This is a genomic window from Halorubrum sp. B52 (assembly GCF_059752555.1).
This window is the reverse complement of record NZ_MWTG01000012.1, coordinates 1-115,343: the sequence shown is the minus strand read 5'-3', so window position 1 is coordinate 115,343 and position 115,343 is coordinate 1. Positions and strand designations below refer to the sequence as shown.

General features: G+C 68.5%; 99 protein-coding genes, 1 tRNA gene, 1 other RNA gene and 1 pseudogene (1 of these 102 running past the window's edge). 38 read left to right on the top strand and 64 right to left on the bottom strand.

Going from position 1 to position 115,343, the window contains the following annotated elements:
• Positions 1-200: the beginning of a Bug family tripartite tricarboxylate transporter substrate binding protein gene (locus B4V04_RS16320; RefSeq protein ID WP_498232763.1), read on the bottom strand. 904 nt of this gene lie to the left of the window's left edge; only the first 200 of its 1,104 coding nucleotides appear in the window; it begins with the start codon at positions 198-200; its stop codon lies beyond the left edge, outside the window.
• A gap of 286 nt (positions 201-486) precedes the next feature.
• On the opposite strand from B4V04_RS16320, the gene B4V04_RS16315 reads away from it, so the two are divergent.
• Positions 487-1,851, top strand: a complete 1,365-nt coding sequence (locus tag B4V04_RS16315; protein WP_498232762.1) for an SLC13 family permease — start codon at positions 487-489, stop codon at positions 1,849-1,851.
• Between the two features lie 66 nt (positions 1,852-1,917).
• Here the strand turns inward: B4V04_RS16315 and B4V04_RS16310 are convergent, their stop codons facing one another.
• Both B4V04_RS16310 and B4V04_RS16305 read right to left on the bottom strand, forming a co-directional pair.
• The gene (locus B4V04_RS16310) at positions 1,918-2,904 is read right to left on the bottom strand and encodes an aminopeptidase (RefSeq protein WP_498232761.1); all 987 of its coding nucleotides are present in this window, start codon (positions 2,902-2,904) and stop codon (positions 1,918-1,920) included.
• 176 nt (positions 2,905-3,080) lie between these two features.
• Positions 3,081-4,265, bottom strand: a complete 1,185-nt coding sequence (locus B4V04_RS16305) for an MFS transporter (RefSeq protein WP_498232760.1) — start codon at positions 4,263-4,265, stop codon at positions 3,081-3,083.
• Between the two features lie 141 nt (positions 4,266-4,406).
• On the opposite strand from B4V04_RS16305, the gene B4V04_RS16300 reads away from it, so the two are divergent.
• From B4V04_RS16300 to B4V04_RS16290, 3 genes are all read left to right on the top strand, one after another.
• On the top strand, positions 4,407-5,660 hold the full coding sequence (locus tag B4V04_RS16300; RefSeq protein ID WP_498232759.1) for a 2-methylaconitate cis-trans isomerase PrpF family protein: 1,254 nt from the start codon (positions 4,407-4,409) through the stop codon (positions 5,658-5,660).
• 56 nt (positions 5,661-5,716) lie between these two features.
• The gene (locus B4V04_RS16295; RefSeq protein WP_498232758.1) at positions 5,717-6,508 is read left to right on the top strand and encodes an SDR family oxidoreductase; all 792 of its coding nucleotides are present in this window, start codon (positions 5,717-5,719) and stop codon (positions 6,506-6,508) included.
• 123 nt (positions 6,509-6,631) lie between these two features.
• Positions 6,632-8,449 carry a thiamine pyrophosphate-binding protein gene (locus B4V04_RS16290; RefSeq protein ID WP_498232757.1) on the top strand — a complete coding sequence of 606 codons (1,818 nt, stop codon included), beginning with the start codon at positions 6,632-6,634 and terminating at the stop codon, positions 8,447-8,449.
• Here B4V04_RS16290 and B4V04_RS16285 read toward each other — a convergent pair whose 3' ends face one another.
• Positions 8,450-9,943 (bottom strand): aldehyde dehydrogenase, encoded by a 1,494-nt coding sequence (locus B4V04_RS16285; protein WP_498232756.1) that lies wholly within the window; start codon positions 9,941-9,943, stop codon positions 8,450-8,452.
• 84 nt (positions 9,944-10,027) lie between these two features.
• Here B4V04_RS16285 and B4V04_RS16280 point away from each other — a divergent pair, with 84 nt between their 5' ends.
• Complete coding sequence (locus B4V04_RS16280; protein ID WP_498232755.1) at positions 10,028-10,471, top strand: universal stress protein; 444 nt, start codon at positions 10,028-10,030, stop codon at positions 10,469-10,471.
• A gap of 130 nt (positions 10,472-10,601) precedes the next feature.
• On the opposite strand, the gene B4V04_RS16275 is transcribed toward B4V04_RS16280, so the two are convergent.
• The 3 genes from B4V04_RS16275 to tcuA form a co-directional block, all read right to left on the bottom strand.
• The gene (locus tag B4V04_RS16275; protein ID WP_498232754.1) at positions 10,602-11,564 is read right to left on the bottom strand and encodes an NAD(P)-dependent oxidoreductase; all 963 of its coding nucleotides are present in this window, start codon (positions 11,562-11,564) and stop codon (positions 10,602-10,604) included.
• Between the two features lie 48 nt (positions 11,565-11,612).
• The gene (locus B4V04_RS16270) at positions 11,613-12,590 is read right to left on the bottom strand and encodes an aminopeptidase (RefSeq protein ID WP_498232753.1); all 978 of its coding nucleotides are present in this window, start codon (positions 12,588-12,590) and stop codon (positions 11,613-11,615) included.
• A gap of 64 nt (positions 12,591-12,654) precedes the next feature.
• On the bottom strand, positions 12,655-14,100 hold the full coding sequence (tcuA, locus tag B4V04_RS16265; RefSeq protein WP_498232752.1) for an FAD-dependent tricarballylate dehydrogenase TcuA: 1,446 nt from the start codon (positions 14,098-14,100) through the stop codon (positions 12,655-12,657).
• A gap of 301 nt (positions 14,101-14,401) precedes the next feature.
• Between tcuA and B4V04_RS16260 the strand changes: the two genes are divergently transcribed.
• From B4V04_RS16260 to B4V04_RS16250, 3 genes and pseudogenes are all read left to right on the top strand, one after another.
• Positions 14,402-15,523, top strand: a complete 1,122-nt coding sequence (locus B4V04_RS16260) for a 2-methylaconitate cis-trans isomerase PrpF family protein (protein ID WP_498232751.1) — start codon at positions 14,402-14,404, stop codon at positions 15,521-15,523.
• A gap of 478 nt (positions 15,524-16,001) precedes the next feature.
• Positions 16,002-16,775: an IclR family transcriptional regulator gene (locus B4V04_RS16255; protein ID WP_498232750.1), complete on the top strand. Its 774-nt coding sequence runs from the start codon at positions 16,002-16,004 to the stop codon at positions 16,773-16,775.
• A gap of 625 nt (positions 16,776-17,400) precedes the next feature.
• Positions 17,401-17,914 (top strand): annotated as a pseudogene (locus B4V04_RS16250) (PLP-dependent transferase); the annotation flags it as partial.
• A gap of 75 nt (positions 17,915-17,989) precedes the next feature.
• Here B4V04_RS16250 and B4V04_RS16245 read toward each other — a convergent pair.
• The 8 genes from B4V04_RS16245 to B4V04_RS16210 all read right to left on the bottom strand — a co-directional run bounded on the left by B4V04_RS16245 (position 17,990) and on the right by B4V04_RS16210 (position 27,949).
• Positions 17,990-19,231, bottom strand: coding sequence for a Zn-dependent hydrolase (locus B4V04_RS16245; RefSeq protein WP_498232749.1), 1,242 nt, complete (start codon positions 19,229-19,231; stop codon positions 17,990-17,992).
• A 47-nt stretch (positions 19,232-19,278) separates the two neighbouring features.
• Positions 19,279-19,974, bottom strand: a complete 696-nt coding sequence (locus B4V04_RS16240) for a thioredoxin family protein (protein WP_498232748.1) — start codon at positions 19,972-19,974, stop codon at positions 19,279-19,281.
• Positions 19,975-20,013: 39 nt separating this feature from the next.
• Positions 20,014-21,519 (bottom strand): amidase family protein, encoded by a 1,506-nt coding sequence (locus B4V04_RS16235; RefSeq protein WP_498232747.1) that lies wholly within the window; start codon positions 21,517-21,519, stop codon positions 20,014-20,016.
• A 130-nt stretch (positions 21,520-21,649) separates the two neighbouring features.
• Positions 21,650-23,452, bottom strand: a complete 1,803-nt coding sequence (locus B4V04_RS16230) for an ABC transporter substrate-binding protein (protein ID WP_498232746.1) — start codon at positions 23,450-23,452, stop codon at positions 21,650-21,652.
• A 114-nt stretch (positions 23,453-23,566) separates the two neighbouring features.
• The gene (locus B4V04_RS16225) at positions 23,567-24,541 is read right to left on the bottom strand and encodes an ABC transporter permease (RefSeq protein WP_144798242.1); all 975 of its coding nucleotides are present in this window, start codon (positions 24,539-24,541) and stop codon (positions 23,567-23,569) included.
• Positions 24,542-24,661: 120 nt separating this feature from the next.
• Complete coding sequence (locus B4V04_RS16220) at positions 24,662-25,957, bottom strand: oligopeptide/dipeptide ABC transporter ATP-binding protein (RefSeq protein ID WP_498232745.1); 1,296 nt, start codon at positions 25,955-25,957, stop codon at positions 24,662-24,664.
• Position 25,958: 1 nt separating this feature from the next.
• Complete coding sequence (locus tag B4V04_RS16215; protein WP_498232744.1) at positions 25,959-26,996, bottom strand: ABC transporter ATP-binding protein; 1,038 nt, start codon at positions 26,994-26,996, stop codon at positions 25,959-25,961.
• 2 nt (positions 26,997-26,998) lie between these two features.
• Positions 26,999-27,949, bottom strand: a complete 951-nt coding sequence (locus B4V04_RS16210) for an ABC transporter permease (RefSeq protein ID WP_144798239.1) — start codon at positions 27,947-27,949, stop codon at positions 26,999-27,001.
• Positions 27,950-28,153: 204 nt separating this feature from the next.
• Here B4V04_RS16210 and B4V04_RS16205 point away from each other — a divergent pair, with 204 nt between their 5' ends.
• Entirely contained in the window at positions 28,154-28,957 is an 804-nt protein-coding gene (locus tag B4V04_RS16205; RefSeq protein WP_498232743.1) for a creatininase family protein, read from the top strand.
• A gap of 262 nt (positions 28,958-29,219) precedes the next feature.
• Positions 29,220-30,509, top strand: a complete 1,290-nt coding sequence (locus tag B4V04_RS16200; RefSeq protein WP_498232742.1) for an amidase — start codon at positions 29,220-29,222, stop codon at positions 30,507-30,509.
• A gap of 783 nt (positions 30,510-31,292) precedes the next feature.
• On the opposite strand, the gene B4V04_RS16195 is transcribed toward B4V04_RS16200, so the two are convergent.
• Positions 31,293-31,365, bottom strand: a tRNA-Arg gene (locus B4V04_RS16195).
• 322 nt (positions 31,366-31,687) lie between these two features.
• On the opposite strand from B4V04_RS16195, the gene B4V04_RS16190 reads away from it, so the two are divergent.
• The 3 genes from B4V04_RS16190 (at position 31,688) to pepF (ending at position 35,732) form a co-directional block, all read left to right on the top strand.
• Positions 31,688-33,238, top strand: coding sequence for a PAS domain-containing protein (locus B4V04_RS16190; protein ID WP_498232828.1), 1,551 nt, complete (start codon positions 31,688-31,690; stop codon positions 33,236-33,238).
• Positions 33,239-33,327: 89 nt separating this feature from the next.
• Positions 33,328-33,801: a ribosomal protein S18-alanine N-acetyltransferase gene (rimI, locus tag B4V04_RS16185; RefSeq protein ID WP_498232741.1), complete on the top strand. Its 474-nt coding sequence runs from the start codon at positions 33,328-33,330 to the stop codon at positions 33,799-33,801.
• A 131-nt stretch (positions 33,802-33,932) separates the two neighbouring features.
• Complete coding sequence (gene pepF / locus B4V04_RS16180; protein WP_498232740.1) at positions 33,933-35,732, top strand: oligoendopeptidase F; 1,800 nt, start codon at positions 33,933-33,935, stop codon at positions 35,730-35,732.
• A 20-nt stretch (positions 35,733-35,752) separates the two neighbouring features.
• Here the strand turns inward: pepF and arsN2 are convergent, their stop codons facing one another.
• A complete protein-coding gene (gene arsN2 / locus B4V04_RS16175) occupies positions 35,753-36,196 on the bottom strand; it encodes an arsenic resistance N-acetyltransferase ArsN2 (RefSeq protein ID WP_498232739.1) in 444 nt (147 codons plus the stop codon).
• Between the two features lie 190 nt (positions 36,197-36,386).
• Here arsN2 and B4V04_RS16170 point away from each other — a divergent pair, with 190 nt between their 5' ends.
• The gene (locus B4V04_RS16170; protein ID WP_498232738.1) at positions 36,387-37,529 is read left to right on the top strand and encodes an aminopeptidase; all 1,143 of its coding nucleotides are present in this window, start codon (positions 36,387-36,389) and stop codon (positions 37,527-37,529) included.
• Positions 37,530-37,961: 432 nt separating this feature from the next.
• Here B4V04_RS16170 and pheT read toward each other — a convergent pair whose 3' ends face one another.
• Positions 37,962-39,698, bottom strand: a complete 1,737-nt coding sequence (gene pheT, locus B4V04_RS16165; protein ID WP_498232737.1) for a phenylalanine--tRNA ligase subunit beta — start codon at positions 39,696-39,698, stop codon at positions 37,962-37,964.
• Positions 39,698-41,206: a phenylalanine--tRNA ligase subunit alpha gene (pheS, locus tag B4V04_RS16160; RefSeq protein ID WP_498232827.1), complete on the bottom strand. Its 1,509-nt coding sequence runs from the start codon at positions 41,204-41,206 to the stop codon at positions 39,698-39,700. Before pheS ends, pheT begins: the two co-directional genes overlap by 1 nt.
• 407 nt (positions 41,207-41,613) lie before the next feature.
• Between pheS and B4V04_RS16155 the strand changes: the two genes are divergently transcribed.
• Entirely contained in the window at positions 41,614-41,919 is a 306-nt protein-coding gene (locus B4V04_RS16155; protein ID WP_498232736.1) for a HalOD1 output domain-containing protein, read from the top strand.
• Positions 41,920-41,943: 24 nt separating this feature from the next.
• Here the strand turns inward: B4V04_RS16155 and B4V04_RS16150 are convergent, their stop codons facing one another.
• From B4V04_RS16150 to B4V04_RS16115, 8 genes are all read right to left on the bottom strand, one after another.
• Entirely contained in the window at positions 41,944-42,645 is a 702-nt protein-coding gene (locus B4V04_RS16150; protein WP_498232735.1) for a peptidase, read from the bottom strand.
• A gap of 61 nt (positions 42,646-42,706) precedes the next feature.
• Entirely contained in the window at positions 42,707-43,357 is a 651-nt protein-coding gene (locus tag B4V04_RS16145; protein ID WP_498232734.1) for a nucleotide-binding protein, read from the bottom strand.
• Entirely contained in the window at positions 43,354-44,121 is a 768-nt protein-coding gene (locus B4V04_RS16140; RefSeq protein WP_498232733.1) for a DUF7857 domain-containing protein, read from the bottom strand. The genes B4V04_RS16145 and B4V04_RS16140 overlap by 4 nt, the downstream gene beginning before the upstream one ends.
• A 52-nt stretch (positions 44,122-44,173) precedes the next feature.
• Positions 44,174-44,947, bottom strand: a complete 774-nt coding sequence (locus tag B4V04_RS16135; protein WP_498232732.1) for a DUF7856 family protein — start codon at positions 44,945-44,947, stop codon at positions 44,174-44,176.
• The gene (locus B4V04_RS16130) at positions 44,944-45,282 is read right to left on the bottom strand and encodes a DUF7855 family protein (RefSeq protein ID WP_498232731.1); all 339 of its coding nucleotides are present in this window, start codon (positions 45,280-45,282) and stop codon (positions 44,944-44,946) included. The genes B4V04_RS16135 and B4V04_RS16130 overlap by 4 nt, the downstream gene beginning before the upstream one ends.
• A gap of 39 nt (positions 45,283-45,321) precedes the next feature.
• Positions 45,322-45,648: a DUF7854 family protein gene (locus tag B4V04_RS16125; RefSeq protein ID WP_144798227.1), complete on the bottom strand. Its 327-nt coding sequence runs from the start codon at positions 45,646-45,648 to the stop codon at positions 45,322-45,324.
• Positions 45,649-49,692 carry an LAGLIDADG family homing endonuclease gene (locus tag B4V04_RS16120; RefSeq protein ID WP_498232730.1) on the bottom strand — a complete coding sequence of 1,348 codons (4,044 nt, stop codon included), beginning with the start codon at positions 49,690-49,692 and terminating at the stop codon, positions 45,649-45,651.
• Between the two features lie 94 nt (positions 49,693-49,786).
• Positions 49,787-50,149 (bottom strand): TRAM domain-containing protein, encoded by a 363-nt coding sequence (locus B4V04_RS16115; protein WP_498232729.1) that lies wholly within the window; start codon positions 50,147-50,149, stop codon positions 49,787-49,789.
• Positions 50,150-50,377: 228 nt separating this feature from the next.
• Here B4V04_RS16115 and B4V04_RS16110 point away from each other — a divergent pair, with 228 nt between their 5' ends.
• Positions 50,378-52,720, top strand: coding sequence for a DEAD/DEAH box helicase (locus B4V04_RS16110; RefSeq protein WP_498232826.1), 2,343 nt, complete (start codon positions 50,378-50,380; stop codon positions 52,718-52,720).
• Position 52,721: 1 nt separating this feature from the next.
• Here the strand turns inward: B4V04_RS16110 and B4V04_RS16105 are convergent, their stop codons facing one another.
• Positions 52,722-54,071: a putative ATP-dependent zinc protease gene (locus tag B4V04_RS16105; RefSeq protein ID WP_498232728.1), complete on the bottom strand. Its 1,350-nt coding sequence runs from the start codon at positions 54,069-54,071 to the stop codon at positions 52,722-52,724.
• Positions 54,072-54,201: 130 nt separating this feature from the next.
• On the opposite strand from B4V04_RS16105, the gene B4V04_RS16100 reads away from it, so the two are divergent.
• Positions 54,202-54,960: a topoisomerase DNA-binding C4 zinc finger domain-containing protein gene (locus tag B4V04_RS16100; RefSeq protein WP_498232727.1), complete on the top strand. Its 759-nt coding sequence runs from the start codon at positions 54,202-54,204 to the stop codon at positions 54,958-54,960.
• Positions 54,961-54,983: 23 nt separating this feature from the next.
• On the opposite strand, the gene B4V04_RS16095 is transcribed toward B4V04_RS16100, so the two are convergent.
• The 7 genes from B4V04_RS16095 to panB all read right to left on the bottom strand — a co-directional run bounded on the left by B4V04_RS16095 (position 54,984) and on the right by panB (position 63,188).
• Positions 54,984-55,970 carry a tyrosine--tRNA ligase gene (locus tag B4V04_RS16095; protein ID WP_498232726.1) on the bottom strand — a complete coding sequence of 329 codons (987 nt, stop codon included), beginning with the start codon at positions 55,968-55,970 and terminating at the stop codon, positions 54,984-54,986.
• A 96-nt stretch (positions 55,971-56,066) separates the two neighbouring features.
• A complete protein-coding gene (locus B4V04_RS16090) occupies positions 56,067-57,269 on the bottom strand; it encodes a Mur ligase (protein WP_498232725.1) in 1,203 nt (400 codons plus the stop codon).
• Positions 57,269-58,441 carry a poly-gamma-glutamate biosynthesis protein PgsC/CapC gene (locus B4V04_RS16085; protein ID WP_498232724.1) on the bottom strand — a complete coding sequence of 391 codons (1,173 nt, stop codon included), beginning with the start codon at positions 58,439-58,441 and terminating at the stop codon, positions 57,269-57,271. The genes B4V04_RS16090 and B4V04_RS16085 overlap by 1 nt, the downstream gene beginning before the upstream one ends.
• 66 nt (positions 58,442-58,507) lie before the next feature.
• Positions 58,508-60,556 carry a DUF460 domain-containing protein gene (locus B4V04_RS16080; RefSeq protein WP_498232723.1) on the bottom strand — a complete coding sequence of 683 codons (2,049 nt, stop codon included), beginning with the start codon at positions 60,554-60,556 and terminating at the stop codon, positions 58,508-58,510.
• Positions 60,557-60,796: 240 nt separating this feature from the next.
• On the bottom strand, positions 60,797-61,405 hold the full coding sequence (locus B4V04_RS16075; RefSeq protein ID WP_498232722.1) for a hypothetical protein: 609 nt from the start codon (positions 61,403-61,405) through the stop codon (positions 60,797-60,799).
• 349 nt (positions 61,406-61,754) lie between these two features.
• A complete protein-coding gene (locus tag B4V04_RS16070) occupies positions 61,755-61,991 on the bottom strand; it encodes a hypothetical protein (RefSeq protein WP_498232721.1) in 237 nt (78 codons plus the stop codon).
• Positions 61,992-62,381: 390 nt separating this feature from the next.
• Complete coding sequence (gene panB, locus B4V04_RS16065) at positions 62,382-63,188, bottom strand: 3-methyl-2-oxobutanoate hydroxymethyltransferase (RefSeq protein ID WP_498232720.1); 807 nt, start codon at positions 63,186-63,188, stop codon at positions 62,382-62,384.
• 154 nt (positions 63,189-63,342) lie between these two features.
• On the opposite strand from panB, the gene B4V04_RS16060 reads away from it, so the two are divergent.
• Positions 63,343-63,669, top strand: a complete 327-nt coding sequence (locus B4V04_RS16060) for a DUF5822 domain-containing protein (protein ID WP_498232719.1) — start codon at positions 63,343-63,345, stop codon at positions 63,667-63,669.
• On the opposite strand, the gene B4V04_RS16055 is transcribed toward B4V04_RS16060, so the two are convergent.
• From B4V04_RS16055 to B4V04_RS16020, 8 genes are all read right to left on the bottom strand, one after another.
• A complete protein-coding gene (locus tag B4V04_RS16055) occupies positions 63,666-64,247 on the bottom strand; it encodes an HAD family hydrolase (protein ID WP_498232825.1) in 582 nt (193 codons plus the stop codon). The two genes, B4V04_RS16060 and B4V04_RS16055, sit on opposite strands and share 4 nt — an antisense overlap.
• Positions 64,248-64,294: 47 nt before the next feature.
• Complete coding sequence (locus B4V04_RS16050) at positions 64,295-65,455, bottom strand: acyl-CoA dehydrogenase family protein (protein WP_498232718.1); 1,161 nt, start codon at positions 65,453-65,455, stop codon at positions 64,295-64,297.
• A gap of 92 nt (positions 65,456-65,547) precedes the next feature.
• Entirely contained in the window at positions 65,548-66,564 is a 1,017-nt protein-coding gene (locus B4V04_RS16045) for an AIR synthase family protein (RefSeq protein ID WP_498232717.1), read from the bottom strand.
• Positions 66,561-67,865 carry an alanyl-tRNA editing protein gene (locus tag B4V04_RS16040; RefSeq protein ID WP_498232716.1) on the bottom strand — a complete coding sequence of 435 codons (1,305 nt, stop codon included), beginning with the start codon at positions 67,863-67,865 and terminating at the stop codon, positions 66,561-66,563. Before B4V04_RS16040 ends, B4V04_RS16045 begins: the two co-directional genes overlap by 4 nt.
• Positions 67,866-68,323: 458 nt before the next feature.
• A complete protein-coding gene (locus B4V04_RS16035) occupies positions 68,324-68,524 on the bottom strand; it encodes a dodecin (RefSeq protein ID WP_498232715.1) in 201 nt (66 codons plus the stop codon).
• A 57-nt stretch (positions 68,525-68,581) separates the two neighbouring features.
• A complete protein-coding gene (locus tag B4V04_RS16030; RefSeq protein WP_094525212.1) occupies positions 68,582-68,920 on the bottom strand; it encodes a DUF7116 family protein in 339 nt (112 codons plus the stop codon).
• Positions 68,921-69,072: 152 nt separating this feature from the next.
• The gene (locus tag B4V04_RS16025; RefSeq protein ID WP_498232714.1) at positions 69,073-69,318 is read right to left on the bottom strand and encodes a DUF5816 domain-containing protein; all 246 of its coding nucleotides are present in this window, start codon (positions 69,316-69,318) and stop codon (positions 69,073-69,075) included.
• A 68-nt stretch (positions 69,319-69,386) separates the two neighbouring features.
• The gene (locus tag B4V04_RS16020; RefSeq protein WP_123113317.1) at positions 69,387-69,752 is read right to left on the bottom strand and encodes a HesB/IscA family protein; all 366 of its coding nucleotides are present in this window, start codon (positions 69,750-69,752) and stop codon (positions 69,387-69,389) included.
• 217 nt (positions 69,753-69,969) lie between these two features.
• On the opposite strand from B4V04_RS16020, the gene B4V04_RS16015 reads away from it, so the two are divergent.
• Entirely contained in the window at positions 69,970-72,297 is a 2,328-nt protein-coding gene (locus tag B4V04_RS16015; protein WP_498232713.1) for a glycoside hydrolase family 32 protein, read from the top strand.
• Between the two features lie 57 nt (positions 72,298-72,354).
• Here the strand turns inward: B4V04_RS16015 and B4V04_RS16010 are convergent, their stop codons facing one another.
• On the bottom strand, positions 72,355-73,689 hold the full coding sequence (locus tag B4V04_RS16010) for a glycoside hydrolase family 68 protein (RefSeq protein ID WP_498232712.1): 1,335 nt from the start codon (positions 73,687-73,689) through the stop codon (positions 72,355-72,357).
• A 218-nt stretch (positions 73,690-73,907) separates the two neighbouring features.
• On the opposite strand from B4V04_RS16010, the gene B4V04_RS16005 reads away from it, so the two are divergent.
• On the top strand, positions 73,908-74,981 hold the full coding sequence (locus tag B4V04_RS16005) for a TrmB family transcriptional regulator (protein ID WP_498232711.1): 1,074 nt from the start codon (positions 73,908-73,910) through the stop codon (positions 74,979-74,981).
• A 109-nt stretch (positions 74,982-75,090) separates the two neighbouring features.
• The gene (locus B4V04_RS16000; RefSeq protein ID WP_498232710.1) at positions 75,091-76,785 is read left to right on the top strand and encodes a glycoside hydrolase family 13 protein; all 1,695 of its coding nucleotides are present in this window, start codon (positions 75,091-75,093) and stop codon (positions 76,783-76,785) included.
• Positions 76,786-76,827: 42 nt separating this feature from the next.
• Here B4V04_RS16000 and B4V04_RS15995 read toward each other — a convergent pair whose 3' ends face one another.
• From B4V04_RS15995 to B4V04_RS15980, 4 genes are all read right to left on the bottom strand, one after another.
• A complete protein-coding gene (locus tag B4V04_RS15995; protein WP_498232709.1) occupies positions 76,828-78,015 on the bottom strand; it encodes an ABC transporter ATP-binding protein in 1,188 nt (395 codons plus the stop codon).
• Positions 78,016-78,021: 6 nt separating this feature from the next.
• On the bottom strand, positions 78,022-78,999 hold the full coding sequence (locus B4V04_RS15990; RefSeq protein WP_498232708.1) for a carbohydrate ABC transporter permease: 978 nt from the start codon (positions 78,997-78,999) through the stop codon (positions 78,022-78,024).
• A 1-nt stretch (position 79,000) separates the two neighbouring features.
• The gene (locus tag B4V04_RS15985; protein ID WP_498232824.1) at positions 79,001-79,978 is read right to left on the bottom strand and encodes a carbohydrate ABC transporter permease; all 978 of its coding nucleotides are present in this window, start codon (positions 79,976-79,978) and stop codon (positions 79,001-79,003) included.
• A 184-nt stretch (positions 79,979-80,162) separates the two neighbouring features.
• Positions 80,163-81,584 carry an extracellular solute-binding protein gene (locus B4V04_RS15980; RefSeq protein WP_498232707.1) on the bottom strand — a complete coding sequence of 474 codons (1,422 nt, stop codon included), beginning with the start codon at positions 81,582-81,584 and terminating at the stop codon, positions 80,163-80,165.
• Positions 81,585-81,838: 254 nt separating this feature from the next.
• On the opposite strand from B4V04_RS15980, the gene B4V04_RS15975 reads away from it, so the two are divergent.
• Positions 81,839-82,681 (top strand): DUF8054 domain-containing protein, encoded by an 843-nt coding sequence (locus B4V04_RS15975; protein WP_498232706.1) that lies wholly within the window; start codon positions 81,839-81,841, stop codon positions 82,679-82,681.
• Positions 82,682-82,747: 66 nt separating this feature from the next.
• Positions 82,748-84,514, top strand: coding sequence for a glycoside hydrolase family 13 protein (locus B4V04_RS15970; protein WP_498232705.1), 1,767 nt, complete (start codon positions 82,748-82,750; stop codon positions 84,512-84,514).
• Positions 84,515-84,599: 85 nt separating this feature from the next.
• Here the strand turns inward: B4V04_RS15970 and B4V04_RS15965 are convergent, their stop codons facing one another.
• From B4V04_RS15965 to B4V04_RS15930, 8 genes are all read right to left on the bottom strand, one after another.
• Entirely contained in the window at positions 84,600-85,748 is a 1,149-nt protein-coding gene (locus tag B4V04_RS15965; RefSeq protein ID WP_498232704.1) for a mechanosensitive ion channel family protein, read from the bottom strand.
• A gap of 50 nt (positions 85,749-85,798) precedes the next feature.
• Positions 85,799-87,076, bottom strand: coding sequence for a histidinol dehydrogenase (gene hisD / locus B4V04_RS15960; RefSeq protein ID WP_498232703.1), 1,278 nt, complete (start codon positions 87,074-87,076; stop codon positions 85,799-85,801).
• Between the two features lie 78 nt (positions 87,077-87,154).
• Positions 87,155-87,364 carry a hypothetical protein gene (locus B4V04_RS15955; RefSeq protein WP_498232702.1) on the bottom strand — a complete coding sequence of 70 codons (210 nt, stop codon included), beginning with the start codon at positions 87,362-87,364 and terminating at the stop codon, positions 87,155-87,157.
• A gap of 21 nt (positions 87,365-87,385) precedes the next feature.
• On the bottom strand, positions 87,386-88,351 hold the full coding sequence (locus B4V04_RS15950) for a phytoene/squalene synthase family protein (protein ID WP_498232701.1): 966 nt from the start codon (positions 88,349-88,351) through the stop codon (positions 87,386-87,388).
• A 194-nt stretch (positions 88,352-88,545) separates the two neighbouring features.
• Positions 88,546-88,665, bottom strand: a complete 120-nt coding sequence (locus B4V04_RS15945) for an HVO_2523 family zinc finger protein (protein ID WP_498232823.1) — start codon at positions 88,663-88,665, stop codon at positions 88,546-88,548.
• Positions 88,666-88,813: 148 nt separating this feature from the next.
• Complete coding sequence (locus B4V04_RS15940; protein WP_498232700.1) at positions 88,814-89,383, bottom strand: hypothetical protein; 570 nt, start codon at positions 89,381-89,383, stop codon at positions 88,814-88,816.
• Between the two features lie 151 nt (positions 89,384-89,534).
• Positions 89,535-90,113: a cysteine hydrolase family protein gene (locus tag B4V04_RS15935; RefSeq protein WP_498232699.1), complete on the bottom strand. Its 579-nt coding sequence runs from the start codon at positions 90,111-90,113 to the stop codon at positions 89,535-89,537.
• A gap of 105 nt (positions 90,114-90,218) precedes the next feature.
• Positions 90,219-90,740 carry an ArsR/SmtB family transcription factor gene (locus B4V04_RS15930; RefSeq protein WP_498232698.1) on the bottom strand — a complete coding sequence of 174 codons (522 nt, stop codon included), beginning with the start codon at positions 90,738-90,740 and terminating at the stop codon, positions 90,219-90,221.
• Between the two features lie 200 nt (positions 90,741-90,940).
• Here B4V04_RS15930 and B4V04_RS15925 point away from each other — a divergent pair, with 200 nt between their 5' ends.
• The 5 genes from B4V04_RS15925 (at position 90,941) to B4V04_RS15905 (ending at position 96,907) form a co-directional block, all read left to right on the top strand.
• The gene (locus B4V04_RS15925) at positions 90,941-91,156 is read left to right on the top strand and encodes a heavy-metal-associated domain-containing protein (RefSeq protein WP_498232697.1); all 216 of its coding nucleotides are present in this window, start codon (positions 90,941-90,943) and stop codon (positions 91,154-91,156) included.
• A gap of 4 nt (positions 91,157-91,160) precedes the next feature.
• A complete protein-coding gene (locus B4V04_RS15920; RefSeq protein WP_498232696.1) occupies positions 91,161-93,131 on the top strand; it encodes a heavy metal translocating P-type ATPase in 1,971 nt (656 codons plus the stop codon).
• Positions 93,132-93,161: 30 nt separating this feature from the next.
• The gene (locus B4V04_RS15915; protein ID WP_498232695.1) at positions 93,162-93,815 is read left to right on the top strand and encodes a hypothetical protein; all 654 of its coding nucleotides are present in this window, start codon (positions 93,162-93,164) and stop codon (positions 93,813-93,815) included.
• A gap of 102 nt (positions 93,816-93,917) precedes the next feature.
• Positions 93,918-95,651: an Hvo_1808 family surface protein gene (locus B4V04_RS15910; RefSeq protein WP_498232694.1), complete on the top strand. Its 1,734-nt coding sequence runs from the start codon at positions 93,918-93,920 to the stop codon at positions 95,649-95,651.
• Positions 95,652-95,749: 98 nt separating this feature from the next.
• Positions 95,750-96,907, top strand: a complete 1,158-nt coding sequence (locus tag B4V04_RS15905) for a nicotinate phosphoribosyltransferase (RefSeq protein WP_498232693.1) — start codon at positions 95,750-95,752, stop codon at positions 96,905-96,907.
• 56 nt (positions 96,908-96,963) lie between these two features.
• On the opposite strand, the gene B4V04_RS15900 is transcribed toward B4V04_RS15905, so the two are convergent.
• The gene (locus B4V04_RS15900; RefSeq protein WP_144798197.1) at positions 96,964-97,566 is read right to left on the bottom strand and encodes a TIGR00296 family protein; all 603 of its coding nucleotides are present in this window, start codon (positions 97,564-97,566) and stop codon (positions 96,964-96,966) included.
• 208 nt (positions 97,567-97,774) lie between these two features.
• Here B4V04_RS15900 and rnpB point away from each other — a divergent pair.
• Positions 97,775-98,087: RNase P RNA component (gene rnpB, locus B4V04_RS15895), an RNA gene on the top strand.
• 508 nt (positions 98,088-98,595) lie between these two features.
• Here the strand turns inward: rnpB and B4V04_RS15890 are convergent.
• From B4V04_RS15890 to B4V04_RS15875, 4 genes are all read right to left on the bottom strand, one after another.
• Complete coding sequence (locus B4V04_RS15890; protein WP_498232692.1) at positions 98,596-99,540, bottom strand: CPBP family glutamic-type intramembrane protease; 945 nt, start codon at positions 99,538-99,540, stop codon at positions 98,596-98,598.
• 70 nt (positions 99,541-99,610) lie between these two features.
• Positions 99,611-100,156 (bottom strand): NUDIX hydrolase, encoded by a 546-nt coding sequence (locus B4V04_RS15885; protein ID WP_498232691.1) that lies wholly within the window; start codon positions 100,154-100,156, stop codon positions 99,611-99,613.
• A gap of 34 nt (positions 100,157-100,190) precedes the next feature.
• Positions 100,191-100,646, bottom strand: coding sequence for a hypothetical protein (locus tag B4V04_RS15880; RefSeq protein ID WP_498232690.1), 456 nt, complete (start codon positions 100,644-100,646; stop codon positions 100,191-100,193).
• 92 nt (positions 100,647-100,738) lie between these two features.
• On the bottom strand, positions 100,739-102,163 hold the full coding sequence (locus tag B4V04_RS15875; RefSeq protein WP_498232689.1) for a Y-family DNA polymerase: 1,425 nt from the start codon (positions 102,161-102,163) through the stop codon (positions 100,739-100,741).
• A gap of 175 nt (positions 102,164-102,338) precedes the next feature.
• On the opposite strand from B4V04_RS15875, the gene B4V04_RS15870 reads away from it, so the two are divergent.
• The 4 genes from B4V04_RS15870 (at position 102,339) to B4V04_RS15855 (ending at position 106,597) form a co-directional block, all read left to right on the top strand.
• A complete protein-coding gene (locus B4V04_RS15870; protein ID WP_498232688.1) occupies positions 102,339-104,132 on the top strand; it encodes a hybrid sensor histidine kinase/response regulator in 1,794 nt (597 codons plus the stop codon).
• A gap of 72 nt (positions 104,133-104,204) precedes the next feature.
• A complete protein-coding gene (locus B4V04_RS15865; RefSeq protein WP_498232687.1) occupies positions 104,205-105,518 on the top strand; it encodes an MFS transporter in 1,314 nt (437 codons plus the stop codon).
• Between the two features lie 34 nt (positions 105,519-105,552).
• Positions 105,553-105,831, top strand: coding sequence for a zinc ribbon domain-containing protein (locus B4V04_RS15860; protein ID WP_498232686.1), 279 nt, complete (start codon positions 105,553-105,555; stop codon positions 105,829-105,831).
• 91 nt (positions 105,832-105,922) lie between these two features.
• Positions 105,923-106,597 (top strand): phosphate ABC transporter permease, encoded by a 675-nt coding sequence (locus B4V04_RS15855; protein WP_498232685.1) that lies wholly within the window; start codon positions 105,923-105,925, stop codon positions 106,595-106,597.
• A gap of 31 nt (positions 106,598-106,628) precedes the next feature.
• Here the strand turns inward: B4V04_RS15855 and B4V04_RS15850 are convergent, their stop codons facing one another.
• Positions 106,629-107,492 (bottom strand): 3-hydroxyacyl-CoA dehydrogenase family protein, encoded by an 864-nt coding sequence (locus B4V04_RS15850; RefSeq protein ID WP_498232684.1) that lies wholly within the window; start codon positions 107,490-107,492, stop codon positions 106,629-106,631.
• 299 nt (positions 107,493-107,791) lie between these two features.
• Here B4V04_RS15850 and B4V04_RS15845 point away from each other — a divergent pair, with 299 nt between their 5' ends.
• From B4V04_RS15845 to B4V04_RS15835, 3 genes are all read left to right on the top strand, one after another.
• Positions 107,792-108,595 (top strand): class I fructose-bisphosphate aldolase, encoded by an 804-nt coding sequence (locus B4V04_RS15845; protein ID WP_498232683.1) that lies wholly within the window; start codon positions 107,792-107,794, stop codon positions 108,593-108,595.
• On the top strand, positions 108,595-109,512 hold the full coding sequence (locus B4V04_RS15840; RefSeq protein ID WP_498232682.1) for a class 1 fructose-bisphosphatase: 918 nt from the start codon (positions 108,595-108,597) through the stop codon (positions 109,510-109,512). Before B4V04_RS15845 ends, B4V04_RS15840 begins: the two co-directional genes overlap by 1 nt.
• A gap of 78 nt (positions 109,513-109,590) precedes the next feature.
• The gene (locus B4V04_RS15835; protein WP_498232681.1) at positions 109,591-111,426 is read left to right on the top strand and encodes an acyl-CoA carboxylase subunit beta; all 1,836 of its coding nucleotides are present in this window, start codon (positions 109,591-109,593) and stop codon (positions 111,424-111,426) included.
• Between the two features lie 64 nt (positions 111,427-111,490).
• Here B4V04_RS15835 and B4V04_RS15830 read toward each other — a convergent pair whose 3' ends face one another.
• Positions 111,491-112,039, bottom strand: coding sequence for a DedA family protein (locus B4V04_RS15830; protein ID WP_498232680.1), 549 nt, complete (start codon positions 112,037-112,039; stop codon positions 111,491-111,493).
• Positions 112,040-112,199: 160 nt separating this feature from the next.
• Between B4V04_RS15830 and B4V04_RS15825 the strand changes: the two genes are divergently transcribed.
• Positions 112,200-112,727 (top strand): redoxin domain-containing protein, encoded by a 528-nt coding sequence (locus B4V04_RS15825; protein ID WP_498232679.1) that lies wholly within the window; start codon positions 112,200-112,202, stop codon positions 112,725-112,727.
• Between the two features lie 75 nt (positions 112,728-112,802).
• On the top strand, positions 112,803-113,903 hold the full coding sequence (gene gfo6 / locus B4V04_RS15820) for a D-xylose 1-dehydrogenase Gfo6 (RefSeq protein ID WP_498232678.1): 1,101 nt from the start codon (positions 112,803-112,805) through the stop codon (positions 113,901-113,903).
• Between the two features lie 13 nt (positions 113,904-113,916).
• Here gfo6 and B4V04_RS15815 read toward each other — a convergent pair whose 3' ends face one another.
• Positions 113,917-114,750, bottom strand: coding sequence for an aldo/keto reductase (locus tag B4V04_RS15815; RefSeq protein ID WP_498232677.1), 834 nt, complete (start codon positions 114,748-114,750; stop codon positions 113,917-113,919).
• Between the last annotated feature and the right edge of the window lie 593 nt (positions 114,751-115,343).

The window sequence follows — 115,343 nt, the reverse complement described above, 5'->3', positions numbered from 1 at the left end:
TCCGGGTAACTATCACCGCCGTCGCTACCGTCGCTACCGTCACTACCGTCGCTGCCGTCACTACCGTCGCTACCGTCACTACCGTCGCTGCCGTCGCTGCCGTCGCCGCCGTCACCGCCGTTGCCCGAACATCCGGCGATGCCAGCTATTGAGACAGTCGATGCTCCACCCGTATATCGCAGGAGTGTCCTGCGAGACATGCGGTCATTTGTCATAGTCGACCCAGAAGATTAGTGTATGGAATCATATTTAATTGTTTCCATAACCCATCCGTCAGGATGATCGAAACGAACCGATTTGGGTAATATCGATACTGTAGGTGCGCGATCGCTCCCGAGTCAGGTAATAACGGAATCCCTGCAATCGGGATGAATCCTACTCGGACAGTAACCGCTCGGTGAATGACCTGCTCCATCACCTTTATCAGACCCTATCGCATCTGTAAATTTCATTCAATACATGCGAGGTCTGAGAGATGCTGATATTGTGCCGACGATCGGCGTGGCGCTGAGTGTGGTTTGCTTATACGGAAGCGTGGTGGGATTGCCGGTTGAGGGACTGTCCGCGACCGGTCAACGCGTGCTCGGACTGTTCTTTTTCGCACTAATAATGTGGCTGACGAAACCCGTTCCCTTCGTGATCTCGAGTCTCACGACCGTCGCGCTTCTGTACGTGTTGGGTCTTGTCGATTCGTTCGCCGTGGCTGCCAGCGGCTTCTCGTCGCGGCTCATTTTCTTTCTGATTATTCTACTGCTTCTCGGGAATACGATCTCCAAGGTCGGGCTGGACGAGATGATCGCGCGGCGGCTGCTCGTGGCCGACTCACCAGCGGAGACGATCCGGCTGGCCGCCGCTGGACTACTCGCGCTTTCGTTCATGATGCCGTCGGCGCTAGCACGGACCGTTGCATTTCTACCCATCTTCGAAGAGCTCGACGAACTCTGGGACGTCTCGGACGACGAGAACTTCCTCCTCAACGCTCATCTGATCCTCGGACACGTCAACCCGGTCGCGTCGATGGGACTCATGACTGGCGGGGGAATGGCGATTCTCTCGTCGGAGTTCATCCGCTCGTCCGTAACTGACATCTCTTGGCTGGACTGGGCGGTGTTGATGCTGCCGCCGACCGTGCTCATCTTTGGCCTTGCAGTTGGGACGATTCTCTTCATACACCCTGTCGGCGCCGCATCGGCGTCCGCACCGCGGGAGGAGCTCTCACCTGTGGCCGGATTTGACCGGGATCAACGAATCGTCATCAGCGTGATGATCGCGGTTATCCTCCTCTGGATCATTGGATCGTTCGTCGGGATTCCGACGATTCTCCCTCCCACTGCAGCGCTCCTCTTCCTCGCGTTACCGGGACTCAGAATCGTTACCGGCGACGATATGACGACGATCAGTTGGGGGATCATTTTCGTCTTCGGGACGATGTTCTCCTTGCTCGGCGTACTGGAGTCGTCCGGCGTCCTCTCGTGGGTAATCGGAAACGCGGAGCAAGCCCTTCCGTTCGGTGCTCTTCCCCATTGGCAGACCGTCGCGCTCCTGTTGGCGTTAGCGTTCGTCGTTCGACTGTTCTTCTCGACGGCCTCGGCGTCGCTCCTCGTATTATTCCCGGTGATGTTACGTTTTGCTGACACGTTTAACATCAACGCGCTGTTCCTCTCGCTGTCGCTGCTGATGGTAGTCGGCTGCTCGACCGTGTTCCCGTTCAACACGACGACGGTGCTTCTGACCTACGATAAGGGGCCGATGTCCTCGCTCGACGTGATGGTGACGGGGCTGATCACGACGGGGTACGCTATCCTCGCGATCGTACTCTGTTGGACCCTCTACTGGCCACTGGTCACCTGAAAAAGACGCACGAGGCGCAGTCGGCGAGGGGATCGCCGGCGACTGTACTCGGAGTCCCTCTCGAGCCTACAGAAACTTCTCGGTGAGCAGGCGGCCGTTTTCCACGACGGTTTCTCCGTCTAGCTCGACCGTTGGCGTGCGAACGACGCCGTCCAGATGAATGTCGCTCTTCCTGGTCCCACCGAGCGACTCGTTGTCGCCGATTGCGAAGTGGACCGTCCCGCTCCGCTTTTTGTCCTCCGCGAGGTTGCCGATAAGCTTCGCCTTCGGGTTCGTTCCCATCGCAAACTCGGCGAGGTTCCCCGCGTTCTCGTCGCTCTGATCGATCAGTTCGCGAAGCTCGTCCGCCTGACTACCGCCGTCGACGTCGCTCACGAAGCCGTCTTCGATCTCCAGCGTGATCGGCTCATCGAGCTGACCGAGGTTGTCCATCGACACGTCGATGACGATCGTTCCGTTCGCCGTGTCCTCCTTCGGGTGGGTCGGGGACTCTCCCGGGGGTAACGTGGCGAAGCCCTCCGCCTCGTGATAGTATCCGTCGAGCGAGAACGCGCCGCATCCGTCGACGCTGAAGCTGATGTCCGTTCCCTGCTTGCTCGTGACGCGGACCTCGGAGGCGGCGTCGTGAACGTCCCGAAGCCCCTCAGTGATACGGCGAAGTTCCTCAAAGTCAACGGTCATCGCCCCTTCGACCATCATCTCCTCCGTGACTCCGCGCAGGATCCCGAAGCGGGTTCCCGCCTCGGCGGCGCGTAGCCGCGATCGCGTGTGTGTGATCGCGTGCGTGGTGCACGTGAACGCAACGTCCGCAGCGACCATGGCGTCGGCGACGACGTCCGGCGGCTCGTTCCCGTGACTCTCCAAAAGTGGCATTACCGACATCGTCGTCGTCGCCCCGGCGGCGTTGGCCGCCGTCGCGATGTTTCGGCCGACACCGACCTTCCGAGCGTCCGTAATAACGAGGACCTCCTCACCGGGTTTGACGTTGAGACACTCCTCTACGACCGATGTGGACGCGTCGATCATCTCCAAGTCGAGCATTTGCTCGGGCATACGTCTCACATATCCGCGGGACTGCGCTTAAATCTATGCGTGGACTCAAACGACTCCGAGTTCTGGTCTGATGGGTCCGAAGCGACGGAGGACTACTCAGTAGTGTTGAGAGAGGTCCTGTCCGGCCCAGTACAGATCAAGAGCAGGGCGTTGTCTGCCTCGAACCCGCGTAACGTCTACGACTCCGCTGAGAGATGAATCACCGCGAGGACGAGGCAGGCGACTCCCAGACAGCCGACGAATCCAGCAAAGGCGAGTTCGTAGCTCCACCGGGTGGCAACGACACCGACGTACGTGGGCGCAAAGCTCCCGATTCCGGTCCAGATCGTCTTCATTGCCCCGAGGTCACCGCCCATGCTATCGTTCGGAAACAGACCGATGAGGTACGCCTGCATGACCGGTGGGTACGCGCGGAGTCCGGTCGCGACGACGGCGACGCCGAGAACGGCGATGACCGCGTTTCCGGCCGCGATCAAGACAATGAGACCGCCGATGGCGACGGCGGTCGCGATCACCCCGACAAACACCCGCGAGATGGCGTCTCCTATCCGCCCGGCGAGCGGTCCGACGATGATCGCGATGACGAAGACCGAGGCGAAGGCCCCGCCTGCGAGCACAGGGCTGAACGACTTCTCGACACGCAGGTACGTCGGGAGGAAACCGAGAAACCCCTGCCACGCGAAGGAGACGCAAACGTACGCGAGCAGCAGCGAGCGCGCACGCGAGACGGCCAGTACCCGTCGACCCGTCCCGCCGAGATCGAGCGAGACGCGACCGATCACCCACTCGCCGTCGCCCCATCGTACCAGTGCGAACAACACGACTGCGAGAAGCCCGAGAACCGGGAGAAACGAAAGCTGCCAGACACCGACCGAAACGGCGGCGAGCGTGACGCCGGCGGCGGCACCCGCACCGATAGAACCGGATGCCGATTGAATTCCGAAGACGTGACCGCGGCGCTCGCCGAAGACGTCTGTCAGAAGGGCTCGTGACGGAACAAAGTACAGTCCGGCGCCGAGCCCCACGAGGACGAACCCGACCAGGAGTCCGGCGTACGTCGAGACCACGCTAAGCGCGAGGAAGCCGACTACAAGGGTGGCGAGGCTCACCGTGAGCACCGTCTTCCGCGAGAGCGCATCCGAAATCCGACCGCCGGGATACTGACTGAGCGCGTAGACGAGCCACATGACGGTGAGGCCGAAGCCCGCTGTCGAGGGCGATATCTGTAGGTCCTCGATGAGCGTCGGGATCAGCGGCGGGATCGCCTCCCGACCGAGTCGAACCGCGAGCCATCCGGCCGAGAGGGCGACGAGCACCCGCCCGTCGGCGCCTGCCCAGACGGAGCGGTCGTTCGTTGACACGTCGACCACGATGAGGCACCCGCACTTGGTAGTGGAGATCCCGGCAAACAGGGCGAAAGACTGCGCCTCGGTGGGAATATCTGTGCCGTCACCGTCGCACGCAGCGAAACCTATATTCGTCACTTGGGTCTCGTAGTGGATATGTCGAACGTGTCGAAGCCCACCGGCCAGGGGTCTATTCCCGGCGTACTGTTTCGCGGCGGCACTAGCAAGGGATTCTTCGTCCGAGAGGGGGTTCTCCCTGAGCCCGGAGCGCTCCGTGACGAGCTCATTTTGGAGCTGTTCGGGTCTCCTGACCCGCTGCAGGTCGACGGTATCGGCGGCGCGAAGTCCCACACGAGCAAACTGATGATCGTCGCGCCGGCGGACCGCGAGGACGTCGACGTGGCCTACACGTTCGGGCAGGTCGCCGTCGAGGATCCGGTCGTCGATTGGGGGGGAAACTGCGGCAACCTCACTGGCGCCGTCGGTGCCTTTGCCGTCCACCAAGGGATCGTCGACGCCGAACCGCCGGTCGCCGACCTAACCCTCGTGAACACCAACACCGACACCGTGATCGACCAGACCGTCCCCGTGACAGCTCACGGCCTTGACGTCTACGGCGACTACGCGATCGACGGCGTGCCCGGCACTGGCCCCCGGATCCCATCCCGCTTCCGCGATCCGGCTGGCGGTGTCACGGGCGCGCTGTTTCCGACGGGGACCCCGGTCGAACGGGTCACCCGCGAGGGTGCCGGTCGAGATGGCGGTGACATCGGCGTGACCTGTTCCGTCGCTGACGTGGGGAATCCCTGCGTCTTCCTGCGGGCGGCCGACTTGGGTCTCGACGGGACCGAACTCCCAGCGGAACTGTCGGAAACGCCGGGGTTGCTCGACGAGTTCGAACGGATCCGCGGTGTCGTCTGCGAACGGCTCGGACTGGTGGACGACGCATCCCGTTCGCGGAGCGAATCACCTGCGGTTCCGCAGATTGCTGTCGTCTCTGAACCGCAGTCGTACGACTCTTCCGTGGACACGCACGTCTCGGCGGACGAGATCGACATCACAGCCCGAATCGTCACCTCCGGGACGCCTCACCACGCCTACGCCGTCACCGGTGCAATGTGTCTCGCTGCGACCGCGTCTCTGCCGGGAACGGTCCCGAATGAGGTTGTCCGTCGGGAGACGGACGACTCGGTCGTTATCGGTCACCCCAAGGGAAAAATCGAGATCGGCGTTGAAGTTGCCGAGAATCCGATGCAAACCGCCCCCGGCCGCGACGTTGACGACGAGGGATCAGACCCGCAAATTGAGGCTGTCACGGTCGGACGGACCGCCCGCCCGCTGTTCACCGGTGAGGCCCAGTACCGGTACATTGGCGACCTGTCACAGCTCGCGCCGGACGCGACGCACTAATCCGAGCGCCCCGGAGTGGGCGGGTCACTTATTTCGGTCTCGTCCGAGAGGGTGATATGGACCTGAAAATTGCGGGTAACGCGGCAGTTGTAACGGCGTCGAGCAGCGGTCTCGGAAAGGCGTCCGCACGGGCTCTTGCCGCGGAGGGCGTCGACGTCGTGGTTAACGGTCGGGACGAGGATCGACTCGCCGAGGCAGTCGAGGATATCCGGGCGGACGCGACCGGGTCGGTGGTGGGTCAACGGGGCAACATCGCCGTTCGGGATGATATCGAGGCCGTCGTGGAGCGGTGCGTCGACGAGTTCGGTCGGTTGGACCACCTCGTCACCAGCGCCGGTGGGCCAGCCAGTAAGTCAACCCTCGAAACCACCGACGAGGACTGGTACGACGCCTTCGACATGCTGGTGATGAGCGTCGTGCGCGCGGTCCGCGCCGGGGAGTCACACTTGTGCGCCGACGGCGGTGGGAGCATCGTCAACATCACGTCCATGAGCGTCAAGGAGCCGTCAAGTACACTCGTGCTGTCTGCCTCGGTGCGGATGGCGGTCGCCGGGCTCGAAAAGACGCTCTCTCGCGAGCTCGCACCCGACGTCAGATCGAACATGGTGCTCCCGCGAAGCATCGAGACGGAGCGGATCCGCTCGCTCGGAGAGGCGGCGATCGAGCGGGGCGAGTACGACACCTACGAAGAGGTGATCGCCGACCGCGCGAGCGACAGTCCGCTCGGGCGGCTCGGGAGTCCGGAGGAACTCGGCGACCTCGTTGCGTTTCTCTGTTCCGACCGCGCGAGCTATCTTAACGGGACGGCGATCTCCGTCGACGGCGGTGTCAGTCGATCGACGTTGTAGCTGTGGATGACCGGCTCATCGTTTCTCGCCGCCGTGTGACGTCATCCCGGTGTCCTTCTCCCGTAACCGGCTGTTGCCAGTACGACTAAGTACGGCCTCGACGTTGAGCCGAGGCGAGTTTGCATGAGCGACACTCCGGACAGCCCCCCACCGCGCGAGCGGCGGGCGGTCGACACCAGTGATCAGGCGTACGGCTCAGACTACATCACCGACTTCCTGAAGGGGTACGGCTTCGAGTTCGTCTCTTTTAATCCCGGATCGTCGTTTCGGGGGATCGAGGAGTCGCTGGTCAACTACAACGATGAGGACCCGCCGATAATCGAGGTACCCCACGAGGGGCTCTCGGTGGCGATCGCCCACGGACACGCCAAGGCGACCGGCGAGCCGGCGCTGTGCATCCTTCACAACGTTGTCGGGACTCTTCACGGGACGATGGGCATTTTCAACGCGTACTGCGACCGCGTCCCGGTCGTCGCGCTGGCGGGGACCGGCCCGGTCCAGAAGTCGAAACGGCGACCCTTTTTCGACTGGATCCACACCGCACAGATTCAGGGGAACCTCGTGCGCGGATACACGAAGTGGGACGACCAGCCGGTCGACGTCGACGGCGTTGCCGAGTCGCTTCTGAACGCGATCAACATCGCCGACTCGAAGACGAAGGGGCCGACGTACGTGGCTCTGGACCATCAGATTCAGGAGGCGGAGCTCGACGAGCCGATTCCGCTTCCCGACTTCGAGAAATTCGAAACGCCCTCGCGGATCGCACCCGATCCCGAGGCCATCGAGCGGGCGGCTGACCGTCTCGTTGACGCCGACTTTCCCGTTATCCTCTCGGACGCCGTCGGTGATTCCCGAGAGGCGGTCGACGCGCTCGTGGATCTGGCTGAATCGCTCGCCGCCCCGGTGTTCCACTCGCACCGGGTCGGCACGCCGCACCGTTATAACTTCCCGAACACCCATCCGCTTGATCTGGCCGGCACGGAACGGTATCGCGACGCCGACGCCGTCCTTGCGCTCGATGTGTGGAGCTCGAATTACACCCTCACCGACACCGAACCGGTCACTCACAACCAGACGGAGTCTGTGAAAGACGAGTTCGCGCTCATCGACGTCGGGACCCACAACACGCGTCCGTCCGGACTGGTGTCTGACCAGTTCGCACTGCGCGAGACGGACCTCTCGATAACCGCCGATACGGCACTCGCGGTCCCCCAGCTTCGCGACGCCGTCCAATCCCGGCTCGACGACGACGCTGAAGCGCGCGAGCGGGTGAGAGCCCGTCGCGCGACGATCGACGACGCCCACGAAACTCAGCGCGCGGCGTGGCAGGACGAGGCCGAGGCGGCGTGGGACGAGACGCCTATTTCGCTGCCCCGCGTAGCCGGGGAGATCTGGGATGTCATCGAGGACGAGGAGTGGGTGCTCACGAACGGGACGTTCCGCGGTTGGGCCTACAAGCTGTGGGACATCGACGAGTACGACCAGTATATCGGCAGCTACTCCGGCGGCGGCGGCATCGGGCAGGGAATCGGCCAGGCGATCGGTGGCGCGTTGGCCTACCAGGAGACGGACCGGGTCCCGATAAACCTCCAACCCGACGGCGACCTGATGTTCTACCCCGGTGGCCTCTGGACGATCGGCCACTACGGGCTACCCATCTTCACCGTCGTCCACAACAACGGCTCGCTGTACAATTCTACAAGCCACCGGATGACACTTGCCGAACACCGTGGACGGGACGCGAGCTTCGAGAGCGCTCTGGTGGGCACCGGACTGTACGAGCCGACTCCGGACTACGCGACGATGGCGGAATCGATGGGTGTGAAAGGATTCGGCCCCGTCGAGGACCCGGACGAGCTCGGAACGACCCTGCGCGAGGCCTGGGAGGTCGTCAAGGCCGGTGACCCGGTGCTCGTCGACGTCGTCTGTCAGCCGCGCTGATCAGACGAGCCGGAACGGGTCCGAGACCTCGTCATCGGTCTCGACCCAGACGCTTTTGGTCTGTACGTACTCCTCTATCGCCTCTATCCCCTTTTCGACCCCCATTCCGCTTTGCTTGAACCCGCCGAACGGCATCGTGAAAGACGATTTCCGGTAGGTGTTGAGCCATACTACGCCCGCCTCCAACGCGTCGGCCATCCGATGGCCGCGCTGAATGTCCTTCGTCCACACGCCCGACGCGAGCCCGAACTCGGAATCGTTCGCTTTCTCGATGACCTCGTCCTCGGTTTCGAACGTGAGGACCGCCAAGACCGGACCGAACACTTCCTCGCGCGCGATCGCCATGTCGTTCGTTACGTCGGTCAGGATAGTCGGCGGATAAAACGGCCCATCGGGGACGTCACGCTCCGGGCCGCCGGTCAAGAGCGTTGCTCCGTCGTCTAGGGCGCGCTCGACGTGTTCTTCGACACCGTCCAGTTGGGTCTCCGAGACGATCGGTCCCATCTCCGTCTCCTCGTCAAGCGGATCGCCGAGATCGATCCGTTCGGTCCGCTCGACCAGCCGGTCTAAGAACGGTTCGGCGATCTCTTCGTGGAGGAACAACCGCGACCCGGCGATACAGGTCTGTCCGCTGGCGGCGAAGATTCCCTTGATCGCGCCCGTCACCGCGTTCTCAAGGTCAGCATCCGGAAACACGATATTCGGACTCTTTCCACCGAGTTCCAGGGTGCTCGGGACGATGTTCTCGGCCGCAGCGGTCGCAACCGCGCGTCCCGCCTCGGGGCCGCCGGTCAACGCCACCCGATCGATGTCGTTGTGGCCCGCGAGCGCTGCGCCCGCCTCGGCGAAACCCGTCACCACGTTGAGTGCGCCAGACGGGAACCCTGCATCGTCCGCCAGCTCCGCAAGCCTGAGCGCCGAGACCGGCGCCAGCTCGGACGGCTTCAACACCACCGTGTTGCCGGCCGCGATGGCCGGGGCGATCTTGTAGGTCGCCAGCGACAGCGGCGAGTTCCACGTCGTAATCGCCCCGACGACGCCGTACGGTTCGGGGACCGTGTATCCGAAGAAGCCGTCCTGTTCGATCGGCATCGTGTCGCCTTGCAGCTTATCGGCGAGCCCGCCGTAGTACCGGTACCAGTCCGGAAGACTCTCGACTTGACCCCGCATCTCGCGAATCAGCTTCCCGTTCGACAGCGTCTCCAGCGCGGCGAGTTCTTCGGTGTGCGCTTCGATCTCATCAGCGAGCGCGAATAGCAGCTCCCCTCTCTCAGTCGCCGAGAGAGACCGCCAAGAGTCGCTCTCGTAACGCCGCCGAGCGGCCGCCACGGCGTCGTTGACGTCTGTTGCCGTCGCCTCGGGAACCGACGCCCACACCGTCTTTTGGTACGGATAGGAAACGTCGAACCGTTCGCCGCCGGCAGCTTCTGTCGGCTCCCCGTCGATGATCATCTGATACTCCTGACGCTGAGACAGCAACTCATTTGCTTCCATACGACCACAATCTGTCCCGATATTGATAACCGTTGAGGTGCGGGGCGGGTAAGGACTATACGTGAGAGCAGTCATGAGAGAGGTATGACCGTCTTGGTCGGAGTCAAAGAAGCGGACGGATCGCGCCAGACACTTGAGGCAGCGGAGACCCTCGCGCGGCAGTTCGACGACGAGTTAGAGGTCCTCCACGTTTTGAGTCGAGACGAGTTCGTTGAGCTCGAACGGACGAGCGTGTCAGAGACTGCAGACGCGGTCGACCCCAACGAGGTTCGGGAGATCGCGGCCTCGATCGCTACGGAGATTGCAGAGCCGGTCGTCGACGAGTTCGTGGCCACCGGTGCGGTGGGTGACGCCGCCAGCGAGCTAGTTTCGCTTGCGAAACGTCGGGACGCACGCTACGTCGTGATCGGCGTTCGGAAGCGATCCGCTGTCGGCAAGGCCGTCTTCGGAAGCACCGCACAGCAAGTCCTCACGAGCGTTGACCGACAGACTCTCGCTGTGCCGCGGTCGGGGGCCACCCAGGATTAAGACGGTATGTGGGCTTGAACTGTCCACCTTGGATCGAGTGATTTGACGCTAGTGGCTCTCCGAGCTGGTTTGCACATTCGTAGGACACCATTTGAGAGTGTGCGCACCGGAGGAACTCTCGTACCCCGGATTACGACTCGAACGCGACCGCCGTGTACCGCTCCGGTGCGCCGTCCCCGTCGAGCATCCCGAAAACGCTGTTGACCAGCGCGTCGATGCTGAGTGTCCGGCTTTCCGTGGTCGTCGCGGCGACGTGAGGCGTGGCAATCACGTTGTCGAACTCGTGGAACGGAGCGTCTCGCGGCAGGGGCTCGGTCTCGAACACGTCGAGGCCGGCACCGGCGATCTCGTCGGCCTCGAGCGCGTCTATTAGTGCGGACTCGGAAACGACCGGTCCCCGTGCGGTGTTCACCAGTATTGCCGACTCCTGCATCCGGTCCAGTTCAGGGGCGCCGATCAGTCCCTCCGTCTCGTCCGTCAACTCGGCGTTGACGGTGACGATGTCGCTTCGCTCGAGGAGATCCTCTAAGTCGGTCAACTCCGCCCCGGTGATGTCGGTATCCTCCTCGAAGACGTACGGGTCGTACGTGAGCACATTCGTCGTGAGCCCCGAAAAGAAGGCGGCGACGCGGCTTCCGATGTCGCCGAAACCGACCACGCCAACGGTCTTACCGTGGACCGAGGTACTCAGTTCGGTCTCGTTTCGCCACCCGCCGGCCGCCAGCAATTCGTCGTTTCGGAGGATATCACGCGAGACCGCCAGCGCGAGTCCCACGGTGTACTCGGCCACCGCCGCCGCGTTCAGTCCCGGCGTGTACGTCACACCGATCCCCAACTCGGACGCGGCGTCGAGATCGACGTTGTCGAGACCAGTACCGATCTTCCCAATGACCTCGAGTTCGTCGGCCGCCTCTAGGACCCGCTTTGAGATTGGAAGGCGTGAAGTGGTGAACAACACAGAGACACCATCAAGCGCCTCTATCACCGCTTCTTCGGTGGATTCGACCCCGATATCGAGGTCGAATCGATCTCCGACCTTCTCTTTCAACGCCTCTTCGGGCTGTAAGTCCTGATCGACGAGCGCCCGTCTCATCGCTTTCCCGCCATGGAATATTGTCCGTGAGTCCGGTTCATCTGTCGCTCAGAAAAACGTGAACTCCCCGTCTTCGAGCACGACTTCGCCGTCGAGCTCGAGCGTCGGCTCGGCCATCATCGCGTCGAAGTGGACGGGTGCGCGAGTCGTTCCACCGAGATTGCTGCTCGTGCCGATACCGAAGTGGACGTTACCGTAGCGGCCGTGGTCGTTGGAGAACCAGCCGTTGAATTCGGGACACTCGGGATTCATACCGACGGCCAACTGGGCAATGTTGTACACGGCGGGGTCGTCGTGGTCCGCCCAGACGTCCGCGATGCGCTTCGCCTCTTTGCCGCCGTCGACAGAGGTGACCGCCCCGTCTTCAATCTCCATTGTAACGGGCGACTCTAAGACGCCGATATCAAGGTTAGGGATGGCGCCATCGAAGACGACCGTCCCGTTCGTGGTTCCCTCTACGGGAGAGATGTTGGCCTCGATGTGAACGAGCGCCGTGAACTCCCCGGACTCGTGGGCGATCCCCGGATGGGCGTTGCCGTCACGCCCCTCGAGCCCGACCGTCACGTCGGTCCCTTGCGGGGACGTGATTCTGGCTTCGTCGGCGTCGCCGAACTTTTTCGCCATCTCCTCGCAGTGCGGCCGCATTCCCTCGTAGTCAGCGTAGAGACCGCCGTGGACCAGCTGTTCGTCGGTGAACTTCACCATGCTGATCACCCGTGCACCGGCCTCTTTGGCCTCTGCTGTCGCACTGGAGTGGGTGATGGAACGGTGGACGGGTGTGATGATCACGTCCGCTTCGAGCATGGCCGCCGCGACCGACGGTTCGGGCTCATTGCCGTCGTACTCGCGCGGGTCCATCATCGTCATCGTGACATTTGCGTCGCGCTCGTTCGCGGCCGCGGCGACGCGCTCGGCGACGTCTGCGACTTCCCAGTCCGAGACGACGAGGACGTCCTCGCCCGGCTGGATACCCGCACAGGTGTCGACCACAATGCTCGCGCCTTTCATCTCTTGGACTGAGTCCATACCTCCAGACAGTCCGTAAGTGCTTATAAAAGTGTGTCTCTCGGCGGAATCGACAGCGGCGCGGTCAGTCGTCAGCCTCCGCTCCCGCGGCTCCGTTCTTCAGCTCGTCGGCCGCCGATTCGGCGGCGATTTTCCCGTAGACAGCGGCGTTGGTCAACCCCGTGCCGCCGGGATAATTGTCGTAGAACAGTCCGCCGACGCTGTTCCCCGCAGCGTACAGGCCGGGGATGGTCTCTTCGCGCGTGTCGAGCACCTCAGCATCGGTCGTCGTGGCGACGCCACCGAATGCGAAGGTGATCCCGCCGGTGAGCGGGTACCCGACGTACGGCGGGTTATCGAGCGGGACGGCCCAGTTGGATTTGGGTGGCTCGATCCCCTCGGCATTGTTGCCATCCAGCGTCTCGGGGTCGAAATCGGGGTCATCCGGACAGGCATTGTTGTACGCTTCTACGGTTTCCTGTCCTTTCTCGGGGTTCTTGCAGCCGAGTTCTTCGAGCACCTCGGCGACCGTGTCGGCGTACACCGGGTCGGACGGTCCCTGCGGCCAGAGGTACTCCTCCATCTCGCTGTCGGCGATCAGGAACACCTCGTGGTCTTCCTCTTCGAAGAACAGGCGGCCGAACTTCGCATACGTGTGTGCGCGGGCGTCCTGCCCCTCGTCGACAAAGCGCTCTCCGTCGTGGTTGAGAACGACGCAGTACTGGTAGCCGTCGATTCGGTTCGCACCGCCTCGGGCCGGCGGTGAGTTCCCGTCGATGAGGCTCATGTGAGCGCCGCTCCACTGACCCGTCGCCTTCGCTCCGATATCTAGCGCCATGTCGATGGGGCCGCCCGTGTTGTACGGGCTCCCGCGGACGGTCATCTCGTCGTAGCCGTCGCCGTAGTACACCGTCCGCTTCCGTTCGTCGGACTCGTACCCGCCGCTGGCGATCACTACGGTGTCGGCCTCGTAGGTGACCCGTTCGCCGTCGACGAGCGCCTCGACGCCCGTCACTCGTCGTTCGGCCTCGTCATCGCTCTCCTTGAGGTCGCGCGCCTCCGCGTTGTAGACGATCGTCCCGCCGAGCTCCTCGATGCGCTCGACGAGCGTCGGAACCAGCTCCTCGCCGTCGATGAACGTCCGTGCTACCGTGTAGCCCACGTGAGGGGGCTCCATATTCCAGTCGACCCCGTGGTCCGTGAGCCACTCGGCGGTGGGAGAGGCACGATCCACCAGCGTACGAGCTATCTCCGGGTCGGCCTTCCCGCTCGTCTGATGCATAATGTCCTCGTAGTAGTCGTCCGCGCTGTAGTCCGAAATATCGAACTCGTAACCCCGTTCCGGAAGCCCCGAGTCCGCGGACGGAACGCGAAATGACTGGACATACCGCGTTTGGCCGCCGCGCTCCTCGCGAGGCGTCTTTTCGAGCAAAACCGGATTCAGGTCGAGCTCCGCGGCCCGAAGCCCGGTGGCGAGTCCGGCCATACCACACCCCACCACAACGAGGTCATGATCGTCGATAACGTGCATCTCGCCTCTCGGTATGAATGGTATTTATTAAACCCTTTTGTTCCACCAATTTGTGTTAGAAATACTGAATTAGATCCAAGAGCTCCGAGCCGTCAGCTCGCCCTCGTTCGACGACGGCCACGATCAGGGTAAAATAGATAAGCGCGCACAGGAGAGCACGTAGGTAGATGACAGAACCAGTCTACTCCGATCTCACCGTAGTCGTTCGGAAGCGAGTCCGCTGGCTACAGACCGATTGGTCCGTTAGATCGATTCTACCGGTCTCTCCCGTAGTGACATCTCAGGTGGGGGTTGATCCGCTGTGAGCGATCAGCGATCGCTTGAGTGTGCCGTCGTTCGGGGAGGGACGAGCAAGGGCGTCTTTCTCCGCCGGGAGGAACTCCCTGAGACGGACCGCGATGCGGCCATCCTTTCGCTGTTCGGGAGCCCGGACCCACGACAAATCGACGGACTGGGCGGTGCGACCTCGACGACGTCGAAGCTCATGGTGGTCGGCGATGCCGAGGTCCCGAACGCGGACGTCTCGTACACGTTCGGCCAAGTGGCCGTAGAGGATCCGGTCATCGACTGGAGCGGCAACTGCGGGAACCTCACCTGTGCGATCGGCGCCTTCGCGATTGATGAGGGATTCGTCGACCCCGTGCCAGACGCCGAGGCGGTCGACTTGCAGCTGCATAACACGAACACTGACGCCCGAATCGAACAGCGGGTTCCGCTTGCAGATGGGAACGCCGCGACGGACGGCGACTTCGAAATTCACGGAGTTCCCGGGACAGGCGCCCGAATCGACACGACGTTCCTCGATCCGGCCGGCTCGTTGACCGAGGGGCTTTACCCGCTAGGGGGTCCGACCATCGAACGAACGATCGACGGACGAACGCTCGAATTGTCCGTTGTTGACGTCACGACGCCGATCGCATTTGTCAAGGCAGCCGATATCGGGCTGACGGCCACGGAGACGCCTGAAGAGATCGACAACGACCCGGACCTCCTCGCAGATTTGGAACGAATTCGTGCCTCAATCTGTGCGGAACTCGGATTCGTCGATGAACCCGAAGACGCGTCGATAGAGTCGCCGGGCTACCCAAAACTCGTGTTTGTTTCGCAGCCGTCCGATTACGAAACTTCCGACGGGCATCGTATGTCCGGCGATGATGTGAATCTCCTCGCCCGCTATCTGTCGATGGGGAAGCTTCATCCGGTGTACGCTGTCACAGGCATTGCCTGTACCGCCGCTGCAGCACGTCTACCGGGAACTGTCGTCGAAGGGGTTGCAAAAAACGCTGCTGAGACGGTCACCGTAGGGCATCCGCGCGGAGCCATGTCAGCGACCGCATCGGTCGATACCGACCCGCATGGAGTCGACAGCGTCACCGTCTATCGGACGCAGAGACGGCTCATGGACGGCACAGGCTACTACTAACGGGAGCGTCCTTCCCCAAGAGACGCGGGACCTTCGATCGAATAGTTCGCGTTCGTGAGGATCGGTTGATTGGTTCTTCTGGAGTTACCCTTCAGATAGGTTCGTTCCGCTCTACCGGCGCTGTCACCTCACTGTTAGGATTCGATGTGAATTTTGACTCGGATTGGCTCGTTACGACGTTCTGTTTCCCGCCATATGAAAAACTGACATACAATAGTGATGGTTGATTCAATGATTAAATTGCATATCCCTATCAAAAAATAATCTTATTTATCTAATTTCGAACTGGAGTAGTCTAGAAACTACGCCTTCACTACTCCTGTTAACAGACCACAACAATTCGGTATGCAGAACCACCAATCAATCCAACTCATCCCGTTCGTTGACGTGCGAACACCCGTATCCTAGCCCATACGCATATTCGGATAGTTTCCCGCCATCCGGGAAATCTAAATAGTATTGTATCCACCATTGAGCCATGACCGACATCAGCGAGAACGATACTGTTTCCACGCTCGATACGGCGCTGTCGATCGTCCACGCTGTCAAGTCTAACGACGAAGTCACGCAGTCGGAAATTGCGACTGAGCTGGATATCTCCACGAGTACAGTCCACCGCCATCTCAACACACTCCGCAAACACGGCTACGTTGTGTGTGAAGGGACGAAGTACAGGCTTGGAATGGAATTCCTGACCCTCGGGGGCCACGTTCAGACGAACAAACAGGTGTTCGACCTCGCGAAACAAAAAGTGGACCAACTCGCCACAGAGACGGGCGAACGAGTTCAGTTTGTCGTCGAAGAAAACGGGCTCAGGTATTACCTATACACACAGTCCGGCAAGAACGCAGTCCAGACAGACGCGAGTATCGGAAAGAACGGCCCTCTCCATGAGGGCGCGTCTAGTAAGGCCATCCTCGCTGAGCTCCCTGAGGAGCGGGTTGAAGAGATCATCGATAGGCGCGGGTTACCAGCGTCGACGGACAAGACGATCACAGATCGTGAAGAGCTGTTCGCAGAACTTGACACGATCCGTGAGTCGGGTGTCGCATTCAACAACGAGGAAGCCACACCCGGACTGCGCGCGGTCGGTGCAGCCGTTTGTGGCCCTAACGGGGCTCCAGTCGGTGGCTTGAGCATCTCTGGGCCTGCGCATCGATTTAAAGGAGAACTCTACAGCGAGGAACTCCCGGACCTTGTCCTCGCCGCGGTAAACGAATTGGAACTGAAGTTGGCCTACGAGATCGATTGAGCGAGTGGGAAACACCCTAACTTGGTGTCAATGATGATCTCACTGCCGTGAGTTATTCCCGCTACACGGGACTCTTAGCGTGGTTGATTTTCGAAGCGTCGGGATACTGTGGCTACCACACCTCCGGATTCACCGACATCTCCAGTAAATAGATATCTCGCCAGTGAGAATTACACTCGTATGAGTGTAATGACTGTCTCCTCGCCAGACCGCTTTCGGAGGGGAGTGGCATCGATAGTATTCAGCTATTCAAACTATCTGATTTGAATACTGATATACTTTTTTATAAATAACATCTGTTAATTTAAGAACACCGATCACGACTACGCAACGTCGATGTATAATCAGAAGAATAAGATCGTTTAAACCGTATTAAACCGGACAAAATCATGATTCAATATAAATTACTAATAATACTATATTCCGTCGTGTTCCTTAAAACGAAATAAATCGATGGCTGAACCTGAAAACAACACATATGAAGTGAATCTAATTTGGTATCTTTAATTATACATATGGTAATAATCATTTAAAACCTTATTCTACTCGTTGACAATCCGATATCGCTTCATCGGGCCAGTCCTAACATTGACGCTCGGGGCACTGCCGTGAGATCAGCGATACCGTTATCATCGCCGACAAGAACGTCTTTGAGCGATTCGCGTTCGCACAGCGGGTCGGACTCGGGAACATGCTTTCGCCGTTCGACTGCTGCCTCGTTGCGCGGGGCATCAAGACGCTACCCGCACGGATGGAACACCACGAGGAGAACGCGATGGCAGTCGCGCGGTTCCTCGAACGCCACGAGCGGGTCGCCCGTGTTCGCTATCCGGGTCTCGAAAGCCACCCGCAACGCGATCTCGCGAGTGAGCAGATGCCGGGGTACAGCGGACTGTTATCCTTCGAGTTCGAGGGTACACGCGTCGAACTCGAGGCGTTCGTCGAGGGACTGGAGGTGTTCACGCCCGGAGCCAGTCTCGGTGGCGCCGAAAGCCTCGTTGCGCTTCCGTCGCTCATGCTTCCCGACGAGTTCAGTCGTAGTGGGGATTCGGCGGCGATACCGAGACGTTGGTCCGGGTATCGTTGGCCTCGAAGACGCCGACGACCTCCGCGAGGATCTTCGGACGGCCCTCCCGTAAGATCACACTCCTCGGCAGCACGGGTGCGTTTGGTTTTCGAGTCCGAGTCGACGCGATCGGCGACGGGGCAACCGGTCAGTCGACGATCGGCTCGGCCAGGTCTAGCGCCGCGTTCGCAAGCACGTTCGACGAGCGGTAGCAGTCCGGCCAGCTAGTGAACTCGTCTTCCGTGTGGCTCTTGCCGCCCTCACTGACCGAGAAAACCATCGCGGCGCCGCAGACGGCGGCGGCGTGGGTAGCGTCGTGACCGGCACCGCTGACCATCCGGCGGCCATCGTAGCCGAGGTGGTCGGCGGCGTCCGCGACGGCCTCGACCGGCCGGTCGGGGAAGTCGACCGTGGGCGAGGCCATCGTGTGCTCGATCTCGTACTCGATGCCCTCGCGGTCGGCCGCCGCGGCCACCTCCGCCTCCATCCGCGCGACGCCCTCGTCGAGGACGGCCTCGTCGGGGTCGCGGATGTCGGTCGTGAGCGTCACCGTCTCGGGGACGGTATTGACCGAGTTGGGCTGGACGGTCAGGGACCCGACCGTCGCGACGGTTCGGTCGCCGAGCGTCCCCGGCAGGCGCCGGATCGCAGTGACGATGTCCGAGGCCGCAACGAGTGCGTCCTCCCGGTAGTTCATCGGCGTCGTCCCGGTGTGATTGGCCTGCCCGTGGAGCGTGATGTCCGCCCACCGGAGGCCGACGATGCCGGTGACGATCCCCACGTCGGCACCGGTTTCCTCCAGAAACGGTCCCTGTTCGGGATGGAGTTCGAGATACGCGTGGTACGGCTCGCGCGGCTCGGCCGGCTCGTCTCCGTGGTAACCGATGCGTTCGAGTTCGTCGAGCAGGCGGGTACCGTCGGCGTCGGTCTTCTCGTACTCGGCCTCGATGTCGTGAGCGCCTGCCCAGACGCCGCTGCCCTGCATCGCGGGCGGGAACCGGGACCCCTCCTCGTTGGTCCAGTTGACCACCTCGACCGGCCGGCGAGTCTCGATCGCCCGGTCGTTCAGCGTGCGGACGAACTCCAGGGCCGCCACGACGCCGAGCGCACCGTCGTAGATACCGCCGTACGGCTGGGAGTCGAGGTGCGAACCCACGAGTAGCGGTTCGGCGTCGGGATCGGCACCTTCCCGACGGGCGAAGGTGTTGCCGAAGGCGTCGACGCGGACGTCCAGCCCGGCGTCCGCAGCACGGTCGACGAACCAGTCACGCACCTCGCGGTCGGCGTCGGAGAGCGCGAGACGGTGGAGCCCGCCGCCCTCCGTCCCACCGATCGCCGCCTGGTCTTCCATCGTCTCGACGAGTCGATCGCGGTCGATGTCGATACGCATGGCCGACCCACGCGCGGCGAGCAACTAAACGTCCCGGTGGACGACGGTCACTCTGCCGACGGGGCCGTCCGATCGCGGAGCGTCTCTATTTCGCTTTCGAGCCCCTCGGCCGACGGCGTCCCGACAAACCGCGAATCGACGCGCCCGTCGAGAGTAAACAGCAATGTCGGCGCTGCACTCGTGTCGAACTCCCGGTCTAGGAGCCGAGGGCAATCCGGACCGTACACCGCGAGCAAGAGCAGGTCGCCCGGTGGGTCGGCGCCGAACAGGTCGTCGAAGTCTGCCTTGATCGTCTCGCACGGCGGGCAGTCCTCGCGCCAGGCGTAGACGACACAGCGGTCGTGAAGCCGGACGAGCCGCACGAGGTCCTCGCCGTCGACGGGGAGGAAGGCCGCCGGTGCGCCGTCCGAGCGAGGCATACCGCTTTCGAGCTGTCCGATCACGACCGTGAGCGTGAGCGCCTGCGCCGCCGAGAGGTCGGCGGCCCGATTTCGGAGCGCGACGTATCGCGCGAAGAAGTCGAGATCGGAGACGTCCGCCGCCGCGAACGTATCCGCGACATCGGGGTCGTCGGTCAGCTCCGCGACGGCCGCGGACCGCTCGTCGGCGTCGCGGTCGGTCAGCGTCCGCCGGTGGCGGTCGACCGCCGCCCGGAACGATTCGGTCGGGCGTAACTCGTCATCACCGGTCGCCTCGAACACGTCGCGTTCGATGAGTCGGTCGACGGCGTCGGTCGCAGACATACCGTTATCTGCCATCTCGAATATATAAAGGATCCCCCGTCAGGCCGGAAGTACCGACGTGACGGTGGCCGCCGTCGCGAGGAGGTCGGCGTCGTGGAACGCCGGACCAACCAATTGGAGGCCGACCGGCAGCCCCGAGGCGGTACCGTTCGGCACCGTTACCGCGGGGAGACGGGTGACGTTCGCCGCCCGCGTGTTGCGCGCGTAATCGTACGCCCAGTCGTCGGCGCCGTCGACCGGCGGCGCCACGTCCGGCATCGTCGGCAGGAGGAGGGCGTCGACACCGTCGAGTGCCGCCTCGAACGCCTCGCGGAGCCGCTCTCTGGCGGTCTGGGCTCGGACGTACGGCCGGCCGTCGTGGGCCTCGACGACCCGCGCGCCGGCGAGCAGCTTGCTCGTGTAGAAATCGCTCAGCTCGCCGCTGGCCGCGGCGCGGGCGCGGGCGAAGCCGGTCTGGAGCGTCTCGTCGACGCCGCCGCGGCGGTACGGAGCGGCGCCGTCTCGCCAGTGGGTGGCGAGCTCGACGAAACTCAGAGCGTTCTTGATCGGACGGGCGTCGTGGAAGGTATCGACTGAGACCGACCGGACCGTCACGCCCGCGTCGTCGAGGGCGTCGACGGCGGCCTCGGTGCGCCTCTCGACGCGGTCCGCGACGCCCTCGCCAGTCCCCTCGTCGAGAACGCCGATCCGGAGATTCGGGGGATCGGATGACGAGGCGACCGCGTCGCGGTAGCCTCCGACGCGGTACCCCGACCGCCCGGCCGCAGCCAGGCTCGCCGGGTCGGTGTCGTCGGCGCCCGCCATCGCCCCGAGAAGTGCCGCCGCGTCGGCGACGGTATCGGTGAGCGTCCCGACGTGGTCTTGGGTGTAGGTGTTCTCGATGACACCGGTCAGCGGCACGAGCCCGTAGGTCGGCTTGTAGCCGACGACGCCACAGAACGACGCGGGGATGCGCACGGAGCCACCGGTGTCGGTACCGAGCGCGGCGTCGACGCTACCGGCCGCGACCGCCGCCGCGCTCCCGCCGGAGGAGCCGCCGGCCGTCCGTTCGTCGTCGTGGGGGTTGGTGATCGGCGCCCCGTGGCCGGTCGTTCCGCGGGCGCTCCCCGCGAACTCGTCGCAGGCGGTCTTGGCGGTGATCGACGCGCCGGCCGCGCGAAGCCGGTCGACGACGGTCGCGTCGCGGGCGGGGACGAACCCTCGCATAGTCGCCGAGCCACAGCGCATCGGGACGCCGGCGACGGCGATCACGTCTTTCACTCCGACGCGAGTGCCGTCGAGGGACCCCTTCGATGACGGGGGTACCGAGCAGCCGACCGCGACCGCACCGTGGGGATTCTCGGCCGGGTCCGTCCAGGTTCGCGCGCCGGGATCGGCGCCCGTTGGCGACGGCGCGTCGCCGCCGACGGGTATCTCCTCGAGCGCGTCGAGATCCGCGAGCATCGCGTTGACCGTCTCGGTGATGCTGGCCGCGCGATCATCGTCGACGTCGATCTCAAACTCCTCGCCGAGCGCCACCAGTTCGTCCGGGGTGAGTTTTCGCATGGCTACGCCTCAAAGGGTCGTTGTAAGTCAGTACCGGTGCGTTGTTGTCCCGTCAGTCGCATGTTGGGGGAGGGTACGGCGGTCTTTGATAACGGAAGGGACTTGGTTACGTCAAAAAACCGGAGGAGTCCTACGGATCGAGACCCAGTTCTTCGATGCAGGGGAAGTCCTCGGCCGAAGGCACCTCGCCTTGTGGCCACAGCGGGTCGAGGTTGGCGTCCGGCGGGTAGTGGAGGTTGTCGTTACCGTCCCAGCCCCAGCCGGCGTCTTCGAGCATCTGCCGGGCCACGTCCGGGCTGCCCTGTGGCGACTCGGCCCACCCGGACAGCATGTCCTCGGGCGGGTACATCGGGTGGTTCTTCGAGATGTACGTCGGGTACATCTCGGGTTCGACCTCGCCGGCCAGCGCCACGCCGATCATCTGCTGGCGGTTCATCGAGGCGTCGACCGCCTTGCGGAACTCGGGGAACTTACACGGCGCCGTGTGGCAGACGTACTGGAGGTTGTAAGACGTGTGCGTGGCCGCGAACTCCGCTTGGGCGTTGTCGATCTCGTTGTTGACGCGCTCCGCGTTCGGCGGCGATATCTCCGGTGTGATCATACACTCGCCGGCCTCGAGGGCGGTGATCATCGTCTCCTCGTTACGGTAGGCCTCGAAGATGATCGGCTGGCTTGCCTCGTAGGTCGGATGGCCGTCGTGCGGTTCTGTGACTACCCGCGTCCCGCGCTGGAGTTCGGTCACCTCGAGGGGTCCCGAAGAGACGATGGGCATCTCGAACTGGGCGCCACCCGGGTTCTCGACCGCACCCGCCTCCTCGAAGGACTGCTTGTGGAGGATACCCCACCGCATCAGCGTCGTACGCGCGAAGGGGATGTACGGCTCCGTGAAGGTAAAGCGGACCGTCTGCTCGTCGGGAGTCTCGATGGTGTCGTACGGAACCGGCGCCGCGCCCGGGTACGCGCCGGCCTCGCCGCCGCGCTGGATCTGCTCAAACGTGAACTTCACGTCCTCGGACGTGATGGGATCGCCGTTGGTGAACGTCGCGTCGTCGAACAGCTCGACGACGATCTCTTGGGAGTCGACGACCTCGACCGAGCCGAGCAGCTCCGTGAGCTCGAAGTTCTCGTTGTACTTGTGGATCGGCGAGTGGATCATGTGCTGCCACATCGCCTCCGGCATCGAGGCGGAGTGGGTCAGCCAGTTCGACGTCTCGGTGGCGATCGGGTTGATCGCCACCACCATGTCATCGCCGTTCGTGGTCTGGGACTTGAACGCCCACTCGGCGTTCGAGCGGGCGATCCCGCCGTTGCCGATGCCACCCATCTCGACCATGTCCGTTCGGTAGGCGCCGATGTTGGCGACCGGTGCGAGGTTGCCGATGGCACAGTCCTCGGACAGGCGGGCGATGGCCTCGTGCATGCCCTGCTGGCGCTCCTCGGACGTCTCGGCGGTCGTCTGTTCGAGGAGCAGCTCGGTGTACTCGCAGTCGGCGTAGTTGGAGTAGTTGCTCTGCCCGTTGGCGCCGGCCCAGTCCAAGCGCATGTTGTTCAGGAGCTCCTGCGGGTCGAGACGATCGGCTGCGGGCACCCACCACGTAAAGGAGATGTTGTTGTCACGGTTCTCGTCGTTGGCCATCTGGGAGAGCTGTGTCGTGATGCTCACCGGGACGACCTCCATCCCGACGCCGAGTTCCTCGACGCTGCTCGAGATGATCGGCGCCATCTGCTCCTGTGTGGTCGTGAATCCGCCGTAGTCCGACCAGTACTCCATCTGCAGCGTCGAGACTCGTTCGCCGAGGTCGCCACCGGAGCCGCCACCGCTCCCCGACTGGTCTCCACAGCCGGCCAGTCCGGTCGCGCCTGCAACCCCGATCGCCTTCAATACCGAGCGGCGGTCCACGCCGCTGCCACTCGATTCATTCTCGCATGACATACACTCACAAGCAAACGCGACCGGTATAACTCTATCGCCGATGCGAGTGGGGTTGTTAATATGAGATATATATTATACTTATTCCTCGGCCAAAAAATAGCGTGGGCGGGTGCGTCACCCCTCGACGCGGATGCGCGGATCGATCACGCCGTACAGCAGGTCGATCAGGAAGTTCGAGGTGATGACGAAGGCCGCGACGAGGAAGAACACGAACTGGACTGTCGGGTAGTCGCGGCCGAGCACCGCTTCGACGAGCGTGAATCCGATTCCCGGCCAGTTGAAGACGGTCTCGATCAGCACGAGACCGCCGAGCGCCCTGGCCAGCGAGACCGGGTAGATGGTGATCACCGGGAGGCTGGCGTGCTTGGCGACGTGGCCGAGCCGCTTCCGGAGCGGCAGGCCGGTCAGGCGGTGGTACTCGGTGTAGTCCTGCTCCATCACCTCGACGACGCTCGTCCGCATGATCAGCGAGGGGATGAACAGATACCGGCAGACGACGGCCACGAACGGCAGGACGTAGTGGATACCGAAGTCGGGGGTGACGTACGGTCCCCACCACGTCCCCGCGTCGCTACCGCCCGCCGACAGCATCCCCGACGTCGGGAAGATGTTGAGCCAGCTCGCGAAGACGACGATCAGGACGATGGAGATGAAGAAGGCCGGGAACGATCCCGCACCGATGACCGGGATGAGACCGAGTTTCTCGAGGCGGCTGCCCCGCTTGCTCCCGGCGATGGTCCCGATCAGCGCCCCGAGGATGTAAGTGAACGTCATCGCGGGCGCGACGAGGATGAACGTGTTGAAGATCCGCATCTTGACGAACTCCCAGACGGGGATGCGGTAGACCGGCGACTCGCCGAGGTCGCCCTGCGCGAGGTTGGTGATGTACCGCCAGTACTGGACGTGGAGGGGCTGGTCGAGTCCCCACTTGGCGCGCAGCGCCGCGAGCGCCTGCTCGTTGGCGCCCGCCACCGCCATCTGGGCGGTGAAGTCGCCGGGCATCGACCGGAACATCACGAACAGGGCGGTGAGCACCAGCCACAGCGTGAAGACGGTCTGGATGCTGCGGACGGCGACGTAGCGTTTCATCGACGACACGGGACACTCACCTCCGGACGCGAACCGCCGTCGTCGTGGGTCGTTCGGCCGGGTCGTGCGCTCCGTGATCGGTGGTCGTCGAGTACGACCGCCCGGTGTCGGGGTCGGGAGTCAGTCTGTCGTGATTGCATGGTCTTCCGTGTGCCGTTGGTCGTGGTCGTAGTACTGGTGGCAGGCGACGTGCCAGCCGGACTCGTCCTCGATGGAGTCGGGAGTGAGTTCACAGACGCTCTCGAAGCGCTCGCGTAAGCGGTCGATGGCGGCGTCCGGCTTACCGGCCGCGATGTCGTCGAGCGCCGCGTCGACCGTCGCCGCGTTCTCGTCAGACAGATCGGCCGAGAAGTGCTCGTCGTCGATAGCGGCGGTGAACGCGTCCGTATCGCCCGGGTCGTTGAGGCTCTCCCGGATGCGGTCGAGGGGGAGTTCGTCTCGTTCGAGCGCCTCGCGAAACGCCATCACCTCCCGGTACGCCGACTGATCGATGTCGAGCCCGTCGGGAGGGATCACTTCCGGGCATCGGTCGCGGAACCGGCAACCCTCCCCCAGATCGATCGGGTCGCGTGGCGCGCCGGACATCTCCGTCCGCGGCCGGTCGTAGTGGGGGTCCGGCACCGGAATCGCGGAGACGAGCGCCTTCGTGTAGGGGTGTTTGGGATCGTCGAGGAGTCTATCGGTGGCCGCCGACTCGACGATCCGCCCCAGATACATCACGTTCACCACCTCCGAGATGTACGACACCGTCGAGAGGTCGTGTGAGATGTAGATCATCGACGCGTCGTAGTCGTCGATGAGCCCCTTCAGCATCCGCAGGACTGACGCCTGTGTCGACACGTCGAGCATCGACACCGGTTCGTCCGCGAGGATGATGTCGGGTTCGAGCACCAGCGCACGGCCGATGGCGACGCGCTGTTTCTCGCCGCCGCTCAGGTTCATCGGCTTGCGGCGCAGGTACTTCTCCGGCGGCCGGAGTTCGACGTCCTCGAGCACCTCCCGGACCCGCTCGTCCCGGTTACCGATTCCGTGAATCTCCAGCGGCTCCTTCAGCGACTCTTCGACGGTCATCTTCGGGTCCAGCGAGTTGAACGGATCCTGGAAGATCACCTGAACGTTGCTCCGGTACTCCTTCCAGTCGCTCTTGTCGAACGACGACATCGGCGTTCCCTTGTACACCACGTCGCCGCCGGTGATGTCGTGGAGACCGATAAGCGTCAACAGTAGCGTCGTCTTGCCACAGCCGCTCTCGCCGATGACGGCGATGGAGTCGTTCCGTTCAAGCGTGAACGAGACGCCGTCGACGGCCTGAATCTTCGACGGCTCCTGTCGCATGAGGACGTCGAAGATGTTCGTGTTCTCCTCGAAGTGCTTCTCCAGTCGGTTGATTTCCAGCAGTGGTGGTTCGGTCGTCATCTCAGTCGTCCCCCTGTTCCGGCGCCGCCGGATCGGCTGTGCCGTGTTCCTCGTACAGTTCGTACGCCTCGTCGGAGCGGAAACACGACGCGGCGTGGGTGGCGTCGTCGTCGCCGACGGATTCGAGCGGCGGAGCGCTCTTCCGACACTCCTCGACTGCCCACGGACAGCGATCGGCGAAGCTACACGCCGACACCTCGCCGATCAGTTCGGGCGGGTAGCCCTCGATCACCTCCAGTTCCCGGTCCGGCTCGCGGATGTCCGGGAACGCCTCCTTGAACATGAAGGCGTAGGGATGCCGGGGGTTGTCGTGGACCGACTCCGCCGACCCCCGCTCGGCGATCTGACTCGCGTGCATGATCGCCACGCTGTCGCACGACTCGAAGATGACGCTGATGTCGTGGGTGATGAGCAGGAGGCTCGTCGAGGCGTCGTCTTTCATCCGATCGAGATACTTGAATATCTGGTCCTGCATGATCACGTCCAGCGCCGTCGTCGGCTCGTCGGCGATGACGAGGCTGGGCTCCAGAAACAGCGCGAGCGCGATGATCGCACGCTGTTGCATCCCGCCGGAGAACTGGTGGGGATAATCGTCGATCCGGCTCTGCTGGAGTCCGACCACGTCGAACATCTCCTTGAGCTTCTCGCGGATCTCCTCGTTGGAGAGGTCGGTGTGGACCTGGCCGATCTCCAAGGCCTGTTCGCTCACCCGCTGAAGCGGATCGAGGCTGTTCATCGAGCTCTGAGGGATCCAAGAGATCTCCTTCCACCGGAGCTTCTCGTTGAGCTGTGCGTCGCTGAAGTCCTGGATCTCCTCGCCGCGATACCGGACCGTCCCGCCGTCGACGAAGCCGTTGTCGTCGAGCCCGCCGATGATCGCCTTGGCGGTCGTGCTCTTACCGGAGCCGGACTCGCCGGCGAGGCCGAAGAACTCGCCCTCGTCGATGCTGAAGGACGCATCGGACACCGCGGTGATGTCGCCGCCGTCCGTCTCGTACCGGATCGTGAGGTCCTCGACCTCGAGTAGTGTGTCGGACATGATTACGCGGCTACCGTGTCGGCTTCGATCGACTCTCCGTCGGCCGTGATGAGATCCTCGTATCCCCGTCCGAACATGAACGTCGAGAGCACCGTGATACCGATCAGGAGCCCCGGTGTCAGCGACCACCACCACGCCTCGGACATGTACCCGGAGTTGAACGCGTTCCGGATCATGACCCCCCACGACGGGGTGAACGGCGACGCGACGCCGAGGAAGGTGAGGCTGGCCTGGAGCATGATGGCGTAGCCGACGCCAAGCGCCAGGAAGAAGATGGCCATCGGTGCCACGTTCGGGAGGATGTGTTTGATGATGATCCGACGCCTGCTCGCGCCCGTCGCCTTGGCGACCTTGATGAACGGGTACTGCTTGATCTGCAGGGTCTGGGCGCGGATCACCCGAGCCCCGCCCCGCCACAGGATCAAGCCGATGACGAGAATCGAGGACAGGAATCCGACCCCGAGAAAGGTGATCATCACGATGCCAAAGGGGATGAGCGGCACGCCGTACGCGAAGTCGGTGAAACGCATCAGGATCGTTTCGGTGCGCCCGCCGACGTAGCCGGCGGTGATTCCAATCGTGGTCCCGATGGTGAGGATCAGCCCGCCACCGAGAACTCCCGTGATCACGGTCGGACGGGCGCCGACCAGAAGCCGCGAGAGCACGTCGTAGCCCGCAAATGTCGTCCCGAGGGGGTGTGCGAGCGAGGGCGGCTCGGCGCTCAGCACCTCGCCGCTCTGGCTGTAGTGTGTCACCTCGATGCCGTAGGGGGCGATCATCGGCCCGACGACGCCGAGGATCGTGATTCCGACGAGTATCCAGAAGTACGCGGCGGTCGTCCGATCGCTGAGCATCAGCCGCAATCCATCGACGAAGTTGCGGACGATGTGGTTGTCCGTTAGTGCGTCCACCAGTCCGGAGCTGGTAGACGAGAGCAAGTCACGCATTGACATACCAGCCCTAATTCGAAGGGTGGTCAAAAGTGTTGTCCTTAGTTCGGTCCCATCAATTAGGATGGTTTTCAGTCACTCGATGGCGGTGGGATGTCCGGCCCTCAGTTCCGATATATGATGGGTCTGTGAGTGGCGATGCGGGCGTCGGAACCGACCCTCGACGCGGACCGGAACGTTTTGTTCGCGGCCGCCGTGGCGGTCTACATGGTGTACGATACTATCGGTGCGTCGCCGGTCGCGTGGGCGGGGAAGCCGTATCCGGAGGTCCGTGACGCGGCCGAGCGAGACGGCTCGGTGGCGGTCGTTCCAGTCGGGAGCCTCGAACAGCACGGCCACCACCTACCGACGGCAACGGATACCATCCTTGCAGACGCGGTTGCCACGACAGCCGCCGAACGCGCCGCCGACGCGATGCCGGTGCTCGTCACGCCGCCGATATGGACCGGCCACTCCCCACACCACACCCCATTCGGTGGCACGGTGAGCCTCGACGGTGGGGACCTGCTCGACCTGCTGGAGCGCGTGGCGGAGACGGTGCTCGCCGAGGGCTTCGACGGACTCCTGCTCCTCAACGGGCACGGCGGCAACGGCGCACTCGTTTCGAGCGCGACGAGTGCGATCGGCGCCGCTCATCGGACGGCGGAGGTACTGGGGGTCACGTACTTCGATCTGGGCGCCGACCGAATCGGCGAGATACGGGACAGCGACCGCGGCGGCGCCGGCCACGCGGGCGAGGTTGAGACGTCGATGCTCGCTCACCTCCGTCCGGACCTCGTCGACTTGGACGCTGCCGAGGGGACGCCGTGGGAGTCGCCCTACGACCGGACCCGAGACGACCTCTCGCATCCGGGGCCGCTCTCGGCCTACGCCGACTTCGACGCGTACAGCGAGACGGGTGCGGTCGGCGCGCCGGAGCTGGCGACCGCCGAGAAGGGTGAACGGTTCTTCGAGGTGTTCGTCGACGAGGTCGGCGACGTGCTCGAACGGCTCCACGAGCGGGCGGGGTGAGGGCGACGACGGCCGTTCGCGAAACCGCGTTGCCGACCGGTGCCAACCGGCCGGTACGGAAGCGAGCGACAGACACGCCGACCGCGAGTGACGGCTGATCCGGGAGGAGGCGTGGTCGGGGTCGACTCACCTCACCACGAGAACGGCCAGAGACCCGACGAAGCACGTTCTCTGTCTCCCTCCGGCGTCAATAGCGGTCCCGCGACGCCGCTTCGCCGGCGCCACAACATATTAATTGAATGAAGGAGAACACCGCGGAATAGTGATTCACGACGCACCGCTGGCCACGACGATAGACGACCTGCGTCGAGACCGGGTCAGCGTCGACGAGTATCTCGATACCGTCGAGTCCCGGGTCGACGCGGTCGAACCCAATATCGAATCGCTCGTCCTTGAGGAGGATCGGTGGAGTCGACTCCGGGCGGCTGCAGCAGACCTCCAATCCCGGTTCCCGGAGCCCTCGACCCGACCGCCACTGTACGGTGTTCCCATCGGTGTGAAGGATATCTTCCACGTCGACGGACTTCCGACTCGGGCGGGGTCGGACGTCCCGCCCGAGGCGTTGGCCGGCGAGGAGTCGACGGCAGTGCGGACCCTCCGCGAGGCGGGAGCGCTGGTTCTCGGCAAGACGGTCACGGCCGAGTTCGCTTACTTCGAACCCGGTCCTACCCGAAACCCGCACGATCCGGCCCATACTCCCGGCGGGTCGTCGAGCGGATCGGCGGCGGCCGTCGCGGCCGGGCTCTGTCCGTTCGCGTTCGGCACGCAGACTATCGGGTCGGTGACCCGTCCGGCGGCGTTCTGTGGTATCGTCGGGGTGAAGCCGAGTTTCGGTCGGATTTCCACCGACGGCGTGATTCCCTGTACGCCCTCGGTTGACCATATCGGGTTCTTCACGCAGGACACCGCGGGCGCTGCGGTCGGCGCGGCACTGCTCTGTGACGAGTGGCGACCGCTGCCAGCACCGCGTGACCGCCCGACGCTCGGCGTCCCCGAGGGACCCTACCTTCGGCAGGCGAGCGATCTCGGACTGAAATCTTTCGAGGAACACGTTTCGCGGCTCGAACGCGCGGGATACGACGTTGAGCGGATCGACGCATTCGAGGACATCGACGGCATTAATTCCCGGCACAATCGCCTCGTTGCCGCAGAATTCGCACTCACTCACGAGGAGTGGTATGGGGAGTATCCGGGGGGGTACGCCGACACCTCGGTCGAACTCCTCCGAGAGGGACGTGAGGTGTCGACCGCCGATGTCGCCGCCGCCCGTCGGAGTCGCCGCCGACTCCGTGCGGCGCTACACGACCGGATGCACGATGCAGGGATCGACCTCTGGATCTCGCCGTCGGCTCCCGGCCCGGCCCCTGAGGGAATCGATGCCACGGGCGACCCCGTCATGAACCTTCCGTGGACGCACGCCGGACTGCCGACCGTCGGCCTCCCGGCTGGGACGACCGACGACGGTTTACCGCTCGGCCTCCAGTGTGCCGCGCCGTTCGGCGACGACGAGAGCCTGCTCGCGTGGGCACACGATATCGCCGACAGCCTATAGACGATCTCCACTAGAACGGCGGTACACCTCGACAGACGGGGTCGACGTGGCCGCCAAAACGGTCGCGGGACGAGCGATTTACTGAGAGAGGTAGAGACTACACCGATCGGACCCTTCGATACGTATCACGCGGGGTCTGGTCTCGAAGAACCTCGCCCCCTTTCGGCCCGGGTTCGTTCAACCGTTCGAACACGCTCCGGTGTCCGGCCGGAACTCCTCGGCGAGCCACACCGTGGGCCCGGCGCTCTTCCCGGATGAGTATGGCCGAGGGGTCACTAGATCAGACAACGCTGGGGTGAGCGATCACTCACTGGGACCCGTTGATGACAATCACTAGGATCCGTTGATGATCACGTGGTTTTCACTGTGACGCAGGGGAATCGCTGTGAGATGGCTCTGTGCCACGTGCGAGAACGTCCCGGGGCACTACTCCGGGGCGGATCAATCAGCAACTGAGGTCTACCTAACCCCAAATTATGGAGGCGCGCTAACCGGGCTCAAACCACAGGTAGAATCGGCTTTGAGTTACTTCAGGTCGTCTAGTCTCGGATCTACTCGACCCCATTGATGTTCAGTGCCATTTCGAACCCTATTCTCTTCTCGAAGTGCCACTCGACCCCAATCACTAACGTGAATTCCGATTCGGTTCTTTTCGAATCGACAGACGGCGGCGACCGTCGTCACGGAGCGTGACGAAATCACCCCCCAAAATGAACCCGAAATATCGGCGATCTCGACGCTGTCGGGTGGTTTGCTATGTATCCACGGGAAGAGGTTGTGTGACGGGCGCGACGGGATTTGAACCCGCGGCATCTTGGTCCGGAACCAAGTGCTCTGTCCGCTGAGCTACGCGCCCTCACGACCGGATATCCGCGGCGCGCGTTTAACGCTTCTGACTCGGGGCGTCGGGACCGCTCGACGGCGGCCACCCGTCTTCGCTCGGATCCGCACCGACACCGTCTCCGCCCCCGAGATCCGTCTACCGCTCGAACTCGTCGCGTGTCTCCTCGTTGGTCCCGCAGTCGGCTCACGTGACCTCGGCGACCACTGCCGGCGTTACCGCTCGTGAGTCTCCGGTCGCTGCCTCGCCGTCTCCAGATCCGGCCGTTAATTATCTCGGTTGATATTCACAGCGTGGAGATTTATACCCGTCCGTCCGTAGCGTGGACAGAACCAACGTGACCCTTCGTCCCAGCGATCGACCGTCCGCCCCGCGGAGCGGCTCCGCTCGTGACGACGAGCGACGGCCCCCGGCGAAGCGCCGGTCGACCACCGACGGGGGGTCGAGTTTCGATTCGGCGGCCGACGTCACTCCCGAGGCGGCGGACCGGGCGGCCGCGGTCGACCGCGGCTCGGACCGCTTCGTCGCGGCGGTCGCCGTCGACGGCGAGGTGCTGTTCGCGGGCCCGTCGGTGCCCGCGGTGCTCGGCGTCGAGCGCGAGGCGCTCCTCGGCGACGACCTGCTGGAGCACGTCCACCCGAACGACCGCGATCCCGTCTCCGACGCGCTCTCCGCGGTCGCGACCCACCGGACCGTCACCCACCGGCTCCGCCACGCGAGCGGCGGCTTCGTCTGGGTCGAGTCCGTCGTCGACGAGGAGCTCGCGCCGGAGTTCGGGGGCCGCGTCGTCACCGCGCGCCGCGTCGACGTCGATCGCGCCTTCCCGGAGCGGTTCCGCCAGTTCCTCGAGTACGGTACCGACCTCGTCACCGTCGTCGACGCGGACGGGCGGGTCCGATACGAGAGCCCGTCCGTCGAGGAGGTGCTCGGCTACGAGCAGGGGTCGACGGTCGGCCGGTCGCCGCTCGGGTACGTCCACCCGGACGACCGCGAGCGCGTGACGGAGCGGTTCTACCGCGCCCTCGACGACCCGGAGGCGGCGCCGACCCTGGAGTACCGGTACCGCACCGCCGACGGCGACTGGGTCTGGCTAGAGTCGCGGACGCGCTCGCTGCCCGACGACGCCGCGGTCGGGACGCTCCTCATCAACTCCCGGGACGTGAGCGAGCGCAAGGCGCGCGAGCGCCGGCTCACCGACCGCAACGAGCGGCTCGACCGGTTCGCCGGCATCGTCTCGCACGACCTCCGGAACCCCCTGTCCGTGATCCGCGGGTCGATGGAGATGGCGCGGCTGAAAGAGGACACCGACCCGCTGGAGCGGGGCGAGCGCGCGGCCGACCGGATCGACCAGCTCGTCTCCGAGCTGCTGACGCTCGCCCGGCAGGGGTCGGGGATCGACGAGCCGACCGAGTTCGACCTCGCGGGGGTCGTCCGCGAGGCGTGGGCGACGGCCGGCAGCGACGACGCGACCCTCGTCGTCGGCGCCGACGCCCGGGTCCGCGGCGACCGCGGGCGCCTGCGGCAGGCGCTGGAGAACCTCTTCCGCAACGCGGTCGAACACGCCTGCGAGGCCGACGCCGACCTCACGGTCGTCGTGAGCGCGACCGGCGAGGGGGTCGTCATCGCCGACGACGGCTCCGGGATCGCCCCCGACCACCGCGAGGACGTCTTCGACCCCGGCTTCACGACCAGCGCCGACGGGACGGGATACGGTCTCGACATCGTCCGCGAGGTCGTCGAGTCCCACGGCTGGTCGATCGAGCTCCGTCCGGAAGCAAGCGCGCTCGACCTCCCGCCTCGCGTGTCGCGGCCGGACGGCGCCTGCTTCGTCGTCGAGGCGCCCGGTCCGGACGCGGTCGCGGCGACGGAGCCGTGGATCGACGGCTGACCGCCTCCGGAGCGTTCGGGGCGCACCCGCGTCGCACCGCCGCACCGCCGCCCCGTCGCGTTTATTCCTCCCGCCTCCTAACCCCGCCCGTGACCCCCGTCGACGCCGCGATCCGCCGGGTCGAGCGCGCGGACCTGCTCGGAGTGGTGCGGATCGAGCGGGCGTGCTTCTCGGACCCGTGGCCGTACGACGCCTTCGAGCGGCTGCTCGACGAGCCCGCGTTCCTCGTCGCCGAGCGCACCGGCGGGGTCGTCGGCTACGTCGTCGCGGACTCGACGCCGAACCACGGCCGCGACATCGGCCACGTCAAGGACCTCGCGGTCCACCCGGACGCGCGGGGGGAAGGGCTCGGCCGCGGGCTGCTCCGGTCGGCGCTCGCCCGACTCCGTGGCGTCGGCGTCGCGGTCGTGCGCCTGGAGGTCCGCGAGAGCAACGCGGTCGCCCGGTCGCTGTACGCGGACGAGGGGTTCGAGCCGGTCCGTCGCGTCACCAACTACTACCGGGACGGGGAGGACGCGATCGTGCTCGTCGTCGACCTCGCCGAGTGGGCGTCGGGGGACTGACCGCTCGGCGGGGGACTGACCGCTCGGCGACGGTCGCTCCGCCGCGAGGGGTCGCTTTTGACTGCCGCTCCGGTTTTGATCGGGGTTCCGCTTTTGACAACTCTTAGTGCTCGGGGCGCAAACCGTACGGTATGAGTTCGGTTCCCGAGCGAGCGGAGATCGACGAGGCGTACAAGTGGGACCTCCAGGGCGTCTACGAGGACGACGAGACGTGGGAGGCGGCCTACGAGACGGTCGCCGACCGTATCGACGAGCTGCGCGACTACGAGGGGCGCGTCGCCGAGGACGCCGCGACCCTGCTGGAGCTGCTCGAGCTCCGCGAGGAGATCTTCCGGGAGCTCCAGCAGGTGACGACGTACGCCCGCCTCCGCAGCGCCGAGGACACGCGGAACCAGGAGTACCAGGCGATGTCGGCGCGGGCGTCCTCGCTCAGCTCCGAGGCGTCGAGCGCGGTCTCGTATCTCGAGCCCGAGCTGCAGTCGCTCAGCGAGTCGGCGGTCGCGGAGTTCCTCGAGCGCGAGCCCGCGCTGGAGACGTACGAGCACTACCTCGACGACGTGTTGCGGATGAAAGAACACACGCGCTCGGCGGAGGTCGAGGAGGTGCTCGCCGACCTCTCGGAGGTCACCGACGCCCCGAGCGAGATCTACTCGATGCTGACGAACGCCGACATGACTTACGGCGTCGTCGAGGACCCCGACGGCGAGGAGGTGGAGATCACGCAGTCGAACTTCACGAAGCTCCAGACGAACCCGGATCGCGACTTCCGCCGCCGCGTCCACGAGACGTTCTACGAGCAGTGGGCGGACGTCCGCAACGCGGTCGGCACCGCGCTCGAGAAGGCGGTCCGCGAGCACGCGACGAGCGCCGAGATCCGCGGCTACGACAGCGCCCGCGCGGCCGCGCTCGACGGCTCGAACGTCCCCGTTGAGGTGTACGACACCCTCGTCGACACCGTCGACGACAACCTCGACGTGCTCCACCGCCACGCCGAGCTGAAGGAGCTGGCCCTCGGCGTCGACCGACTCGAGAGCCACGACCTCTACATGTCGCTGACGGGCGACCAGGGTCCCGACGTCGAGTACGACCAGGCGGTCGAGTGGGTGATCGAGGCGGTCGCGCCGCTCGGCGAGGCGTACCAAGAGCGGATGGCCGAGGGGCTCGACTCGCGGTGGGTCGACGTGTACGAGAACCGCGGGAAGCGCTCCGGCGCGTTCTCCTCCGGGACCTACGACACGCAGCCGTACATCATGATGAACTACCAGGACGACATCGCCTCGATGTTCACGCTGGCCCACGAGCTCGGCCACTCGATGCACTCCGAGCTCGCGGGCGACGCGCAGCCGTGGCACGACGCGAGCTACGAGATCTTCGTCGCGGAGATCGCCTCCACGGTCAACGAGACGCTGCTCACCCATCACCTGCTCGACACCGTCGAGGACGACGAGTTGCGGACGCACGTGCTCGACGAGTACCTCGAGCGCTTCCGCTCGACCCTCTTCCGGCAGACGATGTTCGCGACGTTCGAGCAGCGGATCCACGAGCGCGTGGAGGCCGGCGACGCGCTCACCCCCGACGCCTTCGACGAGATCTACGCCGACCTGAAGGGCGACTACTACGCGCCCGCCGACCTGACCGGCGGCGTCGAGCGCGAGTGGGAGCGGATCCCGCACTTCTACTACAACTTCTACGTCTACCAGTACGCGACCGGCATCTCCGCGGCCGCCGCGATCGTCGAGCGCGTCCTCGACGAGGGCGAGCCCGCCGCCGCCGACTACCGCGAGATGCTGCAGGCCGGCGGCTCCGACTACCCCCTGAACGTCGTCGAGCTCGCGGGCATCGACATGGCGTCGCCGGCCCCGATCGAGGCCGCCGTCGGGATCTACGACGACTACCTCGACGAGATCGCGACGCTGCTCGACCTGGAGTAACCCGCTCGCGCGGGTCGACGCTACAGGGACTTCGTCATACAGGCGGCCGAGGCGGGGCAGAGCTCGTCGAACTCCGTCGTTCGTCGGATCGCCTCCGGAGCGGCGTCCCGATCGATCTCCGCGTACTCCCGGTCGGCGAAGAAGTCGGCCGCGGTCGTGGTCAGCAGATACAGCGCGTCGACGCCGCCGGACGCGGCCCTCGCTTCCACCGCCGCGCAGAGCGCCGTTCCGTACCCTCGGTCGCGTTCGTCCTCCTCGACGACGACCGACCGGAGGAGGCCGTCGCTCCCGTAGCGCTCGACGCCCGCGACGCCGACGCGCTCGGCTCCGTCGTAGCCGACGTAGAAGCAGTCGGGCTTCGACCGCACGTCCCGCGACGGCAACCCGTTCGCCTCGAGTCGCTCCTCGACGTACGAGAGGTCGGCCGCGTCCGCTCGGCGGAGGCGTACCGATGCTCCGTCCATATCTCGGATCACGGGCCGAATCCCCTAATAGCCTCACCAGGGTACGGCGCGGGTTTGGGCGACTGCGGATTCGAAGGCGGTCTCGGTCGGTCGCGTTCCCCGCTCGGATCCGGCGGTCGCCCGCCGGATCGTTCCCCCTCCTCGCCCGCTTCCCGGCACCGATTTACCGCTCGCCCGCCACCCACGGACCATGGACGAACGCGTACGCGAGCACGCCGCGGTGCTCGTCGACTGGAGCGCGCGGGTCGAGGCCGGGGACGACGTCGTCGTCAGCGTCGCCGAGGACGCCCACGACCTCGGGGTCGCCGTCGCCGAGGCGCTCGGCGAGCGCGGGGCGACCGTCACGACGCTGTACGGCTCCGACGAGCTCTCCCGGGCGTATCTGAAGGGCGCCGAAGCGAGGGCAGCCGAAGACCCCGACGCGATCCCCGACTTCGACGACGACCCGGCGGTCGACCGCGCGATCTTCGAGGCCGCCGACGCCTACCTCCGGATCGGGGGCGGCCGCAACACCACCGCAACCGCAGACGTGGCGCGCGAGACGCGACAGGCGTACGCGAAGGCGCGGAAGGGGGTCCGGGAGGCCCGGATGGACACCGACTGGGTGTCGACGGTCCACCCCACCCGGAGCCTCGCCCAGCAGGCCGGGATGGCGTACGAGGAGTACCGCGACTTCGTCTACGACGCGGTCCTCCGCGACTGGGAGGCGCTCGCGGCGGAGATGTCGGAGATGAAGGCCATTCTCGACGCGGGCGAGGAGGTCCGGATCGTCACCGAGCGCGACGACGCGCCCGATACCGACGTGACGATGTCGGTCGCGGGCCGCACCGCGGTCAACTCCGCCGCCTCCGTGGCGTACGACTCCCACAACCTCCCGAGCGGTGAGGTGTTCACCGCCCCGTACGACACCGAGGGGGAGGCGTTCTTCGACGTGCCGATGACGATCGACGCGACCCGCGTCCGGGACGTGCACCTCGTCTTCGAGGCGGGCGAGGTCGTCGACTTCGCGGCCGAGACCGGCGAGGAGGCGCTCGCGGGCGTGCTCGACACCGACGCGGGCGCCCGGCGGCTCGGCGAGCTCGGGATCGGGATGAACCGCGGGATCGACCGGTTCACCGACTCGATCCTCTTCGACGAGAAGATGGGCGACACGGTCCACATGGCGGTCGGCCGCGCCTACGACGCCTGCCTCCCCGAGGGCGAGTCGGGCAACGATAGCGCGGTCCACGTCGACATGATAAGCGACGTGAGCGAGCGCTCTCGGATGGAGGTAGACGGCGAGGTCGTCCAGCGGGACGGGACGTTCCGGTGGGAGGAGGAATTCGAGGGCTGATCGGGAGGAATCTCCGACAGCGATACGGTATTTAAATAATCGCAGGCGGTGCGGTGGCGCGCGCCTGCGAGCGGCCGCCCCCGGCGGCCGCGAGTCAGCGCGTGCGAGGGAGTCGGTCGCCGCAGGCGACCGACGAGGTTGGGGAGGCGTGAGGTTGCGGTGCGGTTGCGGTCGGGTGGGACTCAAAGGGGCAGCCGCGAGGACGAAGCCCGGCGCAGTAAGCACCGCAGCGAGCACCGCGAGCGAGGAGCGCAGCAAGCCGCGCGAGTCGTCGCGGCTGGGGCTTTGGCGGTGTTCGTCGCAGATTCAGCGATCACGTAGTACCGAGCGGCTGTGGCTTTGGCGGTGTTCACGGTCGACGTCTACACGACCGCGACGGCCTCCGAAAACGACGCATAAACGCCCGACTGCGACCTCAGGTCCGCTTCCGTATTACCGCAGCGCGTCGAGATCGAACTCGAAAGCGGCCACCGGGACCTCCAGGTCGTGTTCGACGAGGACCGCGGGGTGCACCTCGCCGATCACACCGACCCGCTCGCCGTCGATCTCGACCGCGGCGGTCCGGCCGTCGATGAACGACGGGTGCTCGGTGCGGGGCGTCGCCAGCTCCGCGCCGAAGTCGTCGCACACCGCCTGCAGGCGGCCCTTCGCGGCCTCGTAGGAGGCGTCTCGCCGGGCGACCGCGCCGGCGACGCGGCGGCGCTCGGCGACGTTCGTGTTCTCGGCGTCGTCGCGCTCGGCGACGAAGCCGACCTCCGCGACGTCCTGCGGGTAGGCGTTGTGGGTGTTCCGCTCCAACAGCATGACGAGCGAGGGGAGCGCCCACGTGCGGAGCTGGGTGTACTCCTCGCTGTACGGCTCCGAGATCTCGACGGGGTCGCCGCCGCCGAGGACGGCGGTTCCCGGCTCCACGTTCATCCGATCGTAGTTCTCGGTGCCGCTCGTCATGTGGAAGTTGAGCAGGTCCTCGAAGCCGAGCCCGACGAGGCTCGTCCGGACCGCGTCCTCCAGCCGAGAGCGCTCGTGGCGCCCGCCGACGGTCCCCACGTCGGGGTAGCGCGGCTCCAGCTCGTCGAAGCCGTACGCCCGGCCCACGTCGTCGACCAGGTCGAGCGGGTGAAGCACGTCGACGCGGTACGGCGGAATTTCCACCTCGTAGGTGACGTCCCCGTCGAGGGTGTAGGAGGCGTCGAGGCCGGCGCGCTCGAAGCAGTCGACGACCTCCTCCGGCTCGAAGCCGACGCCGAGTAGCGTCTCGATCCGGTCGTGGCTCACGGACTTCTCGTCGGTGTCGAAGTTCGGTCTGACGAGCTCCGCGCCGTACTCGTCGGGAGCGGTCGCGCCGTCGGCGTAGTTCACTTCCACCTCCTCGACCGTCGCGCCGCGGGCGGAGAGCGCGTAGCAGACGATGTTGCACATCCGGTCGATCGTCCACTGGTCGGTGCCGGTGAGCTCGACGAACAGCTCGCGCGAGCCCGTCGTCACCTCGGTCCGCTTCCCGTTGATGACGGGCGGGAACGAGAAGAGGCCGAGCTCGTCGTAGATCGCGGGGTAGCGGTCGAGGTCCGCGACGAGGTCGGCGTAGGTTCGCCCCGTGTCGTGCTCCTCAAGCACCGCGGCGGGCGTGAGCTCGTCGTTCGCGTCCAGCGGGACGAACGTGTCGCCCTCGGGCGCGACTCCGCGGTAGGTGATCGACGGCTCCGCGCCCTCCTGTAGGGGCGCGCCCTTCACCATCGCGAGGTCGTGGATCCCGATCGCGCCCTTCGCGCGGCCGCGGCCCATCGTCGCGTGGAGCTTCTCCTGGAGCTGGATCAGCGAGTCGAGTGCGCCCTCGTCGAGGTCGACGCCCCGGATCACGGCCCCCGTCACGTAGGGGCGCTCGTCCGGCACCGACTCGTCGACCTCGATCGTCCACTCGGGGTCGTTCGTCTCGGGGACGTAGACGCCGCGGTCGTCGCCGTAGTGGTAGCGCAGCGAGCGCGCGACCCCCTCGACCGAGAGGCGGTCGAGCCGGTCGGGCGCGAACTCGAACTGGAGGAGCCCGTCGTCGGTCTCCCCCTCGAACTCCAGGCCGAGCCCGAACAGGTCCTCCTTGAACTCCGCGTCGCTCGTGTCGGTGCGGCCGGTGAGCCCGCGCAGCTCGTCGGTGTCGATGTCGACGACGGGCATCAGTAGCTCACCTCCGCGTCCCGCAGGAACTCGATGTCAGCCAGCGTCCCGTGGAGGTCGCGGATGTCCTCCGCGCCCGTCGTCAACATCGCGAGTCGTTCGAGGGCGAGCCCCCACGCCATCACGTCGCAGTCGACGCCGAGCGGGCCGGTGACCTCCTCGCGGAAGACGCCCGAGTTCCCGATCTCGATCTCCTCGCCGGTCTCGGGGTGTTCGCCGAACAGCTCGAAGGAGGGCTCCGTGTACGGGTTGTAGTGGGGTTTGAACCGGATGTCCGTGATGCCGAACTGCCGGTAGAACTCCTCGAAGGTGCCCATCAGGTCGCGCACCGAGAGGTCCTCGGCCATCACCCACCCCTCGATCTGGAAGAACTCGAGGAGGTGCGTCGGGTCGAGCGTGTCGTTGCGGTACACCTTCTCGACAGAGAAGTAGCGCTGCGGGGGTTCCAGCTCCGCGCCCGCGATCCCCGAGAGGTACCGCATCGACAGCGAGGTGGTGTGGCCCCGGAGGGCGACCTCGCGGGCGAACTCCTCGGACCACGGCGAGTGGTAGCCGTCGCCGTCATCGCCCCACCCCTCCCGGTGGGCCGACTCGACCCGCCGGATCAGCTCCTCGGGGATCTCGTCCATCGGGTCGACGTCCAGCGCGAACCGGTCCCAGTGGGTCCGTGCCGGGTGGTCCTGCGGCATGAACAGGCAGTCGTTGATCCAGAAGTCGCTGTCGGCGTGGGGGCCCTCCATCTCCTGGAATCCCATCCCGACGAGGACGTCCTTCACGCGGTCGGCGGTCCGGCGGAGCACGTGTTTCCGCCCGCCGCGCGTCGTCGGGGCGTCCGCCTCGACGTTGTACTCGGAGAACTCCACGTCGCGCCACTCGCCGCTGGCGAGCAGCTCCGGCGTGAGCTCCGAGACGGTCTCGGTCGCTTCGACGCCCGTCATCAGCGCGTCGACGCCCTCCTCGGTGAGCGTCACGGACCGAGTCACCGACTCGCCGCGGACGACGAGCCCGCGGGAGTCGAGCTGTTCGAGTACCGCCTCGTCGACCGCGGGCTCGTCGCCGTCGGCGAGCGCCGCGAGCGCTGCCGCCTCCGGGTCGGCGTCGGGGTCGGCGTCGGGGTCGACCCGGAGCTCTCCCGAGTCGATCGAGCCGAACCCCTTCCGCGCGAAGTTCGAGAGCGCGATGTCGACCTCGGGGCCGTCGAGGTCGGCCTCGCCGATGACCCGTCCCATCGAGACCGGTGCCTCGTCGGCGTCGAGCGCGAGCCCGGCCCCGTAGAGCCGCGTCTCGGGAAGCCCGTCGCCGACGTAGCGCCGTCCCTCGTCGGTGAGATACAGCGTCTCGGCGGCGCGTTCGGTCACCGAGAGCAGCCCCTCGTCGCGGAGGTCGAAGGCGGCGCCGACGACCGTCTCGGACTTCAGCCCCGCCTCCGCCGCGATCTCGTCTATCGTCCGTTCGTCCGTCGCGCTCGCGGCCTCGAGGACCGCGAGCTGTCGTTCCGGGAGTCGCATTCGAGTTGTATCCATACGCGTGTGGCTGGTTGGTAACGGTTCCGGCACGTCGCCGGCAACGGTTCCGGCACGTCGCCGGCAACGGTTCCGGCACGTCGCACTCGCGGGACGGCACGGGGCGGCTTCGGCTCCCGCGTGACCGTCCCGACCGCCGAACCGCGCGGTTTCGCCGCCCGATCGCGGGGCGGGTCCGCCGCGCGCCGGTCAGTTAAAAAAGAACCCGAACGCGTCGCCGGCGGCTCTCCGGGCGATACCAGTCGTGGCGCGTTCGAGTGCCATGCGATCCCCTGACGCACGCGAGCCGTTAACCGTTTCGCTCCGGTCGGCCGATCCGTCGATCCGTTTGAATTATCGTTTCTGATTAACGACGGCGAGTGTTTATATACTGGTTCGGCGACGAGAGGGGTATGAGCAGTGTTCCGACAAGCGCTTCCGACGCCGCCTCGCGTCCCGGACCGGTCCGGGTCGCCCACGGCTGCGACGACCGACCGGCGAGCCGAGCTGTCGTCGAGGCGGTCGCCGACCTCGTCGGGGTCGCCCCCGACGGGCTCGCCGACGAGGCCGACATCGTCCTGTACGACCACGTCGACCTCGACGCGCTCGACGCGCTCGTCGAGCACCGCGCGGACGGCGGGGTCTCCCTCTCGTTTTCCGTCGCCGAGTACGACGTCCGGGTCGACGACGACGAGGCCGTCGCGCGAGTTACCGAGTAGGAACCGCCGAGCGGTTCGCCCCCCTCAGCTCCCGTCTTCCGTCCGTTCTCGAAGCGCCGCGATCCGGTCGCCGAGCGGCGGCTGCACCTCGAACCACGTCGACCAGTCGCCCGTCTCGGGCTCGACCCCCCGAATCGCGGCGACGCGCTCGAAGGCGTCGGCGACGCGTCCCGCGCCGACGGCGTCCGCGGCGCGGTCGTCCGCCGCGTACTGCACCCGCCGGCCGACCCAGAACGCGGCGACCCCCACGGCGACGAGCGACGCGAAGCCGGCCTGAAACGGCACCGTAACCGTCACGATCGCCGCCAACACCGCGAGCACCGCCGCGATCGCGACCGCGCGGAACTCGCCGTAGTACGTCTCGACGCGACCCGCCTCGGCCGCGAGGAGGCCGAGCGCGACGTCCTCGTCGAGGTCGTCGAGCACGCTCTCCGTGACGAACAGGACCCGCCTGCCGGGCGGGCCGCGGACGCCGACGTCGACCCGGCCGATCCCCGATCCGTCCGCGCCGGTCGCCGCCTCGCCGGCGATCTCCTCGTCGCCGGTCTCGATCGCGACCCGTTCCACGTCGAGGCCGGCGGTCTCGCGGAGCGAGGCGAGCCGCGCCCGCTCCTCGGGCGTCGGCTCCCGCAGGTCGCGGAAGCGGTCGGCCGCGTACAAGGGTCCGACTTCGACCGCGAGGAAGGCGACGACGGCGACGCCGACGAGGAACGCGACCGTGAGCATGGCTGCCCCTCCGTCCCGGACCGAATAAAACGACCCGATACGCCCCGCACCCGGCGCCCCGTCAACGGGGGACCCGCCCGGCCAGGTTCCTGACCGCCCGCGCGGCGTCGCTCTCGGGCGCGGCGCCGACGACCGGCCGCTCCGCGGCGACGGAGCGCCCGACCCGCGGATCCGCCGGGACCACCGCCGCGGGCGCGCCCAGCGCGTCGGCGATCGCTTCGGTCGGCGGCTCCTCGGTCACCCGGTTGACGGCGCAGCCGACGAGCCCGGCGTCGAGCTCGCGGGCGAGCTCTCGGGTCCGGATCGCGTCGGCCAGCGCGAACGCCCGCGGCGAGACGACCAGCAGGCACGCGTCCGCGACCGCGAGCGGGACGCCGGCGTCCGCCCGCCGACCGGCCGGGCAGTCGAGGACGACGACGCCGCGCTCTCGCTCGATCGCGGCCATTGCCGCACCCAGCTCCGAGAGGTCGCAGGCGCGGGCGCCGGCGAGCGTCCGCCCGCAAGGGACGACGTCGACCGGGCCGGCCCGAACCGTTTCCGTCGGGTCGGCGCGCCCGGCGAGCACGTCGTGGAGGTCCGGACCCCGGCCGCCGGGGAGGTCGGCCATGCCGAGGTCCGCGTCGACGACGACCGCGTCGAGCGCGGCGGCGACGTTGTACGCGAGCGTCGTCTTCCCGACGCCGCCCTTCCCTCCGGCGACTGCGAGGATCACGCGAGCCGCTCCAGCGCGTCGATCGGGACGTCCGTCGCGTCCGCGCGCTCCGCCAGCGACGCCGCGCGCTCGCTCACCGCTCGGAGGAGCTCCTCGTCGGCGTCGAGCCGGTCGGCGAGGTCGGCGAGCGCGTCGACGCCGCCCGCGTCCGCGACTATCTCGGTCGCCGTCGCCACGTCGGCGTCGGTCAGTCGCTCCGCCCGCTCGACCCGGGCCTCGACCGCGGCGAACCGGTCGTCGACCGAGCCGGGAGCCGACCGTCCGGATCCGCCGGCGTCGCTCCGGGCATCGTCGCGCTCGCCGTCGGAACCGCGAGCGTCTCCGACCGGGGCGGTGTCTTCGGGGCGGCCGTCGGCCTCGCGATCCCCGTCGATCGCCGCCCGTGGCGGCCGGTATTCGTCGAGTTCGCGGAGCGCGTCGGCCGGCGTCGGCTCGGCGTCCCCGCCGTCGCCGGTGAGGCCGGCGGTTCCGCGGGCGGTTGCCTCCGAATTGACCGGCTCGACGCCGGCGATTTCGACCGGCGGATCGACGGGTGGCGCCGGGACCGCGAAGCCGAACCCGATCCGCTCGCCCGGATCGACCCGCAGCGTCACCCCGGTCGCGTCCCATCCGTCTGCCGGGACGCCGCCGCGTCGCGGCGGCAGCACCGGGGCGTCGAATCGGCTCTCGACTCGCACGCGGCGCGGGACGGCCTCGCCGTTGCGCACCCGACAGCGCACCAGCGACGCGTCGCCCGCCCGGTCGACGGTCCACGAGAGATCCATACGCCGGCTGCCGCGGCATCCGATTTAAACGTCGCCCCGGCGCAGACGTCGCTCACGGGTCGGGTGCGATCTCCGGTACGGGGCCCGGACGAGCGACTGCCGCGTCGAGTACCGCTTCCGGTGAGATCGAGCTGTACCGAGCGAGCCAACGCGCGGCCTCGACGCCGAGCGTGACCGGCGCGTTCAGGTCGGCCATCCGAACCGCCGCGAGCGACGCGGCGAGTCGCGGCCCGTCGTACGCCGACGGTCCCGCCCCGGCCCGCGGCGGGGCGCCGCCGGGGACCGCGTCGAGAGCGTCTCGAAACGCCGGATACGCCTCGGTCGCGAGCTCGCGTCGCGCCTCTCGCCGGCGATTCCGGAGCCGGTCTTCGAGTTCGAGCCGTCGCTCCCGCTCGTCGCGGGCGCGGGCGGCCCGCTCGCGGGCCCGTTCGAGCGCCTGTTCGGCCGCGATCCGCTCCGTCTGCGCGGTCGAGAGCTCCGCCGCGGCGGACTCGAGATCGCCGAGCGTCTCGTCGGTCTCCGCCTCGACGGCCCGCCGCGCCCGAACGTCGCCGCGGAGCGCCGCGACGCGCTCTTTCAGCCGTTCTTCTTCGCCGCTCGCCGCCGCGACTCGCCGCCGGGCCGCGGCGAGGTCGACCGATTCGAACTCGATCGCCGCGATCTCGTCGCGGAGCCGACCGAGCTCGTCGCGCACCGACGACTCGCGCCCGCGCGACCGGGCCGCCGCCGCGATCTCCCGTCGGAGGCTGGTCCCGGTCGGCACCCGGCAGAGCACCGTCGCGGGCGCGGGGACCGGTCGCACTCCGGTCTCCGACGCCCCGGTCACAGCTCCTCGCCCTTCAGTCGCTCCGGGTCGGGATGGTCCGTCCCGGCCGCGAACGCGGCGTACGGCGTCGCCGCCGCCTCTCGATTCGCGTACGCGTTCGCCGCCTCGCGGACCGACTCGTCGAGCGCGGCGAACTCGTTGAACGGCTCCGTCCGCTCGATCTGGACGTCGCCGCCGTGCGACTCCCGGAGCCGCACGGCGAGGAACGCGGCGTACTCCGTCGCCTCGAGCAGCGCCGCCCGCCCGAACCGCCGGACGACCGACTCCTCGTGGCGTCGACACAGGTTTCGGAGGCCGGTGCGGGCCGCCTCCGAATACGTCACGATCAGCAGCACGGACGCGGCTGATCGAGGGTCGAACTTATCGGTTCCGAACTACTCCGGATCGACTACTCGTTCGACCTCGAAGTCGGGGACTGCGTCGTTTTCGAGGTCTGTCAGATCGTCGAACTCGTTCGCGTCGATCCCGGAAAGCGCGAGCACGCGTTCGCGGGCGGCCGGCGCCGAGGGCGCCACGACGATCCGCCCGTCGACAGGGTCGTCGCCGACCGCGCGGAACACGTCGTCGTCGCCGTCGAACTCCGTGGCGTACGTCCGGAGCACCGCCGCCACCCGCCGCTCCGTGTCGGCGAGGTCGGCGTCGCCGTTCTCGAACGCGCGCAGGGCGTCCTCGACGTTCCGTATCGCTGAGATGCGGTCCATCTACGTCGTCCGCAGGTGGCCCTGCTTCGGCTCGTACACCTCGCCCTTCGTGCGGAGCTTCTCGATCTCCTGTTCGGCCTTCCCGGGGTCCATCCCGATCTCGCCGGCGCGGTCGAGCACCTCCTCGACCGGCGCGCCCTCCTGATACTCCTCCTCGATGTCCGCGATGAGTCCCTTGATGTTCTTGATGCGGTCGCGCTGGCTCTTGGAGGTGCCCGTCTCGACGACGTCGGCGTCGAACTGCCCCGTCTCGGGGTCGACGCCGATGTCCTTCAGACAGGACTCGACGATGTCGGTCGCGCGGTCGGCGTCCTCGCGCTCGACGGTGTCCGAGAGCCGGAGCCGCGCGCTCGCCTCCGCGAGCCGCACCATCGCCTCCAGCTTCCGGGCGGTGACGGGAACGGGGGCGTCCTCGTCGGCGCCCTTCGAGCGCAGGTCGACGTAGAACTCCTCGATGAGCTCCTTCGCCTCCTCCGTCATCGTCGGGTAACAGGAGCGCTTCGCGTGGGCGATGTACTTCCGGAGCAGCTCGGCGTCGATCTCCGGCGCGACCTCCTGGGTGACCTCCGCCACCTGGTCCGAGGTGAACTCCGAACTCGCCAGCTCCTCGCGCTGGGTGTTGAGCTCGCCGGCGTAGTTCGTCTTGATGATGTGTTTCGCCAGCCGGGAGTCGTGTTCCGGGTCCGGGCTGTCCGTCACCGTGAAGATCAGGTCGAACCGCGAGATGAGCGCGGGTTCGAGGTCGATCTGCTCGCCGATCGGCTCGTACTGGTCGAACCGGCCGTACTTCGGGTTCGCGGCGCCGAGGAGGGAACAGCGCGCCTTCAGCGTCGCGTTGATCCCCGCCTTCGAGACGGAGATCTTCTGTTGTTCGAGGCCCTCGTGCATCGCGGAGCGGTCGGAGGAGTTGTGAACAACGAGGCCGTTCGCGACGAAATTGTGCGTCTCGTCGACGGTCAAGTCGTACACCCTCGGTCGCCGCCCGTCCTCGATCCGAGCCAGGAGCGAGCGCAGTTCGTCGTTGACGGCGTCGACTTCGGCTCCGATCGCTTCGTGGAGATCGCCGAGCCTGTCGGTCTCGACGGTCCCGGACAGCCACCGCGACACGGTCGCTTGATCAACGTCGAGCGACGAGGCCACGTCGGCCTGACTGACGCCGTACGCGTCGAGCGCCGCCGACAGTTCCGCCCGCGTTTCGCCGACCTGACCCCGGTCGAGCAGCTCGCGAGCCCGCCGCTCTGCGGTTTCGACCGGCCCGCCGATGACGTCGGCGAGACGCTGCCGGAGCACCCCGCCGCGGTGTTCGGTCGACTCCGGCGGCACGGTTTCGACCGATTCGACGCGGCGCCACTTCACGTCGCCCCCGACGAACTCGCGGAGGTCGCCGAGATCGGTTTCCTCGACATCGGCGAGAATCTCCCGGAGTCGATCGGTTATCAGCCGACGAACGTCGTCGCTCTCGCCCCATCCGCGGGAGATCTGCTGTTGTGACAACGCCGTTCCCTCGGCGAGTTCGGACTGAGAGACGTGGTACCGCTCGCGTATCTCGGCGAGGATTTCCCACGCCGGTTCTCCGTCGAGCGCGCGACGGTCCTCGGCCGCCGCCTCCAGTCTGTCTTCGAATGCGGCGAGTATCCGGCGCGCTCGATGGAGCGACACGTTCGCGGTTCCGCTCTCGAAGTCGTGATACGTGACCGCGTCGAGCCCGCACTCGCTCTGGTGAAGCCGAAGCGGTTCGCGACACCGCGTCAATTCGTCGTCGACCTCCGGAATTACGTCGAGAATTGTACGGTCGCCGTCGGCGGCCTCGACCACTCGGTCGAGCGCCTCCGCCTTTCGGGTGGCGGTGAATCCGATAGCGCGGCGGAACGCCGCGAGCGAGTCGGCGTCGGTCACCGTGAGGTAGTACACGTCTCGGCCCCCGCTTCGTTCGCGGTGTTGGAGCTGGCTCGACACGCCGAACTGTAAGAGGAGGGTACGCGTGCCTCGGAGTAGATCCCGGCTCGCCGACGCTATCCGAACGTTGCCCGCCGACTCGTCGACGTGGCCCTCGCTGTCGGCGAGCGCACGGACGAACGCGGCCTTCGCCGCGCGGCTTCCCGTCGAAACATGTGTCGGGAAGCATTTCTCGTCGTATCGACCGAGGTTCATGCCCGCGTCGAGGACGGCGTCGGCGTGCTCTTTTCCAGTGACGCGGACGGTCTCGACGCCGCCTTCCCGACTCTCGCTCGGGGGGCGAGTCGGTTCTGCACCGAACGCCTCCCGCGCCGTCCGCTCGAAGTCGGCCAGCAGTTCCTCGTCGGTGTTGGTGAACCGAACGCCGTAGACGCCCTCCTCGCGGTCGTAGTAGACGTTCCCGTCGCCCGAGAGGTACCCGAGGACGCTCGCCATCGCGGCGTCGACTCCTCTGCCGTCATCGACGGGTTCGGCGTCGATACTACCGCCTGCAGCCGCCACCGCTCCCGCGCCGTCCGTCGCTTTCGCCGGAATCTCGCGGGGGACGTACACCCAGTCGCCCGCGTCGAGCGTGGCCGCCTCGCGCTCGACGCGCTCGCCGTCGTCGAGGACGAAGAACGGGTGATCGGCCGTCGCAGTCAGCGACTCTCCGGTCTCCATCGTCACCCGCGTCAGCTCCGACGGCGCGTCGTACTCGTGGACCGCGGTGACGGGACGCTCGACCAGCCGCCCGTCTTCGTCCATCGTCCAGACGTCGAGGTCGACGTCGCGGATTCGTCGGCCGTTCGAGAGCTCCTCGATATCGCCGTCTTCGGCGGCCTCTCGCGCCAGCTCCTCGATACGTTCCACGCGCCCGTCCGCGAGCGTGACCAGCGTGTCGCCCGTGACGCAGTCCATCTTGTCCAGCTCGTCGACCGCGGCGATCCCCTTGTCGGCGAGCACGAGCGCGCCGGCTTCGAGCGACCACTGCTGGCCGTCGCCGAAGTCGTCTCTTACAGCTGCAGCCGTGAGTCCTGCAGCAGATGATCCTTTCCCCGAGGTATAAACTGATCTCGGAGCAATATTCTCGACATAACTGATCATCTGACTCTTCCCTGTACCCGGATCTCCGATCAGGAGCATGTGCAGGTCGCCCCGGATCCGCGAGCCGTCGGGGAGGTGTTTGGTGACGCCGGAAAAGAGCTGGAGGATCATCGCGAGCTTCTCCTCCTCGTAGCCGTAGATGGCGGGCGCGATGGAACCGACCATCGCCTCGTAGATGTCGTCGCGGTTGGAGAGTTCGATGATCTCGCGTTTGTCCTCTTCGGTGATGTCCATGTCCTCGAACTCCTCGTCCTCGATGGAGATGGAGACGCCGTCCATGTAGAGGTCGAAGATGGCGGACTTCTCGTTGCCCTGCTCGACCTGCTCGATGTGGAGGACGCCGACGCAGGTGACGTGGTCGCCGGGGCTCACCTTGCCGGTGATGTCGTCGACGATGTCGACGTCGAGCGACTGGGGCGTCTCGCCGCCGCGGAGCCCCTCGGGCGACTCCTGGATCCGGAGCTTCTGGGAGTCGATGAACTCCGACTGGTCGAAGTTGACGCGGAACGGGCCCTGTCGCTCGCAGCCCTGACACTCGTGGGGCTCCTGGAAGCCGCCGTCGCTCTGCGGGATGTACGTCATCGTGCCGCAGCGCTGGCACTCGAAGGCGGCCTCCGTCACCTTCGGGCGGACGTCGGTCGCCTTGCGGACGATCCCCTTGACGGAGACGAGCTTGCCGATGTGGTCGTCGTGGACGCGGATGCCGCGGATGTCGATGCTCTCGGGGAGGTTCTCGATCCGGACGTGCGCGCGTCCGAGGCTGACGTCGGCGGGGAGGTCGTAGAGTCGCAGCGCCTCCTCGGCGTACTCGCGCATCTGGTCCGGCTTCGTGCGGAAGTCCTCGGCGAGGTCGCGGTCGAACTGGAACAGATCGTCGTAGTCGACGTAGAGGGAGCGCTGTTCGTTGGGGTATCGCTGCGCGAGGGTGCCGATCTCCTCGCGGTAGTAGTTGCGGTAGAACTGAATGAACCGCTCCGTGAGGTCCTGATTCCCGGCCTGAGCCATTACGAAACCCCTTCGTCGCCATCACGTATGAACCTCATGTTCGGAGTGAAGGTGGATCGCGACGGGGCTCGTTCGCCTCCCGAACGCGGCCCCGTTACGCCTTCGTCACGAACGTCGCGTCGGCCGAGGTGCGCCCCTCGTTGAACGAGAGCACCTTCGCGCGGATCACGTCGCCCTCGGAGAGGCCGCTCGGGATGTCCTCGGCGAAGACGACGAACCCCTCGACCTTGCCGACGGCGACCTCCCCGCCCGAGTGGTGATCGGTGAGCTCGGTGACGCCGAACTCGTACGTCTCGCCGATCTCGACCGGCGGCTCGCGCTCCTGCGCGGCGTCGTGAGCGCGCTTCGACTCCCGCGCCTCGCCCGAGGGCCCCCGCAGGCGACGGAACAGGCCCAACAGGACGAGCAGGGCGATCACGGCCGCGGCTCCGACGACGATCGGGTCCGACGGTATCATACCGGTCGGTCGGCCCGCGGTCACGTAAACGCACGGGGTCCGGTGACCACGCTCAGTCGACGCACCCGGTCGACCATGCTCAGTCGACACGCCCGGCCGAATGCGCTCGGCGGCAACGCCCGGCCGACCGCCGCCCACATGAGAAACGCCTTTGCGCTGGAGCCCCCGTCTCGACGTGATGCGAACAACGCTCGGTCGCCGTCGACTCGCCCGCGGGCGTGGTGCGGCGTGAAGGTCGCGGACGCGGTGCCGGAGTTCGCCGACGCGTTCGGCTTCGAGGAGTTCAATCGGATGCAACGCGAGGCGCTCCCGGGTATCTGGGAGACGGACCACAACGTCGTCGCCTCCGCGCCGACGGCCTCGGGCAAGACCGCGCTCGCCGAGCTCGCTATCTGTAAGACGCTCTCAGAGGGCGGCACCGCCCTCTTTATCGCCCCCCTCCGCGCGCTCACCAACGAGAAGGAGAGCGAGTGGGAGCGCTTCGAGGAGCTCGGCTACTCCGTCTACGTCGTCTCCGGCGAGCGCGACCTCAACCCCCGCCGCGCCGAGCGCGCGGACGTGCTCGTGACGACCCCCGAGAAGGCCGACAGCGCGACCCGCAAACACGACTCCGCGCGCTACTCGTTCGTCACCGACGTCGACTGCGTCGTCATCGACGAGGTCCACCTGCTCGACTCGGAGAAGCGCGGCGCGGTGCTGGAGGTGACCGTCTCGCGGCTCCGCCGCCTCCAGGACCCGCGCGTCGTCGCGCTCTCGGCGACGATGCCGAACGTCGGGGACGTCGCCGAGTGGCTCGACGCGCCCGCGGAGACGACCTACGAGTTCGGCGACGAGTACCGCCCCGTCGACCTGGAAACGGGCGTGAAGACGTACTCGCACGGCTCGAACGCCTTCGCCGACAAGTACCGGCGGCTCTACCGCGCGCTCGACCTGGCCGAGCCGCACGTCCGCGAGGACGGGCAGGCGCTCGTGTTCGTCTCCTCGCGGCAGGACACGGTGCAGGCCGCCAAGAAGGCGCGCGACGAGATCACCGACCGCGACATCCCGATCGACTCCCGGGGCGACTACGACTTCCACAACGAGGCCAAGGAGCTCACCAACGACACGCTCCGCCAGTCGGTCACCGACGGCGTCGGCTTCCACCACGCCGGGCTCGGGAAGGGGGACCGCGACCGCGTGGAGGAGTGGTTCAAACAGGGGAAGATCAAGCTCCTCTTCTCGACGTCGACGCTGGCGTGGGGAGTGAACCTCCCGGCGCGCTGCGTCGTCATCCGCGACACGAAGTACCACGACCCGCTGGAGGGCGAGACGGACATCTCGCCGCTGGACGTGCTCCAGATGCTCGGTCGCGCCGGGCGCCCCGGCTACGACGACGTGGGATACGGCTGGGTGGTCTGCGACCGCGCGGACGCCGACAAGTACCGAGAGCTGCTGCGCGAGGGCAAAGAGATCGAGTCCCGGCTCGCCGCCGAACTCGAGTCGCACCTCAACGCGGAGATCGCGATGGGGACGATCCGCGGGCTCGAGGACGTGATGGCGTGGTTGGAGACCACCTTCTACTACGTCCGCGCGGAGTCGAAGCCGGACGAGTACGACTTCGGCACCCTCCGCGACCGCGTGCGCGACACCCTCGACTCGCTCGTCGACGACGGCTTCGTCGCGGCCGACGACGACCTCGCGATCGAGCCGACGGGGCTCGGCCGTCTCGCCTCGAAGTACTACCTCCGCTTGGACACCGCCCGTCGCTTCCGGCGGCTCGCCGACCGCGAGACGCTGACGGTCGACCGGATCTTAGAGACGGTCGCGTCGGCCGGCGAGTTCGACTCGGTGTCGGCGCGGTCGGCCGAGGCGGACGCGATCGACCGCATCCTCGACGGCCACGACACCGACCTCGAGGACGGTCACCGGAAGGTGTTCGCCATCCTGCTCGCCGGGATGGCCGACGCGATCCCCTCGGACCTGCGCTCGGACGCGTGGGTGATCCGGCAGAACGCGCTCCGCCTGCTGGCCGCGCTCTCCGAGTTCCTCGACCGGTTCGCCGGCCCGCGCGCCGCGAACCTCGCGTGCCGCGTCGAGGCGCGCGTCGAGCACGGGGTCTCCCGCGAAGCGGTCGCGCTCACCGCGATCGACGGGGTCGGCTCCGGCCGCGCGGAGCGGCTCGCGGACGCCGGGCTCACCTCCCCCGCCGCCGTCGTCGACGCCGGCGCGGGCGCGCTGGAGAACGCCGGCATGAGCGGCTCCGTCGCCGAGCGGATCGTCGACGCCGCCCGCGACTGCCCCCGGATCGACGTCGACTGGGGCGACTTCCCCGAGGCCGTCGCCGTCGGCGAAAACGAGATGTGCGAGGTCGCGGTCTCGACCGTCTCCGGGCGCGCCCGCACTGGGATCCGGGTCACCGTCAACGACGTGGAGATGACGGCGACGACGACGTACCTCGACGGCGAGACGACGGTCCCGGTCGGCGTCTTCGGCCCCCCCGACGCCGACGAGCTGGAGTTCGTCGTCGAGGTCGTCTTCCCCGACCTGCCGCTGATGCCCGTCCGGGCGACGCGGACGGTTCGGGTGACGTAGGTCACTCCTCGCGCTCCCGCTTCGTGACGTCCACGTGGCGTCCGTCGAGGACGTCTCGACCGAGGAGCACGGGGTAGGTCATGTGGTTTCGGTTCTCGATGCTCGCCGTCACGGTCTGCCAGCGGTTCCCGATCTTCAGGTCGATCTCGACGAGCGGCCGCTTCTGCCGCCCGGCTCGCGACCCGGATTTCACGTGGACCGTGCCGACGATCGGACCCGCGCCGATCTCCGCGGCGACGTCGAAGTCGATGCTCGTTCGCCCGGCGCCGGTGTCAGATTTGGCGACCACGTCGACCGCCCGCTGGCCCGCACTCACCGTCACGCGTTCGGTGTAGCCGATCGTCGTCCGCTCCTCCGGCTCCGGATCGAGCGACGGCTTACACTCCGGGACCGAGTCGTCCAGGACCGCCGCGAGTGACGTGACGCGGTCGGAGTCGACGCCGCCGCCGCCTCGCTCGATCGCGAGTGCGGCGATGTACGGTGCGGGGCTGATCCCAGTCGCCTCGAACAGTCCTTTGAACCCCGCCGTCACGTTCACTTCGAGGACGTACCACGCGTCGTCGCGACACAGCAGGTCCACGCCGGCGTAGTCGAGGTCGAGCACGTCCGCCGCCTCCCGTGAGAGCCGCGCCGCTTCCTCGGGGAGGTCGGTGGTGAAATCCTCGACTTCGCCGCCGACGGCGACGTTCGTGCGCCACTCGTCCGACGGCGCGTACCGTTTCATCGCGGCGACGACGCGGTCGCCGACGACGTACGCACGGACGTCGAACGGCCGCTCCGTGCCGGTGTCGATGAACTCCTGGAGGAACGCCCGCCGGCGAGCGATGTGCGGCGCGACGACGTCGTCCGCGCCGACGACCGCCATCCGGTCTCCGTTCGTCCCGATCGCGGACTTGTGGACCGCTTTCTCGCTCGTGAGAGGGTTGCCCTCGTTGATCGTCCGATGGCTGAACGCGATGTACGCGTCCGGAACGCGGATGCCGGCGGCGGTGAGCGTCGCCGCGACGCCGTACTTATGCAGGGCTCGGACGACGACGGCCGGCGGGTTCAACACGGGACGCGAAGCGGTGTAGCCCGTCGCGATCCCGATGTCGTCCAGTGGCTGGACGGACTTCGTCATCAGCAGTCGGTTCGCGACGACGTCCACGTCGGGGTCGAACCGGAGGTCTCCGGCCTCGATCCACGACCTGGTGTTCTCCTCGCGGAGCCAGACCGGGTCGTGTCCCAACGCCTGAACGGCGTTGAGGATCGCCTTCGTCTCTTTGCTGTTGTGGAAGCTCAACACTCCGACCCGAACGGGAGGCGCTGACTCCGCTGTTTCCGACGGGCCCGCACCAGAGGCCTCGCTCATGTGTGTGATTACGGAAACGATCTTGTTAAGTTAATCACATAATTCCCCCGTCCGAGGAACGCGGACCGGTCGCTCGCGGCCCGCCCTCGTCGCCCGCCGCTTAAATCGGAAAACGAGGCAACCCCGCGGCATGCCCGAACGACTCCGCGTGTTCGCCGGCGACTGTCGAGTGACCGAGCGCGGCGACCGCTCCCGGACCCACCGGGGGCGCGTCGTCGTCCTGATCAAGCCGGACGACACCACGCTCGTCCACGACGCCGACGGCTACCAGCCGGTCGCGTGGCTCACCCGTCCCGACTCGGTCGTCGTCGAGGGCGACGGCGACGGCTTCTCCGTCACCGCCCGCGAGGGGACTCGACGGCTCCGGATCGTCGCCGAGGAGGCGACCGCGGGCCGCGCCCTCCCGGTCACGGAGGCCGGAATTCCGGTCGGCACCTGCCCGGCGGACGGCGGGCCGCTCGTGCGCTCGCGCGGCGACGTGGTCTGTCTCGACTGCGAGGAGCGGTGGGGGCTCCCGGCGGGCGCGAGCGTCACCGACGGGGTCTGCGACGACTGCGGGCTGCCGAAGATCAGAGTCGAGCGCGGCGAGCCGTTCCACCTCTGTCTGGACCCCGCGTGTGACCCGATGGAGGCGGCCGTCAGCGACCGGTTCGACCGCGTCTGGGACTGTCCCGACTGCGACGGAGAACTCACCGTCAACTCCGCGCCCGGCCGCGTCTACCTCGGCTGCGAGCGCTACCCCGACTGCGAGACGACGTTCTCGATCCCCTCGGGCGTCGTCGTCGACGAGTGCGACTGCGGGCTTCCGGTGTTCGAGACGGCGACCGGCCGCGATTGCCTCGACGGGACCTGTGAGTACGGGGGACACGCACCGGGCGAGGGAAAATAGCGAAACGACCGATCCGACGCCGGCTACTCCGCCAGCTGCTCGCGGCCCGGCGCGATGAGCCGGTCGAGGTACTCGGCGAGCGCGCCCTTCGCGTCGGCGGGGTGGAGCTCGCCGGACTCCAGGTCGGCCTCCAGCGCGTCGTACGCGTCGTACGCTAAGTCGCCGCCGTACTCCTCCGGCCGCTCGACGCGGACGGTCTCGAACCGCGGGAACACGTGGTACTCGAACACCTGCAGGACGGGGTTCTCCCGCGACTCGCCGTCGTCGGTCGGCTCCGGGTCGACGGTCGGGGGACAGTACGCGTCGTTCACCTTCGACTCGATGTCCTCGCGGGAGTCCTCCATCGAGATGGTGACGCCCGTGCTGGAGGACATCTTGCCGCGACCGGTGCCCAGGTCGGCGATGAGCGGGGTGTGGAGGCTCGTCGGCGGCTCGCGGTCGATGCTCGGCAGCACGTCGCGCGCGAGCATGTGGACCTTGCGCTGCTCCATCCCGCCGACCGCGAGGTCGACGCCGAGGTACGGGATGTCGAGCGCCTGCATCAGCGGGTACACTGCCTGCGACACCTTCACGGAGTCGCCGGAGGTGATCTCGGCCATCGCGCGCTCGGCCCGCGCCAGCGTCGTCTCCAGTTCGAGGGCGTGCAGGTCGAGCGTGTAGTCGTCGTCGAGCTGGAAGTCCGAGCCGAGCACGAACTGCGTGTTCGACTCGTCGAGCCCGTACGCGATGAACTGGTCGCGCATGCGCTCGGCGGTGTGGCGGATCTCCTCGAACGACCCCTTGTCGTTGAGGTAGGCGTGCACGTCGGCGAGCAGCACCGTCACCTCGAACCCGGCCTCTTGGAGGTCGATGAGCTTGTTCGCGGTGAGCATGTGCCCGATGTGGAGGACCCCCGAGGGCTCGTAGCCGACGTACGCCCGCTTCCCGTCGGGGTCGTCGGCCAGCGCCTCGATCTCCTCCTCGGTGACCACCTCGGCCGCGTTCCGGGTGATCCGCTCGTAGGCGTCCATACTCCCGACTGTGCGGTTGTCGGACATATGACTTCTGGAAGCGTGCGGGCACGTGGCGGACGGGAATCGGGCGGGCTCGACGAACCCTCCGCCCGATCAGTACGGCGGCAGCTCCGGCGGCACTCCGCCCCGCTCGCGGGTCTCGACCTCGTCGGCAAGCTCGCGCATGAACGGGTGGACGGTGTTCGCCATGAACATCACCGGCTGATCGGTCGCGAGCAGCCGGTCGAGCACCGTTTCCGCGTCCGTCGAGTCCGTGTCGTGCTCGGTCGCCGGCGCGTCGATCCGGCGGCCGAACACGCCCGTGTACGCGCCGCCGAGGTGAACGCGGTCGATGAGTCCCCGATCGAACAGGATGTCGACGTACTTCACGAACGAGGCCGTCCGCCCGCGGCGGTCCCGACGCAGGAAGACGAACGGACAGACGAGCTCCGCGTCGTCGCCCGTTCCGGCGAGCTGCCGGCGGAACAGCTCCGTGCTCTCGATCTCGTTGACCTTCGCCGCGTTGAACACCCGCCCCTCCGGCAGGTCGGTCCACTCCGGCTGGATGTCGTCGAGCATGGACTGCAGCTCCGCGTCGTCGATCCGCGGCTCTCCGAGGTGATCGAGGACGTGATTGAGCATGTGGACGGTCTCCGCCCCGGTGAGGTGGTGGTGTCGCTCGGGCACGTCCACCTGCTCGATGGTGGCGCCGCGCTCCTCGATCTCCGCTTTCAGGTAGTCGTGGATGGCGCCGTGCTGCTCGCCGCTGATGACGTGACACCCCTCGGGAACCGAGCGCGCGAACGAGCGCGCGATGGCCTGTCGCGTCTCTCCCAGCGTGTCGTTGTGGTCCTGTCGCACGTTACAGAACAGGAGGACGTTCGGCCGGAGGTACTGCTCGTTGACCATCCGCATCGTGTACTCGGTGATCGCCTGGTTCTCCATGACGATGACGTCCTCCGGGTCCGTCGCGGTCAGCTGCGGGACGAACTCCTGGACGAGGTTCAGGTTCTCGTACAGCGTCACCCGCGGCCCCCGGCGTTGGATCGGGATCATCCGTCCGTTGTGGTAGGAGGTCGGGTGATCGCCGGTGATCTTCGTGTAGGTGTCGTACCCGCGGTCGGTCAGGACCGACCCCAGCCGCTTCGCGGTCGACGACTTCCCCCGGATCCCCGACACGCCGATGCGGATCTCGGCCTCGTCGAGGTGAGACCGGTGCGTGCTCCCGCGGCCGAACAGCTCGCGAACGCCGTCGAGCGGGGACGACCTCCCGGGGCTCGTCCCGCCGTACGACAGCCCTCGGTCGAACGGCCACATCAGCCGTCACCTCCGGAGAGCACGGACGCCGAGAGCACCGCCTCGTCGTCCGGCGCCTCGATCCGCCAGCGGTACGCGACCGCGAGGCACGCCGCGACGACGACGATGCCCACGAGCGCGGTCAGCGGCGTGAACTCCTGGAGGATTCCCCGGCGGTACGGCTCGACGACGGTCCGGATGAGGAGGAGCATCCCGACGAAGGCGGCGACGGCGAGGAACGGCTGCTGACGGCGTTCGAGCGGCGGCGTGACGTGGACCGCGTAGGCGTCGACGCCGGCGATGACGCCCACGAACAGCGCCGACAGCCCCCGGAAGATCGGGACCTGCGTCGAGAACGCGAGCGCCGCCAGCGCGCCGACGCCGCAGCCGATGCTGATGAGGACCCGACCGTACAGCAGCGTCGTCCGGTGGACCGCCCAGACGGCGACGGCGGAGACGGCGAACGACAGGAGAAACAGGACGAGGAGCCAGCGGCTGACGAGCGAGAACAGCGCCAGCAACGCCATCGACACGATGCCGATGCGCACGCCGAACTCGCGGCGGACGACTTCGGAGACCGCCATTCCGACGGCGAGGAACGCGGCGATGGTCGTCCGCACCTCGATGTTCGGCGCCAGGTACCCGTCGACGACGGCGCCCCTGAGAACGGCCACGTCGGCGGTCCGGGAGAACAGCACGAGCGGGGTGAGGTCTCCGAGGAGCGAGGCGGTCCGCGGTCCGACGAGAGCGACTCCGAGGAGACAGAGCCCGAGCACGAGCCCCGTCGTGTACAGGAAGTCCTGTCGCCGGTACTCCGGTTTCGTCTGCGCGACGTTGTACGCGGCGAGCCCAGGGAGGATGCTCCCGACGAGGAGGAGCGGATTGACGTCGAAAAAGCCCGGTGCGACGGCGAGGACCGCGAGGTAGCCGACGACCGGAACGACCGCGCCGGCCGCGAGCGCGACGAGGAACTCGTCGCGGCCGTATATCAGCGTCCGCTCTTTGGCCTGCCACAGCAGCAGGTAGGCCACGACGGCGCTCGCGAGGAACACCGGGATGGTCAGGAAGTCCTTGAGCGCGTACACGACGAGCGTCGGCACCAGGATCGCCCCGCCGAGCCGGAGCCCCCTCGTCTGCGTCACGGCCGCGGTCAGAAAGAAGCCGAGCGCCGAGAGGAGAGATGCGACGATCACTATAACTATCTTTACCTGTTGGTCTGAGAATAAAAATGCTGGCCTCCGTCTCCCCCGCCGGCTCCCTCACTCCTCGGTCTCGGGCAGCGTCCGCCCCGCCCGATGCTCCGAGATGATCCGGTCGAGGTGCTCCTGCTTCTCGGCCTTCCGCCGCCGCTCCGCCCGCTTCTCCCAGTCGTCGATCGCGGTCTCCAGCTTCTCCTCGTCCGCGACCGCCAGCTCGTCGACCTCGCGGACGGGCACCGCGTCGGCCGGGACGACCGGCACGTCGTGGTCGAAGAGGACCTGATCGGCGACGTCCGAGAGGTTCCCGTCGCGGATCACCGCGCGCGGCTCGGTCTCGGCCAGCCGCTCGGCCGTCCGGCGCCCCGCGCCGGAGGCGTCTCGGAGGTAGACGACGTCGCCGGCGACGAGCCCGTACGCCTCGTCGGCGGCCTCGAGCGCGTCGAGCGTGAACTGCTCGACGGTTTTCACGCTGACGAACCCCCGGTCCGCGGCGACGTCGTCGAAGTTGGAGTGGTCGAGCCGCCACAGCTCCTTCAGCGTCTCCACCTTCCCCTCCAGCTCCGCGACGGTCTCGCGCGCCTCGTCGCGCTCGCGCTCCAGCCGGTCGGTCTCGCGTTCGAGCCGGGAGACGGCCCGTCGGCTGCGCGCCTCGATCCGCTCCTCGCGTCTCGCCTCCTCGAGCTCCCCCTCCAGCTCCGCGATCCGCTCGTCGCGCTCGTCGAGGTCGCCCTCCAGCGACTCCGCGTGCGACTCCAGCCGCTCGACGCGCTCGCGGAGCCGCCGGATCGTCTCCTCCTCTTCGGTGCGCTCGGGCTCGGTGGGGTCCGACTCGTCGGCGTCGCCGCTCCCGCCGCCGTCGCCGCCGTCGTCCTCGCTGAGGTCGGCGATGACCGACTCCACCGAGGCGTCGCCGGCGACGACCCCCGCGATCACCGCCTCGCGGTCGAGCCGCGGCGGGGTCTTCGCCGCGATGCGCTCGAACTGGTCCTCGTGGTCGTCGTACGCGTACAGCGCCGCCGCCAGCGCGTCGCGCTCGTGGTCGTTGTCGTAGCTCGCCTCGCGGGTCCGGTGGAGCTTCTCGTCGACGGGGAGGTCCGTGGTCGGTCGCCACCCGGCGGCGTCGAACGAGCGCCGGAACTTCTCGACGGTCTCCGGCATCGGCTCCACGTCGGCGGCGACGATGATCGGGCGGCCCTGCTCGATGATCCACTCGGTCACCTCCGCGGTGTCGGCGGTCCGCGAGGAGTACAGCGCGTGGACGGTGCCGTCGAGCCCGACGACGGCCGCCGCGGTCGTCGTCCCCGGGTCGATGCCGACGATCACCCGGTCGCGCCGCCGGACGAGCGGCTCGTACTCGATCCCGTCGCGGCGCTCGCGCTCGACCTCGACGCGCACGTCGCCGGCCCGCGAGTTCGACACCGGGATCTCCTCGGGGCGGGCCTCGACCGCGAACGTCGCGTTCGCATAGCCGCCGTACTTCTCGGTCACGTCGCGCTCGAAGTCGAGGTTCGCGTCCTCGAGCTTCGACTGCACCTGTCGCGTCCGCTTCCGGACGTTGCCGTGGATCCGGCGCGTGTAGCGGTCCTGGCTCCAGCCGCCCTTCCCGGTCGAGCGCCCGCGGGACACCTTCACTCGCGTCTCGTCGGTGAACGCGGTCACCTCGTGGCCGACGTTGGCCGCGGCCAGCCTGGCCGACGCCTCCGCCTCCTTCATCGGCTCTTTCCCGTACGGGATCCCGTGTCGGGAGGCGACCCGCGAGAGCGGCTCCGGGCGCTCCGCGCCGGTCACCTGCACGAGCCGGGTGCCGTCGGGCAGCGACCGGAGGAACCCCACGAGCTCGCCTTTGTCCGCCGCCAGCTCGTAGGCGTTGTCGGTGGCGACGTACAGCGGCTCGCGGTCGTCGATCAACCGGCAGAGCTTCCGGAACGACACCACGTCGCGGGTCACCCGCGCCATCGGCCCGTCGGCGTCGGGCGCGTCCGGGTCGTCCTCGTCGACGGGATCCAGGATGACGAGGGCGTAGGAGGGATCGTCGCCGCGGACGTCGCCGCTGTGCACGTCGACGCCGAACACCGGCCGGTCGCGGGCGCGGATGGTCCGGGTTGTCACGCCTCAGAATAGGCCGTTCGCGCGTATATACCCCACGCCGGGTGCGGGGGTTCCGTCGCGGGATCCGGCCCAGTCGCTCTGTCGGTGTCATCTTTTCCGACGTACCTCGTCCGGAACGCCCGGTCACCGAACGCGCATACTGGTTACCGAGGATCCTACCGGTTCGCTCGGGCGTTACGATAGCCCTGCGAGATAGAGGGAGCGCGTCGATCGAACATGAAACGACGGTGTTCGGGGGAGTCAGCGAGTTTCCATCGCGATATACAGCAGAAGTACGGCGATCAGATACAGCGTCATCCCGCCGACGACGCCCGCCGTCAGGACGTTCGACGGGTCGAAGTTAGCCCAAACACGAATCACGCCGATCAGCACCAACGCGAAGCCGAGTATCTGACTTTGGACCAGTATTCGTGCGCTACTCCAGCGCGGATCGAGTACGACCACGCCGTTGACGACGCCGAAAAGCGCGAACCACCCCGCCAGAATTCGCGCCGTGAACGGGGAGACGGTCCACGGCCACGCACCGATCATGGGTTCCGGGGCGACGAACAGGCTGATCGCACTGACCGCGAGAAGCGCTCCGATCCCACCGCCGAGCGCCCTCACCGCCTGTGGGAGCCGCGGCTCGCCACCTGTCAGTTCCCCGGAACCGGTCCGCCGATTGAGCGCCCAAACCGCTGGAATGAGGACAGGGGTGACCGCGTAGAGGCCGACCCAGAGGTCGAACGTGAAGTGACCGTGGTTGAAGTTCTCCCAGTGGAGGACGGTAGCGATGGCCATCAACCAGGTGAACGCCCCGATCCCGAGGAAGACCGGCGCGACCGTGTGCCACTCGTCGGCGGTGGACACTCGATAAAAGAAATACACGCCCGCTCCGTAGCCCGCGCCCATGGTAATCGGCGTCATTTCGGGCCTGATGGTCCACGCGAAGTACGTCGCGGTCTGATCGGGAACTCCGTAGAGGACCAGAAACGCCGCGGCCAAAAACGGGATGATGAAGCGCGCGACCCATCGGGTAATCGGGAGGATCCGCCCGTCGCGGGTAGCGGTACCCGTCCATCTTCGAAGAATCGGATTCAATTCGGTCACCGTTTCCACTTCTACTGCTTCCCTATGCAGCGTGCGAGCGTCTCTCGGCGTTACCGGCGCCGTTTTCGCTGACTCTCGTCTCGATCGGCACCGCTCCCTCTGCGACTCCTCACCCGTGTCCGATCGCGCCTCCCTCGGTCCCGCTGGCGGTCGTCCGTCCGGTGATCTCGCGTCCGGTGATCTCGCGTTCGGTGATCTCGCCGCCGCGGTGGTGTTTCGTCCCTCCGATCGCCCCGACGGTCCCTCCGATCGTCCCGACCCCTCCGATCGTCCCGTCGATTCCGGCTTCTTCGATCCTCCCGGTGGTCCCGCTCCCGCCGATCGTCTCGTCGATCCCGGTTACCAAACACCAAGGAACCGACGCCTTTTCCGATTTTTTTGACTGTCCGGAACGGATTGGGTATTATCATTGAAATAACCTGTCTCGTTCGACGTCTCAGCTGATTTCTACGACGGCACTTCCTCGAATCGAATTGGATGGCAACATACTTAATTATTATTAATGATATATCTTATATCGTTTCTGCTACTTCAGAGACACCGTGACGATCACTGTGCACGCGAACGACTGATTCACCACTCCCTCCGCGACTGAAGGGCGCTCCTCGCTGGACGAGCGGTCCGTATTCGGTAAGACGATTTTTCGACGTGCTTCAGTCGATCAATACCCGTTCCCCCGCTGACCGCACCCGAGACGGACTGTTTCGCTTCCCAAGCGTTTCAGCGGAGCTCTCGATCAGTACAGGTCGTCGAGGTCTCGCTCGACGTGCCAGTGCTCCTCGGCCGGGAACTCGCCGCTCTCTACGGCCTCTCGATACGCCGCGACCGCGTCGAGCATCTCGCCGCGCACGTCGCCGAACTGCCGGGAGAAGGGGGGCGACCAGTCGCCGAGTCCGACCGCGTCGTTGATCACGAGCACCTGTCCGTCGCAGTCGGGGCCCGCGCCGATACCGATGGTGGGGACGTCCAGCGCCTCCGTGACGGCCCCCGCGAGGTTCGCGGGGACGTGCTCTAAGACGAGCGCGAACGCGCCGGCCTCGGCGTGGGCGCCCGCGAGGTCGACGATCTCCTCGGCCGCGTCCTGATCGGTCCCCTGTCTGGTGTACCCGCCGAGTCGGTTGACGTGTTGGGGGGTCAAGCCGAGGTGCGCCATGACGGGGATCCCGACGTCGGTCATGCGCCGCGTCATCTCGACGGTGTGGGGTCCGCTCTCGATCTTCACCGCGTCGGCGTCGGCCTCCTTCAGCAGTCGGCCGGCGTTGCGCACTGACTCGGCCTCGTCGACGCCGAACGAGAGGAACGGCATGTCCGCGACGACGAGGGCGTCCTCGGTCGCGCGGGCGACCGCCGCGGTCCGGCTCGCGACCTCGTCGAGCGTGACGGGGAGCGTGGAGTCGTAGCCGAGGACGGCGTTGCCCATGCTGTCGCCGACGAGGATCACGTCGATTCCGGCCTCGTCGACGACCGCCGCGGTGGGGGCGTCGTACGCGGTCAGCATCGTGATCGGCGCCTCGCGGTCCCGGAGTCCCCGCGTCGTGGTCATACCCGAACTCACCCGTGCGACCGCTTAAAATCGCCGGGATCCGGAACTCCGAGGCGCGCGCCGACGCCGCCCCGCTCGCCCCGCTTCGTCCTCTCCGTTCCGTCCCCGCCCCGCGACCGCCACCGATTTGCCCCTCGGCGCCCGAGACGCAGGCGTGCAACCTGTCGAGCGGGCCGAGTTCGAGGGGATCGACTACGGCTGGGTGATGCAGACGACGTTCGTGCTCACGATCCTCGTCGGCGCCCCGGTCGTCGCGGTCCTCTCCGCGTTCGTCACGCTCGAGTCGTGGGGGGCCCGCGCCGCCTTCGCGGTCCGCGTCGGCGCGCCGATCTGGTTTACCACCGCCGTCGCCGTCGCGCTCTACGCGCGCCGCACCGACGCCGGCGACGGCGGCGTCGAGAAAGACGACGACGCGGCCGAGATGGCCGACGACGACGCAGTCGAGGAAGAGGCCGCCGAGAGCGAGAACGCCGGGCGTTAGATCAGGTCCGCCGCCCACGCGAACGCGACCCCGGCGCGTTCCGCCGCCTCCGCGTCGCGCTCCGAGTCCCCGACGAACAGCGCGTCCTCGGGCGCTGCGCCGAGGCGCTCGACCGCCGCGAGCAACGACTCCGGCTCCGGCTTGTGCGTCCCGACGGTGTCGCGGCCGACGATCGCGTCCGCGTCGAGCGCGTCGCCGAGCCCGTGGGTCTCGACGGCGATCCGGCACGCTTCCTCGCAGTTGAGCGAGCAGACGCCGGCCGGCGGCGTGCTCGGTCGGTCCCCGGCCCCCTCGATCAGCCGTCTCCCGAGGGGGAGCAGCGTCGAGTCGCGCGCGCCGGCCCGCTCGTGGAGCGCGATCGCCTCCTGGACCGGCTCGCCGATCCCGTACCCCTCGGCCGCCTCCAGCAGGCCCCAGAGCTCGTCGGTCGGCGGTTTGACCGCGTGTTCCGCGTACACGTCGAGCACCGACTCCGCGGCCGCGCCCCAGTCGACCGCGAGCTCGACGAGGGTGCCGTCGAGGTCGTAGACGACGGCGTCGTAGCCCGCGAGACCGGTCGGTCCGCCGTCTGTCGTCACGCGTTCGCCGGTCGCCCGCCGGTCGCTCGCCGGTCGCCGCTCACCCGTCACTCTCCCAACACCCCCCGCGCGATGATCGTCTTCTGGATCTCCGTGGTCCCCTCGTAGATCTCCGTGATCTTCGCGTCGCGGTAGAGGCGCTCCACGTCGAAGTCGGTCGTGTAACCGTAGCCGCCGTGGATCTGGACCGCCTCGTTGGTCACCGACATCGCCGCCTCGCTGGCGCGGTACTTCGCCTTCGAGGCCGCGACGCGGTTGTCCTCGCCCGCCTCGGCCTGCCGGCACGCCTCGCGCACGAGGAGGCGGGCCGCGGAGACGTCCGTCGCCATCTCCGCGAGCTTGTGGCGGATCGCCTGGATCTCGGCGATCGGCTCGCCGAACTGCTCGCGCTCGGTCGCGTACGATTTCGCCTCGTCGAGCGCGGCCCGCGCGACCCCGACCGCCTGCGCCGCGATCCCGATCCGCCCGCCGGTCAGCGTCCGGAACGCGGCCGAGAGACCCTTCCCCTCCTCGGTGAGCCGGTTCTCCGCGGGGATCCGACAGCCGTCGAAGCTGATCCCGGTCGTGTCGGAGGCGCGGAGCCCGAGCTTCTCCTCCCTCTTGCCGACCTCGAACCCCTCGGCGTCGGCCGGGACGAGGAACTGGGTGATCGAGTCCGGGTCGGCGGCGTCGACCTTCGCGAAGACGATCGCCACGCCGCCGCGCTCCCCGTTCGTGATCCACTGCTTCTCGCCGTCCAGCACGTACTCGTCGGTCTCGGGATCGTAGTCGGCGGTCGTCGACATCTCCGCCGGATTCGATCCCGCGTGCGGCTCGGAGAGACAGAACATCCCGACCGGTCGGCCCTCGGCCGCCATCTCCGGGAGCCAGCGCTCCCGCTGGGCCTCGCTGCCGAACTCCGCGATACAGGAGGTGGCGAGGCAGTGGACGGACAGCGCGGTCGCGACCGCGAGGTGGCCGTACGCCAGCTCCTCGTTGACGACCGCGTACGTCGTCTCGTCGGCGTCGAAGCCGCCGTACGCCTCGGGGACCGTCAGCCCGGTCAGCCCGAGCTCCGCGAGCCCGTCCCAGGCGTCCTCCGGGAACGTCTCCGTCTCGTCGGCCTCCCCGGCCCCGGGTCGGAGCTCCTCGACCGCGAACTCCCGGACGAGCTCCCGGATCGCCTCCTGTTCGTCGGTGAGCGACGAGCCGACGCGTGCGCCAGTCATGACACTCGGTTCGGTCTCACGCGGAAAAAAGGTGAGCGATCGGGGTGGGGAGGCGGGACCCCGGTGAACCCGCGCGGGCCGCGACCCGTCCGTTACTCCCAGAGCGGGTACAGCTCGTCGCGCGGCGGCTCCTCGATCCGGTCGCCGTCGAGGAGGACGGCGCCGGTGTCGGAGGATTCCGGGCCGTCAGGGCCGGAGCCGTCCGCGTCGCCCGGCGCCTGCACCTCCCCGATCTCGCCGACGGCGATCCCGGCGGCCGCCAGCGCGTCGGTCGCCTCGCCGACTCGCTCCGGGGGCACCGCCGCCAGCAGCGCGCCGGAGCCGAACGTCGCCAGCGGGTCGACGCCGACCGCCGCGCAGCAGGCCTCCGTTTCGGGTCGAACCGGGACCCGGTCGCGCTCGACCGCGAGGACCGCCTCGCTCGCGCTCGCGGTCTCGACGAGGGCGGTCAGCAGTCCTCCCTCGGTCGGGTCGTGCATCGCGGTCGCGGCGTCGCGGACCGCGGCCGCGTCGGGGACGACGCTCACCTCGTCGAGGAACGCGGCGGCGGAATCGAGCGTCGCGGCCGAGACCCCCGCCTCGGCGCACCGCTCGCGGAAGTCCGTCGCGAGGATCGCGGTCGCCTCGATCCCGGCGCCCTTCGTGAGGAGGAGCCGGTCGCCCGGCTCGGCGCCGCCGCTCGACACGAAGCGGTCCGTGGTCCCGAGCGCGGTCATCGAGCAGAGCGGGCGCTCCAGCGACGGCAACACCTCCGTGTGGCCGCCGACGACCGCGACTCCCAGCTCCTCCGCGGTCGCGTCCACCTGGTCCGCGACGGTCCGGAGGCGCGCTGGGTCGTCGTCGGGCAGGAAGAGCGTGTGGGTGAGCCACCGCGGGTCCGCGCCGCTCGCGGCCACGTCGTTGCAGGCGACGTGGACCGCCAGTTCGCCCACCGCGTCCGCCGCGAGCGACAGCGGGTCGGCGGCGACGACGAGCGTCGACTCCGCGCCGGACAGGTCGATCGCGGCCGCGTCCTCGCCGTAGGCGGGCCCCGTCTCGACCGCGGCGTCGTCGGCCCCGGTCGCCGCGAGGACCGTCGCGAGCGCCTCGGGACCGAGCTTGCCCGTCATCTGTCGCGCAGCCACGCGACGACGTCGTCGGGGTCGGCGTCGAGCCCGCCGCCCTGCGCGAACGTCGGGCCGCCGCCCCCGCCGCCGCCGAACTCGTCGGTGACCGCGTCCACGACCGCGCCGGCGTCGAGGCCCGCGCCGTCCGAGCTGCCGTCGCCGGCGGCCCCGTCCGCGACCGCGACGATCACGAACGGCGCGCTCCCCGAGCCGACCGCCGCGACCGCGTCCGGACCATCGCCGTCGGCCAGGAGGGACTCCGCCGGCCCCCGCAGGTCGTTCGGGTCGGCGCCGTCGACCGTGCCCACCGCCCACGTCGTCCCGTCGACCTCGGTCGTCGGGAACTCGCCGAGCCGGGCGGTCAGCAGCTCTGCGCGGGCGTCCCGGAGCTCCCCCTCCAGCCGGCCGGCCTCGTCGCGGAGGCGGTCGACGGCGTCGGGGAGGTCGCCGACCCGCGCGTCGAGGTTCGTCGCGGCGTCGAGCGCGGCCGCGTGGACCGCGGCGTCGTGGTCGATCGCGGTCGGCCCGACCGCGAACTCGACGCGGGTCACCCCCTCGCCGGGGTTCGACCGGTCGAGCACCGATATCGGCCCGATCTCGCTCGTGTTCCGGACGTGGGTGCCGCCGCAGGCGGCGACGTCCCACGCCGACGCGGCGTCGCGCTCGCCGCCGCTCTCGTCGTCCGTCCAGTCCTCGCCGCCCGCGTCGCCTCCGCCGACGGTCACGACGCGCACCGCCTCGCCGCCGCTCATCGCGCCCTCCTCGGTCTTGGTGTTGTACGCGATCCCCGGGACCGCGCGGGCCTCGTCCGCCGGGAGCGTCTCCCACGAGACGGGCAGCGAGTCCCACACGGCGCGGTTGGCGAGCCGCTCAAGCTCAACGAGGTCCGCGTCGTCGATCGGGTCGGCCGTCGTCAGGTCGACGCGGACCTTCTCCGCGGAGATGTCGAAGCCGGCGTAGCCCAGCTCCTCGCAGGTCCGGCGCGCGGCGCCGTAGAGCACGTGGGAAGCGGTGTGCGCCCGGGCGCAGTACGTCCGGAACGCGTCGTCGACGATCGCCGAGACCGTCTCGCCGACCGCGAGCGACGCCGGGGGCTCCTCGCCCAGCACGTGGACGACCCGCCCGTCGCGCTCGGTCACGTCGTCGACGAGGACGCCGTCGATCGTCCCCCTGTCGGCCGGCTGGCCGCCGGACTCGGCGTAGAAGAACGTCTCGCTCAGGACGACCTCGCGGCCGTCGACCGACTCCACCGTCGCCTCGAACTCCCTGACCTCGGGCTCCGCCGGCGCGCGTGACGCGGTCATGGACGAGCCGTGGTCGCCGTCGGATAAATAGGTGTTCGCCTCGACGCTTATTTATAAATCAGTACGTAGTGGCGCGCGCCTCCGAGCGGCCGCCCCCGGCGGCCGCGAGGCGCTCGTGCGAGGTCGCCGGCGCTACGCGCCGGCTGCCAGAGAATCTTCGATTCTCGCTGGAGGCGGCGGGCCGGCGCGGCTTCGCCCGCGCCGGACCGTCCGCCGAGGCTGGGGAGGCGTGAGGCTGCGGTGCTGTGTGGGGCGGGCGGGACTCAAAGGCTGGGGCTTTAGAGACATTCCCCGACGATCCCCCGACAACAGCCACTTATAAATGATCGACCGGGGGATCCGAAGACGTTCTCCGCGACAGCGACGAGACGCGAACGGACAAAAAACACTTTCGAGCCACTTTTCGAGACGGCGAAAGAATTGTCGCGACTCTCCCGCGACCGGTTCGCGTCAACCTCTCAGTCCGACAGCTCGAACGCGACCTCGACTTCGGCCTGGTACTCCCGCGTCGGCGCGTTCTTGATCTCCACGCCGAACTCCTCTACCTCCGCCCAGTAGACGTTCTCCAGCGTGTCCTCGGCGCGGTCGATCGCGTCGTCGGCGGCGTCGTCGAAGCTCTCCTCACTGGTCCCGATCAGCGTGATCTTTTTAAACACCATGTCACGTGCTACTTGCACGCACGGTTATATAAAAACAGGTGGAGTTCGGGGACGCCGTCAGGGGCTGCCGGGCGCGCCTTCCATCACGGCGAAGTCTTCGCCGTCGGCCTCGATGCCGATGACCGCCCAGTCGTACGGGGGCTTCTTCGAGACGAGGCGGTCGCGCAGGTCACCGGCCCGGTTACGCCACGTGACGAAACAGCGGAGCCGCGGCGTCTCGCCGCCGTCCGTCAGATACGGGTCCAGGTCGTCGTCGTCCATGCAAAGCACCGTCACGAGCACGCGTCGCCATTTCCGCTCCGCGATGAACTCCTGTCCGCCCTCGGAGACGGTGTATCCGAGTTCGCGAAAGACGTCTCTGGCCTCCGTCGTCGGTGGGATGCTCGCAGTGGCCATCTACCTCGTCGTTCGCCAGCATCTGTGATAAAGTTTCTCACGATTCCGCGGATCCGGTTATCTGCACTTCAACGCGGCCACTCACGACGTTTTTCGTCGAATCCGCCCGACCGCTTTCGCCCGGTCACTGCCGTCCGGCCGCTCGCGCTCGCTCACTCGTGGGCGGCGTCCCACTCGTCGGGCTTCCGGATGTTGCCGCACTCCGTACACTGGATCCGACCCATCGTGTCCATCGCGGTGTCGAACGACTCGCAGTTCCCGCAGCGGAACCCCCATCGGGACGACCCGGCGGCGTCGGTGAAGACGACGTAGAAGGGTCCCTCGGCGCCCTTCTCGATCATCGTCCGGTCGGTGTACACCCGCTCGCCGTCGGCCGTCGTCGACGCGTCGAGACTCATACCCGTCCGTATCCGACGGAGCCGCTTAAAAGCGCGAGTCGACGGCGGGCGGCCCTCCCGGGAGCGGGCTACGTCCGGAACGACTCGCCGCAGCCGCACTCGGAGACGACGTTCGGGTTCTCGACCTCGAAGCCGGCCGCCTGCAGGCCGTGCTCGTAGTCGAGCTTGCTCCCGCCGATGTAGTTCCGGCTCGCGGGGTCGACGAACACGCGCAGCCCGTGGTGTTCGACGACGAGGTCGTCCTCCTCCGGCTCCGTGTCGAACCGCATCCCGTACGAGAGACCCGCGCAGCCGCCCTGCTGGACGAACAGCCGGAGTCCGGCCTCCTCCGTGTCGAGGTCCTCTCCCTCCAGCAGGGAGAGCGCCTCCTCCGCGGCGTCGGGGGTTACCTCGATCGCCGGGTCGCTCCCAGTGTCGACCGTTTCGGTACTCATGCGAACCCCTTCCGTTCGCACGGTGAAAACCCTGCCGGCGGATCCCCGCTCGGCGTTGCCGCCGACGGTTACGTTCCCGGAGCGAGCCCTCCGACCGCCCCGCCGACGGCTTCGACCGACGGTTTCGCGCCCGCCGCGGGACGAAGGTGACGCCGCGAGACGAGAGGGCCGCCGCCGTGACGACACGGTTTTGACTCGGTAGCGAGTGAACACGGGTATGACGGATTCGTCGCTCCGCGTCGGGCTGTTAGTCGACGGGGAACCCACGACCGAGCAGCGCGCCGCCGCAGAGTGGATCGGCGCCCGCGACGGCGCGGCCGTCGAGGTCGTCCCGTTCGACGCGCTCGACGCGGGCGAGGCGGTCGCCCCGCCGGCGACGCCGGACCCGGGGGACCCGGGGAACGCGGACGGTTCGCGATCGCTCGGCGAGTCGTACCCGGGCGCCGGCGTCGGCGACGGCGCCGGACGGTTCGACGTCCTCTGGTGGCACCGCGACCGCCCGCTCGGCGGCGCGAACCCCCTCGCCGACGCGGCGCCCGCGGTCGAGGCGTTCCTCGCCGCCGGCGGCGGCCTCTGTCTGAGCCTCTACGCGTTCGCGGCGGTCACCGCGCTCTCGGTCGAGTCGGTGCCCCCGGACCGCGTCGGCGACGACGCTCTCGGGGAGCCGACGGGCGTGCTCTGGCGCTCGCTGCACGCCGACCACCTCGCGCTCGACGCGCTCGACGGGCTTCGCCATCCGCTTCGACGACGCGGAACGGTACCCGGGGTCCGCTACGAGCGCGTGCTCCCCGCCGACGGCGAGCCGCTCGCCTCGGCGGTCCGCGGCGGCACCGAGGTCCCGGAGGAGGTGACGGTCGTCTCGTGGCCCGCCGGCGACGGCGCCGTCCTCGGGGTTGGCGCGCCCGTGCTGTTCGCCGACCCGCCGACGGACGAGCGGGACGAGTACGGCCGGGAGCTCGCCGCGACGCGGGACCGGCTGCTCGCGGGCTGTCTCCGGAGCCTCGCGTCGTCCGAGCCGGTTCCGAGCCGCCCGGAGAGCGCCGCCGACGTGCGTCGGCTCCGCGAGCGCGTGGACGAGGCGGGCGAGGACGGCCCCGGCGGCCGTCCCGCGTACCACCTCACGGCGCCCGCGAACTGGCTGAACGACCCGAACGGGCTCATCCGGTGGGACGGGCGGTACCACATCTTCTACCAGTACAACCCCGGCGGCCCGTACCACAACACCATCCACTGGGGCCACGCCGTCAGCGACGACCTGGTCACGTGGCGCGACGAGCCGGTCGCGCTGTCGCCGTCGCCCGACGGCCCCGACCGCGACGGCTGTTGGTCGGGCTGCGCGGTCGACGACGACGGCACGGCGACGATCCTCTACACCGGCGGGCGGGGGCGGGACCAGCTCCCCTGTCTCGCGACGACCGACGACCCCGGCCTCCGCTCGTGGGAGAAGTACGACGGCAACCCCGTCATCGAGGCGCCGCCGGCCGACCTCGACGTCTTGGAGACCGACGACTGGCGCGCGGAGTTCCGCGACCACAACGTCTGGCGCGAGGACGGCACGTGGTACCACCTCGTCGGCACGGGGCTCTCCGACGGCGGGGGCGCCGCGCTGCTGTACACCGCCGACGACCTCCGCGAGTGGACCTACGAGGGACCCCTGCTCGCGGGCGGCCCCGACGCCGGCGCCGTCTGGGAGTGCCCGGAGCTCCTCGACCTGGGCGACCGCCGGCTCCTCCACGTCTCCGACTACGAGAACGTCGTCTACTTCCTCGGGACACTCGAGGACGGCGAGCTCGACGTCGAGTCCGAGGGCCTGCTCGACCACGGCGACTTCTACGCGCCGCAGTCGCTGGCGGACGGCGACCGGACGCTCACGTGGGGGTGGCTTCCGGAGGCCCGCGACGTCGCCGACCAGTGGGACGCCGGGTGGTCCGGCGCGCTGTCGCTCCCGCGGGTGATCGAGCTGGGCGACGACGGCGACCTCCGACAGCGGCCGGCCGCAGAGGTGACCGACCTCCGCGCGGAGCGGATCGCCGACCACCGCGACGTCCGCCTCGCCGACGGCGACCGCCGGCGGCTCGACGCCGCCGGCGAGACGATCGAGATCGACGCGGAGATCGCCTTGGGAGACGCCGAGGCGGTCGAGCTGTCGGTGTTCGAGACGCCGGACCGCGCGGAGCACACGCCGATCCGCTACGAGCGCGACGGCACGCTGACGGTCGACCGGGCGCCGTCGAGCGGCGACTCCGAGGCGTTCACCGACCCGCAGTCGATGTCGGTCCCCCCGTACGACGAGCCGCTGTCGCTGCGGGTCTTCCTCGACCGCTCGGTCGTCGAGATATACGCCAACGGTCGGCACTGCCTGACCAGCCGCGTCTACCCGACCCGCGAGGACGCGGTCGACGTCTCCGCGGTCGCCGAGGGCGGTCGCGCGTCGATCGAGCGACTGACCGCGTGGCGCCTCGACGGCGCGATGGAACCGCCGGAAGGCGAGGCGTCGACCGTCGAAACCGCCGGCGGCGGGGCCGCCAGCGAACGCCGACCGTAGCCGCCTCGGTACTTCCCGAAGGCGAGCCGCCTCGGTACTCCCCGAAGGCGAGCCGCCTCAGTACTCGGTGCGGTACTCGGATGCGAGGTCGGCCTCCGCCTCGGAGACGCTCCCGTCGAAGTCGGCGGGGAGCCCCGACCCGTCCGCCGGCGGAAGCGGCTCGTCCGGGGTCGGGATCCGCCAGGCGTCGAGCGTCCCGAGCAGCCGGGTGCGGTCGCCGTCGACGGCCAGCCGGAGCGTCGGCGCGAGCGTCCCGCCGAACCGGTCCCGCTGTTCGACCTCGGGCAGCTCGGCGATCGCGTCGAGCGAGTCGCCCCCGAAGTCGTGGTAGTTGAGGAAGCTCTGGACCAGCACCTCCTCCGCGTGGGCGAACGCCATCCACGAGTACGCCTGGAACGGCGCCTCCGGCGGGTTCGTCGCGACGAGCCCGCTCCCGTTGAGAGGGCGATACGGCCCCGCGAACGCGTCGGCGACGAAGCCGTACAGCCCGTCGGGCCCCGTCACGCCCGGCGCGAACGTGTGGACGTGGCTGCAGACGAACAGGTAGTAGCGACCGTCCGCGACGACGACGTGGGGGCGTTCGAGCTCCTGGTTCACCTCGACGGCGTCGAGGAGCGGCGGGCGGAGCTCCCACGAGAGCGGGTCGCCCGAGGGGGAGGCGGCGACCCCGACGCAGCCGTTGAACGCCCGCCGCTCGCTCGTCTCGGCGTCGTCGCCCTCGCGCTCCGGCGTCGGGACGTTCGCCTCGAAGAGGAGGTGCGTCTCGCCGGTCGCGGGGTCCTCGAAGAACCACGGGTCGCGGAACGTGTACGTCATCCCCCGCGACTGCGCCTCCGTCTCGTACCACTCGCCGTCCGGCTCCAGCAGCGTCTCGTGGGTCCACGGGCCGTCGAGCTCGACGCCGTCGTCCGTCGCGGCGACCGCGCCGCCGTGCGCGACGGCGATCCGCTGGGTGTAGGTCAGCTCCTCGGCGTCGTCGCGGCCGGCGGCCGTGTAGTAGAGATAGAGGTCGCCGTCGTCGTACAGCGCGGATCCGGCCCACTGGCGCTGCCCGAGCGCGCCGCCGTCGAACACCGGGCCCGCGTCGCGCCAGCGCTCGCCGTCGGCCGAGTAGAAACACCGTATCTCGGCCACGTCGTGGCGGGTGCCCGGGAGCAGATCGGCCGGCGCGGTCAGCGAGAAGGCGAGCCGGTACCCGTCGACGTCGGCGATCTCGCCGTGTCGGTCCCGCAGCAGCCACGTGTCCCAGACGTGGAGGTCGGGGAAGGGGTCGACGGCCGGCGGTCCGGCCGCCGGTGCGACGTTCCCGTGGCGGCGCTCGATCCCCGCGGCCCGCTCGCGGGTCCAGCGCGATCGAGACGGCGAGTCACCTCCGGGGCGCGAATCGTCCATACGAACCGTGCACGACGAACCGAATAAAGCCTTTTCAGTCGCCCCGACTGCGAGGGCGGCGCTCGCCCCCAGACGCCGACGGAGGCGAGCGACGAGGTCGGCACCCGTTCTCCGGTAATAAAACATTTTATTACGGCCGTGGTTGTTCGAGCCATGACCACACGATCGACCGGCCGAACCGGCGAGGACGACCGCGTCCGCGGCGACGGGTGGCGACCGTGAACCGCGCGGAGCTCACCGAGACGCTGGAGGACGCGGGGCTCTCGCCGTACCAGGCGGACGCGTACGTCACGGTCCTCGAACTCGGCGCGGCGCCGGTGACCCGCGTGGCCGAGGCCAGCGGCGTTCCCGACCCGCGCATCTACGACGTGTTGCGAGACCTCGAGAGCGCGGGGTACATCGAGACGTACGAGCAGGAGTCGCTGTACGCCCGCGCGAACGACCTCGACGAGATCACCGACGACCTGCAGTCGCGGGCGAACCGGCTCTCTGCCGCGACCGAGGAGATCGAGCGCCGCTGGAACGAGCCGAGCGTCGAGCGTTCGACGGTGAGCATCGTCACGCGGTTCGAGACGGTGATCAAGAACGCCGACGAGTTCATCCGCGACGCGGAGTCGCAGGTGAACGTCTCGCTCGGCGTCGACGACTTCGAGCGGCTGCGCGGCGCGCTTCGCGAGGCGACCGAGCGCGGCGTCCGCGTCAACCTCTCCATCCACACCCCGGAGGGAGGCGAGGAGGCCCTCCCCGACCCGGCGGAGCTGAGCGACGTCTGCTCGGAGGCGCGCCACCGGCGGCTCCCCTCGCCGTTCGCGGTGATCGTCGACCGGACGAAGACGTGTTTCGCGCCGCACGCGGGGTCGACGAACGAGTACGGCGTGCTCGTCGACGACCGCACGCACAGCTACGTGTTCTACTGGTACTTCCTCACGACGCAGTGGGACACCTGGGAGCCGATCTACTCGTCGATCGGCGACGAGCCGCCGATCGAGTACGTCGACATCCGCTACTGCGTCCGCGACGTCGCGCCGCTCCTCCGGGACGGCGGGACCGTCCGCGTTCGGATCGAAGGGGCCGACACCGAGACTGGCGCGGACAGGGTCGTCGAGGGGACGGTCAACGACGTCATCGTCACCGGTCCGACGGACGCGGCCGACGCCGAGGTCATCGCGAGCTACGGCGGGCAGGTCGCGCTCGTCGTCGAGACCGACGACGGGCTCGTCGAGGTGGGCGGGTGGGGCGCGATGGTCGAGGCCGTCGAGGCCCACCGGATCACCGTCGTCGGCGTCGAGTGACCGGGGCGAACCACCAGCAGAGCTTTGACGGAGATACCCGATCGTCGCGTATGCGTTCGAACCCGACCGAGAGCCCGCCGACCCGCGCTCGTTCGAGCCGTGATCCGCGATGAGCCGGATTGAAACAGAGCGCGATCCGGCTCGGGCGTGGTGGAAGGAGGCGGTGGTGTACCAGATCTACCCGCGGAGCTTCAACGACAGCGACGGCGACGGGATCGGGGATCTGCCGGGGATCACGGAGAAGGTCGACTACTTAGCCGACCTCGGCGTCGACGTGGTGTGGCTGTGCCCTGTCTATGATTCGCCGAACGCGGACAACGGGTACGACATCCGGGACTACCGGTCGATCATGGACGAGTTCGGCACCATGGCCGACTGGGAGGCGCTGCGGGACGCGCTCCACGACCGGGACATCCGGCTCATCATGGACCTGGTCGTCAACCACACCTCCGACGAACACGAGTGGTTCCGGCGCTCCCGCGAGCGCGACGGAACGTACGCGGACTACTACCACTGGCGAGAGGGTCCCCCCGACGAGCCGCCGAACAACTGGGAGTCGATCTTCGGCGGGTCGGCCTGGACGTACGACGAGACGCGCGGGGCGTGGTACCTCCACCTCTTTCACGAGACTCAGCCGGACCTGAACTGGCGGAACCCCCGCGTCCGCGAGGACGTCGAGGCGATGATGCGCTGGTGGCTCGAGAAGGGCATCGACGGGTTCCGGATGGACGCGATCAACTTGCTGTCGAAGGCGGAGGGGTACCCGGACGGCGACCCGGGCTCCGGGCTCGTCGGCGAGGAGCGCTTCTTCAACGGCCCGCGGCTGACGGAGTACCTCGAGGGGCTCGTCGCCGTGCTCGACGAGTACGACGCGATGTCGGTCGCGGAGATGCCGAACACCGACGTCGACACGGCGACGCGGTACCTCGAGGACGGCGCCGGGCTCGGGATGATCTTCCAGTCCGACCACATGGACGTCGACGCGGGGCCGGACGGTATCTGGGACCCGACCGACTGGGGAGAGCTTGACCTCCCCGAGTTCAAGCGGGCGATGAGCCGCTGGCAGACCGGCCTCCGCGGGCGGGGATGGAACTCGGTGTTCCTCGGCAACCACGACCAGCCCCGGATCGTCTCGCGGTTCGGCGACGACGAGGCGTACCGGCGCGAGAGCGCGACCCTGCTGGCCACCCTCCTCATGACGCTCTCCGGGACGCCGTACGTGTATCAGGGCGACGAGATCGGCATGACGAACGACGAGTTCGAGAGCCTCGACGAGATCGACGACGTGGAGACGATCGGGTCGGTCACCGACCTCTTCGAGCGGGGCGTCGCGGACGGCTTCGAGGACGTGCGGGACCTCGTCAACTACTGGAGCCGCGACCACGCGCGGACGCCGATGCAGTGGTCCGACGCGGAGCACGCCGGCTTCACCGACGGGGAGCCGTGGCTCGGCGTCAACGAGAACTACCGCGAGATCAACGTCGAGGCGGACCGGAACCGGGCAGATTCGATCTGGCGCCACTACCGGCGGCTGATCGACCTCAGACACCGGGAGGAGACCCTCGTGTACGGCGACTACGACCTGCTGCTGCCGGACCACCCCCGGATCTACGCGTACACCCGGACGCTGGGCGAGGACGTGATCCTGGTCGTGCTCAACTGGTCGGACGCGACGCCGACGTTCGAGACGACGGCCGTCGACACCGCGGAAGCCGAAGCGCTCGCGAGCAACTACGAGGAACCGCCGGTCGACCCGGCCGGCCGCGAACTCCGATCGTACGAGGCGGCCGTGTATCGGCTCTGATCCCGACGCCGGTAAAAAAAGACCGAACCGCGGGACGCCCGCTCAGTCCGCCTGCACGGCGTCGTCTTCGCCGGTCTCGATCTCCGCGTCGGCCACGACGCCGTGCGAGATCGCGTCGCCGGTCGCGTCGTCGAACAGGTGGATCCGCGAGCGGTCGAACACGATCTCGACGCTCTCCTCCTCGCTGATGTCGGTCGCCGGGTCGACGCTCATCAGCAGCCCCTGCCGCTCCTCGAAGTCGGTCATCCCGTCGTCCTGGTCCGGGTCGAGGATCGGTTTGAGGTAGACGAAGATCTCGTCGCCCATCGGCTCGAGCACGTCGGTCTCGACCGAGAAGGTCCGGCTCGGGTCCACGGCCTCGGCGCTGTTGCTCGTGAGGTAGATGTCCTCCGGCCGGATACCGACGTCCACCGCGTCGCCGGTCGCCACGCCGTCGATCGCCGCGGTGTCGAAGGAGACGGAGTAGCCGTTCGCGTCGAGCGTGTCCTCTCCGACGGTCGCGTCGAAGAAGTTCATCGAGGGCGACCCGATGAACCCCGCGACGAACTTGTTTGCCGGCTGGTTGTAGCAGACCAGCGGCGGGGCGATCTGCTGGAGTTCGCCCTTGTTGAGGACGGCGATGCGGTCGGACATCGTCATCGCCTCCGCCTGGTTGTGGGTGACGTAGATGATCGTGGTGTCCAGCTGCTTGTGGAGCCGCTGGAGCTCGGTCCGCATGTTGACGCGCAGCTTGGCGTCTAAGTTCGCCAGCGGCTCGTCCATCAGGAACACGTCCGGGTCACGGACGATGGCCCGCGCGATCGCGACGCGCTGACGCTGCCCGCCGGACATCTCGCTCGGCATCCGATCGAGCATGCCCTGCATCCGGACGACCCGCGCCGCCTCGTCGACGCGCTCGTCCATCTCCTCTTGGGGGAAGTTCCGCAGCCGGAGCCCGAAGGAGATGTTGTCGTACACGTCCATGTGCGGGAACAGCGCGATGTTCTGGAACACCATCGCGATGCCGCGGTCCTTCGGCGGGAGGTTCGTCACCTCGCGGTCGCCGATCAGGATCTCCCCCGACGTGGGCTTGGTGAGCCCCGCGATCGTCTCGAGCGTCGTGGACTTCCCGCAGCCCGAGGGACCGACGAGGCAGATGAACTCGCCGTCTTTCAGGTCGAGGTTCATGTTGTCGACCGCCGTTACGTCGTCGTACTGTTTCGTGACGTCCGTGAGTTTTACTCGTGACATGTGTTATCACTCCTTGAGCGCGCCCTGCGTGAGGCCGCTGATGATCTTGTCCTGTGCGACGACGACGAGGATCGCGACCGGAACGATCGCGATCAGGCTCGCCGCCGCCTGGAGGTCGTACCGGACGGTGTACTGCGTCTGGAACGCGATGACGCCGTCGACCACCGGCGCCCACTCCGCCGCGCTGTTGCCGGTCATCAGGAACGAGAAGAAGAACTCCGTGTACACCGTGATGAAGGTGAGAATACCGGCGGTCGCGACGCCCGGCGCCGACAGCGGCATGATCACGCGGAACAGCGCGCCGAACCGGGTCGTCCCCTCGACTCGCGCCGCGTCTTCGAGCCCGTCCGGGATCTGACCGTAGAACGTCGTCAGTATGAAGATCGCCAGCGGCATCGTGAACGCGCTGAGCGGCGCGACGACCGCGCCGGGCGTCCCGTATATCTCCACCGGGAGGGTGAAGATACCGAGCATCGGAACCTGCTGGTTGAACGCCCGGAACAGCGGGATGAACAGCGTCGCCGGCGGGAAGAAGCTGAGGACCAGGAGCGCGAACAGGAGCGGCGTCTTCCCGGGGAATCGCAGGCGCCCGAACGCGTACCCGGCGAGGCTCGCGACGAGGAGCACGAACACCGTCACCGTGAACGCGTAGAAGAGGCTGTTGAACATGAACCGCGCGAACGGGACCTGCACGAACACCTGCACGAACGCCGACAGGTCGATCGTCGTCGGGACGAGCGGGATGTCGGTCTGTCCGGGCGGCGCCATCGCGACGTTGAACAGCCAGTACAGCGGGAACAGCGACGTCGTCAACAGGACGCCGCCGAGGAACACCAACATGACGGCGTACGCCTTCTCCGGGTTCCGGATCCAGTCGTCGGCCCACCGCCCGATGGGCGAGTTGTTCTCGTCGTCGCCGCTCGACGCGTCGTCGGAGCCGTCGAACGTTTCAGCGTCTTCGTGGTTGCGTGCGTCGATACTCATGTTATGCTAACCCCAGGCTCTGGTTGCTTTTCCGGATGAATCCGAGGTACACCATGATGAACAGTCCCACCACGATGGCGATCAGGACGCTCACGGCGGCCGCGGACCCGTACTGCGTCGCGGACCCGAACATGAACTGCGTCACGAGACAGGTCATCGACGGGACGGTCGAACAGCCGACGGTGGTCGACTCGATGATGCCGTACACCCGGAGCGCACCCATCGTCCGGAACAGCATCGCGACCATCAGCACCGGGAACACCAGCGGGAACGTGATGTAGCGGAACCGCTGCCACCGCGAGGCCCCCATCACGTCGGCCACCTCGTAGAGGTCTTGGTTGACGCTCTCTAACCCCGCCAGGATGAGCAGGGCCATGAACGCCGACGTCTTCCAGATGTCCGCCACCGTCACGATGACGAACCCGTCGAACGTCGTGTTGAGCGGGAGGCTGGAGAAGATCCCGAGCTGCTGGAGCGGCTCGGTCAACAGGCCGTAGCCGGGCCGGAACAGCAGGAAGAAGATCATCCCCTGGATGACGATCGGGATCGCCCACGGGAGGATGATGAGCAGGCGAACGAGTCGCCGGCCCTTGTACTCGGCTTTCATCAGCATCGCGTAGAGGAAGCCGAGCAGCGTCTCGCCCGTGACGCTCAACACGGCGAACCCGATCGTCATGAACATCGCCTGTTCAAGCATCGGCGTCTGGAACGAGAGGTCGAGGAACGCCGCCGGCGCCAGCGCGTTGGTGTTCGTGAGCAGCGCGATGTAGTTATCGAGCCCGACGAACTCGCCCAGCTCACCGGTGGTTATCTGGTCGGCGAAGAACGACATCCGGATCGCCGAGGCCAGCGGCCAGAACGCGAACAGCAACAGCACGGTGAATCCCGGCACTAACAGCAGATACGCGTACGCCTGTTCGCTCAGGCTCTCCGTCCACGTCGCGATCCTCGTCAGGACGCCGCCCGACCCGTCGGACATCTCCGTCCTGCCCTGTTCAACTGCCACGGCGATCACCACCCCGCCTGACTGCCCGTCGTTGTGGTACGAGCATCGCCCGCCTGTTTTTCGTGCGAATATTTATCATTATTGTATGTTTATTATTTGATCCGATTTCCGAATCCCGAAACGATGCCGGGCAGGGAGGCCGGTCAGCCGAGCGACGTCACCCCGACTGCTCTTCGATCGCGGAGATCTGTTCCTGCATCGCCGACGCCGCCTCCTGGGGCGACTGTTCCTGACGGAGCGCCGCGTTGACCTCGTTGGCGACGATGCTCCGCTGGTTCGGCCACACCGACGTCGTCGGCCGCGGGATCAGGTTCTCCGCCGAGTACTGGAGCGCCTCGAAGTACGGCCCGTAGGTGTCGCTCTCCTCGACGTAGCTGAACAGCTCCGGCTTCGGCGGCATGTAGTTCGCCTCGTCGAACTGAAGTTGTAAGACCGAGTCCTCCCACCATGCCTTGATCACTTCCTTCGCCGCCTCCTTGTTGTCCGTGTACGGGTTCATCGACATGATCCATCCGCCCTGGGCGTGCCAGGAGCCGTTCGGCCCCGCCGGCAGCGGCATCACGCCCAGTTCCATGTCCGACCCCTCGAAGGCGGTCACGGCACCGCCGATCGAGTAGGTCCAGTTGCGCTGCGTGACCGCGCTCCCGGCCTCGAAGGTGCTCTTCGTGTCGGGCTCGATCCAGCCGGCCACCTCCGGGGGAGAGACACCGGCGATGTCCATCGGGGAGCTCCCCGCGCCGTGGATGATGTCAACCGCCGCCTCGATCCCGTCGATCGCCTCCTCCGAGTCGAGGGTGACGGGTCGGTCGCCGATCGGCCCGAAGAGGTTGTCCTGCCCCCCGAAGAAGGCGCCGCCCATGCTCGTGAGGAACTCGTTGAACGTACAGCAGGCGAGCCCGATGTAGTTGTTCCCCTGCCAGACGTGGCCGTAATCCACGTCCGAGGTCTTCGCCTCGGAGACGATCTGCGAGAACTCCGCCCACGTCGGGGGATCGGTCTGCCAGGTCTCGAAGTCCGAGTCGCCGTAGCCGGCGTTCCGCAGCAGGTCCTTCCGGTAGGTGATGACCGGGTAGTCCGGGAACACCGGGACCGAGTAGAGGTCGCCGGTCTCCGGGTGCGTCCCCGTGTCGATCATCGACTGGACGCCCTCCTCTCTGACGCGGGCGATGAACTCCTCGTCCATCTCCTCCTCCAGGTTGACGAGGTCGTCGCGGACGATGAACGGGATCGTCCACCCGTTGTCCGTCAACACCAGGTCCGGGTCCGACTCCTCCGCGTTGATCGCGGTCCGGAGCTGCTGCTGCTTGCTCCCGGAGTCTGACGGGGGCACGACCATCTCGACACTGATATCATCGGACAGCCCCGCTTCGTGGAGCGCCTCTTCGAACCCGATGTCCTTGTACTCCGCCCCCGAGAAGACGGTGACCGTGTTGTCGCCGCTGCCGCTGCCGCCGCCGCCGCTGCCGCCGTCACCCCCCCCGCCGGTACAACCCGCGAGACCGGCCGCTCCCACCGCACCAGTCGCCGCGAGGTACTGCCGCCGCGAGACGCCGTTCGGAGTGCTATCTTCAGACATCATCTGCCTATAAGGAACAATCATTAATATAATTGGGGGTATTTACAACAGGGGATGTTAACGATAATAGTCGTGTCGCGTTCGGACCGGAGGACGCCCATACGTCCCGTTCGCAGCAGTTTTCGGTCGGACTGGAGCGCCGCGAGCGACCGCTCGCCCGCGCTCGCCGGGCGACCGCCCGGATCCGGGATCGGCGCGGCGACGAACGCCCCGGGCGACCGTAGGCTTGATAACGCGGTGGTCGGAACTCCGTGCGAATGAGTCTCGCGACCGCCATCGACCCGCGACGTCCGGAGCACACCGGCGAGAACCGATGTTGGCCCTGTACGGTCGTCAACGTCGCGCTCGTCGCCGTCGCCGCGGCGGCGGTATCGCTCGTCAGCGCGCCGGCCGGGGCCGTCGTCGCCGTCGCCGGCCTCGCGCTCGTCTGGCTGCGCGGATACGTGGTGCCGGGAACGCCGCGCTTCGCGCCGCGGCTCGTGGCCCCGATCCCCGGTAGCGACGCGCTGTTCCACGACGCGGCCGCCACCGACGGCGGCGACCGCGCGCCGGACGGGGAGGGCGGCTCGCTCGATCCGGCGGAGGTCGACGGCGAGGCGCTCCTCGACCGACTCCTCGCCGAGGGCGTCCTCGAAGCCGACGGCGACGCCGTGGCGCCGACCGCCGCGTACCGCGAGCGGTGGCGCGCTGAGATGGACCGGCTCCGGGCCGAGGACACCGAGTCGCTCGCGGCGATCGCTCGGGAGATCTCCCCGGCGACCGCGGCCCGAGCCGTCAGCGAGGACGGCGACGAGTGGGTCGCGCTCTCGCCGCCCGACGGGAACACCATCGACGAGACGTGGCTCCGCCGCCCGGTCGCGATCGCCGAGATCGCGGGCTACCGCGCCGCCGGCGAGTTCCTCTCGGACGAGTCGTTCCGGCTCGCGGCGGCCCGGACGAACCGGATGTTCCTCGAGGCCTGCCCGGACTGCGGGAGCGACCTGGAACGCGGGGTCGACCTCCCCTGCTGCGGCGGCTACACCGGTCCGGGCGAGGAGCCCGCCGAGACGCTCGCCTGTCCGGCCTGCGGAGTCCGGCTCTACACCTTCCCGCGGGAGTAGCGGTCCCACCTGTCCGGGAGCGGCGGTCCCGGTTGGTTTTTTCACGCTCGTGAGCGGACGGCGTCTATGGAGTCCGACCGCGTTCCGGACCGACGGTGGTGGAAGGAGGCGGTGGTGTACCAGATCTACCCGCGGAGCTTCAACGACAGCGACGGCGACGGGATCGGTGATCTGCCGGGGATCACGGAGAAGGTCGGCTACCTCGACGACCTCGGCGTCGACGTGGTGTGGCTGTGTCCGGTGTACGACTCGCCGAACGCGGACAACGGGTACGACATCCGGGACTATCGCGCGATCATGGACGAGTTCGGCACCATGGCCGACTGGGAGGACCTCCGGGACGCGCTCCACGACCGGGACATCCGGCTCATCATGGACCTGGTCGTCAACCACACCTCCGACGAACACGAGTGGTTCCGGCGCTCCCGTCGGCGTGAGGGGGAGTACGCGGACTACTACTGGTGGCGCGAGGGCCGCGACGCGGACGCGGTCGACTGGGAGTCGGACCGCGGGCCGGACGGCGAGGCGCCGCCCAACGCCTGGCGGTCGCTGTTCGGCGGGCCGGCGTGGTCGTACGACGACCGCCGGGGGGAGTGGTACCTCCACCTCTTCGACCGCAAACAGCCGGACCTGAACTGGCGGAACCCCCGCGTCCGCGAGGAGGTGTTCGACCTGATGAGCTGGTGGCTCGAGCGGGGCATCGACGGCTTCCGGATGGACGTGATCAACCTCGTCTCCAAGCCGGACGGGCTGCCGAACGACTTCGACGACCCGCTCAACGGGACGCTGAGCCGGGTGCCGAACGGACCGCGCGTCCACGAGTACCTCGCGGAGATGAACGACCGAGTCCTGGACCGGGACCTCCTCACGGTGGGCGAGATGGTCGGTCCGCAGCTTCCGATGGAACACGCCCGCCGCTACCTCGACCCCGACGAGGGCGGCCTCTCGATGCTGTTCCACTTCGAACACATGACGCTCGACCGGGGCGAGCGGGTCTGGGAGCGCGAGGAGTGGGACCTCTCGGAGCTCAAGGCCGTGTTCGACCGGTGGGACGAGGGGCTGCGCGAGACCGGGTGGAACGCGCTGTACCTCAACAACCACGACCAGCCGCGGATGGTGTCGCGGTTCGGCGACGACGGCGAGTACAGACGCGAGAGCGCGACCCTGCTCGCGACGCTGCTGCACACGCTCCGGGGGACCCCGTACGTCTACCAGGGCGAGGAGCTGGGGATGACGAACTACCCGTTCGAGTCGATCGAGGAGCTCCGCGACGTCGACACCCTCAACCCATTGCGGCAGGCCGTCGAGGACGGGGAGGTGGCGTCGTTCGACGCCGTCAAGGCGGGGATCCGGGCGAACTCGCGGGACAACGCGCGAACGCCGATGCAGTGGTCCGCGGCCGAGAACGCCGACTTCACCGACGGGGAACCGTGGATCGGCGTCAACCCGAACCGCGACGAGATCAACGTCGACCGCGAGCGCGCGGACGACGGATCGGTGTGGCGCTACTACCGCGACCTCGTCGACCTCCGCGAGGAACACGACGTCCTCGCGTACGGCGACTACGAGCCGCTGTTCCCGGACGACGACGAGGTGTGGGTCTACACTCGGACGCTCGCGACCGGCGACGGCGAGGAGCGCCTCCTCGTCGCGCTGAATTTCACCGGAGACGACCGCGACGTGCGCCTCCCGACGGGGGTCGCGAGCGAGGGGGGCACCCTGCTGATCGGGAACTACCGCGGAGAGGGGACGGCCGACGCGGCGCGGGAGTTCGCCGCCGGAGAGCTGCGCCTCAGGCCCTGGGAGGCGCGCGTGTCTCGCGTCGCTGAGTGACCGGACGCCAACGTCACCGGCCGACCGAAATCGCCTCCCGGCTCTCCGGAGCGGGGCCCGACTGCCCTCGCGGTCGAGGCCGCCCTCAGTCGCCGTCGCCCGCCCGGCGCTCGGCGGGTTCCGTCGCGGCGGCGGGCGAGGGGCCCGACCGCTCGACGCTGGCACTCTCGGGGCCCGGACCGGCGGTCGGCGTGACCGTCACGTCGCGTTTGGGGTACGGGATCTCGATGTCGGCGTCGCCCAGCGCCTTGTACAGCGCGCGGTTGAGCTCGTGCTGCGCGCGGCGGCGCCGCGTCGGCCCGTTGACCCAACAGAGGATCTCGTACCGGAGCGCCGAGTCGCCGAACGAGCGGAGCCGGGCCCGCGGCTTCGGCGAGTCGAGGACGAGCGGCTCGGCCTGCACGACCTCGACCGCGAGCGCCTCGAACTCGTCGACGTCGGTCCCGTAGGCGACGCCGATCGGGACCCGGACGCGGCGCCGGCGCTGCGGCGCGGACTCGTTCGTCACCTTCGCGGCGTTGAGCGCGGCGTTGGGCACCGTCACGAGCACCTCGTCGCGGGTGAGCAGCGTCGTCGAGCGCACGCCCACCTTGATCACCGTCCCGGCGGTGCCGTCGTCGAGGACGATGTAGTCGCCGATCTTGTACGTGTCGTCGAAGTAGAGCGCGATCCCGCCGAAGAAGTTCGCGACCGTGTCCTTCGCGGCGAAGCCGACCGCGATGCCGGCGACCCCCGCGGCGCCGAGCAGGGGCGTGATCTCGATCCCCCACAGCCACAGCAGCGAGCCGACGCTCCCGACGAGCACCGCGAGCGTCCAGACGTTCGAGAACACGGGGGCGAAGTCGAACCGGCCGCCCTCGGCGTTGACCGCGGCGACGACCCGGTTCACGACGGTGTTGGCCCCGTACGCCCACACGAGGACGATGACCGACAGCGACGGCCGACCGAAGACCGCGTCGAGCAGCCCCGGGCTCACGACCACCGACGACCGGACCGCCGGCACCTGCGTGAGCACGTACACCCCGGCGAGCGCCGCGGTGACGACGAGCGGCGGGCGGAGCGAGGCGACGACGATGTCGTCGTACCCGGAGTCGGTGGTCGCGACGTACCGGCGAGCGACCCGGAGGACGGCGAACTCCATCCCCACGGCGGCGACGACGGAGACCAGGAGGACCGCGACCGTCGCCTCGACGGCGGTGAGGCCCTCGAACAGCGTCAGCGGGGAGGGGAACATACCGTTCGGAGGCGAGGCCGCGAGATAACCGTTTCTGCGGGGTCGGTCCCCTACTCGAACCGCTTCCGGACGCTCTCGGCGTGCGCCTCCAACCCCTCCGCCTCCGCGAGCGTCGTGACCGTCTCCGAGAGATCGGCGAGCGCGTCGCGGTCGAGCCGCTGGACCGTCGACGACCGGAGGAAGGTGTCGACGGAGAGCCCCCCGTAGCGCTTCGCGCCGCCGTTCGTCGGCAGCACGTGGTTCGTCCCGGTCGCGTAGTCGCCGGCGGCCACGGGGGAGTACGGCCCGAGGAAGACGGAGCCGGCGTTGGTGATCCGGTCTAAGAGGGCCTCGTCGTCGTCGGCGACGATCGAGAGGTGCTCGGCGGCGTACTCCTCGGCGAACAGCACCGCCTCGGGCATCGACCGGGCGCACAGGACGCCGGAGGCGTCGTTGTCGAGGGCGGCCCGGATCGTCTCCTCGCGCTCGCGGCCCGCGGCCTGGTCGTCGACCGCCTCGGCGACCGCGGCGGCGAGGTCGGCGTCGGCGGTGACGGCGACCACGGAGGCGTTCGGGTCGTGCTCGGCCTGCGCGACGAGGTCGGCCGCGACGAGGTCGGGGTCGGCCGTCTCGTCGGCGAGCACGAGCACCTCGCTCGGCCCCGCGAGGAAGTCGATCTCGACGTCGCCCTGGACGACCGCCTTCGCGGCGGTGACCCACTTGTTACCGGGCCCCACCACCTTCTGCGCGCTCGTCACCGTCTCGGTGCCGTACGCGAGCGCGGCGATCGCCTGCGCGCCGCCGACCTGGTACACCGCGTCGGCGCCCGCCTCGTGGACCGCCGCGAGGGTGACCCGGTTCAGCTGCTCGGCCGGCGGGGTCGCGACGGCGACGTGGTCGACGCCGGCGACCGTCGCCGGGATGACCCCCATCAGCGCGCTGGAGGGGTAGGCGGCCGCGCCGCCCGGCACGTACACCCCCCCGCGGTCGATCGGCCGGAACCGGCGGCCCAGTTCCCGGCCGCCGAACTCGTCGCGCCAGTCCTCGGGGCGCTGCCGCTCGTGGAACTCGCGCACGTTGGCGGCGGCCTCGCGGACCGCGTCGAGCACCGGGTCGCCCGCGTCGTCGAGCTCGGCGTGCGCGCGCTCGGCGTCGTCGGTGACGTCGATGTTGCCGACGGTGACGCCGTCGAACTCCTCGGCGAACTCCCGGAGCGCCACGTCGCCCTCCGCGCGCACCCTGTCGACGATCTCCGTCACGTCGTCGCGGACCGCGTCGACGCCGGCGTCGCGCTCGAAGAAGGCGCGCCGCTCGGCCGGCGAGAGGTCGGCGACGGTTCGTACGTCCATACGCTCCCTCCGAGCCGCGGTCAAAAGGGCGTTCCGACTCGGCGCACGGGGCGGGAGCGACCGGAGCGCGCTACCGGCTCACTCCAGCCGCCGGATCCCGGTCACGTCGAGCGTCGCGAGGACGACGAGGACCGCCAGCAGCCCCGCGGCGGCGAAGAGGATCGGCGCCGACAGCGCCACGGCCACCTCGTAGGGCGCGAGGAGGCGGGTCGTGCCGCGGACGACGAACGAGCAGAAGACGAGCCCGAACGCGAAAAGCGCGAGGCCGACGAAGCGGGAGCGGTTCATGCGGGCGGTTCGCCTCCCCGGTCAGTCCGACTGCGCGACGCCCGGACCGTGCGGTCCGTGCTCGCGGCGGTCGGGGGCGCCGTCGAAGCCGCGGCACATCTCGTGGAACACCGCTTCGGGGTCCTTGTTCCACTGCCACTTCCAGCGCGTCCGGACGAGCAGCGAGATCTTGCGGGCGAAGGAGAGCTCCGGCGTCGTCGACACCGTGTCGTACCCCAGGTTCCGGACGAGCCGGTGGTGGTCCGCGTACAGCACCGCCGCGAGCAACACCGCCAGCTGGCAGTCCTCGGGGAGGTACTTGATCCCCGCGACCCCCTCCTCGTAGAGCCGCTCCGTCCGGGCGAGCTCCTCGCGGATCGCGGCCGCGACATTCGCGTCGAACTCCAGATCGAGGATCTGCTCCTCGCTCACCCCGTGTCGCCGGAGGGTCTCCAGCGGGAGGTACACCCGGTCGCGCTCGACGACGTCCTCGCGGACGTCGCGGATGAAGTTCGTCATCTGGAACGCCTCGCCGAGTTTGGTCGCGTGCGGGAGCGCCGCGGCCTCGGTCTCCGCATCGAGGTCCATGATCGCCGTCATCATCCGTCCGACCGCGGCGGCGGAGCCGTCCATGTACGCCTCCAGCTCCTCGTACGTCTCGTAGCGGTCGGTGTCGATGTCGCTCTCCATCGCGTCGACGAACGATCGGACGTCCTCGTCGGCGATCCCGTGTTCCGCCTTGACCTCGGCGAACGCCTCCAACACGGGGTCGTCCGTCGGCTCCTCGCCGAGGGCGGTCCGCCGGAGGCGGTCGAGCTCGGCGCGCTGTTCGGCCGGCGGCGCGGTGTCCTCGGCGTCGACGACCTCGTCGGCGATACGGAAGAAGCCGTACAGCACGTACGTGGCGTGGCGGATCCGCTTCGGGAGCAGCCGGGTGGCGACGTGGAAGGTCTTGCCCGTTCGACGCTGGATCCGCTTGCTCCGGACAACCTGAGTGTGCTCTACCATGGTGACCCCTGACGGTCGGCGAGGAGGGTCGAGAGCGGGTCGCCGGTCATAACGAAAAAGTCGGCCTCCAAGAACATAACAGTTCGCACATCCATTGTTGTTTTCATGTTGGTCTTCGTTGATTCCGTGGCGATTCGAGAGACGGGAAGTTGACGTATTTCCCCAGAGAACTCGGGGACGGCGGCGCCTCGAGTTCAGTAGAAGGTGTCGCTGCAGTCGTACACGACCCCGTGGGCCGGACAGACGTACTTGCAGTGTCTGTGGTACATCGGGGTCTCACAGAGCGGGCACGGTCGACCGCCGGAACCGGCGATCGTCTCCCCTCCCGTTCCCCGATCCCCGTCGCCCTCGCTCATACGGTTCGCTACGGTCGCCGGGGGCATAACCGATTCCCCTCCGCGCCGCGAGACCGCCTCTCGCGGCCGCCCCGGATCCGCCGTAAGTATCACCGTCCCTGACCAGTCAGGTCGCGGCCAGCGAGTCGTACACCGACCGCGCGACGCGCTCCTCGCCGAACGGGAGCGTCAGCACGCCGCCCCACCCGTCGTCGGTGAGCGCGCTCACAGTCGGCTCGTCCAGTTCGACCCGCCGGACCTCGGTCCCGTCGAGCGTCATCGTCACGACGAACCGCTCCGGCTCGTCGACCGCGCCCGACGCGGCCAGTCGCTCTTGGAAGGCGTCGACCCCGTCGTCGCCGAGGGCGACGTACACGAGGTACTCGCCGTCGTCGTCGAAGACGCCCTCCACCTCGTCGAGGTCGCTCGCGCCGAACAGCCGCCGGTCGTCCTCGCCGTCCCGGAGCAGCCGCGCCTCGAACGGGGCGTCCGGATCGACGTCGACCGCGCCGGCCGGGCCGCCGCTCTCGTCGTCGCCGGCCGTACCGCCGCCGACCGGGTCGTCCTCGATCGATCCGGTGCCGCCCGAGCCGTCGCCCTCGCCGTCCGTCACCGCGGTCGCGCCGGCGAAGCCGACGGCGCCGACCGCGCACGCGGCCCCCGCCCCGGCGAGCATTCCGCGTCGAGAGAGTTCCATACGCGACCGTTCCCGTCGGGGGTCAAAAGGGTTACACGCCGATTCACGCGGCTGATAACGACGCGCGGAGCGCGTTCGAGGCCGCCGCGACGCCCCTGTCGTGCTCTTTCGCGACGCCCCTGTCGTGTCCCTTCGTGACGCCCCGGCCGGCTCACGCCTTCGCGAACGCGACCGCCTCTCGCGTCGTCGTCTCGCCGAACAGCCAGTCCGCGTGGTCGACGGCGTACTCGCGGTGGTCCTCGGTGATGTACCCCAGCGCGTCCTCGACGACGACTGGCCGGTAGTCGCGGAGCCCCGCGCTGCCGGCCGTGTGGAGGACGCAGACGTTCGCGAGCGTCCCGCAGATCAGCAGGTCGCGTATCCCGTGGGCGTCGAGGTACCCCTCTAAGTCGGTCCGATAGAAGGCGTCGTAGGTGTGCTTCTCGACGACGTGGTCGGTCTCGCGCACGTCGAGCCCCCGGACGAGCTCGGCGTCCCACGACCCCTCGACGACGTGTTCGCCCCAGCGGTCGAACTCGTCGTAGTAGTGCGTCTCCTCGAACTGCTCCGGCGGGTGGACGTCGCGGGTGTAGACGACGCTCGCGCCGGCGTCGCGCGCCCGCTCGACCAGCGCCGTCACCGGCCCGATCGCCGCCTCGCTCGGCTCGGCGTAGAGGCTCCCGTCCGGGTGGCAGAACCCGTTCTGCATGTCGACGACGATCACCGCGGTCTCGGTCGGGTCGTACGGCATGTGCGGGGGTTGGTGACGCGGATTCAAAAAGCCGAAGCCGGAGCGAACGGGACGACGTCGTCTCGACCGCCCGACTCACCACCGTCGACCGACCGAGGCCCCGACTCACTCCCGGTGCGCACGAACGAACGCGCGTCGCAGAACGGTCAGGAGCACGTACGTCTCGTACTTCTGCGTCTGACAGTGCTCGCAGGGCTGCATGTCGGCGACGATCTCGTCGATGGCGTCGTCGTACCCGTCAGTGAGCGTTGCGAGCGCGTCCGTGATCTGGGGCTGAACGGCGTCGACCATCTCCTCGACCGCGGCGTCGGCCGACTCCGGGAGCGAGTACGAGAGGACGATCGTGTTCGCGTGGTAGTACTTCGTCGTCCCCCCGCGGCCCTCCTCGAAGCGGACGACGTCGACGAGGCCGGCGTCCCGCAACTCGTTGATGTGGTGTCGGACCGTGTTCTCGGTCCGGTCGACGCCGCGATCGGCGAGGCTCCCGTGCACCTCGCTCGCGGTCAGCGCCTCCTCGGACAGAATGTCGAGGATCATCGCCCGCATCGGTTCGTCGATCGCGTCCGAGACCCGCGTGTCCCGCACCGCGATATCGTCGAGGCGGTGATCGGTACCGGAGTTGCTCATACCGGAACCGAGCGCGAGCACGCGTGAAAAAACGGCGGGATGCGCGCGACGCCGACGCCTCTCGACGAACCGGGACTCGAATGACCCGCGAGGGTGAAAGCCCTAGACGACCCGTTTGACCGTTCCAACGGCCTATATACGAATTCAAACATATCATCTAAAAAATTCTTATTGGAGTACGGGAACTACCTCAAACCGTGATGAGCGACACAACGCAGTTCCGCGTCCTGGACTTCGACTGTCCGAGCTGTGCGAGCACCGTCGAACGCGCCCTCTCGAACGTCGACGGCGTCGAAGATGTCGAGGTGCACTACTCGACCGGTCGCGTCGAGGTCGAGTACGACGCCGGCGTCGCTGACCCCGACGCCTTCGTACAGACCATCGAAAAACAGGGCTACACGCCCCAGAACACCTGAATATATGAACGGGCAAACGATCACGCGGTACTACCGGAACCACCGGAAGGCCATCGTCACCGCGACGAGCGGCCTGCTCTACGGCGGCGGCTGGAGTCTGGGCTACCTCACGAGCTTCGACGCCGCGAGCGCCGCCGTCCTCGTCCTCGCGACGATCGTGGGCGGCTACGACATCGCCAAGACCGCCTACCACGAGGTCGCCAACCGGACGCTCGGCATCAAGACGCTGGTGACGCTGGCCGCCGTCGGTGCCGTCGTCATCGGGGAGTACTGGGAGGCCGCGGCCGTGGTCTTCCTGTTCAGCCTCGGCAGCTACCTCGAGGGCCGGACGATGCGGAAGACTCGGACGGCACTCCAGGAGCTGTTGGAGATGACGCCCGACACGGCGACTGTACGCCGGGACGGGGAGCTCCGAGAGGTCCCCGCCCGCGAGGTCGAGGAGGGCGAGGTCGTCGTCGTGAAGCCGGGCGGGAAGGTTCCGGTCGACGGTGACGTCGTCGACGGCGAGAGCGCCGTCAATCAGGCGCCGGTCACCGGCGAGAGCGCGCCCGTTCACAAGGCCGACGGCGACGAGGTGTACGCCGGGACGGTCAATCAAGAGGGTGCGCTAGAAATCCGGACGACGGGCGCGGGCTCGGACACGACGCTCGAACGCATCATCCGCCGCGTCGAGGAGGCACAGGAGGCCCAGTCGCCGACGGAGAGCCTCATCGACCGGTTCGCGAAGTACTACACCCCGGCCGTCATCGCCCTCGCTATCGGCGCGTACGCGGTCACGCAGAACGCGATCCTGTCGCTGACCCTGTTGGTCATCGGCTGTCCGGGCGCGCTCGTCATCGGGCCGCCGGTCAGCATCGTCTCGGCCATCGGGAACGCCGCCCGGTCGGGCGTGCTGATGAAGGGCGGCGAACACCTCGAACGGGCCGGCAAGATCGACCTCGTCGCCTTCGACAAGACGGGGACGCTCACGAAGGGGGAGACCCGCGTGGCGGCTTCGCCGCCACGGCATGACGAGGGCGGCAAAGCCGCCCTCGCCGTCGCCGACGTCGAGGGGTTCGGTGTCGCCGACGACGAGGTGCTCGCGCTCGCCGCGACCGCCGAGAAGAAGAGCGAGCACCACCTCGCCGACGCCATCGTCGACGCGGCCCGCGAGCGCCCGACCGCTGCGACGGACGGCGGAGCGACGGTCGTCCAGGCGGACGATACGGACGCCAGCCTCCAGTCGGTCCCCGATCCGGACGACTTCGACGTGGTCGCCGGCAAGGGGGTCGTCGCCCATGCCGGTGGCCGGGAAGTTGTCGTCGGCAACCGCGCACTGCTGGCCGACCGCGACGTCGACGTCCCCGATCAGGTCGCCGAGTACGTCCGCGAGCGCGAGGGGCGCGGCGAGACGGTCGTCCACGTCGTGCGAGACGGAAGCGTCATCGGCGCGATCGCGATGCGCGACGAGCTCCGAGAGGCCGCCCCCGGCGTCGTCGCGGCGCTCCGGGCCGCCGGCATCGAGACGATGATGCTCACCGGCGACAACGAGCGGACGGCCGCCGCCGTTGCCGAGGAGGTCGGCATCGACGACTACCGCGCCGAACTGCTCCCCGAGGACAAGCAGTCCGTCATCGAGGCGCTTCAGGACGAGGGCCACGTCGTCGCGATGGTCGGCGACGGCATCAACGACGCGCCGTCGCTGGCGACCGCCGACGTCGGTATCGCGATGGGCGCGGCCGGGACGGACACCGCCATCGAGACGGCGGACATGGCGTTGATGGCCGACGACCTCGAACGCATCCCGTACGCGGTCACACTGAGCAAGGCGACGCGTCGGAACGTCCTCGAGAACGTCGGGATCGCGGTGCTGACCGTGACCGTCCTCCTCGCGGGCGTGCTCACGAGCTACGTCACGCTCGCCGCCGGGATGCTGGTCCACGAGGCCAGCGTCCTCCTCGTCATCCTCAACGGGATGCGGCTGCTCCGGCACTGACCAGCAGATACGACGACCACCACTACCACCATGACAACGAATTCGACTGCGACCGACGCGATCCAGAGCGGAACCGACTGGCAGGCCGACTACGACGCCGACCCGATCGAAATCCGCGACCCCGTTGCGGAGGCCCTCGGCGTCCTCGGACCGGGCGACCCGTTCGTCATCACCTATCGAGACGCGGTGAAAGCGGCGGGACACTCCTGTCCGACCGCCTCGGGCGCCTATCGGATCGCCCAGCTCGGGCTCGACGCCCTGTATCCCGACGGCTATCCGGTCCGGAGCGAGATCGAGGTGCGAGCGGCCGGCCCGCGGGACGACGCCGCGTACGGCGTGATGAGCCGCATCATCTCGTACGTGACCGGCGCGACCGAGGACGACGGCTTCGGCGGGCTCGCCGGCGGCTACGGCGGCCGCCGCGATCTCCTGCGCTTCGGTGCGTTCGATCCGGACACCCCGGACCCGACGTTCCGCTTCCGGCGAACCGACACTGACGAGACCGTCGAAGTGACGTACCAGGTCGCCGAGGTTCCCGACGGCGGACCCCCGATCGGGAACCTTCAGGAAATACTCGACGGGTCGGCGAGCGACCGGCAGCGGGCGGCCTTCGCCGACGCCTGGCACCGCCGCGTGCAGGTCGTCCTCAGCGATGACTCGCTGTTCACCGTCGACGCCGTGTAGCTCCAGAGGGAGGATTCGTCCGCTCCGTCGCGGGGTGCGCCGGTACCCGATCGGGTCTTCTGCACCGACAAACTACTTATCCGGTCGGTCGTAATCGCCCCTATGCGACGGGTTCTCACCCTCTCGGTCGTCGTCGCCGCGATCGCCCTCCTCTCGCTCGGGGTCGGCGGGGTCGCCGCCGGTCCGGTCGCCGAAAGCGTCGCCGCCGGCCCCGCTGACGTCGTCGCCGGCGGCGCCCCGGCCAGCGCGACGGCCGCCGAGTGCGACGCGGGCGACGGCACCGATGTCGTCGGCTGCTGGAACGGGACCCACTACGAGGAGGAGCTGTCCTTCAACCAGAGCGACGGGCTCAACGAGTCGGAGCTGGAGGCCCTGACGCACCTGACGATGGCGCGGGTCGAGCACATCCGCGAGCGGCCGTTCCGGGAGGACGTGCCCGTCGAGACGGTCACCCGAGAGGAGTTCATGAACGGCTCGGCCGGCGGGAACAACTCCAGCGAGTCGTTCCGCCGCTGGAACGACCAGGTGTGGGAGGCGCTGTTCGTCGTCGGCGAGGACGAGAACGCGAACGACGAGATCGACGCCGTGTTCGGCGGCGCCGTCTCCGGCTTCTACTCGCCGGCCCAGGACCGGATCGTCCTCGTCGTCGCCGAGGGCGAGGAGACGCGGATCGACCCCTCCACGCTGGCGCACGAGCTGGTCCACGGGATGCAAGACCAGTACCACGACCTCACGCGGCCCCGCTACGCCGGCGCCACGCAGGACGGCGACCTCGCGGTCGACGGGATCGTCGAGGGGGAGGCCGTCCACATCGAGGAGCGCTACGCCGCTCGCTGCGCGGCCAACTGGACCTGTCTCGACGCGCCCGCCGCCGGCGGCGGGGGCGGGGGGTCGGCGGCCGACTTCAACTTCGGCATCCTCCAGACCGTGCTTCAGCCGTACTCCGACGGCGCGCTCTACGTCGAGGAACTGGTCGAGGAGGGCGGCTGGGAGGCCGTCAACGAGACGATGACCGAGCCGCCCGGGAGCACCGCCGAGGTGATCCACCGGACCCCCGACTACGAGACCCGCGAGGTCGCCTTCGAGGACACGGCGACCGGCGACTGGGAGACGTACCCCGACCAGGGGGTCGACGGCGCCGAGACGACCGGCGAGGCGTCGATGTTCGTCATGTTCTGGTACCAGAGCCTCGAGTACGGCTACCCGGTCCTCGAACCCGACGCGAGCGCGGGGGCGAACGTCCGGATCCACACGCGGCCGGACGAGGAGCTCCGGACCCGCGCGAACTACAACTACGCCCACGAGTCGACCGACGGCTGGGCGGGAGACGAGCTCTACCCGTACCGCGCCGGCGAGGGCGACGACGCCCGCGACGGCTACGTCTGGGTGACCGAGTGGCAGACCGCCGCCGACGCCGCGGACTTCCGCGAGACGTACGTCGAGATGATAACCGCCCACGGCGACGGCGAGTACGAGTCGGGGCGGGTGTACGAGATCGACGACGGCGACTTCCCCGGCGCCTACGGCGTCGTCCGAGACGGGACTCGCGTGACGATCGCTCACGCACCGGAGCCCGCCGGCGTGCTCGAACTGCGTCCCGACGCGGACCTCGCGCCGCCCGCCACCGACGAGAGAGACGGCGCTGACGTCAACGGCGACGGGACCGGTTCCGACACCGACGACGGAACCGACACCGGGTCGGACGGCGACGACGCCGACGGCTCGTCCGGTCCGGACGCCTCGACCGGCGACGAGGCGCCCGGGTTCGGCGTCGTCGCCGGCCTCCTCGGGCTGCTGGCGGCGGTGTCGCTGCTCGCGCGCCGGCCGCGGGACTGACCGGGTCGGCGTCGGGGCGTGACCGGCGCACCGGCCGCCGTCGACCGCCGGCGCGAGACCCGGACCGCTTTTGCTCCCGCGCGGGCGTATCCGGTAGTATGACCGAGTTCGACATCGTCGACGCGGCCGCGATCCGCGACGGGCGGGCGACGGACGCGTACTTCGAGCGGACCGAGGCCGCGCTGGAGCACGCCGGGCGGAACCCCCGGGTCGTCGCCGAGGTGACCGCCGACCAGTTCCCCGACGGCGACTTCGAGCTGTTCGCCGGGCTGAAGGACGCGCTCGCGCTGCTGGAGGGCCGAGACGTCGACGTCGACGCGATCCCGGAGGGGCGGCTGTTCGACGGCGGGCCGGTGATGCGGATCGAGGGGCCGTACCTGGCCTTCGCGCGGCTGGAGACCTCGCTCCTGGGCTTCCTCTCGCACGCCTCCGGGATGGCGACCGCCGCGCTCGACTGCCGGATCGCGGCGCCGGACACCTCGGTGCTCTCGTTCGGGGCGCGCCACGTTCACCCCGCGATGACGGCGGCGGTCGAGCGCTCCGCGCTGGTGGGCGGGTTCGACGGCTTCTCGCACGTCGCCGCCGGCGACCTGCTCGGCCGGGAGGCGTCGGGGACGATGCCGCACGCCCTCTCGATCTGCTTCGGCCGCGGGGAGCAGGAGGCCGCGTGGCGCGCCTTCGACGAGGCCGTCGACGAGTCGGTGCCGCGGATCGCCCTCTGTGACACCTACTCCGACGAGGTCGACGAGACGCTCCGGGCGGTCGACGCGCTCGGCGACCGGCTCGACGGCGTCCGGCTCGACACCACCGGCTCGCGCCGCGGCGACTTCCGGCACATCGTCCGGGAGGTCGGGTGGGAGCTCGACGCCCGCGGCCACGGCGACGTCGACGTGTACGTCTCCGGCGGGCTCGGCCCCGCCGACCTCCGCGACCTCCGCGACGTCGTCGACGGGTTCGGCGTGGGCGGCTACGTCTCCAACGCCGACCCGGTCGACTTCGCGCTCGACCTCGTCGCCGTCGACGGCGAACCGGCGGCCAAGCGCGGGAAGCTCTCTGGCGCGAAGGCGGTCTACCGCACCGCCGACGGCGCGCACGCGGTCGGACTGGCGGAGCGCTCCGGTCCCGAGGGCGCCGAGTCGCTCATGGAGCCCGTCGTCCGCGACGGCGAGGTCGTCGCCGGCGACGCGGTCGACCTCGCGGCCGCGACGGAGCGGGCGCTCGCGGACGCGGAGGCGGTCGGCTACGGGGCGGAGTAGCGGTCGGCTACGGGGCGGACGAGTCGAACGCGGCAGAATAGGGTCGCTCTCGGCGGTTACAGCTCCTCGACCGCGCCGCCGTCGGCGCGCTCTCGGAACACCTGCCCCTCGATGAGCGTCACCATCGTGTCGTCGTCCTCCCACGCGGTCGGGGAGAGCTTCGCCTTCCGGCAGGCGCGCGAGAGGAACTCGGCGCCGGACCAGCCGTTCTCGACGGGGACCGTCGGGTAGAGCCAGCCGTGCGCGTTGCCGCCGTCGACGGCGACGCCGTGGGTGCCGATCTTCAGGTCGGCGAGGGGGTCGTTGGTGAGCACCGTGTTCGAGACGACGAACACGGAGACGGTGATGTTGTCGAGCTCCTTCGGCTCCACCTCCGAGCCGCACGAGTCGTCGGAGGCGGCCTTGATCGCGGCCTCGACGATCGCGTGACCGAGCTGGTCGGAGGTCTCCCACGCGCCGGCGCAGCCGCGCAGTCGGCCGCGGCCCCTGGTGGACTCCAATCGAACGAATGCCCCGGTGCGGGCGTAGAACGCCTCGCGCATGCTGCCGGGTTGTTCGCGTTGTCCGTGTCGGACGAACGACTCGACCGCCTCCCGCGCGAGTTCGACCGCTCGTGCACCGTCGTCGTACGACAGCTGAACGGTCTGGGCCTCGGACATACAACTCTATTACGTTGCTGACGACTTGAACGCTTCCCTTGCTAATCTGTCGCATACCGCCCCGTCGAAGCGTCTCGTATTCGTTCGGCGTGTGCTACCGAGTGACGCGATCGTCGAGAGCCGATCGCCGGGGATGCGATCACCGCGACACCGATTCCGACCGCCCCGACCGAATCGCTTATTCGCGGCCGCGGAGTACGTCGGCCCGGACAGAGGGAGCCCGACTCCCGTGCCTCTGGCATGAGGAAAGTCCCCCCACCGGCCGGACGGGCGACCGGGCACACGCCCGGAGTCGGAGACGGCTGGCTCTGGAACAGCAACGACACCCCCCGCCCCGACCCGTGAGTCGAGCGAACCGACCCGCGAGGGAAGGGAGTTAACCCGACGAGGTTCGACGGGCGGGAACGGATGGAACGGCGAATCCTCGCCGGTGCAAGTCCGCGCCATAAGGTAGTCCGGCCACGGCGCGGACGCTCAGCCGAATGTCGGGACGAACCGAAGGGGGCTTACTCCCCTCAGTCCGCTTCTACTCGATAGTCGTGAGTGTTGGCGTTTGAGTTATTATGCGTTGTCTCGGTGATCGCAACGTGGTGACCGCCGCCGACGCTCCAGCCGCTCTCTTATAAATGACTAACCGCGAATCACCGCCGAACACCTCCAAAGCCCCAGTCGCGAGGGCGGCGTACGCTCGCTGCGCTCCTCACTCGGTCGCTCACTACGTTCGCTCCCTCCTTGCGGTGCTTTCGTCGTCATCAGAACGCGCAGCGTTCTGATTGGCTCACGAGAGCTCTGCTCTCGTGAACGCCTACGCCGCCCTCGCGACTGCCCCTTTGAGTCCCGCCCCGCAACGCACAGCACCGCAGCCTCACACCTCCCCAAGCCTCGTCGCTGGCGGCTGGCGCCGCCAGCGACTCCCTCGCGCGTGCTCCTCGCGCCCTGCGGGCGCTCGGAGGCACTCGCCACCGCCTGGTTCGGGTATAAATATCGCGTGGCCGCCGGCAGTACGACTGACTCACGGCGCTCAGTTGCTTAAAAGGGAAGCAGCGCCGCGCTGCCGCCGGCCGCTTCCTGAATCTCGTCGCCGTAGGCGATCGTGATGTACAGGATGGTGAAGATGACGGCGTTGTGGAGGCCGTGGAGCAGCGCCGGGACGACGAGGTTCTCGGTGTACTCGTACACCGCGCCGAAGACGATGCTCGGGAGGAAGAGGATGGCGATGGTCGTGAGCCGGGCGGAGGCGCCGCCGGTCAGCGCCATCACGTGGACGGCCGCGAAGATCGCGGAGGCGATGAGGATCGCGGGGACCGGCGACAGCGCCTCCCGGAGTCGCCCCTGGACGACGCCGCGGTACAGGATCTCCTCGGAGGGGCCGATCACGAGGAACGACGCCGCGATGAGGAGCGGGATGATCGCCGGGTTCTGCATGGCGAGCTCCGCGCTCTGGTTCGAGGCGGCCTCGGTCCCGAGCCGCTGGATCACGATCGAGACGGCCATGATCGTGACGAGGATGAGCGCCCAGCTCCCGACGATCAGGCCGATCTCCTTCAGGCTCGGGCGCCGCACGCCGAGGTAGGCGACGATCCCGGACCGGTCGAGCCCGCGCCACGCGAGGTAGCCGATCGCCAGCCCGCCGAACGCGACGTACTGGCCCAACACCAGCGTGAGCACGAGGCTCGCGGCGAGCGGGAGCCCGCCCGTCACGGCGTTGAGACCGAGCACCACGCCCCCGCTCGCGAGGGCGATCGCGGGGCCGAGGACCCCCAAGAGCAGGGCCGTGGCGATCGCGACGGCGACGGCGCGGCCGCCGGACCCGTCTGTCGCCGTCGACGAGGCGGTGCCGTCGGCGGTCGCCGGCCCGTCGCCGGGCGCGGTCGAGCCGTCCGCCGGCTCGCCGCCGTCGGGAGCGCTCGGCTCGCCGCCGTCGGAAGCCTCCGGCTCCCGTCGATTCCCGTCGTCGCTGGAGGGGTCAGCCATTACCCGGTGTACGAACCGACGCATAATAGGGCTGTTCGTGTCCCCGCTCGCGGTCGCCCGCGGGCCTCCCTCACCGATACAGCAGCTCGTACCAGAGCACGGCGGTCACGGCCCGTCCGTCGCGGAGCCCCTCGTCGACGACGGCCTCGAGCAGGTCGTCGTACGGGACGGTCTCGACCGCGATCGACTCGTTGTGGTCGAGGTCGCGGTCGGCCGTGGGTTCACAGCCCGTCGCGAGGAAGTGGTGGTGGACCGAGTCCGCCATCCCGTTCGTCGGCTCCACCGTCGTCAGGCGCTCGAAGGCGTCGGCCTCGTACCCCGTCTCCTCGGCGAGCTCGCGCGCCGCGGCGCGTTCGAGATCGTCGGCGTCCTCCGGCTCGACCGTCCCGGCGGGGAGCCCGCGGTTGACGCGGTCGACCGCCTGTCGCCACTCGTCGATGACGACGACGTCGCCGTCGGCGGTCAGCGGGAGCACCACGACCGCCGGCGGCTCGTCGACGTAGTGGAACCCGTCGGTCTCCCCGTCGGGGAAGCGCACCTCGTCGCGGCGCACGTCGAATCCGGGACAGCGGTAGTCGATCTCGGTGCCGAGCGTCTCCCACGACAGGTCGTCCATGCGTCGGGGTCGGCGCTCGGGCACCTAAATCCCCTCACTCGGTCGGAGGCTCTCCCCTCCGGGCCCGGACCGCCGCCGCGCCTCGGCTCGCGGCCGCGCCGACGACCCACGCGAGCGTCCCCAGCACGAGGGCCTCGACGCCGACGAAGACGAGCCCGTCGAGCTCGACGAGCGCGGCGACGCGCTCGCCGAGGGACCGCCCCGAGAGGCCCAGCAGGTAGTGGTCCGCGCTGTACCCGAGGAGCGCGCCGTAGACGGTCGCCCACGCCAGCGCCAGCCCGGCCCGTCGGTACGAGAGGACCGCGGCCGCGAGGACGCCGACGAGCGCGGCGTCGCCCGCGAGGAACACGACCCCGCCGGAGATCTCGAAGGCCCCCAGCGCGTAGGCCGCGAAGACGGCGAGGAAGAGCAGCGGCGGGGCGAGGAGCCGATACCGACGCGGCGGGCCGTTCCGATTCGAGCCGAGGAGGACGCGGCGAGCGAGGGACATGCCTCCGGATCGTCGCGGTCGCCTGATAAATCCACGCGCCGGTCGCGACGCCGCGGGGCGGCCCTCGCGAGCGGCGGCGCGGTCGAGCCGCCTCACTCCCACTCGCCGAGCGACGCCTGCCCGTCGCCGCGGTCGCTCGCCGGTCGGTCCCGGGACTCGTCCGTCTCGTCCTCCTCCCCGGCGCTCGGCTCGCCGCCCACCCAGTCGGTGAGCTTCCCGCCGTCGCCGTCGGCGTCAGTCGAGCGCGTCCGGGCCTCGTGGCCGCGATCGCTCGCGGTTCCGCCTCCGTTCCCCGCCCCCTCGCCCGGCTCAAACCCGCCGAGGGTCGCCTGGTCGCTCTCGGCGAAATCGAGGTTGGAGACGCGCACGCCGAGCTTGCGGACCCGGTCGTCGGCGAACTCCGCGAGGAGGTCGAACGCGACCGACTCCACGAGGTCGGGGTCGTCGACCGGGCCGGGGAGGCTCCGCGCCCGGGTGTTGACGTCGTAGGGCGGCTCGACCGCCTTGATCCCGATGGTGCGGTAGAGGCACCCGCGCTCGCGGGCCCGCCGGGCCACGTCGGCCGCGAGCGCCGCCACCGTCTCCCGCTTCGTCTCCTCGTCAGCCGTCGGCGACAGCGACGACTCCCGCGAGAGGCTCTTGGGGAGGCCGGTCGGGGTCACCTCCCGATCGTCGTCGCCGCGGGCGCGCCGGTGGAGCTCCGGGCCGCGCTCGCCAAGCTCCTCGGCCAGCCGGTCGGGGTCGGCGGCGGCGAGGTCGGCGGCGGTCTCGACCCCCATCTCGGCGAGGGTTCGCTCCGTCACCGGGCCGACGCCGTGGATCTCGGCGGTCGACAGCGGCGCGAGGAACGACGCGACCGAGCCGGGCGGGACGACCACGAGCCCGTCCGGCTTGTCGGCGTCGCTGGCGACCTTCGCGGTCGACATGTTCGGCGCGACGCCGACGCTCGCGGGCACCCCGGCCTCGCGCTCGATGCGCTCCTTGACGTGCCGGGCGTACCCCTCCGCGAGGGTCCGCGCCTCGGCGGGGCCGGCCGCGGCGCTCTCTCCCGCCGCGGCGTCCCACGCGGTCCGGTCGGTGACGTCGAGGTACGCCTCGTCGACGCTCACCTCGCGGAGCGTGTCGGCGCAGTCGCGGAGGACGGCCTTCACGTCGCCCGCGACCTCCTTGTAGAAGTCGAGGTCCACGGGGAGGTACCGCCCGGTCTCCTCGGGGTCCGGCGCGTCCGGGTCGTCGGGGTCTGCGTCGACGCGGCGCGGGAGCAGGTCGAGCGCCTCCGAGATCGGCATCGCGCTCTCGACGCCGAACGCGCGGGCCTCGTAGCTCGCGGTCGCGACCGCGCCGATCGTCTCCCCCGCCTCGTACCCCATCCCGACGACCACGGGCTCGCCCGCCAACTCGGGGCGGCGGAGCCGCTCGCAGGAGGCGTAAAAGCAGTCCATGTCCACGTGGAACACGACGCGGTCGCTCCCGTCCGCCTCGTCGGTCGCGGTCCCGGGGAGCGTGCCGCCGGCCATCGCCCGAGGCTCCGCGCCGCGCCGACTTAAGAATCAGCCACGCGCGGCGGCAGTGAAACCGGTCGCTCGCGCGGGCGACCCTCTCGCCCCGGCCCCGACGGTCGCCCCCTGCTCCGTCCTCAGAACTGATACCCGGGTCGGTATTCGTTTATGAGGCGGGCACGTATGGACCGCTATGCCCGAACGGATCGACGTGTTACACGTCGACGACGACCCCTCCGTGCTGGACCTGGCGGAGGCGTACCTCGAACGCGAACTGGAGGCCGTCGCGGTGACGGGCGTCACGTCGGCGTCGGACGCGCTCGACGCGCTCGACGGCGGGCGGTTCGACTGCATCGTCAGCGACTACGACATGCCCGGCACGGACGGGCTGGAGTTCTTCGAGCGGCTCCGCGAGACCGACCGCTCGATCCCGTTCGTGTTGTACACCGGGAAGGGGAGCGAGGAGATCGCGAGTCAGGCGCTCAACGCGGGCGTCACCGGTTACTTCCAGAAGGGCGGGCCCGAGCAGCTCCGCCGGCTCGCGAACCGCGTCCGGCAGGCGGTCGACGATCACCGGACCCGGGAGATCGCGGACCGCTACTCGACGGTCATCGGCGCGCTCGGCTACCCCGTCTACGTCGTCGACGAGACCGGGATCTTCCGGTTCGTCAACGAGCCGTTCGCGGAGTTGACCGGCTACGACCGCGAGGAGATAATCGGCAGCGAGCCGGCGCTCATCAAGGGCGACGAGGCCGTCGCGGAGGCGGAGAATCGGCTCGGGACGACCCTCTCCGGCTCCGGGCCGGACGTCCAGCGGTTCCGGGTGGACATCTCCCCGAAGGAGGGCGAGCCGATCCCCTGCCGGGACCACATGGCGGCGCTCCCGTACGGGGGCGACTGCTTCGAGGGGAGCGTCGGCATCCTTCGCGACGTCTCCGACGAGGTGGAGCGGCGCGAGGAGCTGGAGACGAAGACGCGCGCGCTCGACGAGGCGCCGGTCGGCATCACCATCACCGACCCCGACCGGCCGGACAACCCGATGGTGTACGTCAACGACCGGTTCGTCGAGATGACCGGCTACGACCGCGACGAGGCGGTCGGCGTCAACTGCCGGTTCCTGCAGGGCGCCGACACCGACGAGGCGTCGGTCGCGCGGCTCCGCGAGGCGATCGAGGCCACGGAGCCGACCAGCGTCGAGCTGCTGAACTACCGGAAGGACGGGACCGAGTTCTGGAACCGGGTCAGCATCGCCCCCATCCGCGACGCGGCCGGTCGCGTCTCCGAGTGGGTCGGCTTCCAGGAGGACATCACGGCGTTCAAGGAGCGCGAGGCCGCGCTCGAGCGCCAGAACGAGCGGCTCGACTCCTTCGCGAGCATCGTCTCGCACGACCTCCGGAACCCGCTCAACGTCGCGCAGGGCCGCGTCGACCTGGCCCGGAAGACGGCGGACGAGGGCGCCGAGCACCTCGACGCCGCGGCCGACGCGCTCGACCGCATCGAGTCCATCGTCGAGCACACGCTCACGCTCGCCCGCGAGGGGGAGACCGTCGGCGACCCCGCGCCGGTGTCCGTCGCGGACGTCGCCGCGGACAGCTGGGAGACGGTCGACACCGGCGCCGCCGAGCTGACGATCGAGACCGACCGGGAGGTGCTGGCCGACGCCGACCGGCTCCGGAACCTCTTCGAGAACCTCGTCCGGAACGCCGTGGAACACGGCGGCCCGGACGTGGCGATCCGCGTCGGCGACCTCGACGACGGCTTCTACGTCGCCGACGACGGGCCGGGGATCCCGGACGAGGTCGCCGCCGACCTCTTCGACCCCGGACAGAGCGGCGTCGAGGGCAACACCGGCTTCGGGCTGGCGATCGTCCAGGAGATCGCCAACGCGCACGGCTGGACCGTCGCGGCGACCGAGTCGGCGGCGGGCGGCGCGCGCTTCGAGATCCGCGGGATCGAGCGCCGTCAGCCGCCGGCGGTCGAATCGTAGGGGGCGACCCGGAACCGGATCGACTCCCGCCGTTCGCAAACGCCTTTGTGGTCCCGGCCGAAGCGGAGGGAAATGGGGACGCTCTCCGGCATCGCCGACACCGACCGGCGGGTCATCGTGCTCGCGCTCGCCCGGATGGTCGGGGCCGCCGGCAACTCTTTTCTCATCGTCGTGCTGCCGCTGTACATCGCCAGCGACCTGATCGACGTCAGCGCGCTCCTCGGGACCGAGGTCGGCGTGGGCGCGGCGTCGGTCACGGTGACCGAGCCGCTGCTCATCGGGGTCGTCCTCTCGCTTTTCGGCTTCCTCAACAGCCTCTCGCAGCCGGTGACCGGGCGGCTCTCGGACCGGATCGGGGTTCGGCGCCCCTTCGTGCTGACCGGAATCCTCCTCTTGGGCACCGCCAGCGGGCTGTACACGGTCGCGGACGTCTACTGGCAGCTCGTCGTCCTGCGGGCGATTCAGGGGTTCGGCGCGGCCCTGATCATCCCCGCGACGGTCGCGTTAGTCAACGAGTACGCGTCGGCCGACGCCGACCGCGGCGGCAACTTCGGCGTCTACAACACGTTCCGACTGATCGGCTTCGGCTTCGGCCCGGTGCTCGCCGGCGCCGTCGTCGAGGCCGGCCCGTACGACCTCTCGCCGATCGGGCTCCCCGTGATCGACGGCTTCGACGCCGCCTTCGCCGCCGCCTGCGGCGGGGCGTACCTCAGCTTCGCCCTCGTCTTCCTCCTCGTCCGCGACGCCGCCGAGTCCAGCGAGGCGAGCGACGACCTCTCGATCCGCGTGCGCGGCGAGGACCGCCTGCTCGACCCGGTGTTCGCGCTCGGGCTGGCGACGGTGGCGATGGGGATGTGCATCGCGCTGTACGCGACGCTCCAGAACCAGGTGAACGTCCGGCTCGACCAGGCGCCGGTGTGGTTCGGGCTCCAGTTCGCGGCCGTCACCATCGCGAACGTGCTCCTCCAGGTGCCCGTGGGACAGGCCAGCGACCGGATCGGGCGCCGCCCGTTCCTGCTCGCCGGCTTCGTCCTCCTCGCCCCCACGACGCTGCTGCAGGGGATCGTCACCGACCCGATCCTGATGACGCTCGTCCGGCTGGGGCAGGGGGTCGCCGTCGCGTTCGTCTTCGCGCCGTCGCTCGCGCTCGCGGGCGACCTCGCGCGGGAGGGCGAGTCCGGGACGACGCTGTCGGTGCTCACGATGGGGTTCGGCTTCGGCGTCGCGCTCGGTCCCCTCGCGTCCGGCTGGCTCGTCGGCTTCGGCTTCGTCGTCCCCTTCGCGGTGGGCGCCGGGCTCGCGGTCGTCGCCCTCGCCGCGGTCGTGACGCAGGTCGAGGAGACGCTCGGCGCGAGCGACGGCGCCGGGGCGGTCGCGGCGGACTGAAGCGTATAACCGACCTCGGCTCGAACGGAGGCCCGTGTCGAACGACCGCGTCCGCTGCGTCGACTGCCGCGAGCCCATCGCGAGCGACGCCCGGGTCTGCCCGCACTGCGAGGCGGTCCAGCCGTCGCCGCTCGTCGACGTCGGGGTGGCCGTCGCCGGCGTCTTCGCGTTCGCCTTCGGCCTGCTCCTCGCGATGCTGACGATCGGGACGAGCCGGCTGATCGGCTTCCTGCTGCTCGTCGTCGGCTTCGGCCTCGCCGTCGGCGGCTACACCCGCCACGTCGACCGGCAGGCGGGGCGGCGGGCGCGGTAAAATCGACGCGTTCGGACCGTTCTCCCCGGCGTCGACGTCGCGGTCGCCCGGTCCGGCGCTTTTTAACCGTCGCCGACGAAAAGGCGGGCGTATGCTCACCCCAGTCAACGCCGGCCTCGTCCTCGCCGGACTGCTCCTCGCGTTCGTCGGCGCCGCGGTCTCCGTCTACGCCGTCACGCTGACCGGGCTGCTCGTCGGGGGCGGCGCGGGCTACCTCGCCGCGCCGAGCCTCGTCGGGCTGATCGCGGTCGACGGGCCGGTCCTGACGGGAGTCGCGATCGCGCTCGGCGCCGCGATCGGGGGGTTCCTCGCCTACGCCGGGCTCTCCTTCGCCGTCGTCGGGATCGGCGGGCTCGTCGGCGGCTTCGCCGGCCGGTTCGCGGTCGGGCCGCTGTACGCGGCCGACGCGGCCGGGATCGAGGGGACGCTGCTGCTCGTCGGCGCGACGCTCGCGGGCGTCGCGGTCGGCGCGCTGTTCGGATTCGTCCTGAGCCGGACGACGCTCGTCGTCTCGACGGCGTTCATCGGCGCGGCGTTCGCGTCGCGGTCGATCACCCCGTCGACGCTGGACGCGGCCGCCGCCGGGCCGTCGGTCGAGCCGCTCCTGTTCGACGTCGCCGCGCCGGTCTTCGTGGCCGTCTTCGCCCTCGGCGCGCTCTCGCAGCTCGGGCTGTTCCGGTTCGGCTACGTGACGAAGCTGGTCGGGCTCCTCCCCGGCGCGCGGCGGTGGACCGCGGACGACGACCGGAAGGCGAAGGGCGCCTGAGTCGGGCTCTCGCCGGTCCCCCCGTCTCCCCCTACTCGTCCCCGTACTCGTAGAACCCGCGTCCCGTCTTCTTCCCGAGGTCGCCGGCTTCCACCTTGCGCTTGACGAGGTACGCCGGCTTGTAGCGGTCGCCGAGCTCGGCGTGGAGCGTCTCGCTGGCGTCTAACACGACGTCGAGCCCGATGTGGTCGGCGAGCTCTAAGGGCCCCATCGGGACGTTCGTCCCGAGCTTCATCCCGCGGTCGATGTCGGCCTTCTCGGCGACGCCCTCGTCGTAGGCGCGGACGCCCTCGTTGATCCACGGCATCAGGATCCGGTTCGTGACGAAGCCGGGCTTGTCGTCTGACTCCCACGTCTCCTTCCCGAGGGCCGCGGCGAACGCGTGCGCGAACTCGGCGACCGCGTCCGCGGTGCGCTCCCCGACGACGACCTCCACGCCGTCCATGATCGGCACCGGGTTCATGAAGTGGAGCCCGACCACGTCGCTCGCGCGGTCCGTGGCGCTCGCGATGGTCGTGATCGACAGCGTCGAGGTGTTCGTCGCGAGGACGACGTCGTCGTCGGTGGCCTCGTCGAGGTCGGCGAACACGTCGCGTTTCACGTCCATGTCCTCGACCGCGGCCTCGACGACGACGTCCGCGGCCGCGAGGTCGGCGAGGTCGGTGGTGCCCGCGATCCGGTCGCGGACCGCCGCCGGCTCCTCGTCGAGGGCCCCCTTCGCCGCCAGCCGGTCGAGGCTGTCCGCGACGCTGTCGAGGCCGCGCTCGACGTACTCGTCCTCGATGTCGCGCATCACGACCTCGTAGCCGGCGGTCGCGGCGACCTGCGCGATCCCGTTGCCCATCGTGCCGGCCCCCACGACGCCGACGACGTCGATGTCGGATAGCTCCCGCATGGAGGTCGCTGTCGCGCCGCGGCTGGTAAGTATTGCGGCTCCGCGAGCGCGGCGAGTCGGGTCCGTAACCGCGGCGTGTCGACTCCGCGACCGGAGCGTGTCGGCTCCGAGGCGGATACCGTCGCGCCCGGTCGCCGTTCGTTGCGAACGAGCGATAATTAACTATTTGAGTAGTAAGTCTATATTCCCTGAACCCGTTCCAGAGCGGAGAGAAACGCTCGGAACCCGTCGAATCCGTTTCTTTACGTCCGCCGAAACGACCATAGCGTTTTTTATCGATGTAACGGGAGTACGAACTGATGCTTCCTCACGCCGCCGACAACATCTCGCGGGACGGCAAGTCGCTGATCCTCGCGTACGACCACGGACTCGAACACGGGCCGGTCGACTTCGAACCGAACCCCGACACGGCGGACCCCGAGCGGATCTTCGAGCTCGCCACCCACGAGGCGGTCACCGCGCTGGCCGTCCAGAAGGGGATCGCCGAGGCGTACTACCCCGACTACGAGGACGAGGTGAACCTCCTGTTGAAGCTCAACGGGACCTCGAACCTCTGGATGGGCGAGCCGAACAGCGCGGTCAACTGCACGGCGGAATACGCCGCCGGACTCGGCGCCGACGCGATCGGGTTCACGGTGTACGGCGGGTCGAACCACGAGATCGAGATGGCCGAGGAGTTCCGGGAGGCGCAGGAGGGCGCCCGCGAGCACGACATGGGGGTCGTCATGTGGTCGTACCCCCGCGGGCAGGGGCTCCGCAACGACGGGAGCCCGGACGTCATCTCGTACGGCGCGCGGCTCGGCTTGGAGCTCGGCGCCGACGTGGTGAAGGTGAAGTACCCCGGCTCACCCGAGGCGATGGGCGACGCCGTCGAGATGGCCGGCCCCGCCAACGTCGTGATGTCCGGCGGGACGATGCGCGATGACAAGGAGTTCCTCCGGAACGTCTCGAACGCCATCGACGCGGGCGCGACCGGGATCGCCGTCGGCCGGAACGTCTTCCAGCGCGACGACCCCGAACGCATCCTCGACGCGCTGGAGGCCGTGGTCTTCCGGGAGGCCGACCCGGCCGAGGCGCTGGCCGTCGCCGAGAGCGACGACTGATGACCGACACGGAGCCCGCCGCCGGGGACGACCCGGACCCGACCGTCGAGGCCGTCTTCGACGCGGTCGCCGAGACGGCCCCCGAGATCCGCGCCGCGCTGCCCGGTCGCCGCGTCGAGAGCGGGACCGACAACCCCTCGGGCGAGAGCGTCCTGGCCGGGGACCTGTACGCCGACGAGCTGCTCGGCGAGGCGCTCACCGCGATCGACGGCGTCGGCTCGTTCGTCAGCGAGGAGCGCGAGGCCGCCGTCGACGCCGGCGGCGCGGTCGGGAGCGACGCCGACGGCGGCCCCTACGCGGTCGCGATCGACCCCCTCGACGGCTCCTCGAACCTCCGGTCGAACAACGCGATGGGCACCGTCGTCGGGATCTACGACGCCCCGCTGCCCGCGACCGGGCGCGACCTCGTCGCCGCCGGCTACGTCCTCTACGGCCCGATCACGACGATGGTCGTCGCCGACGACGCCGGCGTTCGCGAGGAGGTGGTCGAGGCGGACTCCGAGGGGTCGGTCACCCGCTCGGTCGTCGAGGACGACCTGCGGCTCCCCGACGCCCCCCTCGTCTACGGGTTCGGCGGGCGCGTTCCCGACTGGCCCGACGACTTCACCGCCTTCGCGCGCGAGATCGAAGACGAGCTGAAGCTCCGGTACGGCGGCGCCATGGTCGGCGACGTGAACCAGGTGCTCACCTACGGCGGGATCTTCGCGTACCCCGCCCTCGTCGACGCGCCGGACGGGAAGCTCCGGCTCTCCTTCGAGGCGAACCCGATCGCCTACATCGTCGAGCGCGCGGGCGGGGCCGCCACCGACGGCGACATCGACATCCTCGACGTCGAGCCCGAGGGCGTGCACGACCGCGTGCCGCTGTACGTCGGCAACGAGGAACTCGTCGAGCGGCTGAAGGCGGCGCTCGACTGACTCACGCCGTCGAATCGGGTCCGGTCCGGCCGGACCCGCATGGAAAACTGTTTAGGATCTACCGCAAATCTTGCGCCCATGAAAGTCCACGTCGGCGCGGCGGCGACGCCGGAGGAGGCCGAGGCGATCGCGAAGTCGCTCGCCGAACACCTCGGCGTCGACGTCGACGTCCACGTCGGCGAGAGCGCGGAGCCCGCCGCAAGCGCCGCACCCCCCGAGACGGCGTACCCCCTCGACGACGACCTCGGCCCCACCGACCGCGAGCGCGCCCTGCAAGCGGAGATCGACGACATCCTGGAGGGCGGACCGGAGAAGTACCGCGAGCGGCTCCCCGAGCAGGGGAAGCTGTTCGTCCGCGACCGGCTCGACCTCTGGTTCGGCGGCGAGGGCGGGACGCGCGGCGCGGGCGACGCGACCGACGGCGATCCCGCGGGACTCCACTTCGAGGACGGGAAGTTCGCCGCGTTCGACGACTGGCACCCGAACGCGCCCGGGCGGGCCGGTCGGGGCGGCGATGGCGGAGACGACAGCGACGGCGAGGGCAACGAGGCCGACGGCGACCGCCTCCCCGCCGACGGCCTGCTCACCGGCGCCGCCGAGTTCGAGGGGCGCGACGTCCACTTCATGGCCAACGACTTCACCGTGAAGGCGGGGTCGATGGCGGCGAAGGGCGTCGAGAAGTTCCTCCGGATGCAACAGCGGGCCCTGAAGACGGGCAAGCCCGTGCTCTACCTGATGGACTCCTCGGGCGGGCGGATCGACCAGCAGACCGGCTTCTTCGCCAACCGCGAGGGGATCGGGAAGTACTACTACAACCACTCGATGCTCTCCGGCGCCGTACCGCAGGTCTGCGTGCTGTACGGCCCCTGTATCGCCGGCGCCGCCTACACGCCCGTCTTCGCCGACTTCACGGTGATGGTCGAGGGGATGTCCGCGATGGCGATCGCCTCGCCGCGAATGGTGAAGATGGTCACCGGCGAGGAGATCGAGATGGCGGAGCTGGGCGGGCCCCGCGTCCACGCCGAGGAGTCCGGCTCCGCGGACCTCGTCGCCCGCGACGAGGAGCACGCCCGCGAGCTCGTCGCCGACCTGATCGGCTACCTCCCGGATCGGGCCGGCGAGAAGCCCCCGCAACGGGAGACGAAGCCGCCGAAGCTCCCGCCCGAGGGGATCGACGAGCTGATCCCCGAGTCGCCGAACCGCGCGTACGACGCCCGCGACCTGCTCGACCGGATCGCCGACGCGGAGTCCGTCTTCGAGCTGAAGGAGGGGTACGGCCCGGAGATACTCACGGCGTTCTGCCGGATCGACGGGCGTCCCGTCGGCGTCGTCGCCAACCAGCCGACGGAGCGCTCGGGCGCGATCTTCCCCGACGCCGCGGAGAAGGCCGCCGAGTTCATCTGGACCTGCGACGCCTACGAGATCCCCCTGTTGTACCTCTGTGACACGCCGGGGTTCATGGCCGGCTCGGGGGTCGAGAAGGACGCGATCTTAGAGAAGGGGAAGAAGATGATCTACGCCACCTCCTCGGCGACGGTGCCGAAACAGACCGTCGTCGTCCGGAAGGCGTACGGCGCGGGGATCTACGCGATGGGCGGGCCCGCCTACGACCCCGAGAGCGTGATCGGGCTCCCCTCCGGCGAGATCGCGATCATGGGTCCTGAGGCCGCGATCAACGCCGTCTACGCCCGGAAGCTCGCCGAGATCGACGACCCCGAGGAGCGCGCCGAGACCGAGGCGCGGCTCCGCGAAGAGTACCGCGAGGACATCGACGTCCACCGGATGGCCAGCGAGGTCGTCATCGACGAGATCGTCCCCCCGTCGACGCTCCGCGAGGAGCTCGCGGCCCGGTTCGCGTTCTACGAGGACGTGGAGAAGGAGCTGCCGGACAAGAAACACGGGACCGTTCTCTGAGGGGACGGCAGGACGACACGGCGGACGTTCGGGCGATCCGACGGTCCGGCGACGCGGCTGACCGCTACAGCGCCGCGGCCAACTCGGGACCGAGGAGGTCGGCCGCGCCCCCGATACCCAGCGCCACGGCGACGCCGACCGCGAGCAGCGCGCCGACGTACGCGGCCGAGCCGACGAGCGACGCGGCGGCGAACCGCGGGGCGGAGACCGACGAGGCGTTCGCGGTCGGGACCGCGAGCCACCCGCGCGTGCCGGGGACCGCGTTGGAGGCGGCGACCGCGGGGAGTCCCCACCGGTCGAACCAGCGGGTCGCGCCGTCGAGGCCCCCCTCGCCGATCGGAACGAGGGGAAGCGACGTGGGGTCGACGTCGAACCGGCGGACGGCCGCGAAGACGACCGACTGGCCGACGGTGGCGCCGATCACCGCCGCGGCGAACACCGGCAGGACCGCGACCGCCTCGACGCCGACGGCGACCACGGCGGTCACGAACAGCGTCCGCGCGGGGAGCACCTTCCCGACGAGCGCGCCCTCGAGCGCGAACACGGCGAACACCGCGACGGCCCCGTAGCTGTCGACGAGGGCGAGCGCGGTCGCGACGTCGAGGTCGAACACGACCTCCCTCGGCCGGCCACGCGTAAAGCCCTTACACCGTGAGCACTGCTCGCAGGTCCCATAGTAGCACCTCATCGGATCTCTCTGATCTCGGTGCGCCGGATCGAGGCCGAACGACCGGGGGGTGGGTATTTATCGATAGCACGCGCAGGTGTCGTCCATGATAGACGTCGGTCGCAAGGCGCCGGACTTCATCGCCCCCGCGGTCACCGGCGGGACGGCCGCGGAGCTGGAGCTGTTCCGGCTGGTCGACGGTCACGACGCGGTCGCGCTCTGCTTCGCTCCGGCGAACTTCGTCCCCACTTGCACGGCCGAGTTCGCCGCGGTGCGGGACGCGGGCTGGCACGGCCGCGACGACCTCGCCGTCGTCGCGCTCACCGGCGACTCGCTGTACGCGGGGTTCGCCTACGCCGACCGGTTCGACCTCCCCTTCCCCGTCGTCTCGGACTTCCACGGCGGCGTCGCCGACTCGTACGACCTGCTCGCCGAGTCGTGGGAGGGCCACTCGGACATCCCGCGCCGCGCGACGGTCGTGATCGGGGGGGACTGGACCGTCCGGTTCGCCGAGGCGACGACGGACGCGCTCGACCGCCCGGCGCCCTCTCCCGTCCAGAACGCGACCGCGGCGCTCCGCGACCTCGGCGTCGACGTCGACCGGCCGCGGGTGAACTACGACGGGCCGTGGTGAGGTCGGGCGACGAGCGGTGAGGAGTCCGCCGGCGGTCGCCGGGGTTATTTGACGCCCGCGCGCCGACGTTCCTTCATGGAAGGCGACTTCGCGGAGTACCTCGACGAGTTCACGCGCCGGGACTGGGAGACGCTCGATCCGGAGTCCGTCGCGGACCCGGTTCGGATCGCCGTCGTCGGCCTCGGCTGGTTCGCCCGCGACTGGGCGCTGCCGGGAATCGCCCGATCGCCCTACACGGAAGCGACCGTCGTCACGGACGTCGACGCCGACGCGGTCGAGGCGGTCGCCGCCGAGCGCGACGTGACCGGTGTCACCCCCGAGGAGCTCCGGTCCGGCGCGGTCGCGGACGCGTACGACGCGGTGTACGTCGCGACGCCGAACGCGACCCACCTCGAGTACGTCCGGGCCGCCGCGGCGCAGGGGAAGGCGGTCCTCTGCGAGAAGCCGCTGGAGGCGACGCCGGATCGCGCGCGCCGGCTCGTGGCCGCGTGCGAGGACGCCGGCGTCTCCCTGATGGTCGGCTACCGGATGCAGACCGACCCCGCCGTCCGGCGGCTGCGCGACCTCCTCGACGCGGGCGTCGCCGGCGACGTGGTTCACGTCCACGCGACGATGTCGCAGACGATGCTCGGCGAGCTCGGCGGCGACGCCGACCAGTGGCGGCTCGACCCGGAGCTGTCCGGGGGCGGCGCGCTCATGGACCTCGGCGTCTACCCGATCAACACCACCCGGTTCGTGCTCGGCGCCGACCCGGTGCGCGTGTCGGGGCGGACCCGCTCGGTCCACGAGGCGTTCGCCGAGGTGGACGAGCACGCCACCTTCCGGCTGGAGTTCCCCGACGGCGTCGACGCGATGTGCTCGGTGAGCCAGAACGCCCAGCACGCGAGCCGGCTGGAGGTCACCGGCACGGAGGCGAGGCTGATACTCGATCCGGCGTTCTACGAGCGCGAGGACCGCGGGTTCGCCGTCGTCCGCGACGGCACCCGCGTGGACGTCGACTTCGACCAGGTCCACCAGATCGAAGAGGAGTTCGCCTACTTCGGCCACCAGCTGCTCGCGGGCGAGTCGTTCCACGCCGACGGCGCACACGCCCTCGCGGACGTGCGCGCGCTCGACGGCATCTACGAGTCGGCCGAGACGGGGCGGCCGGTGACGCTCGGCGACGACGCCGCCTGAGGCCGAGCGATCGCTACTGCTCGATCCCGTACACGTCGCTCGTCCAGTCGCGGGCCGGCGTGTCGTACACCGGCTCGTCGCGGTCGCGATCGTCGAGCCGCCGCCGGTCGGCCGCGTCGAGCTCCCAGTCCAGGTCGGCGTTCGCTCGGACGTGAGCCGGCGTCGACGACCGCGGGAGCGGGACCACGCCGCGGTCGACCGCCCACCGCAACACGACCTGCGCGGGGCTCTTGTCGTACGTCTCGGCGAGCTCGGCGACGACATCGTCGCCGAACACGTCCGTCCGCGCGAGCGGCGCCGCGGCCTCAACCACGGTGTCGGTCTCGCGGCAGTAGTCGACGAGGTCGGGGCGCTGGAAGTAGGGGTGGAACTCGATCTGGTTGACCGCGATCGGCACGTCCGAAATGTGGTGCGCGCAGCTCAGCTGGTAGGCGCTGAAGTTCGACACCCCCACGTCGCGCACGAGCCCTCGATCGCGGAGCTCCGCCATCGCCCGGAGCGTCTCACGTAGCGAGATGGCGGGATTGGGCCAGTGGATGAGGTATAAGTCGAGGTAGTCGGTGCCGAGCCGGTCGAGCGACGCCTCGCACGACTCGATCACCGACTCGTAGTTGAGGTTCTTCGCGAGCACCTTCGAGGTGAGGAAGGCGTCGTCGCGGTCGTACTCCGCGAGGACGTCGCCGATGACGTCCTCGTTGTGGTACCCCTCGGCGGTGTCGATGTGCGCGTAGCCGGCGTCGAGCGCCGCGCGGACGCTCTCTGCCGTCTGGTCGCCGAGGTCGTACGTGCCCAGTCCGAGCGCCGGTAACTCGGCGCCGCTCGGGAGCGTCTTCGTTGGAACGGTCACACGCACGGGTTCGGCGGATCGCCGATTGAAACTACCGGTCGGGGAACCCCGGCACCGTTGGATCCTCAGCGGTCGCGCGACGGTATTTAAGAACAATGAGCTGCGACGACTGTTTATAAACAATGACGCGGTGGCGTGCGCCTGCGAGCGGCCGCCACCGGCGGCCGCGAGCCAGCACGCGCGAGGGAGTCGCGAACGAAGTGAGCGACGAGGCTGGGGAGGCGTGAGGTGCGGTGCGGAGCGGGTGGGGATTTGACGGCGTTCACCGCGCTGACAACGGTTTATAAGCGAGCGGTTGAGCTCAAATCACCCGGTGATTTTGCTCACTTCGTTCGCAAAATGCACCGGCCGAGACTCCCCGCGAGCAGCGCGAGCGGGGAGTCAGGGCGGTGCACGACTGCAAGGAGTGCACCGGCCGAGATTTGAACTAATGAAAGACGGTCGGCTCGCTTCGCTCGCCGCTGCGTCTTTCTGAGTTCAAATCACTCGGAGATTTCTCTCACTTCGTTCGAGAAATGCACCGGCCGAGACTCCCCGCGAGCAGCGCGAGCGGGGAGTCAGGGCGGTGCACGACTGCAAGGAGTGCACCGGCC

Bases quoted from the DNA above. Each gene is read 5' to 3' on its own strand.
- B4V04_RS16310 (WP_498232761.1), bottom strand. From the start codon at position 2,904: ATGCCCGAGCAAATGCTCGACTTGGAGATGATCGACGCGTCCACATCG.
- B4V04_RS16300 (WP_498232759.1), top strand. From the start codon at position 4,407: ATGTCGAACGTGTCGAAGCCCACCGGCCAGGGGTCTATTCCCGGCGTA.
- B4V04_RS16295 (WP_498232758.1), top strand. From the start codon at position 5,717: ATGGACCTGAAAATTGCGGGTAACGCGGCAGTTGTAACGGCGTCGAGC.
- B4V04_RS16290 (WP_498232757.1), top strand. From the start codon at position 6,632: ATGAGCGACACTCCGGACAGCCCCCCACCGCGCGAGCGGCGGGCGGTC.
- B4V04_RS16285 (WP_498232756.1), bottom strand. From the start codon at position 9,943: ATGGAAGCAAATGAGTTGCTGTCTCAGCGTCAGGAGTATCAGATGATC.
- B4V04_RS16280 (WP_498232755.1), top strand. From the start codon at position 10,028: ATGACCGTCTTGGTCGGAGTCAAAGAAGCGGACGGATCGCGCCAGACA.
- B4V04_RS16275 (WP_498232754.1), bottom strand. From the start codon at position 11,564: ATGAGACGGGCGCTCGTCGATCAGGACTTACAGCCCGAAGAGGCGTTG.
- B4V04_RS16270 (WP_498232753.1), bottom strand. From the start codon at position 12,590: ATGGACTCAGTCCAAGAGATGAAAGGCGCGAGCATTGTGGTCGACACC.
- tcuA (WP_498232752.1), bottom strand. From the start codon at position 14,100: ATGCACGTTATCGACGATCATGACCTCGTTGTGGTGGGGTGTGGTATG.
- B4V04_RS16255 (WP_498232750.1), top strand. From the start codon at position 16,002: ATGACCGACATCAGCGAGAACGATACTGTTTCCACGCTCGATACGGCG.
- B4V04_RS16245 (WP_498232749.1), bottom strand. From the start codon at position 19,231: ATGCGTATCGACATCGACCGCGATCGACTCGTCGAGACGATGGAAGAC.
- B4V04_RS16240 (WP_498232748.1), bottom strand. From the start codon at position 19,974: ATGTCTGCGACCGACGCCGTCGACCGACTCATCGAACGCGACGTGTTC.
- B4V04_RS16235 (WP_498232747.1), bottom strand. From the start codon at position 21,519: ATGCGAAAACTCACCCCGGACGAACTGGTGGCGCTCGGCGAGGAGTTT.
- B4V04_RS16230 (WP_498232746.1), bottom strand. From the start codon at position 23,452: ATGTCATGCGAGAATGAATCGAGTGGCAGCGGCGTGGACCGCCGCTCG.
- B4V04_RS16225 (WP_144798242.1), bottom strand. From the start codon at position 24,541: ATGAAACGCTACGTCGCCGTCCGCAGCATCCAGACCGTCTTCACGCTG.
- B4V04_RS16220 (WP_498232745.1), bottom strand. From the start codon at position 25,957: ATGACGACCGAACCACCACTGCTGGAAATCAACCGACTGGAGAAGCAC.
- B4V04_RS16215 (WP_498232744.1), bottom strand. From the start codon at position 26,996: ATGTCCGACACACTACTCGAGGTCGAGGACCTCACGATCCGGTACGAG.
- B4V04_RS16210 (WP_144798239.1), bottom strand. From the start codon at position 27,949: ATGTCAATGCGTGACTTGCTCTCGTCTACCAGCTCCGGACTGGTGGAC.
- B4V04_RS16205 (WP_498232743.1), top strand. From the start codon at position 28,154: ATGGTGTACGATACTATCGGTGCGTCGCCGGTCGCGTGGGCGGGGAAG.
- pepF (WP_498232740.1), top strand. From the start codon at position 33,933: ATGAGTTCGGTTCCCGAGCGAGCGGAGATCGACGAGGCGTACAAGTGG.
- arsN2 (WP_498232739.1), bottom strand. From the start codon at position 36,196: ATGGACGGAGCATCGGTACGCCTCCGCCGAGCGGACGCGGCCGACCTC.
- B4V04_RS16170 (WP_498232738.1), top strand. From the start codon at position 36,387: ATGGACGAACGCGTACGCGAGCACGCCGCGGTGCTCGTCGACTGGAGC.
- pheT (WP_498232737.1), bottom strand. From the start codon at position 39,698: ATGCCCGTCGTCGACATCGACACCGACGAGCTGCGCGGGCTCACCGGC.
- pheS (WP_498232827.1), bottom strand. From the start codon at position 41,206: ATGCGACTCCCGGAACGACAGCTCGCGGTCCTCGAGGCCGCGAGCGCG.
- B4V04_RS16155 (WP_498232736.1), top strand. From the start codon at position 41,614: ATGAGCAGTGTTCCGACAAGCGCTTCCGACGCCGCCTCGCGTCCCGGA.
- B4V04_RS16150 (WP_498232735.1), bottom strand. From the start codon at position 42,645: ATGCTCACGGTCGCGTTCCTCGTCGGCGTCGCCGTCGTCGCCTTCCTC.
- B4V04_RS16140 (WP_498232733.1), bottom strand. From the start codon at position 44,121: ATGGATCTCTCGTGGACCGTCGACCGGGCGGGCGACGCGTCGCTGGTG.
- B4V04_RS16125 (WP_144798227.1), bottom strand. From the start codon at position 45,648: ATGGACCGCATCTCAGCGATACGGAACGTCGAGGACGCCCTGCGCGCG.
- B4V04_RS16120 (WP_498232730.1), bottom strand. From the start codon at position 49,692: ATGGCTCAGGCCGGGAATCAGGACCTCACGGAGCGGTTCATTCAGTTC.
- B4V04_RS16115 (WP_498232729.1), bottom strand. From the start codon at position 50,149: ATGATACCGTCGGACCCGATCGTCGTCGGAGCCGCGGCCGTGATCGCC.
- B4V04_RS16105 (WP_498232728.1), bottom strand. From the start codon at position 54,071: ATGAGCGAGGCCTCTGGTGCGGGCCCGTCGGAAACAGCGGAGTCAGCG.
- B4V04_RS16100 (WP_498232727.1), top strand. From the start codon at position 54,202: ATGCCCGAACGACTCCGCGTGTTCGCCGGCGACTGTCGAGTGACCGAG.
- B4V04_RS16095 (WP_498232726.1), bottom strand. From the start codon at position 55,970: ATGGACGCCTACGAGCGGATCACCCGGAACGCGGCCGAGGTGGTCACC.
- B4V04_RS16090 (WP_498232725.1), bottom strand. From the start codon at position 57,269: ATGTGGCCGTTCGACCGAGGGCTGTCGTACGGCGGGACGAGCCCCGGG.
- panB (WP_498232720.1), bottom strand. From the start codon at position 63,188: ATGACCACGACGCGGGGACTCCGGGACCGCGAGGCGCCGATCACGATG.
- B4V04_RS16050 (WP_498232718.1), bottom strand. From the start codon at position 65,455: ATGACTGGCGCACGCGTCGGCTCGTCGCTCACCGACGAACAGGAGGCG.
- B4V04_RS16045 (WP_498232717.1), bottom strand. From the start codon at position 66,564: ATGACGGGCAAGCTCGGTCCCGAGGCGCTCGCGACGGTCCTCGCGGCG.
- B4V04_RS16040 (WP_498232716.1), bottom strand. From the start codon at position 67,865: ATGACCGCGTCACGCGCGCCGGCGGAGCCCGAGGTCAGGGAGTTCGAG.
- B4V04_RS16035 (WP_498232715.1), bottom strand. From the start codon at position 68,524: ATGGTGTTTAAAAAGATCACGCTGATCGGGACCAGTGAGGAGAGCTTC.
- B4V04_RS16030 (WP_094525212.1), bottom strand. From the start codon at position 68,920: ATGGCCACTGCGAGCATCCCACCGACGACGGAGGCCAGAGACGTCTTT.
- B4V04_RS16025 (WP_498232714.1), bottom strand. From the start codon at position 69,318: ATGAGTCTCGACGCGTCGACGACGGCCGACGGCGAGCGGGTGTACACC.
- B4V04_RS16020 (WP_123113317.1), bottom strand. From the start codon at position 69,752: ATGAGTACCGAAACGGTCGACACTGGGAGCGACCCGGCGATCGAGGTA.
- B4V04_RS16015 (WP_498232713.1), top strand. From the start codon at position 69,970: ATGACGGATTCGTCGCTCCGCGTCGGGCTGTTAGTCGACGGGGAACCC.
- B4V04_RS16010 (WP_498232712.1), bottom strand. From the start codon at position 73,689: ATGGACGATTCGCGCCCCGGAGGTGACTCGCCGTCTCGATCGCGCTGG.
- B4V04_RS16000 (WP_498232710.1), top strand. From the start codon at position 75,091: ATGAGCCGGATTGAAACAGAGCGCGATCCGGCTCGGGCGTGGTGGAAG.
- B4V04_RS15995 (WP_498232709.1), bottom strand. From the start codon at position 78,015: ATGTCACGAGTAAAACTCACGGACGTCACGAAACAGTACGACGACGTA.
- B4V04_RS15990 (WP_498232708.1), bottom strand. From the start codon at position 78,999: ATGAGTATCGACGCACGCAACCACGAAGACGCTGAAACGTTCGACGGC.
- B4V04_RS15985 (WP_498232824.1), bottom strand. From the start codon at position 79,978: ATGTCCGACGGGTCGGGCGGCGTCCTGACGAGGATCGCGACGTGGACG.
- B4V04_RS15980 (WP_498232707.1), bottom strand. From the start codon at position 81,584: ATGATGTCTGAAGATAGCACTCCGAACGGCGTCTCGCGGCGGCAGTAC.
- B4V04_RS15975 (WP_498232706.1), top strand. From the start codon at position 81,839: ATGAGTCTCGCGACCGCCATCGACCCGCGACGTCCGGAGCACACCGGC.
- B4V04_RS15970 (WP_498232705.1), top strand. From the start codon at position 82,748: ATGGAGTCCGACCGCGTTCCGGACCGACGGTGGTGGAAGGAGGCGGTG.
- B4V04_RS15965 (WP_498232704.1), bottom strand. From the start codon at position 85,748: ATGTTCCCCTCCCCGCTGACGCTGTTCGAGGGCCTCACCGCCGTCGAG.
- hisD (WP_498232703.1), bottom strand. From the start codon at position 87,076: ATGGACGTACGAACCGTCGCCGACCTCTCGCCGGCCGAGCGGCGCGCC.
- B4V04_RS15955 (WP_498232702.1), bottom strand. From the start codon at position 87,364: ATGAACCGCTCCCGCTTCGTCGGCCTCGCGCTTTTCGCGTTCGGGCTC.
- B4V04_RS15950 (WP_498232701.1), bottom strand. From the start codon at position 88,351: ATGGTAGAGCACACTCAGGTTGTCCGGAGCAAGCGGATCCAGCGTCGA.
- B4V04_RS15940 (WP_498232700.1), bottom strand. From the start codon at position 89,383: ATGGAACTCTCTCGACGCGGAATGCTCGCCGGGGCGGGGGCCGCGTGC.
- B4V04_RS15935 (WP_498232699.1), bottom strand. From the start codon at position 90,113: ATGCCGTACGACCCGACCGAGACCGCGGTGATCGTCGTCGACATGCAG.
- B4V04_RS15930 (WP_498232698.1), bottom strand. From the start codon at position 90,740: ATGAGCAACTCCGGTACCGATCACCGCCTCGACGATATCGCGGTGCGG.
- B4V04_RS15925 (WP_498232697.1), top strand. From the start codon at position 90,941: ATGAGCGACACAACGCAGTTCCGCGTCCTGGACTTCGACTGTCCGAGC.
- B4V04_RS15920 (WP_498232696.1), top strand. From the start codon at position 91,161: ATGAACGGGCAAACGATCACGCGGTACTACCGGAACCACCGGAAGGCC.
- B4V04_RS15915 (WP_498232695.1), top strand. From the start codon at position 93,162: ATGACAACGAATTCGACTGCGACCGACGCGATCCAGAGCGGAACCGAC.
- B4V04_RS15910 (WP_498232694.1), top strand. From the start codon at position 93,918: ATGCGACGGGTTCTCACCCTCTCGGTCGTCGTCGCCGCGATCGCCCTC.
- B4V04_RS15905 (WP_498232693.1), top strand. From the start codon at position 95,750: ATGACCGAGTTCGACATCGTCGACGCGGCCGCGATCCGCGACGGGCGG.
- B4V04_RS15900 (WP_144798197.1), bottom strand. From the start codon at position 97,566: ATGTCCGAGGCCCAGACCGTTCAGCTGTCGTACGACGACGGTGCACGA.
- B4V04_RS15890 (WP_498232692.1), bottom strand. From the start codon at position 99,540: ATGGCTGACCCCTCCAGCGACGACGGGAATCGACGGGAGCCGGAGGCT.
- B4V04_RS15885 (WP_498232691.1), bottom strand. From the start codon at position 100,156: ATGGACGACCTGTCGTGGGAGACGCTCGGCACCGAGATCGACTACCGC.
- B4V04_RS15880 (WP_498232690.1), bottom strand. From the start codon at position 100,646: ATGTCCCTCGCTCGCCGCGTCCTCCTCGGCTCGAATCGGAACGGCCCG.
- B4V04_RS15875 (WP_498232689.1), bottom strand. From the start codon at position 102,163: ATGGCCGGCGGCACGCTCCCCGGGACCGCGACCGACGAGGCGGACGGG.
- B4V04_RS15870 (WP_498232688.1), top strand. From the start codon at position 102,339: ATGCCCGAACGGATCGACGTGTTACACGTCGACGACGACCCCTCCGTG.
- B4V04_RS15865 (WP_498232687.1), top strand. From the start codon at position 104,205: ATGGGGACGCTCTCCGGCATCGCCGACACCGACCGGCGGGTCATCGTG.
- B4V04_RS15855 (WP_498232685.1), top strand. From the start codon at position 105,923: ATGCTCACCCCAGTCAACGCCGGCCTCGTCCTCGCCGGACTGCTCCTC.
- B4V04_RS15850 (WP_498232684.1), bottom strand. From the start codon at position 107,492: ATGCGGGAGCTATCCGACATCGACGTCGTCGGCGTCGTGGGGGCCGGC.
- B4V04_RS15845 (WP_498232683.1), top strand. From the start codon at position 107,792: ATGCTTCCTCACGCCGCCGACAACATCTCGCGGGACGGCAAGTCGCTG.
- B4V04_RS15840 (WP_498232682.1), top strand. From the start codon at position 108,595: ATGACCGACACGGAGCCCGCCGCCGGGGACGACCCGGACCCGACCGTC.
- B4V04_RS15835 (WP_498232681.1), top strand. From the start codon at position 109,591: ATGAAAGTCCACGTCGGCGCGGCGGCGACGCCGGAGGAGGCCGAGGCG.
- B4V04_RS15825 (WP_498232679.1), top strand. From the start codon at position 112,200: ATGATAGACGTCGGTCGCAAGGCGCCGGACTTCATCGCCCCCGCGGTC.
- gfo6 (WP_498232678.1), top strand. From the start codon at position 112,803: ATGGAAGGCGACTTCGCGGAGTACCTCGACGAGTTCACGCGCCGGGAC.